Raw genomic sequence first — 85416 nt, forward strand, 5'->3', positions numbered from 1 at the left:
TCCGCCGCCTTGAAGAAGATCACCGGCTCGGCGGGCGGCTCGGCGCCGGTCTCGCGCGCGTGGTCGTGGTAGTTCAGCCCGATGCACACGACCTTGCCGATCCGGGCCACCGGCGGACCGACGCGCAGTCCGGCCCCGTCCAGCGCGGGCAGCTCCCCGGCCTCGGCGGCGGTACGGATCCGGTCGAGCGCCCCGTCGTCGGCGAGCAGCGCTCCGTCGATGTCCGGGACGAGCCCGGACAGGTCCCGCAGGGTGTCCCCGGCGTCCAGCAGCGCCGGCCGCTCCGCCCCCGCCGTACCGACTCGCAGCAGCTTCATGATCACAATCTCCCTCGATCGCGGCAGCCCGACCGATGGGTGCAGCCATCGGAGGACTGGTCGATCCTCCAAGGTGGGCGTCCAGTCCGCAATACCCCGTTCACGGACTGGACCGGCAGCGGATCGCGGGCGCGCGGCCGATCCGGTCGGCGCCCGCGCAGCGGATCATCTCGGCAGGCGGGGTCTGCCGGGCGCGCGGGCGGGCCCGGCGGAGCCTGCCGAAGTGCGCGGGCCGGCTCCTCTTTCGCCCGGCCGGGTCGCTGGGCAGAGTTGGCGGCGGCGGTGCCGGGCCCGCTCGGCGGGGGCGGGCGCCGGCGGTCCGGGAGCCGTTGGGCTGGGGCGGGCACCAACGATGACGGGGCCGTTGGGCTGGGGCGGGCACCAACGATGGTGCGGGGCCGCTAGGCCAGGGCTGCGGCCGATGGTGCCGTGCCCGGCATGTCGCGGTAGAGGACAGCCCGCTCCACCGCGCTCCACGTCGTGCTCGTCACCACGTACAGCGCGGCGGCCAGCGGCACCACGGCCACCGTGAACAGCGTGAAGAACGACATGAACGGCACGATCCTGTTCACCGCGCCGAGACCGGGGACCTGCTGCCCGCCCTGCGCCGGGGCGGGCGCCGCCGCCATCGTCCGGCGCGTCCGCAGGAAGTTGAAGGTCGCGACCACGGCCACGACCGCGAACAGCCCGAGGTAGACGAGCCCCTCACTCCCGAACACTCCGCCGTGCCCGAGCGCGTCCGACCAGCGGCCGCCGAGCGGGGCGTCGAAGAGCCGGTGCCCGAGCAGCGCGTTGGCCTCGCCGCCGATCGTCGTGCTGGAGAACAGGTGGTACAGGAGGAAGAAAGCCGGCATCTGGAAGAGGCTCGGCAGGCAGCCGGAGAGCGGCGACACCTTCTCCTCGGCGTGCAGGGCGAGCAGCGCCTTCTGGAACTTCTCGTGGTTCGAGCCGTGCTTCTCGCGCAGCGCGGCGACCTGCGGCTGGAGCCGGGCGCGCGCCCGCTGCCCGCGCGCCGACGCCCTGGACAGGGGGTGCACCAGGAGACGTACGAGTGCGGTGAACAGGACGATGGCGGCGGCCGCGGCGGACGCGTGGAACAGCGGCTGGAGCAGATCGGCGAACCGTTCGACCAGGCTCGCGAATACGGACATGAGAGCGGACATGGGTGAGCCCTCCGGGGGTCTCGTCGTGCCGGAAGTGAGCAGATCGGCATGACGGCCCGCGCGGGGTTCGCGACGGTGAGGAGAGAGAGGTGCGCGTCCCTACGCGGCGGCCGCCGGGAGGGCACACCCCGGCGCCCGGGGGCGGGTGCGTCCGGACGCGTCGGGATCGCGCTGGGGCAGGAACGCGGTGCGCTGCTCGCGGTCGCGGATCGCCGTCCGTACGCGGGTGCGCGGGACGGCCGGAACGCTGCGGGCGGCGACGACGGCGCAGGCGGCGAGCGCGGAGCCGGCGGCCGCGGTGGCGGCGAAGGCCACGACGGCGGAGAGGCTGCCCGTGTCGAGCAGCGCGACCTCGACGACGAGCAGGAGCAGCGCGGCGGCGGGCCGCACGGTCGCCCAGTTCCGCAGCATCGGCGGCTCCCCCTCTCGTCCACGTGGTCGTCCTGCCGTTATACAGGATCGGGTGAGGGGGCGGCCCGCGGGATGCGGGTGCCCGGGCACAACCCGCGGGAGCGGGTTCCGTAGCGGCCTGCGGGAGTGGGTCCCGTAGCGGCCTGCGGGAGTGGGTCCCGTAGCGGCCTGCGGGAGTGGGTCCCGTAGCGGCCTGCGGGAGCGGGTTCCGTAGCGGCACGCGGGAGTGGGTCCCGTAGCGGCCTGCGGGCTGCGGCTCGCCTTCGCCTCCGTGGCGCCCGTCGCCGGCGTCCGTCAGGGGGCAGGGGTTCGGTGCGGGGGTGTCTCATGATCGAGAGGCTCGTCCGCGAGGCCGACGGCGAGCACCTCGTGGTCGGGGCGCCCGTCGCCCGGGGTGCCGCCACCGGCGTACGCCACGGCGAGGGCGACGACCAGGTTGGCGGCCAGGGCGACGATCCCCGCGTTCACGCCGGACACCGGGTCCCGGCCGCTGAAGACCAGCCAGCACACCAGGGCGCCCCCGGCGGCGAGCCCGCTCAGCGCCGCCGTGAGCGTGAACCGCCGCCAGACCAGCCCGAGCAGCAGCATCGGCACGAGCTGCGCCATCCCCTCGTACGAGATGAGCGACAGGCGCACCAGGGTGTTGGGGGCCGCGTACGTCATGATCAGCGCGATCGTGCCCGCGATCACGACGACGGTCTGGGCGGCGCGCTTCTGGGCCTGCCGGGCCCGCCAGCGGGGGACGAACGACAGCACGCTGCGGCCCCACATGGTGCCGATGACCAGCATGAACACCGCCATCGGGACGATGGAGGACAGGGCCGCCGCGACGCCGACGATCCCGACCGCCCAGGCCGGCAGCGAGTCGACGACCATCCGGAACAGCGCGAGGTTCGAGTCCGCGCCCGTCAGTCCGGGGACCACGAACAGCGCGGCCGTCCCGAGCAGCATCGGCACGAACAGCAGCACGTTGTACGCGGGCAGCCAGATCGCGTTGCGGCGCAGGGCGTCGCCGTCCCGGGCGCCCAGGTAACCGGCCACGGTGGTCGGGAAGATGACGACGGTCAGGGCGTTGAGGAGCGAGGTCGTGATGAACCACGGGGTGCCGAGGCCGCTCTCGCCGCCGCCGTGTCCGGGCAGCGTCAGCCAGTCGCGCTTCTGCTCGACGAGCCGGTCCAGGAAGTCGCCGTACCCGTCGAAGTAGTGCAGCGGCACGTGGACGACGAGGAAGGCGAGGGTCGCGATGACCAGGACGTCCTTGAGCACGGACACCCACGCGCTGCCGCGCAGCCCGCTGACCACGACGAAGCCGGTGGTGACGGCGAACGCCACGAAGTAGCCCCAGTTCAGGCCGATCGCGCCGTACGAGATGGTCGAGACGACGACGCCCATGCCCGTGATCTGGAGCTGGATGTAGGGGAGCAGGCAGACGGTGGCGAGGACCGCGATCAGCGCGCCGGCCCAGGGCCGCCCGTACCGGTGGGCCACGATGTCGGTGATGCCGACCAGGCCGTGGCGCCGGGCGTACGCGTGGAGCATGGGACCGACCAGGTATCCCACCGCGTACCCGCAGGACATGTACGCGACGACGTAGAGGACCGGGGCCCCGTAGTTGTAGCCCCAGCCGGCGGCGCCCAGATAGCTGAAGCTGGTGTACGACTCCCCCGCCATGAGCACCCAGATGAACACGGCCCCGAGGCTCCGCCCGCCCACCGACCACTCGGCGAGCCCGCCCTGCCCTCCGCCGCGGTCGCGCACGGCGAGCAGGCCCAGGGCGACGGTGGCCACCATGAAGACGCCGAAGACGGCGGTGGCGACGGCCGAATCGCTCATGACCGCCCGCTCCCGCGCCGCTCGGCCAGTCGCCGGTCGCCCCGCCAGGTGAGCCACACCGCGCACGGCGTGAGGACGGTCGCCCCGAGCAGCCACACGACGAGGAAGGGCAGCCCGAGGATCACCGGATCGACCCGGTTCACCAGCGGCAGGGCACCGAGGTAGAGCACGAAGGGGGTCAGGAGCCAGAGCCGGTGCAGTCGCGCTCCGACGGGGTGGGCCGGCGCCGGGCCCGCGCTCTCGGGACGTGCGTTCACGGGAGACGACCTTAGCCGCGGTGCCCTGCCCGGCCTTGTTCCTACCGGGGCCGCACGGAGCGCAGCCTGCCCCACACCACCAGGCGGTACTTCGAGGTGTACTCCGGGGTGCAGGTGGTGAGCGTGAGGTAGTACCCGGGCTCGCCGTACCCGTAGGCAGGCCGGACCGAGCTGCGCGGGACGGGGGCCAGGACCCCGCCGTCGCGCGCGGAGGTCCGCGGAAGCGTCCGGTCGACGGCGTACACGTACGTGGCCGTACGGGTCTCCACCTGGACCGTGTCCCCGCGCCGGAGCCGGTCGAGGTGCCGGAAGGGCTCGCCGTGGGTGTTGCGGTGCCCGGCGAGCGCGAAGTTCCCCGGCCGGCCGGGCTGCGCCGTGCCCGGGTAGTGGCCGGCGTAGCCCCTGTTGAGCACGCCGGCCTTGCCGACCCCCTCGGCGACGGGCACGCGCAGGGAGAGCCGCGGGACGGTGAGGACGGCGTAGGCCTGGGACCGGCGGGGCGGTTCACCGGCGGTGCGGCCCGCGGTGCCCGTACGCGCGCCCGGACGGGCGGCGGGTGCCGTACGGTCTCCGTCCCCGGCCCCGGCGCCCTGGGTGCCCGCGTCCGCGTCGGCTCCCGGGACCGGTGTGGCGCCCGCCTCCGGCCGGTCCCACTCCCGCTCCAGCGCCTCGACCCGCCGCTCGGCGCCCTCCCGGGCCTGCCGGTTGGTCCACCACACCTGGTGCACTACCAGCAGCAGGAGCACCACGCCGACGGTGACGAGGACCTCGCCCACCCCCCACAGCACCCGCCGCCCAAGCGCACGCCGCCGCCGCACGCCGTGATGCACGACCCCGGAACCACGCATGCGTACGCCTCCTTCGCCGGGCCCGCACGATAGGGGGCGGGGCGTCAAGTCACCAGCGGGGAAGCGGGGTTGGTGCGGGTGAAGATGGCGCGGGCGGGCGCGCTTGCTCGGAGGGCGGGGCGGGTGTGGCTGCCGTGGCTGGTGATCAGGGAGGTGGGGGGGGCGACTCGCGGAACTCTCACTCAGGGAGGTGGAGGCGACTCGCGGAGCTGGTGATCTGACCTGCGGGCGGGCGGGGACGGGCTCGCTCGGGGCGTCCACGAGGGCGCTGACCGACGGGCATGACATGCGTGAGGAATGGCACGAACCGGGCTGCACTGAACGAACTGCGCGACCTGCGTGACGTGTGCGAACGGGTGACGACCGCCTCCGCCGCTGCCGCGCGGCGGGCCCGGTCCCCCGGCCCCCGGTCCCCTGTCCGTCGGTCCCCGGCCCGTCGGTCCCTCGGTCGAGGCTGTGGCCTGCGGATCTCTCTCATTTGTCGGTCCACGGCAGTACGGTGTCCCCCATGCGCCCCGACACGCCAGCCGAGAACGTCGACCACAACGCCGAAGCGGCCCGCCTGGAGCGAACCGCCGGCCTGTACCCCGAGGACGCCGAACACCTGCTCGTACAGGCCGCGGCCCACCTCGAACTGTCCGGTGACCGACCGAGCGCCACCGCGCTGTACGACCGTCTGCTGTCGTCCTCCGAGCCCTTGGAGAACCCGCAGCTGGTACGCGCCCTGAAGGCGGCGAACCTGTGGGAGTACGGCCACGAGGCGGAGGCGCGGGCGATCATCGACGGAGTCCGCGCGTCGTCCCCGCGGGACCCGGCGGCCTGGGTGATCGTGGCCGAGGCCCTGGAGTCGCACGACGAGCTGGAAGCGGCGCACGAGACGTTCACGGAGGGGGCGCGCCTGCTGCTGGCGGGCGTGTCGGAACCCCCGTACTCCACGCATCCGCTGCTGTTCGGGCGCCACCGGGTGCGGCGGATGCTGGGCGCGGACCACGACGAGTGGGACGCCCTGGCGGACACGCTGCACACGGCGCCGGTGTCCCTGGACGAGCTGCACGACCCGAAGCGTGTGTGGTCCCTCGGTTCGGACAACCCGGCCGAGCTCCAAGCGGAGATCGCCCGCCTCCAGTCGGAGCTCACGACGGCGCGCGAGGCCCTTTCCCGGCCGTTCCCGGTGGCGGTGCTGCACTGGCCGGCCGACGAGCTGACGGAGCTGCTGGCGGCGTACCCGTCGCTGTCCTCGGAGTACCCCTCGCACGGGGAGCACCTCGCGACGATAGAGGCGTCCCTGCGCGAACTGGCGGCCTCGGGCACCCCGAACCTGGGCATCGTGACGGGCACGGTCCCGTCCTACGAGGCCTTCGCGGCATCGGAGGCCTCGTCCCCGACGGACACGACACTCCTCCCCCAGTACGCGACGACCCTGGCGGCAAGGGGCCTGGCGGTGTCGTGGCCACCGGGGCGGGGGGATGTGTGCTGGTGCGGGTCGGGAGGGGCTTATGAGGGGTGCCACGGGGCGGCGTAGGTATCCTGCCCAGCCCTCTTAGCTCCGTTAGTTGGCTGCGGCCCCAGCCTGACTCCACGGCTGGGGTCTGCTCTGTTGCCCTTGCTTAAGGCGATAGCTCGATCAGCGTCCGCCTGTCAGTCACCCCTGCTAGAACTGGGCACAGCCGCATCAGTGATCAGTGGGGGAACAGCGTGACTCAGCCAGGGGATCTGTCGGAGCCAGTCGCGGGTGTCTATGAGGAACTCATCACGCGACGCATGCAAGCACAGATGCACGAACTGGACGCGGCAGGTTGGAAAGCCATCGACGGCGACGTCAGCGAGGAATCCTCCCCTCATGTGATCGCCCGACATCTGAGCCGCGCCATTGGGCGACGGCTCGCCCAGGTGCCACAGGACCAGCGTGTGGCGGTCGCAAACCGGATCATCGAATCGATCACCTCCGATGCCGGCGCTCCGCTGAAACTCGGCACGAGCAACGCCGTCGAGCTGATCGCCGAGGGCCCACGGCAGCTGCTCGCTCTGGCAGAACAGGAAGCACCAGGCGTTTACGCCATACGTCCTCTGACGCCCCTCTCCGAGACTGCGCTGATCACGAACTCGCCAGAGGACCCGAGCCTCGGAGCCGAGCTACGGGCTGAACTCGCTACGGCAGATCGCATTGACCTGCTGTGCGCCTTCGTGAAGTGGTACGGCCTTCGGGTATTGGAAGATTCTCTCCGCGCGGCCAGAGCGCGAGGTGTCCCCATCAGGGTCATAACGACCACGTACATCGGCGCAACCGATCGGCACGCTCTCGACCGCTTGGTGCGTGACTTCGGCGCCGAGGTGAAGGTCAACTACGAAATTCGCTCCACTCGCCTGCACGCCAAAGCTTGGCTCTTCCGCCATAAAAGCGGCTTCGACACGGCCTACGTAGGAAGTTCCAACCTGTCCAAGGCTGCACTGCTCGACGGCCTCGAGTGGAACGTGCGCCTTTCCTCCGTAGCGACTCCCGCTGTACTCAACAAGTTCGAAGCGACATTTGACGCGTACTGGAATGACAGCGCGTTTGAGTCGTACGATCCAGATGACGACGGAGAGCGACTCGACCGCGCCCTGGCACAGGCAGGAGGCACCGGCAGCACCAGTGACTTGAAGATCAGCCTGTCGGGCCTTGAGGTGCACCCGTTCCCACACCAGCGGGACATGCTTGAACGACTTCGCGTGGAACGTGAAATCCACGGCCATAGCCGCAACCTCCTGGTCGCTGCCACTGGAACCGGCAAGACGGTCATGGCCGCATTGGACTACCGGGCCCTCTGTCAGAAGCATGAAGGCAGAACCCCCACCCTGCTGTTCGTAGCCCACCGCAAGGAAATTCTCAACCAGTCCTTGCGTACCTATCGAGAAGTTCTCGATGACGCGTCGTTCGGTGAGCTTCTCCACGGCGGTCAGGATCCGCAGCAGTGGCAGCACGTGTTTGCCAGTGTTCAGTCTTTGAACATCCAGCGCCTTGAGACGCTGACACCCGATCACTTCGACATCATCGTGATCGATGAGTTTCATCACGCCACTTCCGCCACCTATCGTCGCGTCATTAGCCATTTTCAACCGCAGCAACTGCTTGGCCTTACAGCCACGCCCGAACGAATGGACGGGCTCAATGTACAGGACGAGTTTTTCGAAGGACGCATTGCCGCCGAGATGCGGCTTTGGGAGGCCCTGGAAAACGACCTGCTTTGCCCCTTTCATTACTTCGGCATTCCGGATGGCACCGACTTCACAGGTCTTGAATGGAAACAAGGCGCTTACGCGGACCGCGAGTTGGGCAATCTCTTCACGGGAAACGACGCCCGTGCAAGAATCGTGGTCAAGCAAATCCGGGACAAGGTCTCTCAGCCCGGATCGATGCGTGCCCTAGGATTCTGCGTCACCAAAGCTCACGCCCACTTTATGGCCGACTTCTTCCGGAGGGCTGGCTTCCAGGCCGCCGCTCTCGACAGTGACTCCCCTAGCAGCGTGCGGGCACAGACACTTGCCGAACTACGCAGCGGCAAGCTGCAAGTGATTTTCTCGGTTGACCTCTTCAACGAGGGACTGGACATTCCCGACGTAGACACGCTGCTGCTGCTGCGCCCCACGAACAGTGCCACTGTCTTTCTTCAGCAGCTCGGTCGAGGTCTGCGTCGCACAGAAAAGAAGCCGGTCCTCACAGTGTTGGACTTCATCGGGCAGCATCGGGTGGAGTTCCGCTTCGAGGAGCAATTCCGGGCCATGACGAACCTCTCCCGCAACCGGCTCGTCGAGCACATCGAGCGCGACTTCCCTCAGCTTCCTTCCGGATGTCAAATTATCTTGGAGGGCAAGTCCAAGGACCTCGTACTTGGTAACATCCGTACTCAACTGGGCGCGACGGTCAAGACGCTGGCGAAGGAAGTGAGGGACTACGCCACTCCTCACCTTTCTGATTTCCTCCGTGAGAGCCGACGAGAGATCAAGGAAATCTACAAGAGTGGAAACTCGTGGGCGACGATCCTTCGTAAGTCGGGCCTGTTGAATGAAGCTGCTCCGGAGGGGGAAGCGGAGCTACTGAAGCGCGTGCATGCGTTCTTGCATGTTGATGACCCGGATCGCGCACAGGCCTACCTTCGCCTCATCGCGGACGACGCTCCCTCATACGGATCACTCGACCGCACCGAGCAAACGTATGCCCACATGCTCTTCTTCAACCTTTGGGACAACGCCGGTGGCTTCACCAGCTTCGCCGAGGGCCTGGATTCACTGCGGAGTCAGCGGGTCTTTCGCGACGAGCTTGAGCAAGTGCTGTCGTACGTGACGAAGCGTACCGACCACTTTCCCATCCCACTTTCAACACCACACCAGAACATCCCCCTCAGAGTCCACAGCTCCTATAACCGATCAGAGATCTTGGCCGCTCTTGGTGTTGCACGCTTCGGCGGTCAGATGCCTCGGTCCTTCGCTCAGGGGGTCCAGTGGGTCGAGGAGCTCAAGACGGACGCTCTGTTGATCACTCTGGAGAAGAACGAGAAGGACTTCTCTCCCACGATCCGATACAAGGACTACGCACTAAGCCCCACTCTCCTCCACTGGGAGTCACAGAAGGCGATTGCTGATACGTCCCGAACCGGTCTGCGTTATCAGCACCACGTTCAGCAGGGCAGCCACATACTGCTGTTCATGCGCCGCTACAAGACCACCGACATAGGAAAGTCTCAACCGTGGATGCTCTTGGGGCCCGCAACCTATGTGGAGCACACGGGCAACAACCCCATGGCCATCACCTGGCGCCTGCAGCACGATCTGCCGGCCGACGTCTGGACCTACTCGGCCATCACTCCGGGATGACTTACGCGCCGCCAACGTGTTGTGCCGCGCTTCGAGCGAGGCGACAACCACATGGCGGGGAACGACACAACGCCGCTAACCTGCTCCCATGATTCGCGCAGTGGTCTTTGACGTGGGTGAATGCCTCGTGGACGAGACCCGGGAGTACGGGACTTGGGCCGACTGGCTGGGTGTGCCCCGGCACACCTTCCATGCGATGTTCGGAGCAGTGATCGCTCAGGGACGTGACTACCGCGAGACGTTCCAGGAGTTCCGGCCCGGCTTCGACTTGTACGAGGAGCGCGAGAAGCGGGCCGCAGCCGGGCAGCCCGAGACCTTCGGCGAGGACGACCTGTACGAGGACGTCCGCCCTGCTCTCACACAGCTTCGCACCGACGGGCTCTGGCTCGGGATCGCTGGTAACCAGACCGTGCGCGCAGGGCGGATCCTGCGCTCTCTGTTCTCCGAGGACGTAGATCTCATCGGCACCTCCGACGACTGGGGTGCCGCGAAGCCGGACCCCGAGTTCTTCAAGCGGGTGGCGGCAGTTGTGCCGTTTGCGCCTGACGAGATCCTCTACGTCGGAGACCGCTGCGATAACGACATTCGCCCCGCTGCAGAAGCCGGAATGCGCACGGCGCTCGTGCGCCGGGGGCCGTGGGCCACGATTCAGTGGGAACAGGCTTATGCCGTCGAGTCACCCACCTTCCGCGTCCTCGATCTTCTCGAGCTCTCGGGGTTGATCTCCGACTTCAACGACTCAACGCGCTGACCGTCGTCGACCAGCCGTAGAGCCGATCGTCGAGCTCACGAACGCAATGCTCGTGCTGATGCGGCGTGAGAGCGCGCCTGACTTCCCGTACGCGGTCCATGCCGGTCGCATACCAAGTTAGAGCCAGTTGATCGAGGGCACGGGAGGCGTACTCACATGCTGCATCCAGGTTCCCGGACGCGGCTTCCACGGCGGCCAGGTCACCGAACACGACCGTGCGCTGCTTGTCCTCAGCAGCAGGAAGCTCGTCCAGAACCTGGAGAAGCGTCTCGCGCGCCTGGGGTAGATGGCCGGCCATCAACTGTGTATTCCCCTTGAACGCGGCCAGGCGAGTCGGCGAGAACCAATCCATCCAGAGCGGCGACGCGTGCATATTGCCCACGTTCAGTACGTCGTCCGCGTGGCCGATCAAGTGCAGCGCGGTACGCGTGTTCCCGCACCTGGTCTCGCATTCGGCTTCAACCGCATCGAGCCACGCCAGGAACTCCGCCGAGGCGGAGGCACGGCGGGCATAGGTACGGGCTGCCACCATCCGCTCAAGCGCGGCGTCTCGGTCACCCGCCCAGCCCGGAATGAAGGCCATGTGCGCGATGACTGCCGCGCCGAGCAATGGATCGTCGGCCTCTCCTGCGGCTTGAAGGGCCAGGAGAAGTGTGTCACTCGCTCCAGCCGGCTCCCGGAGGTCAAAGAACTCGATCCGCCCAGCCAACAGGTACGACTCCGCAAGCGACGCAGCAACCGCGCGCCGGACGGTGCCCGCCGTCTCCGACAGCAGTGCACATCCCAGGGCGGCGTGCGCGATTACAGCGGGGTGCAGCACCGCGGGAGCTACCGACCAATACAGCCGGCGGTGTGATCGGGTCACGGAGTCGAAGTCCGCACCAACCGTGGCCGGTTGCTTCGGTGCGGCCTCTCTGCCCGGTACGGCGGCGAGGTTGGACAACGTTGGTGCACCGGCCGAAGAAGCGTGCGCACGGGCAGGTTGCGCCTCATCCGAACCCCAGGGAGGGGTGAAGCCGAGCGATTCCATGGGCTGCCCCAGCAAGTGGACCAAAACTCGCTGGCAGTCCGGCTGCGGCCAGGGAGGGCTCTCGGACTCCCAGCGCCTGACCTGACGCACGCCGATGGACAGACCGCGGACGCCGATCTTCCCGGCGGTGCGGGTCAGAGCATCGGCCAGGTCCTGCTGCGAGTTGTATCCGGCAGCCACGCGAGCGGCCTTCAGGCGGACGTTGCCCGTGGGACGAGGCATGGATACCTCCTCAGAGAGACTGGGTCGACTGTCCCACAAAAGGTCCTCTACGCGGCACCCAATCACTCCCAAGTGTCAAATAGGCCCTTCACACGTCCTCTTGGAGACCCCTCCAAGCCCTCGAAGGTGACGCGCTGTCCGTACATGCTGGGCTCACAACGGTCACATTGACGACGGGAAGTACGCCGTGGACACACAACGGACGACGGAGAGAACCATTGCCGAGTGGCTCACCCAAGAGCACCCGACACCGGAGCAGGTGTGGACGGAGTGGGCGACGATGGGGGTCGCCCTGGTACCGCTCGGCAGGCGTCTCGCCGCCGTGAGGATGCATGCGGACATCGTCCATGCTGCCGTCGAATCCGACGACCCGCTCTATGTCGCGGAACGAGTCAGGGACCTGCTCCCGGGCCCCGTCGTTCACGACCGTCGCGTCAGTGGCGTGACGTACTACGCCCTAATCCCGAGAGACCCAGATCTCGCATGGGCTCCCGACGAACTTGCTGCCTGCTTGGGACCGGGCGTCTATCTGGGCGTGCCACGCATCGACCGTCGCGAACCACCGGGCACCTACTGGGTGATGTCGCCACGCCATGCCGGTGACCTGTGCGTGCCGCAATCTGTGGGCGCCCTCATCAGGATGGGGCGGCGGCAACTGGCCAGCAGCACTGATCTGTGAAGCCTCACGAGGCATAGGTGCTACTGAATGCTCCAACGATGCTCGTGTGTCGGGTCTGTTGGGCAGGTGAAGATGTTCAGTTCGCCCCAGCGGCCCACTGTGACCTCCGTGGGGGTGGCGGTTCTGTGGGTGGGGAGGGCCTGTTCTTCCAGGGGTTTCCAGCTGCCGCTTCCGCCGTCCCATTCCGAGCTGTCGATCGTGAGCAGCAGGTCCATCGGGGTCGCGCAGGTGTGGCAGTTCATGGGCATCGGGTCCGTGAGGTGCCAGGACGCGAAGCCGCCGACCCGCCAGCCGGGTGGGATGGAGAGGTCGTACTGGTACCGGGGCGGCTCGGGCGGAGCCACCGCCGCGCGTGCTTTCGCCCACGCCTCGTACTCCTCCTCCGCATCCCACGACCGTTTCTGTTCCTCCTCGGCCGCCCTTTCCTCGGCCTCCTCGGCCTCCTCCTCCAGAGCCTCCTCCCACGCGTCGATCCGGGCACACAGCTCCTCCGGCAGCAGGCCCGCGAAGGGGTAGGTCGTCACCTGTTCCGGGTGCAGTACGCAGGGCTCCGGGACGTACCCCGCGTAGCCGACGACCTCCGGTCGCGGGGGCGTGAGCAGGGGGCCCGTCACCTCTCGTGAGCGGCGCCACCGCAGGTTCAGCGACACGCCGTAGCCGGTCGCACCGTGCCGGTCGAACGGGCACCAGAGGACCTGGAGCAGGTCGCAGCCGTCCGGTCCCGGCCGCAGGTCGGCGAGGTCCCGCCGGTAGAGCTGGGCGAGGCCGATCATCGGCACCGGAGTGGTGTCCGCGAGGTCCGCGACACGGTGCTCACTACTCAACTCCGTCAGCCGCCGGCGTTCCTCCTCCGTCGGCCCCGCATCCCGGTCGCGAGCCCAAGCCTCGGTCAGAATCCGGCGCTCCTCGTGGATGTCCGCCGGGCGCCTGCCCCGGCTGCGCCCGTGCGGTTCCGTGCAGACGGGCCACGGTTCGTCCGCCGGCCACAGCAGCGGGCCGCCCACCGAGCTCATGGACGCGTCGGGGATGCCCGCCCTCGGGTGCAGCCGGGTCGTCGTCCCGCGGTACGCCGCCAGCTCCGGGAAAAGTGCCTCGACATCCAGCGGGCGGGGCGGGGTGGTCCTTCTCGTCATGGGCCGACTGTAGGGACAGCTCACTGAGCGCGGGGCAGGCCCCCGGGTGGGACGGCCCCCCATGCCTGGTGAGGCGGTCGTCGGGCGGTCGGGTGGGCGCGTTAGCCTCGATGGCGATCGACCGAGTCGGCAGCACTGGGAGGCAGCGATGGCGAAGGTTCCGGCCGCGGTGGTGGCCGCCGGGGGGATCGTCGGCGGGTACGGCGTCGCCCGGTGGACCGGGAAGCGGCAGCTGGGCGGGGTCGTGCTGGCCGCCGCCGGTGCCGCCGCCGGACGGCAGTGGCAGCAGCAGGCGGGTGGCACGGCCGCCGGGTTGCTGGGTGCCGCCTACGTCGCCGCCTTCGCCGGGTCCCACCCCCTCGCCAAGAAGGTCGGCGCCTGGCCCGCCGTGTTCGGCGTCGCCGGAGCCGTGGCGCTCGCCTCCTGGGCCCTCGCCGACCGACACGCCTGACACCCGGCCCATGGGGTCGGACGAGGCACTCCTCGCCGATCGGACGGGGCACTCGTCGCCGAGTCGCCATACCGGCGGCGGCCCGAGCGCCGGCCGCCCAGCCGCCGTACGACCCCGTCCGGGCGCTAACCCCGGGGCCGCCGTACGGCCCGAGCCGCCGCACGCCGCCGTACGACCCCGGTCAGCGTCCCCCGCCCTACGGCCCGAGTCGCCGTGTCGGGCCGGCGGTCCGAGTCGGGGTCACGCCGGCGCGGCCGTTTCCGGTGCTCCCCGGAACGCCCGCCGGTAGGCGTGCGGGCTCGTACCCACGACGCGTCTGAAGCGGTCCCGGAACGCCGTCGGAGAGCCGAAGCCCGCCTGGGTCGCGATGCGTTCGACCGGGTAGGTGGTCGTCTCCAGGAGGTACTGGGCGCGGCGGACCCGCGCCCGGTGCAGCCACTGCAGCGGCGTCGTCCCCGTCTGCTCCCGGAAGCGGCGGTTGAGCGTGCGCGTGCTCGTGCCCGCCCGGGCGGCGATGTCCTCCAGGGTCAGGTCCCGGCCCGCGTTCTCCTCCAGCCAGTGCAGCAGCGGCTCCATCGTGCTGCCGGCGGGTGCCGGGGGCCGGGCGTGGACGATGAACTGCGCCTGCCCGCCCTCCCGTTCGAGCGGGACCACGGACATCCGCGCCGCGTGCGCCGCCACCGCCGAGCCGTGGTCCCGGCGGATCATGTGCAGGCACATGTCGATCGCCGCGGCCGCGCCCGCCGAGGTGAGGAACTGGCCGTTGTCGACGTAGAGGACGTTCGGGTCGACCGTGACCGCGGGGTACCTGGCCGCCAGGTCGGCCGCCGCGACCCAGTGCGTAGTGGCGCGCAGTCCGTCCAGGAGCCCGGTGGCCGCGAAGACGAAGGCGCCGACGCAGATCGACGCGATCCGCGTGCCGTTCGCCGCCGCCGCGCGCAGCGCCTCCGCCACCCCCGGAGGCAGCGGAGCGCTCGGGTCCGCCACCCCCGGCAGGACGATCGTGTCGGCCTCCGCCAGCGCGTCCAGGCCGTACGGGGCCCGCACCGCGAACGGGCCCGCGCTCACCTCCTCGGCCACCGCGCAGACCCGGACCCGGTACGCCTCCCGCCCGTCCGGCAGCCGGGCCCACCCGAATGTGTCGATCGGGGCCGAGAGGTCGAACGGGATGACCTGGTCGAGCGCCAGTACAGCCACGGTGTGCATGGCGAGAGCGTAGGTCTGCCCCTGATTACTGCCAACTCTGAATCGAGTTACAGCCGACCCTGCGCCGGATCACTGCCCACCCCACGCCACATGACGGCCCACCCCACGCCACATCACAGCCCACCCCACGCCGGATCACTGCCAACGCTGACTGCTGCCAGCCGTTGACTGCCGCCATGCCCTGACCACAGCGGACCCGCCAGCCCTTGACCGCCGCCGCCAAGCCCTGGCCGCAGCGAACCCCCTCAGCGCGGTCAACCCCCGCCTGCGCCCCAACTCCCCGCGCCCCACGGAGAACCGCCACCCCAGCGGTATCCCGCGATACCGCCAGCCGGACACCGCAGGCCCCGGCCCTGCACCAGTGGCGAGAATCCGTTGTTCCTCGGCACTATCGCCACTTCTCCAAGATCCGGTGCGGCCCCTACCGTCGCCGGGTGACCAAGTTCCTCCTCGCCGTTCACGTCATCGCCGCCATCGTTGCCGTCGGGCCCGTCACCGTCGCCGCGAGCCTCTTTCCGCCCGCCGCGCGCAAGGTGCTGGACGCGCCGACTGACGTGCGGGCCCTCGCGACCACGCGGCTGCTGCACCGGATCTGCCGGGTGTACGCCACCGTCGGCGTCGTCGTGCCCGTGTTCGGGTTCGCCACCGCGAGCAGCATGGGCGTCCTCGGGGACACCTGGCTGATCGTCTCCATCGCGCTGACGGCGGCCGCCGCCGTGGTCCTGGCCGCGCTGGTCCTGCCCCGGCAGAGCGCGGTCCTGGAGGGTACGGGCGACCGGGCGGCGATGGTCCGGCTCGCCATGTTCACGGGTGTCTTCAACCTTCTCTGGGCCACCGTCACCGTTCTGATGATCGTCCGACCGGGGTCCACGACCGGCGCATAGGATCCCGGTCATGCACGCACAGCAGGGACAGCCGGGACAGCCGGCGTCGCAGGCCTACCTGGCCTCGTTGGAACAGCGGCTGACGGCCGACGGATGCAGCACCCGGTGGGAGGACTGGGCCGGAGTGCCCGTGCTCGTCGGGCGCCGGGCGGACTTCCGGATGCGCTGGGCGGCGACGCGGCTGCACCTCTTCACCGTGGCCGCGGCCGTACCGCAGATATCCGTCGAGGCCATCTCCGGCTTCACCGACCAGGTGATGAAGTACGCCAAGGACAACAAGGGCGGCCTGCCCGTCGGCCTGCAGAACGGGATCGGCGCGTTCCCCGTGCTGGTGAGCGAACGGGTTGACCCGGCGGCCGTGCACTGGGCGGAGCAGCAGCAGCGCCTGAAGTTCGCCGTCATGACACGGCCCGTCGTGGTCGACAGCGCCCGCCAGTACGTCGGCACCTACCGCGGCAAGCCCGCCCTCGGCCGCGTCTACGCCTCGCACTTCATCGAGAAGGGCTCCGCGTACTTCTACGGTCAGTGAGCCATCCGATGCGCCTCACGCCGCACGCCTCACGCCTCGCCCGTCGAAGCCACGCGTCACGCGTCACGCGTCACACGCGTGAGCGAACACCGCCTCGTCGTCCTGCGGTTCCGGGTTCTCCCTGAACTGCCGGGCCACCGCCGTCGCCACGAGGACGACGGTGGCGATCAGGAGCGTGTGGAACGCCCACACCAGCGGCCACGCGTGCGCGAGCCCGTCCGGCGGGCTCGGGTGCGTGCGCAGGGAGAGGTGCATGAGCGCCGCCGGAGGTGCCGCGACCAGCAGCAGGGGCCAGGCGAGGGCGTCGCGGTGGCCGAAGTAGGCCGCCAGGAGGATCAGAGCCGCGGCGAGCAGCAGGACGCCGGCGCCCGGCACGGGGGTGATCTCGTCGAAGGCGCCCGGGATTTCGAGGCGGTCGCGCAGATCCCAGGGCAGGCACAGGAGGTACGCCGTCCCGGAGAGGGCGGCGCCGAGCACGCGCGTCAGCCAGCGTTCCGGCCAGGGGCGCGTTCGCAGAGGGCTCAACAGCTTCTCGGTCATGCGTACGAGGTTCCGCCGGAAGGAAGCGGTCCGACAGAGTACGCGTACTCAGGTTCCCTTCCGCAGCGGTACGCGCCCCGCAGCCCGCCCGGCCCCGGGCCCGCAAGGCGCCGGGCGCACGCCTCCCAGCCCGCCCCCCGCAGGACACCGGCCCCACGCACCCCGGCCCGGCGCCCAGAGGACGCCGGGCCGTGGCCGTGAGGGGGCCTGCGGTCAGGTGGCCGGTGCCGAAGTGGTGTCGGACGTCTGCTTGTTCTCGGTCGCCGACAGCGGTGTGGCGATGTCCTCCAGGGAGCGGCGCTCGGCGTTCACCGCGAGGAACACGGCGACCAGTCCCGCCGCGCACATCAGGCCCGCGCCGATCTGGAAGGCGAGCACTGTGTCGCCGACCACGCCGGACTCGGTGAGGTCCGCGAAGACCAGCGGGCCGCTGATGCCGCCGGCCGCGGTGCCGAGGGCGTAGAAGAAGGCGATGGCCATGGCCCGGGTCTCCATCGGGAAGACCTCGGAGACCGTCAGGTAGGCGCTGGAGGCGCCCGCCGACGCGAAGAACAGCACCGCGCACCAGCAGGCGGTCATCGTCACCGCGCTGAGCGAGCCGCGGTCGAAGAGCCAGGCCGTGCCGAAGAGGAGGAGGCCGGAGATCAGGTAGGTCGAGGAGATCATGATGCGCCGGCCGAGGGTGTCGAAGAGCTTGCCGAGCAGCAGCGGGCCGAGGAAGTTGCCGGCCGCGATGACGGCGAAGTAGTAGCCGGTCTTGCCGGTGGGCACGTCGAAGAACTTGGTGAGGATGGCGCCGAAGCCGAAGGTGATGGCGTTGTAGAGGAACGCCTGGCCGATGAAGAGGGCGAGTCCGAGCGTGGCCCGCTTGGGGTAGCGGCCGAAGACGGTCTTGGCGATGAGGCCGAAGCCGATGCTCTTGCGCTGCTCGATGGTGATCTCGCGGTCCGGCGCCGGGAGGGGCTCCCCCTTCTCCTGCTCGATCTCGCGTTCGACGGAGGTGACGAGGGCGTCGGCGTCCTCGCCCTTGCCGTGGATGAACTGCCAGCGCGGGCTCTCCGGCACGTGCCGCCTGACCAGCAGGATCACCAGTCCGAGGACGACGCCGAGGGCGAAGGTCAGGCGCCAGCCGACGTTCGCCGGGAAGATGTCGGTGTTCAGCATGACGATGGAGAGCAGGGCCCCGCCGATCGCGCCGAGCCAGTAACTTCCGTTGATGATCAGGTCGACCCGGCCGCGGTACTTGGAGGGGATCAGCTCGTCGATCGCGGAGTTGATGGCCGCGTACTCGCCTCCGATGCCGAAGCCGGTGAGGAAGCGGAAGGTGAAGAACCACCACGGGGAGAAGGACACGGCGGTCAGCGCGGTCGCGGCGAGATACACGGCGAGCGTGATCATGAACAGCTTCTTGCGGCCGAACCGGTCGGTCAGCCAGCCGAAGAACAGCGCGCCCGCGCAGGCACCCGCCACGTAGAGCGCCGCCGCGATACCGGTGACCTGCGCCGAGGAGATGGCGAGTCCGCTGCCTTCCTCGGAGAGACGGCCCGCGATGTTGCCGACGGTGGTGACCTCGAGGCCGTCCAGGATCCAGACGGTGCCGAGGCCGATCACGATCATCCAGTGCCAGCGTGACCACGGCAGCCGGTCCAGGCGGGCCGGTACCGCGGTCGTGACGGTTCCCGTGGAGCCGGGCACTGAGGCCGGCGTCGCTGATGCTGTCATGGCTCCCTCTCCGTTGAGTGACCCCGGGGGTGACCCAGTTGAGAGTGCCCTGGTCCGCGCTTCTCACGCCCGGCGGGCCGAGCGCCCGCGTACGCCCCCCGGGTAGCCCCGCCCGCCCCGCCGCGTTCGCCGTCCCAGGCCCCCAGCGCGCGTGACGCCACGTAGATGAGCAGCCCGGCCCGCCCCGCGAGTACGCCGACGCCCGCCCCGCCCGCGTACGCCGCCTCAGGCCCCCAGCGCGCGCGACACCACGTAGATGAGCAGTCCGGCCAGGGAGCCGACCACCGTGCCGTTGATGCGGATGAACTGCAGGTCGCGGCCGATGTGGGCCTCGATCTTCCGGGTGGTGTGCTCGGCGTCCCAGCCGGCCACGGTGTCGGTGATCAGGGAGGTGATCTCCTTGCGGTACGTCGTCACCACGTACACCGCGGCCCCCTCGACCCAGCCGTCGACCTTGTCCTGCAGCTTCGGCTCGGTGGCCATGCGGGCGCCCAGCGAGAGCAGCGAGGCCCTCACCCGCAGCCGCAGCTCGCTGCGCTCGTCCTCGGCGGCGGAGACGATCATGGCGCGTACCGCCGTCCAGGCGGAGGCGATGAGGTCCTGGACCTCGCCGCGGCCGAGGACCTCGCCCTTGAGGCGCTCCACGCGCGCCCGGGTGTCGGTGTCGGACTGGAGGTCGGAGGCGAAGTCGGTGAGGAAGCGGTCGAGGGCGCCACGGGCCGGGTGCGAGGGCGCGTCGCGCATCTCGGTGACGAAGCGCAGCAGTTCCTTGTAGACCCGCTCGCCGACCTTCTTGTCGACGAAGCGCGGGGTCCAGCCGGGGGCGCCGCCCTGTACGGCGTCCATCACCGAGTCGCCGTGCAGCACCAGCCAGTCGTGGGCGCGCACGCAGACCAGGTCCACGACCCGGTGGTGGCCGCCGTCGGCGACGACCCGCTCCAGCATCTTGCCGATGCCGGGGGCGATCTCCTGGGCGTCGGCGCGCCGGGTGATGGCCTCGCCGACGACCGCCTGGACGTCGGCGTCGCGCAGCACGGTCAGCGCCCCGCGCAGCGCGGTGGCGAGCTCGGCGGTGACGCGGTCGGCGTGCTCCGGTTCGGCGAGCCAGGCGCCGAGGCGGCTGCCGATGCCGACGGCGCGCAGCCGCTGCCGTACGACCTCCTCGGAGAGGAAGTTCTCGCCGACGAACTCACCCAGGGAGACGCCGAGCTGGTCCTTCTTGCTGGGGATGATCGCCGTGTGCGGGATGGGCAGTCCGAGCGGGTGACGGAAGAGGGCGGTGACCGCGAACCAGTCGGCGAGCGCGCCCACCATGCCGGCCTCCGCGGCGGCGGCCACGTACTCCGTCCAGGCGCCCGCGCCCTGGTGGGACGCCCAGGTGGCGAGGACGTAGACGAGGGCGACGAGGAGCAGCAGACCGGTCGCCGTGATCTTCATCCGGCGCACCCCGCGGCGCTTCTCCTCGTCGGCGGGGCTGAACGTGTTCATGGCCCGGCCGGAGGGGCCGGCGGCCGGACGGTTCCCGGGGGCACCCGGCCGGGCATGCTGACCCTCGGCACCCGCTTCTTCCGCTTTCGTACGTTCCATCCGCTCCACCCGTTCGGTGACCTCGTACACATTGTCCCTTCCTGACCGACTCATGGAACGGAACAGGAGTTCCCGGCGTCTGTCCGGACGGGAGTACCACCGGGGACCTCGGGGGTCTTTCGGAGTTCTTCTTCCCCATGCCGCATCATGGGGTCATCACATCGGAGCCTCGGGCTCCCGTCGTCCGAGGAGACACGCACCGCATGACCAAGCGTCAGGCCGGGGGTGCGGGGGTGTCCCCCGCACGGCACGGCGCCCTGCTCGCCGCGATCATCGCCGTGATCATGACGTTCTCCGCCGCCATATACGTCGGTGTCTCCACCGACGAGGGCGGCGCCGAGACCGATCTGGCGAGCGGCCGCACCCCGCACAACTCCGCCGCCCCGGCGTCCACCGGCACCTGGGTCGGCTCCTGGTCGGCCTCCCCGGCCGGCGCGGAGCCGGGCACCGAGACGAACGGCATGGCGGGCCGCTCCGTGCGCAACGTCGTGCACGCCGGTGTCGGAGGTACGAGTGCCCGCGTCACGCTGTCCAATCTCTACGGGCAGCAGCCGCTCAGCATCACCCACGCCACGCTCGCCGTCGCGGCCGCCCCGGACGACCCCGCCGCCGCGGCCGACACCATGCGCCGGCTCACCTTCGCCGGGAACGCCTCGGTGATCATCCCGGCCGGGCGGCAGGTCATGAGCGACGCCGTGCGCGTCACCGTCCCGCGCGGCAGCGACGTCCTGGTGACCACGTTCTCGCCCACCCCGTCCGGCCCGGTCACCTACCACCCGCAGGCCCGGCAGATCTCGTACACCGCCGAGGGCGACCGCACCGAGGACGTCACCGGCACCGCGTACACCGAGCAGACCCCGTACTGGCGCTACCTGACCGCCCTGGACGTCCTCAGCAACGAGTCGGACGGCACGGTCGTCGTGATCGGCGACTCGCTGACCGACGGCGTCACCTCCACCGTGGGCGCCAACCACCGCTGGACGGACGTCCTTTCGGACCGCCTGCGCGAGGCGGCCGGCTCCGGCGACGTGCCCCGCTACAGCGTCGTCAACCAGGGCATCAGCGGCAACCAGGTCCTGGCCTCCGGCCTCGGCCGCCCCGCCGACAACCCGAGCGGCCTCTCCCGCTTCCCGCGCGACGTCCTCGGCCGCACGAACGTCAGGGCCGTCGTCGTCGACCTCGGCGTCAACGACATCCTGCGCAACCCGAACCAGGCCGACCCCCGTCTGATCGTCGGCGGACTGCGCAAGCTCGTGGCGCAGGCCCACGCACGGGGACTGCGCGTCGTCGGCGCCACCCTGATGCCCTTCCAGGGGCACCGCGGCTACACGGACAGCCGCGAGGCCGTACGCCAGGCCGTGAACGCGGAGATCCGCTCGGGCCGGGTGTACGACGACGTCGTGGACTTCGACAAGGCGCTGCGCGACCCGTACAACCCGCGCCGGCTGCGCGCCGACTACGACTCGGGCGACCACCTGCACCCGAGCGACAGGGGCTACCGCAGGATGGCCGACTCCTTCGACCTGGGCGACCTGAAGGGCGCGGCCCCGGCCGAGCTGTGACGGACCCCGGCGCCGCCGGTCAGTGGCCCCCGTGCCACCGCCGGCCGCGGTCCTCGCGCCGCGCCTCCCGGCGCTCCCGGTTCCGTTCGTGGAGGCTGTCCTGACGGTCCGTCGGCGACTCCCGGCGCAGGCCGTCCCGCTCGTCGGACCCGCCCGACCCGTCCGACCCGTCGACGTCGTCGTCGAGGTCGTCGGCGTCCGGCCGGGCGGAGCCCTGGAGTTCCTTGCGGGCCGCCTTGCGCTCCAGCTTGCGCCGCCGGCGCTCCTCCTTCAGCCGCAGCCGCTCCGCCTTCGTCAGCTTGCGCTCCACACCCACCCCGCCCCAGAAGGCGAACCCGGTGACGATCACGCGCGGCGCTCCGGGGTCGCCCGGCACACCGTCCTCGCGGTGGTCGAAGCCGCCCATGAAGCCGACACCGCGCACGACCACCTCGACGCCCGGCGGCACGAGGATGTTGACGCCGCCCATGACCGCGACGCAGTGGAAGACGACCTCGCGCTCCGCGAAGTCCGCCTCGCGCAGGTCCAGCTCGCCGCCGCCCATGAACGTGAACGCCGTGAAGCGCCGCGGCACGGTCCAGCGACCCTTGCGCTCGAACCCCGACAGCACGGCGACACCCCAGGACGACGACCCCTCACCGCCGACGATCCGCCCGCCCCAGCCGCCGCGCTCCGCGGGCGGACCGGCCGGGAACACCGGCGCGACGACCTCCGCACCCGGCAGATCGCGGGTGATCGGCGCCAGCTCACCGTACGTACGGGCCCGGTACGCCGCCTCCAGCCGCTCCTCGAACTCATCCATGTCCAGCCGGCCCTCGGCCAGCGCGTCCCGCAGCACCTCGGCCACTCGTTCACGATCGGCGTCGGAGGCCCGGAGTTCGGGGAGTTCGTCCGTCATGCCGAGCAGCCTACGAGTTCGCCCTCTCCGCGTACATCCGCGCGATGACCGCCTCGATGTCGGGCTCCCGGACCGACAGATCCACCAGCGGATACTCGGCGGCGATCCGCGCCACGAGCGGAGCCGCCGACTGCGCCGCCGGGAAAGCGAGCCACTGCCGCGGCCCCTCCACCCGCACCACCCGCGCCGACTCCACCCGCAGCGGCGGCAGTTCACGCTCCAGGTCCACCACCAGCGTCCGCTCCGCCTCCGCCACCTCGTGCAGCCCGGCGAGCGCACCGTCGTAGATCAGGCGCCCCTGGTCGATGACCATCACCCGGCGGCACAGCTGCTCGATGTCGGTCAGGTCGTGCGTGGTGAGCAGCACCGTGGTGCCGCGCTCCGTGTTCAAGTCCCGCAGAAAACCACGCACCTTGGCCTTGGAGACCACGTCCAGACCGATCGTCGGCTCGTCCAGGTACAGCACCTCCGGGTCGTGCAGCAGCGCCGCCGCGATGTCCCCGCGCATCCGCTGCCCCAAGGACAGCTGCCGCACCGGCACGTCCAACAGCGGCGCCAGCTCCAGGAGTTCGACACAGCGGTCGAGGTTCTCCCGGTAACGCCCGTCCGGGATGCGGTACATGCGGCGCATCAGCCGGTACGAGTCGATCAGCGGCAGGTCCCACCACAGCGTCGTGCGCTGCCCGAACACCACGCCGATGCGCTGCGCCAGCCGGGTCCGCTCGCGCGAGGGATCGATGCCCGCCACCCGCAGCCGGCCACCGCTCGGCGTCAGGATCCCCGTCAGCATCTTGACGGTCGTCGACTTCCCGGCGCCGTTCGGGCCGATGTAGCCCACCATCTCCCCCCGCGCCACGGTGAACGACAGGGAGTCCACCGCCCGCACCCGCCGGCGCTCGCCGCGCAGGAACCCGGTCCTCCTGCGCACCTCGAACACCTTCTCCACACCGTCGAGTTCGATGAAGCCCTGTCCGGCGGCCACCGGCCCGCCGGCCGCGACGGCCGGCGCCCCCTCCGGGACGGCACTGTGACGGTCCATGTCCGCTAACTCCCCGTACTCCGGTAGGAACGCAGTCCCACACGCCAGACCAGACCCGCCAGCGCGCAGCAGCCCACCGCCACCAGCGGCGGCGTGAAGGCAACCCACACCGGCAGATCCAGCGGATAGGGCCGCCCCAGCACGTACAGCGCGGGCAGCCAGTTGACGAAAGCCAGCGGCAGCACGAAGGTCACCCCGCGCACCAGGTCCTTCGCGAAGACGGTCGGCGGGTACTGCAACAGCGTGTTGCCGCCGTACGTGAACGAGTTCTGCACCTCGGAGGCGTCCTGCGCCACGAACTGGAACGCCGCGCCCGCCACGAACACCGCCGCGAAGATCGCACCCCCGCTGAGCAGCGTCACCGGGACCAGCAGCACCTTCAGCGGACTCCACGCGACGTCGAGAGCCGCGACGGCCCAGCCGAGGACCAGCAGGCCCTGGACGACGCGGCCCAGCCGGCGCAGCGCGAACCGGTCCGCGGCGACCTGCGCCAGCACCGGCACCGGACGCACCAGCAGCGTGTCCAGCGTGCCGTCGCGCACCCGCCGCCCCAGCCGGTCCATCGACCCCATCGCCAGGTCCGCCAGCCCGAACGCCGCCCCCGACAGCCCGTACAGGAACGCCACCTCCGGCAGCGAGTAACCGCCCAGCCGGTCGACCTGCGAGAACATCAGCAGGATCGCCGCGAAGTCCAGCGCGGTCGCCGCGAAGTTCCCGAACGCCGTCATCGCGAACGACGCCCGGTACGCCATCGTCGACCGGATCCACATCGCCGCGATCATCCGGTACGCGCGCAGGGCCTCCCGCACCCGCCCCGGCCCGCCGCCCGCGAACGCGCCGCCGTCAGCCACCCTGCACCACCACCCGCCGGGTCGCCGCGCCCTGCAGCAGCCGCCCCGCCGCCAGCAGCCCCACCGCCCACGCGGCCTGGAACGCGTACGTGGACAGCGGCTCCGCCCGGCCGAGCAGGACGTCCACCGGCGCCTGGATCAGCGACGCCCACGGCAGCGCCCGCACCACCTCGCCCAGCACACCCGGGAACACGTTCAGCGGCAGCAGCATGCCCGAGCAGAAGATCCCCGCCAGGAACGCCAACTGCGCCACCCCCGCCCCGTCGAGCAGCCAGAACGCCGACAGCGCCACCAGGAAACGGAGCGCGAAACTGACCACCACCCCGAGCGCCACCGCGACCAGGAACGCCAGCCACACCAGCGGATCGGCGGGCAGCGCCAGCTCGAAGACGCACGCGCCGAACACCATCGGCACCACCCCCCGGCCCAGCAGATGGAACAGCGCCCGCCCCGCGTCCGCGGCCAGCCACCACGCCTGCAGGTCCACCGGCCGGTACAGGTCGATCGCGATGTCACCGGTGCGGATCCGCTCGATCAGCTCCTCCTCGAACCCACCGCCCATCACCGCGACCACCATCAGCATCGCCTGCCCCAGCCACACGTACGTCAGCGCCTGCGCCTGGTCGTACCCCCCGAGGTGCGGCCTCTCGTGCCACAGCGCCAGATACGTGTACGCCAGGATCAGCCCGAACACGGTGTTGGTGAACACGCCCGCCGCCGTCGCCGTCCGGTACGTCGCGTACCGGCGGAACCCGCTCACCGCGACCGCCGCGTACAGCCGCACCGTCCCCACGAGCACCGCCCCCCTTCGCCGCTCCGGGCCAAAGCGCACGAGCCTAGCCCGCGGACGACGCGGCGTGCCACGCAATTTCCCGCCGCGACACGTTCCGGGATCGGGGAACGGAACGCCCGGTGCGAGAGTCTTCAAGAGGGGACGCAGAAGACGTACGAGGTCGTACGCATCAGTACGACGCGAAACAGGAGTCCGGCACCGAGATGAGCGACGAGCCGCAGCCGCAGGACAGCAGCAAGGGCCGGGCGCCCGACGAGCCCGCGCAGGCGCCGCCGGACCCCTCGGACCCGCAGGACGCGGCAGGCAAGAAGAAGCGGCCCCGGCGCACCGGCTGGCGCCGCCTCGTCCCGACCTGGCGGATGGTCCTCGGCACCTTCGTCGGCCTGATCCTGCTCCTCGTCGGCCTCTTCGCCCTCGGCTACTACCTGGTGAAGATCCCGCCCGCGAACGCGGCCGCCGTCAAGCAGAGCAACGTCTACCTGTACGCCGACGGCAGCCAGCTCGCCCGCGACGGCGAGGTCAACCGCGAGAACGTGACACTCGCCCAGATCGCCAAGGGCACCCAGCACGCGGTGCTGGCCGCCGAGGACCGGGACTTCTACACCGAGTCGGCCGTCGACCCCAAGGCGATGGTCCGCGCCGGCTGGAACACCGTCACCGGCAAGGGCAAGCAGTCCGGCTCGACGATCACCCAGCAGTACGTGAAGAACTACTACCTCGGCCAGGAGCAGACCGTCACCCGGAAGGTGAAGGAGTTCTTCATCTCCATCAAGCTCGACCGCGAGAAGAGCAAGGACGACATCCTCGAGGGCTACCTCAACACCAGCTACTTCGGCCGCAACGCCTACGGCATCCAGGCCGCCGCCCAGGCGTACTACGGCGTCGACGCCCAGGACCTCACCGTCGGGCAGGGCGCCTACCTCGCCGCGCTCCTGAACGCGCCCAGCGAGTACGACGTGATCGCCCACCCCGAGAACAAGTCCGCGGCCGTGGCCCGCTGGAACTACGTCCTCGACGGCATGGTCAAGAAGGACTGGCTCAGCCAGGCCGAACGCGTCGACGTCACGTTCCCCGCGCCCAAGGAGGCCAAGGGCTCGGCCGGCATGTCGGGACAGCGCGGCTACCTCGTCCAGGCCGTCCGCGACTACCTCACCAGCAACAAGATCATCGACGAGGACACCCTCGCCACCGGCGGCTACCGCATCACCACCACCATCCAGAAGAAGAAGCAGAACGCCTTCGTCGAAGCCGTCGACGACCAGGTCATGGACCGCCTCGACAAGAAGAACCGCAAGGTCGACACCTACGTCCGCGCCGGCGGCGTCTCCATCAACCCGGCGAACGGCAAGGTCGTCGCCATGTACGGCGGCATCGACTACACCAAGCAGTACGTCAACAACGCCACCCGCCGCGACTACCAGGTCGGCTCCACCTTCAAGCCGTTCGTCTTCACCTCCGCCGTACAGAACGGCTCCACCACGCAGGACGGCCGCACCATCACCCCCAACACCGTCTACGACGGCACCGACAAACGGCCCGTCCAGGGCTGGAGCGGCGGCACCTACGCCCCCGAGAACGAGGACAACGTCTCCTACGGGCCGATCACCGTGCGCACCGCCACCGACAAGTCTGTCAACGCGGTGTACGCCCAGATGGCGGTCGACGTCGGCCCGGAGAAGGTCAAGGACACCGCCGTCGCCCTCGGCGTCCCCGCGAGCACCCCCGACCTGAGCGCCACCCCGTCCATCGCGCTCGGCCCGGCCACCGCCAGCGTCCTGGACATGGCGCAGGCCTACGCGACCCTCGCCAACCACGGCAGGCACGGCACCTACACCCTCGTCGAGGACATCACCAAGGACGGCGCCGAGGACGTGCGGCTGCCCGGACGCGGCACCCGGCAGGCCGTCGACCGCGAGGCCGCCGACACCACCACGTCGGTCCTGCAGAGCGTCGTCGAGGGCGGCACCGCCACCGCCGCGCAGGCCGCGGGCCGCCCCGCCGCCGGCAAGACCGGCACCGCCGAGAACGACCAGGCCGCCTGGTTCGCCGGCTACACACCCGACCTCGCCACCGTCGTCTCCGTGATGGGCCAGGACCCCGAGACCGGCGAACACAAGCCGCTGTACGGCGCGCTCGGCCAGGCCCGCGTCAACGGCGGCGGCTACCCGACGCAGATCTGGGCCCAGTACACGCGCACCGCCCTCCAGGACAGCCCCGTCAAGGACTTCGACCTGGAGCTGGAGGCGGGCGCGGAGGAACCCCAGCCGCCCTCCACCGGCCCCACCGGCCAGACCCCCGGCACCGGCGGCACGGACACCGGCGGCACCACCGGCGCCTCCCCCACCACCGGCGGCACCGACACCGGCGGCACCCCCGGCACGGGCGGCACGACCGGGAGCACCCCCACCACCGGCGGCACCACCACCGACGGCGGCGCCACGGACGGCGGCAGCACGGACGGCGGCGCGACCGACGGCGGAACCGACGGCGGCGCGGACGGCGGCACGACGGACACCGGCGGCGCGGCGGACGGCGGCGACGCCGCGGGCACCGCGGCCGGACTCTTCAGCGAACCCACCACAAGACGCCCGTGACGCCCCGGCAGCGGTGACGGCGGCCTCAGTGACCCGAGGTCGCCTTCAGCCCCACCACGGCCACCAGCAGCAGACAGACGAAGAAGATCCGGGCGGCGGTCACCGGCTCCCCCAGCACCACCATGCCGAGCACCGCCGCACCCGCGGCCCCGATCCCCACCCACACGCCGTACGCCGTACCGATCGGCAGCGACCTGGCCGCGTACGACAGCAGCAGCATGCTCGCGACGATCCCCGCGCCCGTCAGGACGCTCGGCACCAGCCGGGTGAAACCGTCCGTGTACTTCATCCCGACCGACCAGGCCACTTCGAGCAGACCGGCGACCAGCAGCAGGATCCAGGCCATGACAGGCACCTCCGTCATTGGGGCAACAGGGGGTGCGTCGTCTTTGCGGATCCCGGTACGGCGCGTCTCGTCGGGGTCCCACCAACGTAGCAAAGGGAACGCCGAAGGGGCCGGTGACCACCGTCACCGGCCCCTCACGACACCTGACTACAGATACAGCCCGGTCGAGTCCTCGGACCCCTCGAAGCGGTCCGCGGCCACCGCGTGCAGGTCCCGCTCGCGCATCAGCACGTACGCGGTGCCCCGCACCTCGACCTCGGCACGGTCCTCCGGGTCGTACAGGACCCGGTCGCCCGGCTCCACGGTCCGTACGTTCTGCCCCACCGCCACGACCTCCGCCCAGGCGAGGCGCCGGCCGACGGCCGCGGTCGCGGGAATCAGGATGCCGCCGCCCGAGCGGCGCTCGCCCTCCGCGGCGTCCTGCCGCACGAGCACACGGTCGTGCAGCATCCGGATGGGCAGCTTGTCGTCGTGATGGGTCTTCTCGCTCACGCCCCGAACCTACCTGTCCCGGCCGCTTCCGTACGCCATCGGGTCAGCGCCTGCGACGCCGCGGCGTCAGCGTGAGCAGACCCACCAGCCCCACCGCCAGCAGCGCCACCGGAACGATGCGCTCCAGCCGCGGCGCACCCTCCTCCGTGACGAACTGCCCCCGCACATCACCGACGACGCGGTTCACGCCCACATAGGCGCGGCCCAGCGTGTGGTCGATGTGCGAGACGGCCCTGGCCTTGGCGTCCCCGACGATGGTCTTGGGGTGGACTCGCACACCGATCTCGTCCAGCGTCTCCGCGAGGACTTCCCGGCGGCGTTTGATGTCCGCCTCGATCTGCGCCGGAGTCCTGGTATCCGACGTTCTCGACGTATCCGACACCGCGCTGCCTCCGTGGTCGTTGCGACGTAACTCTGTTCTCCGGACTGCCTTGGGTCGACAGTCTGTCAGCTCACGGGCGATCGCACCCCACGGCACCCCCTGCCGGACGTGCGGAAGCCCATTAGGCTCGTTCCCCGAAACCCGCCCCTGCCACGTGAGGTACCCGATGAGCGAGCGACTCCAGCCCGGCGACACCGCCCCCGCCTTCACCCTGCCGGACGCCGACGGCAACGAGGTCTCCCTCGCCGACCACAAGGGCCGCAAGGTCATCGTCTACTTCTACCCCGCCGCCCTCACCCCCGGCTGCACCAAGCAGGCCTGCGACTTCACCGACAACCTCGACGTGCTCGCGGGCGCCGGCTACGACGTCATCGGCGTCTCCCCGGACAAGCCCGAGAAGCTCGCCAAGTTCCGGGAGAAGGAGTCCCTGAAGGTGACGCTGGTCGGCGACCCCGACAAGTCGGTCCTGGAGGCGTACGGCGCCTTCGGCGAGAAGAAGCTGTACGGCAAGACGGTCGTCGGCGTCATCCGCTCCACCGTGATCGTCGACGAGGAGGGCAAGGTCGAGCGGGCGCTGTACAACGTGAAGGCCACCGGCCACGTGGCGAAGATCATCAAGGACCTCGGCATCTGAGACCCCGGCCGGCGAACGAACCACGGACGGAGGCCCCACGCCCCGGGGCCTCCGCCCACCGCCACCGCCCCGTCGGTGCGTTCCCTTCCTCCGCGTGACGGTCCGACGATCACTTCGTTACTCCGTACGAGCCACGAACAGGTGGCCGTACCGGAGGGGGACCGATGGCCACGAGCCCGTACACCAGAGCCCGCCTGGAAGAAGCGGCGCAGGCGTCCCGGACGCTGTCGGAGGCACTGGAGAGGCTGGGGGTGGATCCGGGGAGTCCGACGCGCGATCACATCCGCAGGCGCATGCGGAGGTTCGGGGTGGACACCTCCCAATTCGAGCGGGAGGGCACGCGGTGGACGAGGGAGATCCTGGAACCGCTGGTCGCCCGGTCGAGCAGCGTCTACGAGGTACTGCGGCACCTCGGACTCGACCCCGTGGGCGGGCATCACACCAACATCGCCCGACGCATCACGGCGTACGGCATCGACACCTCCCACTTCACTTCCGTGGTGAGGACGGAGCGGATGCGGGACAACCGCCGCCGCAGGAGCGCCGAGGAGATCCTCGTCGCCGACTCCTCGCCGCACGCACGGCGCACACCCGGCAGCCGGCTGAAGAGGGCGTTGGGCGAACTGGGCGTCGCCGACCGGTGCGCGCTGTGCGGGACCGGTCCCGAGTGGCAAGGGGAGCCGCTCCCGTTGGAGGTGGACCACCTCGACGGCGACTGGCGGAACAACCGCCCCGAGAACCTGCGGATCCTCTGCCCCAACTGCCACTCCACCACGGACACCTACCGGGGACGGGCCAAGGCCCGCCGCGGGCGGGCGTCGGCCGCGTGAGCGGCACCGGACGCCGGGGGCGTCCCGCGTCGGGCGAGCTGGCCCGTGCCGTGGCCGAGTCGTCCTCGCTCGCCGAGGTGCTGCGGCGACTCGGCCACCCGGACAACGGTGGCCGTCGCCTGATGCTCCGCCGCTGGATCGCCGAGGGCCGGCTCACGACCGCGCACTTCCTGGGGCAGGCGCACCGGCGGGGGAAGCCGGGGACGAACCCCGTCAAGCCGCCGGAGGCCGTGCTCGTGAAGCACGCCGGGGCGGGCCGCACCTCGACGAGCCGCCTCCGCGGTGCGCTCCTCGCGGTCGGCGTGCCCGAGCTGTGCGCACGGTGCGGGTGCGGCCCGCAGTGGCTGGGCAGACCGATGACGCTGGAGATCGACCACGTCAACGGGGACCGGAGCGACGACCGGCGCGAGAATCTCCGGCTGCTCTGCCCCAACTGCCATGCGATCACCCGGACCTGGTGCCGGGGTGGTGGCCGGCGCCCGCCGCCGTGAGCGGTTCATCCCCTGCCCGCCTCCGGCCTCGCGGCCGGTACCATGGCACGTGGTCGGCGGCGGTGGCGCAACGGCGACGCGGCAGACTTAGGATCTGTGGCCTGTGAAAGGGCTTGAGGGTTCGAATCCCTTCCGCCGCACCAGAACGGACGGCCTGCCTCACGAGAAACCGAGAGGCAGGCCGTCCGCGTCTCTCAGCCCAGCAGTTCCCGTACCACCGGGGCCAGGGCGCGGAACGCCTGGCCGCGGTGGCTGATCGCGTTCTTCTCGTCGGGGGTGAGTTCCGCGCAGGTGCGGGTCTCGCCGTGGGGCTGGAGGATCGGGTCGTAGCCGAACCCGTTGGTGCCGGAGGGGGCGTGGCGGAGGGTGCCGGTGAGCCGGCCCTCGACGACGCGTTCGGTGCCGTCGGGGAGGGCGAGGGCCGCCGCGCAGGCGAAGTGGGCGCCGCGGTGGGGGGCGGCGATGTCGCCGAGCTGTGCCAGCAGGAGGTCGAGGTTGGCCGTGTCGTCGCCGTGGCGTCCGGCCCAGCGGGCGGAGAAGATGCCGGGGGCGCCGCCGAGGACGTCGACGCAGAGGCCGGAGTCGTCGGCGACGGCGGGCAGTCCGGTGGCCTGGGCGAGGGCGTGGGCTTTGAGCAGGGCGTTCTCGGCGAAGGTGACGCCGGTTTCCTTGACGTCGGGGATGTCGGGGTAGGCGTCCGCGCCGACGAGGTCGTGGGTCAGTCCTGCGTCGGCGAGGATCGCCCTCAGCTCGGTGATCTTTCCGGCGTTGCGGGTGGCGAGGATCAGGCGGGTCATGCGCACCAGTATCCAGGGGTGGGCGTGGCCGGTGGTCCGGTACCCGTGGGCCGGGTGGCGGGGGTTACGGCGTGCAGACCTTGGTGAGTTCGCCGGCGGCGTCGGTGACGGGGCTGATGTCGGGGGTCTCGTCGCCGTTCTTGATGGCGGTGCGGACGTTGTCGACGGCTTCGCCGAGGTCGTCGACGGCCTTGTTGACGTCGGTGTTGTCGGTCGTGTCGCCGATCTTGTCGAGGTTGCGCTCGATGGATCTGAGGGATTCGTCGGTCTGTGTGGGGTCGTTGGCGGCGTTCTCGACGGCCTGTTGGAGGTCGGTGACGCTGTCGGCTATGGCGTCGGCGGTCTGGACGCAGTCCAGGGCCTTGTTGACGGCGTCGCAGCCGACGGCCGCCGGCAGGGCGACGAGTGCGGTGACGATGGCGATTACCGCGGTGCGGCGGCGGTGGCGCGAGGCCATGGAACGGTCCCTCCCCGTGGGCATGGTGTGGTCGCGGGCGCACGGCTGGACCGTGCGCCCGTATCCCTTAGAACGCGAACGGCTAGCGCGTGGTTGCCTCGAGGGCGGCTCGCTGCGCGGCGGCGAGTTCGTCGCAGCCGGCGACGGCGAGGTCGAGGAGGGCGTTGAGTTCCTTGCGGTCGAAGGGTTCGGCTTCGGCGGTGCCCTGGATTTCGACGAAGCGGCCGTCGCCGGTGCAGACGACGTTCATGTCGGTGTCGGCCTTGACGTCCTCCTCGTAGCGGAGGTCGAGGAGGGGTACGCCGCCGACGATGCCGACGGAGACGGCGGAGACGGTGCCGGTGAGGGGCTGTCGGCCGGCTTTGACGAGCTTCTTGCCCTGGGCCCAGGTGACGGCGTCGGCGAGAGCGACGTAGGCGCCGGTGATGGCGGCGGTGCGGGTGCCGCCGTCGGCCTGGAGGACGTCGCAGTCGAGGACGATGGTGTTCTCGCCGAGGGCCTTGTAGTCGATGACGGCGCGCAGGGAGCGGCCGATGAGGCGGCTGATCTCGTGGGTGCGGCCGCCGATCCTGCCGCGGACGGCTTCGCGGTCGCCGCGGGTGTTGGTGGAGCGGGGGAGCATGGAGTACTCGGCGGTGACCCAGCCCTCGCCGCTGCCCTTGCGCCAGCGCGGGACGCCTTCGGTGACGGAGGCGGTGCAGAAGACCTTGGTGTCGCCGAAGGAGATGAGGACGGAGCCTTCGGCGTGCTTGCTCCAGCCGCGCTCGATGGTGATGGGGCGGAGCTGTTCGGGCGTGCGGCCGTCGATTCGAGACATGGCGACGAGCCTAGCCGTACGTGCGTGAGGGGCCGCTCCGGGTGCGGGGAGCGGCCTCTCGTGGTGGGCCCGGGGGCGCGGTGGGGCGCCGGTGCGGTGCGGGCCCGGTGGGGCCCGGTGTGTGGGGGCCCGGTGGGGTCAGGCGGTCACATCATGTCTTCGATGTCGGCGGCGATGGGGTCGGCGTCGGTGCCGATGACGACCTGGATGGCGGTGCCCATCTTGACGACGCCGTGGGCGCCGGCGGCCTTGAGGGCGGCTTCGTCGACCTTGCTCGGGTCGACGACTTCGGTGCGGAGGCGGGTGATGCAGCCTTCGACCTCTTCGATGTTCTCGATGCCGCCGAGCCCGGCAACGATCTTCTCAGCCTTGGTGGCCATGTCCTTCTCCCTGATCCGAACCGCTTTTGTCGCAGTAACCCACAGTTGGCCCATCTTCGCGAGCGGTCGTGCGGTGTGTGACGAATGATGTCGATCACGACAGCCCGACCGTTCGCAACTGGTCTACACCACTTTTCAACGGCCGCCAAACCCGGTCCTGTTCCCGGAGGACGTCCATGAGCGCCGACAGCGCCGTCTCACCCGCGCGCGCCCGCTGGAACACCGCGTTCCAGGGGCTGCAGAAGATGGGCCGCAGTCTTCAGCTGCCCATCGCCGTGCTGCCGGCCGCGGGCATCCTCAACCGGCTGGGGCAGCCGGACGTGTTCGGTGCGGACGGGCTCGGCTGGGACAACGTCTCGAAGGTGATGGGCGCGGCGGGCGGCGCGCTGCTGGACGGTCAGCTGGGGCTGCCGATGCTGTTCTGCGTGGGTGTGGCCATCGGGATGGCGAAGAAGGCGGACGGGTCCACGGCGCTGGCGGCGGTGGTGGGTTTCCTCGTCTACTACAGCGTGCTGCGGGCGTTCCCGGAGGACTGTCCGTCGGGCAGTACGGCGATCAAGCTGGGGTGCCAGGCGGAGGACAACTCCGTGGTGGAGTTCACCTACCAGAACCCCGGGGTGTTCGGCGGCATCGTCATCGGGTTGCTGTCGGCGTACTTCTGGCAGCGGTTCCACCGGACGAAGCTGGTGGACTGGCTGGGGTTCTTCAACGGGCGCCGGCTGGTGCCGATCATCATGGCGTTCGTGGCGATCGTGTTCGCGTCGTTGTGCGTGTGGGTGTGGCCGCCGATCGGTGACGCGCTGGAGAACTTCAGCGACTGGCTGGTGGGTCTCGGGGCGTGGGGCGCGGGTGTCTTCGGTGTGGCGAACCGGGCGCTGCTGGTGATCGGGCTGCACCAGTTCCTGAACGTGCCCATCTGGTTCCAGTTCGGGAGTTTCACCAAGCCGGACGGGACGGTGGTGCACGGTGACATCAACATGTTCCTGGCGGGCGACCCGAACGCGGGGCAGTTCACGACCGGGTTCTTCCCGATCATGATGTTCGCGCTGCCGGCCGCGTGTCTGGCGATGACGCACTGTGCGAAGCCGCATCGCCGCAAGGAGATCGGCGGTCTGATGCTGTCGGTGGCGCTGACGTCGTTCGTCACGGGCATCACGGAGCCGATCGAGTACTCGTTCCTGTTCATCGCGCCGCTGCTGTACGTGGTGCACGCGGTGCTGACCGGTGTCTCGATGGCGGTGACCTGGGGGCTGGGGGTGCACGACGGGTTCAGTTTCTCGGCCGGTCTGATCGACTACGTCATCAACTGGAACCTGGCGACCAAGCCGTGGGCGATCATTCCGATCGGGCTGTGCTTCGCCGTCGTCTACTACGCGATCTTCCGTTTCGCGATCACCAGGTTCGATCTGAAGACTCCGGGGCGCGAGCCCGAGGAGGAGGTCGAGGACACGACGAAGGCGTAGCGCGTCTGCGGGGGCCTGAGCCCCTCGGTCGTCTGAAGGGCCCCCGGACCTGCCTGGTCCGGGGGCCCTTCGGCATGTATGGAACCGGTTCTTCCGCTATGGCCCAGCCCACAAATCGGGCGGGTTCCTTATCCCGCCTTCACCGTGCTACAACAGGTCTACACCACTGAGTGGTGTAGACCACGCGGTCGCTGCCCACCCCGTTTTCGCCCTTCCCGTCCCCCGGCAGCGCCCAGCACATGGAGGAACTATGAGCACCGCCACCGCATCGGCGGCCCCCGCAAAGAAGCGGGGATCCGGCCTGTTCCAGGGCCTGCAGAAGGTCGGCCGCAGCCTGCAGCTGCCGATCGCCGTGCTGCCGGCGGCAGGCATCCTGCTCCGCCTCGGCCAGCCGGACGTATTCGGCAAGGACGGCCTCGGCTGGGACAAGGTCGCCTCCGTGTTCGCCACCGCCGGCGACGCGGTGTTCAGCAACCTGCCGCTGCTGTTCTGCGTCGGCATCGCGATCGGCTTCGCGAAGAAGGCCGACGGTTCCACCGCGCTGGCCGCGCTGGTCGGTTTCCTGGTCTACAAGAACGTGCTGACCGCGTTCCCGATCACCGACGCGAAGGTCACCAAGGGTGCGGACGTCGCCGCCACCTACAACGACCCCAAGGTCCTCGGCGGCATCGTCATGGGCCTCATAGCCGCCGTCACCTGGCAGCGCTTCCACCGTACGAAGCTGCCCGACTGGCTGGGCTTCTTCAACGGCCGCCGCCTGGTCCCGATCCTGATGGCCTTCATCGGCACCGCGGTCGGCGTCTTCTTCGGCCTGGTCTGGGAGCCCGTCGGTGACGTGATCACCAACTTCGGCGAGTGGATGACCGGCCTCGGTGCCGTCGGCGCCGGCATCTTCGGCGCCATCAACCGCGCCCTGCTCCCGGTCGGCATGCACCAGTTCGTCAACACCGTCGCCTGGCAGGAGATCGGCTCCTACAAGGACGCCACCGGTGCCGTCTGGCACGGCGACCTGCCGCGCTTCTTCCACGGCGACCCCACCGCCGGACAGTTCATGACCGGCTTCTTCCCCATCATGATGTTCGCCCTGCCCGCGGCCGCCCTGGCGATCACGCACACGGCCCGTCCCGAGCGCCGCAAGGCCGTCGGCGGCATGATGATGTCGCTCGCGCTGACCTCGTTCGTCACCGGCATCACCGAGCCGATCGAGTTCGCGTTCATGTTCATCGCGCCACTGCTGTACGTGATCCACGCGGTGCTCACCGCGATCTCACTGGCTGTCACCTGGGCGCTGGGCGTGCACCACGGCTTCAGCTTCTCGGCGGGCGCCATCGACTACTTCCTGAACTGGAACCTGGCCACCAAGCCATGGATGATCATCCCGATCGGGCTGGTCTTCGCCGCGATCTACTACGTGGTCTTCCGCTTCGCAATCGTCAGGTTCAACCTGACCACCCCGGGCCGCGAGCCCGAGGAGGAGGTCGAGGACCTCACCAAGGCGTGAGCCCTCGCACGACCGCATGACGAAGGCCCCCGGAGTCCGCTCCGGGGGCCTTCGTCGTGTGTACGGGGGCTACACCTCGTACGACCTGCGCGGTACCGCCAGTTCCACCGGGCCCTCGTACGCCGCCCGGGCGTCCGTCAGGTTGATCTGGGGGTCCGTCCACGGCGGGATGTGCGTGAGGACCAGCCGGCGCGCGCCCGCACGGGTGGCCGTCTCCCCCGCCTCGCGCCCGTTGAGGTGCAGGTCGGGGATGTTCTCCTTGCCGTGGGTGAACGCCGCCTCGCACAGGAACAGGTCGGTGTCGCGGGCGAGTTGGTCGAGGGTCTCGCTCACCCCGGTGTCCCCGGAGTAGGTCAGCGAGCGGCCGCCGTGCTCGACCCGGATCCCGTACGCCTCCACGGGGTGGCGCACCTTCTCCGTGTGCACGGTGAAGGGGCCGATCTCGAAGGTGCCCGGCTTGACCGTGTGGAAGTCGAAGACCTCGCTCATCGAGGAGGCGGAGGGCGTGTCCGCGTACGCGGTGGTCAGGCGCTGCTCCGTGCCCTCGGGTCCGAAGACGGGGATGGGGTCGCAGCGTCCGCCGTCGTGGCGGTAGTAGCGCGCGACGAAGTAGGCGCACATGTCGATGCAGTGGTCGGCGTGCAGGTGACTGAGGAAGATCGCGTCGAGGTCGTAGAGACCGCAGTGGCGCTGCAGCTCGCCCAGGGCACCGTTGCCCATGTCGAGGAGCAGCCGGAAGCCGTCGGCCTCGACGAGGTAGCTCGAACAGGCCGATTCCGCGGACGGGAACGACCCCGAGCAGCCGACGACGGTGAGCTTCATGAGAGCTGGAACCTCCGCGCTGGCGGGAAATGCAAAGGCAGAAACGAAACGGGAACGGGGGTCGTGCGGTGCGTCGAGCGTAAGGCGCAAAAGGTCCCGTCGCTCCTCCGCCAGGGGCCGTTGTGGGCGAACTCACCTGTGCTGTCACCGGTTCGGATGGACGGGAGGCGGACGGGCGCCCGGGCGGGGCGGCGGCCCGGGGTGCGCGCCGGTACCTTCTACCGTATGGACACGTCCTGGTGGCTCGCTCTGGTGGCAGTCGTACTGCTCGCGCTGGTCGCGACGCTGGTCGACGGCTGGGGGCGCCGGGGGCGCGGGCCGGCGGGGCGTACGCGTCCGCCGGGGCGGCCGTCCGGGCCGCGCCGGAAGGTGCCGGGGCCGCGGCCGGCGGAGATCTGGTGGGCGGACGTGCCCTACGAGGACGGGCCGGGGTCGAAGGACCGGCCCTGTCTGGTGCTGTCCGTGCGAGGCCGGCGTGCGACGGTCGCGAAGATCACCAGCAAGTACCACGACGAGCGGGCCGGGGTGATCCCGCTGCCGCCGGGGTCGGTGGGCGATGCCCACGGCAGGCCCAGTTTCCTGGAGACGGACGAGCTGCGGGACGTGCCGGTCGGGGACTTCCGGCGCCGGGTGGGGGTCGTGGACCCCGCGCTGTGGGACCAGGTGCGCCACCTGGCCGGATGACCGTCCTCGGACGGCGTCGGACGGGCCGTTCGGGCGCCGTGACCGAGGCCGGACGGCGCCGGACGCGCCATCTGACGTGGTGACCGTGCCCCGATCGGCATCAGACGCGCCACCCGGCGTGGTGACCGAACCCGGGTCGCGTCAGACGTGCCTCTTGGGCGCGCTGACCGTGCCCGGGTCGCGTCGGACGCGCGCCTGGGCGCGCTGACCGTTCCCGCACCGCGCGTGCCCCGGGTCTCGGACGTCGCACGTCGCGTGCGCCCCGGGTCGCGGACCCCGCGCGCCGCTGACGCCGGGCGGGCCGGGTGGCCCGCCGGTCCGGCGTCGCGGCGGCGGTGTCGATGCCGGCGTCGGGGCTACGCCCAGAGCTGGCCGTGGAGGGTCTCGATGGCCTCTTCGGTGGTGGCGGCGGTGTAGACGCCGGTCGAGAGGTACTTCCAGCCGCCGTCGGCCACGACGAAGACGATGTCGGCGGACTCCCCCGCCGCCACCGCCTTCCTGCCCACGCCGATCGCGGCGTGCAGGGCCGCGCCGGTGGAGACGCCGGCGAAGATGCCCTCCTGCTGGAGCAGCTCGCGGGTGCGGGTGACGGCGTCGGCGGAGCCGACGGAGAAGCGGGTGGTGAGGACGGAGGCGTCGTACAGCTCGGGGACGAAGCCCTCGTCGAGGTTGCGCAGGCCGTAGACGAGGTCGTCGTAGCGCGGCTCGGCGGCGACGATCTTCACGTCGGGCTTGTGCTCGCGCAGGAACCGGCCGACGCCCATGAGGGTGCCGGTGGTGCCGAGGCCGGCGACGAAGTGCGTGACGGAGGGGAGGTCGGCGAGGATCTCCGGGCCCGTCGTGGCGTAATGCGCGCCGGCGTTGTCGGGGTTGCCGTACTGGTAGAGCATCACCCAGTCGGGGTGCTCGGCGGAGAGCTCCTTGGCGACGCGTACGGCCGTGTTGGAGCCGCCGGCCGCGGGGGACGAGACGATCTCGGCGCCCCACATCGCGAGCAGGTCGCGGCGCTCCTGCGAGGTGTTCTCGGGCATGACGCAGACGATGCGGTAGCCCTTGAGCCTGGCGGCCATGGCGAGCGAGATGCCGGTGTTGCCGGAGGTCGGCTCCAGGATGGTGCAGCCGGGGGTGAGGCGGCCGTCCTTCTCCGCCTGCTCGATCATGTGCAGGGCGGGTCGGTCCTTGACGGAGCCGGTGGGGTTGCGGTCCTCCAGCTTGGCCCAGATGCGGACGTCCTCGGACGGCGACAGCCGCGGCAGGCGCACCAGGGGGGTGTTGCCCACCGCGGCCAGCGGGGAGTCGTAGCGCATACCGATCAGGCCATGCCGCCGGCCACGGCCGGCAGGATCGTGACGTTGTCGCCGTCGGTGAGCTTGGTGTTGATGCCGTCGAGGAAGCGGACGTCCTCGTCGTTGAGGTAGACGTTGACGAAGCGGCGCAGCTCGCCGCCGTCGACGATGCGGGCCTGGATGCCCGTGTGGCGGGTCTCGAGGTCGGCGAAGAGCTCGGCGAGGGTGTCCCCGCCGCCCTCGACGGCCTTCTGGCCGTCGGTGTAGGTGCGGAGGATGGTGGGGATGCGGACCTCGATGGCCATGATTGCGGGCTCCTGTCGGGAGGGAAGTCAGGTCGGTGGGCGCGCGGCGGCGCTGCGTGCGAGCGGGACGCGGGGTGGACGCCGCGGCTCCACGGCCGTGCGGCGGCAGGGGTCAGCGCGTACAGAGGGCGCTGTTGAGCCTGCACAGGTCGACGTGCAGCCGCGCCACGAGCAGCGTGCCCGGCGTCTTCTCGCTCACGTCGTGGGAAACCATGGGCTCATCGTATCGATTCCCGGTCGGGGTCCCGGAGTGTGATCTCAGATGGTGGATGAATTCTGACCGAAATGCGGGATCAGTAGCTCTCCACGACCTTGACCTCCTCCTCGGTGACCTCGCCCTCCACGATCCGGTACGAGCGGAACTGGAACGGGCCGGCCTCGTCGGCGTCCGCGGTGGAGACCAGGACGTAGTGCGCGCCGGGCTCGTTCGCGTAGGAGAGGTCGGTGCGGGAGGGGTAGGCCTCGGTGGCCGTGTGCGAGTGGTAGATGACGACCGGTTCCTCGTCGCGGTCGTCCATTTCGCGGTACAGCTTCAGCAGGTCGCCCGAGTCGAACTCGTAGAAGGTGGGCGAGCGGGCCGCGTTGAGCATCGGGATGAACCGCTCGGGGCGGTCCGTGCCGGCCGGGCCCGCGACGACGCCGCAGGCCTCGTCGGGGTGGTCCTGCCGCGCGTGCGCGACGATCTGGTCGAAGAGCGCCTGGGTGATGGTCAGCATGCTGGTCAGGATAAGCAGAAGGGCCGCCCCGTACCGAAGGGTGGTACGGGGCGGCCCGGATGCCGGACGCGGGGGTCCGGGGCGGCCGGCGGTCAGCGCTTGGCGAACGCGGTGCCCTGCGGGTCGCGGCTCTTGAGCACCAGGTAGGAGACGCCCAGGATGAGGGCCCACAGCGGGGCGCAGTAGAGCGAGATGCGGGCGTCCTTGTCGATGCCCATCATCACGATCACCATGCCGATGAAGGCGAGGGAGAGGCCACTGGCCCAGATGCCGCCGGGGGCCCGGAACTCGGAGACCGGGAGTTCGCCGCGGTCGGACTTCAGGCGGTAGCGGATCTGGCAGACCAGGATGATGATCCAGGCCCACATGCCGGAGATGGTGGCGAAGGAGACGACGTAGTTGAACGCCTCGCCGGGCCACTGGTAGTTGATCCAGACGCCGACCAGCATCATCGCGGCGGAGAACGAGGTGCCGATCAGCGGCAGGCCGTTCTTGGTGAGCCGGGTGAAGAACCGCGGGCCCTGGCCGTTGAGCGCGAGGTCGCGCAGCATGCGGCCGGTGGAGTACATGCCCGAGTTGCAGGAGGACAGGGCGGCGGTCAGGACGACGAAGTTGACGATGGCGGCGCCGACGCCGAGGCCCATCTTCTCGAAGGCGGCGACGAACGGGGAGACGCCCGGCTGGAAGTGCGTCCACGGCACGACCGAGAGGATCATGATCAGGGCGCCGACGTAGAAGACGGCGATGCGCCACGGGACCGTGTTGATGGCCTTCGGCAGGACGGTCTTCGGGTCCTTGGACTCGCCCGCCGTGACGCCGACGAGCTCGACGGCGAGGAAGGCGAACATGACCATCTGGAGGGTCATCAGGGTGCTGCCGATGCCGTGCGGGAAGAAGCCGCCGTCGCTCCACAGGTGGCTGACGGAGGCGGTGTCGCCCGCGTCGGAGAAGCCGATGGTGAGGATGCCGGCGCAGATCAGGATCATGCCGACGATGGCGGTGACCTTGACCATGGAGAACCAGAACTCCAGCTCGCCGAAGAGCTTCACGGAGATCAGGTTCGCGCCGTACAGGATGATCGTGAAGACCAGCGCGGTGACCCATTGGGGCACGCTGTCGTGGGTCCAGTACTTCATGTACTGGGCGGCGGCGGTGACCTCGGTCATGCCGGTGATGACCCAGAACAGCCAGTAGGTCCAGCCGGTCACGAAGCCCGCGAAGGGGCCGATGAACTCGCGTGCGTACTCCGAGAAGGAGCCCGACACGGGGCGGTACATGAGCAGTTCGCCGAGGGCGCGCATGATGAAGAAGATGACCACGCCCGCGATGGCGTAGGCGAGGATCAGGCTGGGTCCCGCCTTGGAGATGCCCTTGCCCGCGCCGAGGAACAGGCCGGTGCCGATGGCGCCGCCGATCGCGATCATCTGGATCTGGCGGGCGCCGAGCCCGCGCTGGTAGCCCTCGCCGTCCTCGGCCGCCGGGCTCTGCACGGCCTCACTGCCGTCGTAATTCTTGTCGACCTGCGATGAGGTCATGTTCGGTGCGCCTTTCTCCATGCCGACCCGAGCCGTCTGCGTGGCCTCGGATCGGGTCCCGATCCCCCCGGATGTGATGGAGCTGTGCCTGGCCGGCGATCCGCCGGCTCGGTGGCGCACCCGGCGGGACATGGGTGTCGTCCCGTCGGGCGGTCGTGAAGATTTATCACGGCCGCAACAGTGATCGGCGGAGGCGTTCGTGGCGCAGACCACAGGGAGAACCGGACAAAAGTCGAGCCGCGCCCCATAGGACGCGGCCTCGGTGACACGATCGTTATCCGGATTTGAGCGTCCGCTGAGCGAACAGGAAGGGGGAGTTTGTCGCGACAGGTCAGGGCATAAGGGTTTCCACCAGGGTCTCCTGGAGTCCGCCGAGCCACAGGTACGCCAGCACCATCGGCTTGCGGGGGTCCTCGTCGGGGAGGCGGTAGAGGAGTTCGGTGTCCTCCTCGTCGACGACGTCGAGCCGGGCGCCGATCGCCAGCCGCAGGTCGTTGAGGGCCCGCAGCCACTGCTCGGACTGCGCCGGGGACAGTTCGAGGACCGCGCCGCCGTCACCGGCCGGGGTGAGCGCGTCCAGGGTGCGGATCACGGTGAGCGCGTTGTCGCGCTTGCCGGCGCGCAGGTCGTTCTCGGTGAAGCGGCGGAACTCGGAGGAGTGGGCGCGCTGCTCCTCGGCCTCTTCGGGCGAGCGGGCCTCGACGCCGGGGCCGCTGTACGCGTCCGGGAAGAGGCGTTGCAGCACGGGGTCGGAAGGCGGCTCGCTGGGGCCCTCGGCGAACAGCTCGGCGAGCGGGTCCTCGGGCGCGTCCTCGGCGGGGCCGGGGCCGATCAGCTCCAGGAGCTGCACGGCGAGGGAGCGGATGATGGAGATCTCGACCTCGTCGAGCGCGACGGCCGCGCCGCCGCCGGGGAGCGGTTCGAAGTGTCCTGGCATCAGGTTGCGTCGCTACTTCCAGTGCTGCGCGCCGCGCTCGGCCGGTTCGGTCCTGCGGTGCCGCGCTGCGGCCGGTGCGGTCGTCTCCGGTGCTGCGGTCGTTTCCGGTGCTGCGGTCATGTGCGGTCCCGCGGTCACTTGCGGTCCTGCTGGAGGGTGGCCCACAGACCGTAGCCGTGCATGGCCTGCACGTCGCGTTCCATCTCCTCGCGCGTGCCGCTGGAGACGACCGCCCGGCCCTTGTGGTGGACGTCGAGCATGAGCTTGTGGGCCTTGTCCTTGGAGTAGCCGAAGTACGTCTGGAAGACGTACGACACGTAGCTCATGAGGTTCACCGGGTCGTTGTGGACGATGGTGACCCAGGGGACGTCGGGCTCGGGTACGGCGAAGACCTCCTCCGCCGACTCGGTCTTCTCGATCTCTAGAGGTGCGGGAGCCGTCACACCGCCCATGCTGCCACTTGAGGGGGTGCCCCGGCCAAACGAGACCCACAAATCGTCAGAGTGACGAGATGGGAGTACGATCCGTCGTCATGAACACAGCGGATCTTGGGCTGCCGGAAGAAGGGCGCGGAGCGCTTCCTCAGGAGGGCGGCGGCGGACACCGGGTGGGCGTTCCCTCGACGGCGCTCTTCACCGACCAGTACGAGCTGACGATGCTGCGGGCCGCGCTGGCCGGGGGGACCGCCGGGAGGCGCTCGGTCTTCGAGGTCTTCACCCGGCGGCTGCCGGACGGGCGCCGGTACGGCGTGGTGGCGGGCACCGGCCGGGTCCTCGACGCCGTCGAGAACTTCCACTTCGACGCGGACGTGCTGGACTTCCTGCGCCGGAACGGGATCGTCGACGAGCCGACCCTGGAGTGGCTCGCCTCGTACCGCTTCGGCGGGGACATCTGGGGCTACCCGGAGGGCGAGGTGTACTTCCCCGGCTCGCCGATCCTGCGGGTGGAGGGCTCGTTCGCGGAGTGCGTGCTCCTGGAGACCGTGATCCTGTCGATCCTCAACCACGACTCGGCGATCGCCGCGGCCGCCTCCCGGATGGCCTCCGCGGCGGGCGACCGGCCGCTGATCGAGATGGGCGCGCGCCGCACCCACGAGCTGGCCGCGGTCGCCGCCGCGCGCGCCGCCTACGTCGGCGGCTTCGCCACCACCTCGGACCTGGCCGCGGGCTTCCGCTACGGCATCCCCACGGTGGGGACGAGCGCGCACGCCTTCACCCTGCTGCACGACCGGGAGCGGGACGCCTTCCAGGCCCAGGTGACCTCGCTCGGCCGGGGCACCACGCTGCTCGTGGACACCTACGACGTGGACGAGGCGGTCCGTACGGCCGTGGAGGTCGCCGGTCCCGAGCTGGGGGCCGTGCGCATCGACTCCGGCGACCTCCTGCTGGTCGCGCACCGGGTGCGCCAGCAGCTGGACGAGCTGGGCGCCGCCAAGACGAAGATCGTCGTCACCTCGGACCTCGACGAGTACGCGATCGCCTCGCTGGCGGCGGCGCCGGTGGACGCGTACGGGGTCGGCACCCAGCTGGTGACGGGTTCCGGCCACCCGACGTCCTCGATGGTCTACAAGCTGGTCGCCCGCGCCGAGTCGGCGGACCCGGACGCCCCGCTGGTGCCGGTGGCGAAGAAGTCGACGGGGGGCAAGACGTCGGTGGGCGGCCGCAAGTGGGCCGCCCGGCGCCTGGACAAGTACGGCGTCGCGGAGGCCGAGGTGATCGGCACCGGTCCGGTGCCGGCCGGGCTCGCCGACCGCCAACTGCTCGTCGAGCTGGTCAGGGGCGGCCGGGTGCTGGCCCGCGAGCCCCTGGACGTCGTCCGCAGCCGGCACGCGGCCGCCCGCGCGAACCTGCCGCTGTCGGCGACGCAGCTCTCGCGCGGCGAGCCGGTCATCCCGACGGAATACGTCTGAGGGACGGCCGCGGGGCGCCGCACGGGCGGCGTCCCGCACGCTCCCGGCCGTCCGTTCACGCATGAACGACCGGTGAGCGGGAATGCAACGGCAGCGTCCCCCGCACGACGCAGCAGCCGAATGCCCCCTCCCGCAGTGCACACGAAGTCTCTACGCTCGGAACGACAGCCCGCGCCCGCACGACCGTCCACGGCACCCGCGCCGCCCTCGGGCCGGGGGCCGGGGCCGTCCCGCGGGTGACGCAGTACGGCCGGGCCCCCACCCCTCGACCGCCCTCCTGCCGACCCGAAGGACACCGACCATGCGCCGCGCCTTGATCGTCGTAGACGTGCAGAACGACTTCTGCGAGGGAGGCAGTCTCGCGGTCGCCGGGGGCTCGGACGTGGCCGCCGCCATCACCGAGCTGATCGGCCAGGCGCCCGCCGGTTACCGCCATGTCGTCGCCACCCGCGACCTGCACATCGCCCCCGGCGGCCACTTCGCCGACAACCCCGACTACGTGCACTCCTGGCCCGCGCACTGCGTGGCCGGCACGGAGGGCGTGGGCTTCCACCCGAACTTCGCCCCGGCCGTCGCCTCGGGCGCCATCGACGCCGTCTTCGACAAGGGCGCCTACGCGGCCGCGTACAGCGGCTTCGAGGGCGCCGACGAGAACGGCGTGCCGCTGGGCGACTGGCTCAAGGCCCGGGAGATCGACGAGGTCGACGTCGTCGGCATCGCGACCGACCACTGCGTGCGGGCGACCGCGCTGGACGCGGTCCGGCAGGGCTTCCGCACTCAGGTGCTGCTCGACCTGACGGCCGGGGTGGCCGAGCAGACGACGCAGCGGGCGCTGGAGGAGCTGCGGGAGGCGGGCGTGGACCTGTCCGGCAAGCCGGTGGTCTGACGCCCGCCCGGGTCCGCCGCGGCGGTCAGGCCGGGGTGGCCGGCCGGCGGACGAGGGTCCGTATCGGGTGCCACAGCTCCTGGGCGAGCTCCGGGCCGCGGAGGTCGGTGCCGGGCGCCGTGCGCCAGACGAGGCCGTCGGGGTGGTGCAGGACCGCGGTGATCTCGTCCGGGGTGGGCGGCGCCGCGTTGCCGCGGAGGTAGACCGCGCGCATGCCCAGGTTGCGCAGGCGGGTCAGCGCCCTGGCGCGGTTCTGGGCCAGCACGAGGAAGCGCACCGCCCCGCAGCCGGGCCCTGCCGGACTGGGCAGATTCAGCGCCACCACCACGCTGCCGTTCGGCAGCTTGCAGAAACCCCCTGCGGCCATGCGGTCACACCCCCGTGAGATTCGGTGTCAATAAGGAAGTCACAGGACGCACCTAAACACGATCGGCCGCAACCCGCCAGAGGGTTGCGGCCGATCATGTTCTGACCTGCGGAGATACCGATCAGTTGGTCGAGGGACCCACCTGGAGCGTGATCGTCGAGCCGTCCTTGGGCTCCTTGACGATCTTGATCTTGGTGTTGGTGTCAGTGACCTTCACGCTGTTGAACGGGTTCGCCGGGTCGAAGTACGAGCCCTTGCGGTCGTCGAAGACGGAGACGCCCTTCTGCGACTTGATCTTCAGCGCGACATCGGCGTTGTGGAGCGTGAACGCGTCGGTCGGGTAGGTGCTGAAGGTGGCGTCGAAGGTCTGGATCTTGTTGCGGAGCAGCGAGCCGTCGGCCCACTTCAGCGCCTTGGCGTGCGCGTCCACCGGCAGGATCAGGCCCTCGCCCGGGTGGGCGCTGGTGTTGTCGTCCGCCTGGGAGGTGTCCCACTTCCAGATCAACAGGCCGTTCTGGTACGGGTAGTGCTCGACCCAGTCCGGACGCGTCGTCGAGAAGCCGAAGTTGTACGGGCCGACCTTGAGGGTCTTGTCGTACGAGACGTACTGGCGGTTCTCGGCGAGGTAGTACTGCGCGTAGTCCTTGGTGAAGGACGCGCCGATCCGGGAGAAGCCGTTGGCCGTCCAGGCGGCGTCGGCCGTCTCGGCGTTGTCCGAGAAGAGCGCGGTGCCGTCGGCGGTCACGGTGATCTCGTCGGCCGCGAAGCCCTTCAGCGCCACACCGCCGTCGGACGAGTAGCGGAAGCGCAGGTCGATCTTCTTGCCCGCGTAGGCGTCGAGCGGGAAGGACAGCTTCTTGTACGCGGCCGAGGAACCGGTCAGCGCCGGCTTGTCGCTGCCGTCGCGCGGGATGGCCGCGCCGTCTGCGGTGCCGTCCAGGACGGTCCAGTTGGCGCCGCCGTCGGTGGACACCTCGGTGTAGAGGAAGTCGTACTCCTCCTCGATGTCCCACCAGCCGTCGAGGGTCAGCGCGGCCTTCGACCTGCCGGTCAGGTCGACCGAACGGGTCAGCGTGTTCTTGAGGTTGTCACCGCTGCCGCTCCACCACTGGGTGGCGCCCTGGGCCGGCGGTACGACCTCGGTGGTGACCTTCTTCTTGGGCAGCGTGACCACGAGGGCCTGCTTGTCCTTGGTGTTGTACTCGGCGACGCCCAGCTTGTGCCTGGACTTCTTGCCCGCCTCGGCCGTGGCGTAGTCGAGCCAGCCGAGCTGAAGCTTGTCCCAGGCGTTCATGTCGCCGGGCAGGTCGCCGATGGCCTCCTTGCCGGTGCCGAGCCAGGAACCGGCCGACATCAGCGTCCAGAAACCGGTGCCGTTCTCGCCGCCGCCGGAGGTGTCGTACTCGTCCGGAAGGCCGAGGTCGTGGCCGTACTCGTGGGCGAAGACGCCGAGTCCGCCGTTCTCCGGCTGGATGGTGTAGTCGCCGACCCAGATGCCGGTGTCACCGATCTGCGCGCCGCCGAGCTTGTTCTCCGCGGGGCCCGTGGCGCCCGCGTCGGAGCCGAACGCGTACCAGCGGTGGGCCCAGATCGCGTCCTTGCCCTGGACGCCGCCGCCGGCGGACTCGTCCTCACCGGCGTGCACGATCTGGAAGTGGTCGATGTAGCCGTCCGGCTCGTTGAAGTCGCCGTCGCCGTCGAAGTCGTAGCGGTCCCACTGGTCGTAGTGGGCGAGGTCCGCCTTGATGTCGGCCTCGGACTTGCCGGCCGCCTTCTGCTGGGCGACCCAGGCGGTGACGCCGTCGCTCACCACATTCCAGACGCTGGAGCAGTTGGTCTGGCCGCAGTAGTTGGAGCCGTAACGGGCCTCGTTGTAGGGGACCTTGACCCAGTCGGTGACCTCGCCGTCGACCGAGTAGCGGCCCGAGGACTGCTTCTCGTAGTACTTCTTCAGCGACTCGGTGTTCTTGCCGGTGCCGAAGTAGAGGTCCTGGAAGTGCTTCTGGTTGTAGTCCTGCTGCCAGGCCGTGCTGTTGTCCTTGGCACGGTCCGGCGCGGCTATCCGGTTGTGCAGCGGCCCGGCGGTGCCGCCGTACCTGCTGTCGACCTGGTCGCCGAACTCGACCAGGATCGTGAAGATCTGGTCGGTCTTCTCGCGGCCCAGCTCGACGTACTTGCTCTTGTTGAGCTTCACCACCTGGGAGCCGTCACGGTCCTTGACCGTGGCGTCGCCGGATATGACCCGGTTCAGGGCCTCCTGGCGCTGCGCTTCCTGGGTCTTGCTGAGCGGGCCGTCGAGGTCGTGTTCGACCTTGCTCTTGGCCGGCTGCGGGTCGTGGCGGTCCACCGACACCGACGACGGTGCGTCGTCGGCCTGGGCCACGGCGAACGTCGAGAACGTGGCGGTCGCCGCCGCGAGGGCGACGCCCACCGCGGACGCTCTGAACGTCCAGGATCTGCTGCTCACTTGATTTCCTCCCCCGCGCCCCGTGCGCGCGGAGAGGATGGGGGTCCTGGTCATGGAGGGTCCCGCGCGCCGTACACGCGATTCAAGTGACGACATTCGACCGGAGTCGACGAAGAAAAGACAGATCTTGACTTGAACAGGCCAAGTGCACTATGCGAAGCGACCGTTCGGTATCCGGACGGCGTCCGGTACCCCAACGGGCGCGCTGAGCCGTTCACTTGGCGGACGCCATGACTCCGTGCGCCCCCTGTGCTCCGGCACCGTGGGTTAGGTCACGCTTACTGGTCGTTCCCGTCGGGCATGCAGCCCAATAGAGTCGACTGGCGGAGCGCCGGAATGCCGGCGGAAAGCCAAGTCGACACCGTTGTCCGGCCCTCAGATCCTTGTCCGCACCCTCCCCGATCGCGAGAGGCTCGGGGGGAGCCACCCACCCGAGGACACGATTGCCATGCCTCGTCCGACTGCCAGGCCTCGCCCGACCGCCGCACAGCTCGCCTACGGCTCCTGCACCGTGATCTTCTCCACGCTCGCCATGCTGCTGCTGTCACAGACGAGTTCGGGCGCGGGTGTCGCGGTGATCGCCCTCTCGGCGCTCGTCCTCGGGCTCCTCGTCGCCATGACGGTCCCGCTGCCGAAACCGGAACCGGCCGCCGCGCCCCGAACGCCGGAGCAAGTGCCCGTTCCGGTACGGCGGGAGACGGCCTCCGTCGGCTCGGCCGAGTCCGTGCGCGGACCGTCGGGCCCCTGAGACACGCATCTGTCGCACACAGGACGGCGGGCCCGTGGACACGGGCCCGCCGTCCTGTGCCGCGCTCGCCGTCCCGCCGACGGGACGGCGGGGCTCAGCGGGTGCTGACCACCACCGTCTTCGCCGCCTTGTCGTGCAGGCCCTGCTTGTAGGGCCGGTCGAAGAAGCTCCAGCCGCCCGCGATCGCCGTCCAGACGCAGGCGCAGCAGAAGGCGAACGGAATCCACAGCACGGCCGCGCGCGTCAGCGAGGTCTGCATGGAGGGCGTCGCGCCGTTGTCCAGGTCGGCCACCCTCAGGTCGAACAGCCGCTTGCCGAGGGTCTGGCCCGTCCTGGCGGTCAGGACGGTGTCGTAGGCGATGTAGAGGATCGCGGCGACGAGCTCCTGCCCGAACGACTTGCCGTACTCGATGTCGTCCGTGTCGACCGTGTACTGGGCGAACCCGAAGCCCCAGGAGAGCAGCCAGACGACGATCCCGACCAGGATCATGTCGATGATCCGCGCCAGCACCCGCTTGCCGCTGCCGGCCAGCGGAGGCATCCCGGCGAGCGGGTCGGCGCCGCCGAACGGGCCGCCGCCCCCACCGCCGTACGGGTCCCCGCCTCCCGGGGCCCGGTACGGGCCGCCGGCACCGCCGCCGTAGGGGTCCCCTCCGCCGCCCGGGCCGCCGTAGGGGCCGCCGCTGCCGTACGGGTCGCCCGAGGGCGGCGGGGTGTCGTACGGGGACCCGCCGCCCTCGGCGGGCGGCGGCTGCTTCTTGAACGGGTCGTCGTCCGGGAACTGACCGGAGCCGGGGGGCGGCGGTTCGCTGCTCATGGCCCGAGTCGACCGCGAAGCCCCCGGCTCCGCATCCGGCGCGGGTCCGTCCGGGCTACGGGCTCCGGTCAGGCGGCGACGAACGTGTGGGCCGCCTTGTCGTGCCAGCACTGGCGCCACGGCCGGTCGAACAGGCACCACAGGACGCCCACCGCCCCGATGGCGAGGACGCCGGGGATGCTGTAGACGAGCCAGCGGCGCAGCGCCGGGGCGAAGGCCGGGGGGTCACCGCCCTCGATGTCGCGCACCTGGAGGCCGCAGAGCTTCTTGCCCAGCGTGCGGCCCCAGCGGACGGTGGGCAGCACCTCGTAGAGGACGCCGAAGACCAGCAGCACGGCGAGGACGATGCCGAGGCAGGTGGTGGTCGTGCCGTCCAGCAGCCACACCGTGACGGTCTCCCCGGACTGCTTCGCCGCGTCGATCTTGTCGTTGACATGGTCGAGCGCCCTGGTGCCCAGCGGGACGGCGGCCACGGAGGTGACGCCGGCCAGCACGACGGTGTCCACGAGCCGGGCGGCAAGCCGTCTGCCGAGTCCGGCCGGGCGGGCGGCCGCCTGGGCGCGCGCCGCCGCCTGGAACACGTCGTCGACGGGCGGCTTCCACGGGACGACGGGCTGTCCCTCGTCGCCCGCTCCCGCCAGCCGGTGCACCTGCTGCGCCCAGGACGGCTGGCCGCCGCCCGCCCCGGGGCTCATCGGCGAGGCGGCCGGGCCGCCGGACTGCGCGGGGACCGACGGGGCCGGTGTCTGTCCCGCCTGGGGGGCGGCGGCCGGTGCGGACGCCTGGGGCGGGGTGACCGCGCCGGGGCCGCCGCCGCGCGCCCCGCCCTGCTGCTCGGTGCGCGGGGCGGGCGCGCGGAAGGCCGTGGCCGCCTCGGGCGCGAGGGGGCCGCGGGGGCCCTGGGTTGCCGCGCTGTCGGTCCGGGCGGTGCCGGACGCCGCCGGCTGCCCCGGGGACGCGGGCCCGGGCACACGCGGCCCGCCGGTCGCCGATCCCGCGGGTCCGAAGGCACCGGCGGGCGCTGCGGCGTCTCCCGCGCCGGAGTTCACCGGTCCCGGTGCCGGGGCGCCGAAGGCCCCGGCGCGGGCGGCGGCGGTGCCGGGAGCCGCCGTACCGGGGCTGCCGGAGCCGGGGGCTCCGAACGTGCCTGCCGCGGAGGGGGTTTCGGGTGTGCCCGCGCCACCGGGTCCCGTGGCGGTGCCGCCGGCCGGGCGGCGGAAGACGACGGTGCCGCCCGAGGCGGGCGGGCGCGGGGAGTCCTCGCCGGCGTCCGCCGGGGGGATCGTCGCGGTGCCGTCCGCGTGGGCGGACCTGCCGTCGGGCTGGGCGACGGGCTCGCCGGGGTCCGCCGTGTGCGGGACGCGCGGATCGCCCGGGCCCGCGCCCCAGGAGACCCGGCGGTCCTGGTCGCCGCCGAAGCCGGACTGCCGTGCCCGGTCGGCGCCCCAGGCCGACGCGGGTTCGGGCCGGCTGCCGTGCTGGGCCTCGGCCGGGGTCACCCGGCGCGGCTCGGCCGGGGGCTGCGGGTCCTCGTCGAAGAAGTGCGGGCCCGTCTCCTCGGCCGGGGGCACCGCTGCCCGCGCCGACGGGACCGAGCGCTGCGGGGCGGGCGCCGGAGCGGGTACGGGGGCGGGTACGGGGGCGGGGCGCGCGCCGGCCGGGGGCGCGAGGGGCACCCCGTCCGTCGGTGCCGGACGGCTGGTGCCCGGCACCCAAGAGGCACCGTTCCAGTACCGGACATATCCGGGAATGGAGGGGTCCGGGTAATACCCTTCGCGGGGCCTGTCGTCGCCGGGGGCCGGGGTTGGGGCGCTCATGTCCGTCGTCCCGTATCTGCTCGGGGGCTTTTTTGGGGGCACCACATCTATCAGACGCGCGCCCCCGCCACCGGCGCTCCGGCGCTACCCACCCCATTAGGGCAACGTTCGGTCCCCTCCTGTGCTCCTGGCACCGAAGCTGTCCGGGACAGTGCGCGAAGGAGTCGGAAAATCTTCCCCGAACCCGCGTAATGATCCGGGCGCCCCGCGCTCTCCACTCGTACGGGCCCGCCCCGTGGCCCCGATCCGGAAAGGAAGCGCATCGACATGTACACCGTGGTGGAACGCGAGCTCGAGCTGAAGCTCGTCCTGTCGCCGGAACGCAGCATCCCGGTCCCGGCCCGGCTGACCTACCGCACCGACGACCCGTACGCCGTCCACGTCACCTTCCACGTGGGCTCGGACCATCCGGTGAGCTGGACCTTCGCCCGGGAGCTGCTCGTGGAGGGGGTGTTCCGGCCGTGCGGGCACGGTGACGTGCGGGTGTGGCCGACGAAGGTCGCGGGCCGGGGCGTGGTCCTGATGGCGCTGAGCTCGCCGGACGGGGACGCGCTGCTCGAGGCGCCCGCCGCGCAGGTGTCGGCCTGGCTGGAGCGCACCCTGCGGGCGGTCCCCCCGGGTTCTGAGGCCGGGCGGCTCGGCCTCGACGACGGCCTCGCCGAGCTGCTCGCGCCCACCCCGGCCGACGACCTGTGGCTGCGCGACCCGTGGCCCTCCGACGAGTCGGCGGACGGTGAGTGAGCGGCCGGACGGGACGCCTGTGCCGTTCAGAGGACCTTGCCCGGGTTGAGGATGCCGAGGGGGTCGAAGGCGGCCTTGATGCCGCGCTGCATCTCCACGCCCACGGGGCCGATCTCGCGCGCCAGCCATTCCTTCTTGAGGACGCCCACACCGTGCTCGCCGGTGATGGTGCCGCCGAGTTCGAGGCCGAGGGCCATGATCTCGTCGAACGACTCGCGGGCCCGGCGTGACTCGTCGGGGTCGGCCGCGTCGAAGCAGACGGTGGGGTGGGTGTTGCCGTCGCCCGCGTGGGCGCAGACGCCGATGGTGAGGCCGTACTTCTCGGCGACGCGCTCCACCCCGTCCAGCATCTCGCCGAGCCGGGAGCGCGGTACGCAGACGTCGTCGATCATCGTCGTGCCCTTGACGGCCTCCAGCGCCGTCAGGGACAACCGGCGTGCCTGGAGGAGCAGTTCGGACTCGGCCGCGTCCTCGGCGGGCACGACCTGGGTGGCGCCCGCCGCCTCGCACAGGGCGCCGACGGCCGCGAGGTCGGCGGCGGGGTCCGGGGTGTCGAAGGCGGCCAGGAGGAGGGCCTCGGTGGTCTCCGGGAGGCCCATGTGGGCCAGCGCGTTGACGGCCCGCACCGTCGTGCGGTCCATCAGTTCGAGCAGGGACGGGACGTGGCCGCCCTCCATGATCCGGCAGACGGCGTCGCAGGCGGCGGCGCCGGAGGGGAACTCGGCGGCGAGCACGAGCTGCCGGGGCGGCTGCGGCTTGAGGGCCAGGACCGCCCGTACGACGATGCCGAGCGAGCCCTCGGAGCCGACGAAGAGGCGGGTGAGGTCGTACCCGGCGACCCCCTTGGCCGTGCGGCGGCCGGTGCTCAGCAGGCGGCCGTCGGCGAGGACCACGTCGAGCCCGAGGACGTACTCGGCCGTCACCCCGTACTTCACGCAGCACAGGCCGCCGGAGGCCGTGCCGATGTTGCCGCCGATGGTGCACGTCTCCCAGCTCGACGGGTCCGGCGGGTAGCAGAGTCCGTGCGCGTTGACGGCGCGGGAGAGGGCCGCGTTGACGACGCCCGGCTCGACGACGGCGATCCGGTCCACGGGGCTGATCTCCAGGATGCGGTCCATCCTGACGAGGGACAGCACGATGCACCCGTCCGTGGCGTTGGCGCCGCCGGAGAGGCCGGTGCGGGCGCCCTGGGGGACGACGGGGACGCGCAGCTCGGTGGCGGTGCGCATGACGTGCTGGACCTGCTCGACGGTGCGCGGGAGGACGACGACGGCGGGGGTGCCGGCCGCGCAGAAGCTGGCCATGTCGTGGGCGTAGGAGGCGGTGACGTCCGGATCGGCGAGGACCGCCTCGGCCGGCAGCCCCGCGAGCAGACGGTCCACGAGGTTGCCCGTCGCTTCGTCGCGCGGGGCTTCGATACGGCTCATGATCACAGCGTCGCACCCGGGGCCATCGGTGTGAACCCCGGATACGGCACCCTTCGCGTGCCGGGGCGCGGTCTTCGTGTTGACGCACAGTGAGCGGCATGGTGATCGCACAGCTCCCGCCGGCTCCCTCCGGGCCGCGCCGCTCCCCCGTCGTGCGGCGCCTGCTGGCCGGCGCCGTCGCGGCGGGTGCCGTCCTCGGCGGGGTGCTGGTGCTGCTGCCCGCGGAGCGGGAGAAGCCGCCGCCGCCCGCGCCGGGTCCCATGGCGAGGACGGTGAAGGCGGTCGGGGCGGGGGTCCCGGTGGCGCTGCCCGACCTCGCGGCGCTGATCGGCGAGCGCGAGGCGCGCGTACGGAACCGGCCCCGCGACGGCCGCTCGTGGGCGCTGCTGGGAGCCGCGTACGTCGAGCAGGGCCGGCGCACGGCCGCTCCCGCGCTGTACCCGAAGGCCGAGAAGGCGCTGCGCACGGCGCTGGGGGCCGGGGCGGCGGGGAACGGCACGGCGCTGGAGGGGCTGGCCGCGCTGGCGAACGCCCGCGGCGACTTCCGGGCGGCGAGGAAGTGGGGCGAGGCGGCCGTCGCGCGGGCGCCGAAGCGGTGGACGGCGTATCCGCAGCTGCTGGAGGCGTACGAGGGCGTCGGCGACCACAAGGCCGTCCGCCGCACGCTCGACCGGCTGCTGGAACTGCGCTCGGGTCCCGCGGTCATGGCGCGGGCCGCCCAGGTGTACCGGGACCGCGGCTGGCGGGAGGACGCCGCCGCCGCTCTCGCGGACGCGGCGGCGGGCGCGGCGACACCGGCCGAGCGGGCGGCGTACCTGTCCCGGGCGGGCGACCTGGCGTGGGAGCGGGGCGAGCCGGAGGAGGCGCTGCTGCGGTACGGGGCGGCGCTGCGGACCGACCCCGACGAGTACACGGCGCTCGCCGGGCAGGGGCGGGCGCTGGCCTCGCTGCACCGCACGTCGGAGGCGTTGCAGGCGTACCGGACGGTGCTGGCCAGGCGGCCGTCGCCGCGGTACGCGCTGGAACTGGGCGAGCTGTACGAGTCGCTGGGGCTGGGCGGGGCGGCCCGGGTGCAGTACGACCTGCTGCGGGCGCGGGCGCGGGAGGAGGCCGCCGGGGGTGTCGACGTCGAGCCGGTGCTGGGCCTGTTCGAGGCGGATCACGGGGACGCGCGGTCAGCGGTGCGCCGGCTGCGCGGGGAGTGGGAACGGCATCCCGGTGTCGCGGTCGCGGACGCGCTGGGGTGGGCGCTGCACCGGGCGGGCCGGGACGAGGAGGCGCTGTCGTTCGCGACGCGGGCGATGGACGCGGAGCACGGCGGCGGGGTGCGCAGCGCGCTGTACGCCTGTCACCGGGGGGAGATCGAGCGCTCCCTGAAGCGGTACGGCCCGGCCCGCCGGCATCTCCAGGAGGCGCTGCGCGTCAATCCGTCGTTCTCCCCGCTCCTCGTCCCGGCGGCGGAGAAGGCGCTGAAGGCGCTCGGCGAGCCGCCCGCGGTGGGGCTGCCCGGGGACGGGCCGGAGGAGTCCGAGGAGTCCGAGGACCCCGGGAACGGCGAGGAACCCGGTCCGGGTCCGTCGGCGGCGCGACAGACGGCCCGGGGCGGGGTGTCACCCGCCCCGGGCCGCTGAGGCTCGCGCCTGGCGCCGGACCGGCCGCTACAGGTTGCCGCGCTTCTCCTGCTCCCGCTCGATCGCCTCGAACAGGGCCTTGAAGTTGCCCTTGCCGAAGCCCATCGAGCCGTGCCGCTCGATGAGTTCGAAGAAGACGGTCGGGCGGTCCTGGACCGGCTTGGTGAAGATCTGCAGCAGGTAGCCGTCCTCGTCGCGGTCGACGAGGATCTTCAGCTCGCGCAGCGTCTCCACCGGCACGCGCGTCTCGCCGGCCCACTCGCCGAGCGTGTCGTAGTAGGAGTCGGGCGTGTCGAGGAACTGGACGCCGCCGGCCTTCATCGTGCGGACGGTCTCCACGATGTCGTTCGTGTTGAGCGCGATGTGCTGGACGCCCGCGCCGCCGTAGAACTCCAGGTACTCGTCGATCTGGGACTTCTTCTTGGCGACGGCGGGCTCGTTGATCGGGAACTTGACCTTGAGGGTGCCGTCGGCGACGACCTTGGACATCAGCGCCGAGTACTCGGTCGCGATGTCGTCGCCGACGAACTCCTTCATGTTCGTGAAGCCCATGACCTTGTTGTAGAACTCCACCCACTCGTTCATCCGGCCGAGCTCGACGTTGCCGACGCAGTGGTCGATGGCCTGGAAGGTGCGGCGGGCGGGCGGCGCGACGATCGGGTCGGCGGCCACGTAGCCGGGCAGGTAGGGGCCGTCGTAGCCGGTGCGCTCGACCAGGGTGTGGCGGGTCTTGCCGTACGTGGCGATCGCCGCGAGGACGACCGTGCCGTGCTCGTCCTTCAGCTCGTACGGCTCGGTGACGGGGCGGGCGCCGTGCTCGACGGCGTACGCGAAGGCTGCGCGCGCGTCGGGGACCTCGATGGCGAGGTCGACCACGCCGTCGCCGTGCGCGGCCACGTGCTCGTCGAGGAAGCGGCCCCAGTCGGAGGCGGGCTTGACGACGGAGGTGAGGACGAAGCGCGCCGAGCCGTTGGTGAGGACGTACGACGCCGTCTCGCGGCTGCCCGTCTCCGGTCCGGAGTAGGCGACCAGCTGCATGCCGAAGGCGCTGGAGTAGTAGTGCGCCGCCTGCTTGGCGTTGCCCACGGCGAAGACGACCGCGTCCATCCCCTTCACCGGGAAGGGGTCTGCCTCACGCGCGGTGCTGGGGGTGTGGTGGGTTGTCTGAGTCATGGCGGCAGCGTCGCCCTGTTCCGCAAGGTGCGCAATAGTTTGCGTTTCGACTGGGCATTCTGCCCAATGCGGAGCCCATAGGATCGGGCGTTCTGTACAGGATGACCATCACGGAGGCCGGCGTGGCGATCGATCATCTGGACGGCCGGCTCATCGTGCTGCTGGCCCGCGAGCCGCGTATCGGCGTGCTGGAGATGTCCCGGCGCCTCGGCGTCGCGCGCGGCACCGTGCAGGCCCGCCTCGACCGGCTTCAGTCCAATGGAGTCATCCGGGGATTCGGCCCGCAGGTGGACCCGGCGGCCCTCGGCTATCCGGTCACCGCATTCGCCACGCTGCAGATCCGGCAGGGGCAAGGAGCGGACGTACGGGCCCACTTGGCGACGGTCCCCGAGGTGCTGGAGCTGCACACCACGACCGGCAGCGGGGACATGCTCTGCCGGCTGGTGGCCCGCTCGAACGCCGATCTCCAGCGGGTGATCGACCGGGTTGTCGGTTTTGATGGCATCGTCCGGGCCTCCACGGCGATCGTCATGGAGAACCCCGTTCCGCTGCGGATCATCCCGCTGGTGGAGCAGGCGTCGGGAGACTCCTGACGCGGGGGCCGAGCCCGGCGGTACGCCCGTCCCGAGGTGAGGCCCGTGAACTTCTGGGAATACCTGAGCAGCCGCCATCAGCAGCTGCTCACCGACGCGTACCAACACGCCAGCGCGGTCTTCCAGTGCATGGTCGTCGCGACGCTGATCGGCGTCGCCGTCGGCGTCGTCACGTACCGCAGCGACTGGGCGGGCGGCCTCGCGACGACGACCACGTCCACCATCCTGACGATCCCCTCGCTCGCCATGATCGGTCTGCTGATCCCGATCGTGGGTCTGGGCGTCCCGCCGACGGTGATCGCGCTGACCCTCTACGGGCTGCTGCCGATCGTGCGCAACGCGATCGTGGGCCTGCGCGGCGTCGACCCGTCGCTGGTGGACGCGGCGAAGGGCATCGGGATGTCCCGGGCCGCCCGGCTGCTGCGGGTGGAGCTGCCGCTGGCCTGGCCGCCGATCCTCACCGGCATCCGGGTCTCCACCCAGATGCTGATGGGCATCGCGGCCATCGCGGCGTACGCCTCCGGACCGGGCCTCGGCAACGAGATCTTCCGCGGCATCGCCTCCCTGGGCAGCAAGAACGCGCTCAACCAGGTGCTCGCGGGCACGCTCGGCATCATCGTCCTGGCGCTCCTCTTCGACGCCGCGTACGTCCTTCTCGGACGGCTGACCATCCCGAGGGGGATCCGTGCCTGAGATCACCGGCCTCGACACCGGGCGCGCCCCGGCAGCGGCACCGGACTCGCCGACGACCGGCGCCACGATCGAGCTGGAGAACCTCACCAAGCACTACCCGGGCAGCCGGGACCCCGCGGTCGACAGCGTCAACATGGAGATCAAGGCGGGTGAACTGGTCGTCTTCGTGGGCCCCTCGGGGTGCGGGAAGTCCACCACGCTCAAGATGATCAACCGGCTGATCGAACCGACCGGCGGCCGCATCCGCATCGGCGGCGAGGACGTCACCCACATGGACCCGGTGAAGCTGCGCCGCAAGGTCGGCTACGCGATCCAGGCGTCCGGCCTCTTCCCGCACATGACCGTCGCCCAGAACATCGGCCTGGTGCCGAGGATGACCGGCTGGTCCAAGCCGCGGATCAGGGCGCGGGTGGAGGAGATGCTCGACCTGGTCGGCCTCGACCCGGGCGAGTTCCACGGCCGCTATCCCCGTCAGCTGTCCGGGGGCCAGCAGCAGCGTGTGGGGGTGGCGCGGGCGCTGGCGGCGGATCCCCCGGTGCTGCTGATGGACGAGCCGTTCGGCGCGGTGGACCCGATCACCCGCGACCACCTCCAGGACGAGCTGATCAGGCTCCAGCACGAACTGCACAAGACGATCGTCTTCGTCACCCACGACTTCGACGAGGCGATCAAACTGGGCGACCGGATCGCGGTGCTGCGCGAGCGCTCGCACATCGCGCAGTTCGACACCCCGGAGGCCATCCTGACCAACCCGGCGGACGACTTCGTCTCCGGGTTCGTGGGCGCCGGCGCCGCGCTGAAGCGGCTCAACCTCACCCGTGTACGGGACGTCGAGATCACCGACTATCCGACGGTCACCGTCGACGATCCGCTCCAGGACATCTTCAACAGGCTCCGGTCCAGCGGCACGAACGAGATCCTGCTGCTGGACAAGCGCGGCCGGCCGTACAAGTGGCTGCGGCGCGGCGACCTCATGCGGGCGCGGGGCTCGCTGGCGCGGGCGGGCACGCTGGTGCACGACACGGTGACCCGGGACGCCACGCTGCGGGACGCCCTGGAGGCCGTCCTCACCGACAACGCGGGCCGGGTCGCGGTCACCGGGCGGCGCGGGGAGTACACCGGCGTCGTCGACATGGAGACGCTGATGAACTCCGTGCACGAACTCCTGGAGGCGGACCGGCTGGACGCGATGGAGCACCAGCACGAGCTGGAGGAGGCCCGCGCCCAGCAGACCCGCCACGACCAGGAGGGCGCCGAGGGCGGGGAGTCGAGGGCGTGAACGGGCCGAGGACACCCGCGGGCCGCCGCCCCGAGGGCGAGCACGAGGTGAAAGGGCTCGCCTTCCGCGACGACACCGGGGACGAGGAGCCGGGCGGCGCCGGGTACGAGACCGCCACCGCGGCCGCTCCCCCGTCACCCGCCCTCACCCGGCGCCGGATCAGCTGGCGGAAGCTGGTCTTCCTGCCCGCCGTCCTGGCGGTCCTGCTGCTCGCCACCTGGCTCTGGTTCCGGCAGGCCGCGCTCGACCCGATCTCCGAGAACGCGCTGACCCGCGACCTGGTCCTGAAGGCGCTGCGCCAGCACATCCAGCTGACGGCGATCTCCACGTTCTTCGTGCTGATCATCGCCATCCCGCTGGGCATCCTGCTGACCCGCAAGGCGTTCCGGAAGCTGACGCCGGTCGCCATGACCGTCGCCAACATGGGCCAGGCGACCCCGGCGATCGGCCTGCTGGCGCTGCTCGTCATCTGGCTCGGCACCGGTCAGAGGTCGGCCCTGATCGGCATCACGATCTACGCGATCCTGCCGGTCCTGTCCAACACGATCGCGGGCCTCAAGGCCAACGACCCGACGCTCCTGGAGGCCGCCCGCGGCATCGGGATGTCCTCCATGGGAGTCCTCACCCGCGTCGAACTGCCGCTGGCCGTCCCGCTGATCCTCGCCGGCGTGCGCACCGCCCTGGTGCTGAACGTCGGCACGGCGACCCTCGCCACCTTCGGCGGAGGCGGCGGGCTGGGCGTCCTCATCACCACCGGCATCACCACGCAGCGGATGCCCGTCCTGGTGCTCGGTTCGATCCTGACGGTCGCGCTCGCGCTCTTCGTGGACTGGCTGGCCTCGCTGGCCGAACTGCTGCTGCGGCCACGCGGACTGGAGGCGGGATCGTGAGGCGCGGGTGGCCGCTGTCGGCCGCACTCCTGGTACTGGCCTCCGCCTGCGGACTGACCAGCGGCTCCCCCATGGTCGACGACGTCCGGCCCGGCTCGATCGGCCGGGGCGAACCGCTCCGGGGCGTCCATCTCACCGTCACCTCCAAGGAGTTCACGGAGCAGCTGATCCTCGGCGCGATCATGGGCATCGCCTTCGAGGCGGCCGGCGCGGAGGTCCTGGACCGCACCGGCATCCAGGGGTCCATCGGCTCCCGGGAGGCCGTCAAGAAGGGCGACGCGGACGCCGCGTACGAGTACACGGGGACCGCCTGGATCACGTACCTCGGCAACAGCGACCCGATCGCCGACCCCCGGAAGCAGTGGGAGGCGGTCCGCTCCGCCGACGCGAAGAACGGCGTCACCTGGCTGCAGCCCTCCGCGCTCGACAACACGTACGCGCTGGCCATGAACCAGAAGAACTTCGCCAAGTACCGGACGACCACGCTGTCCCAGGTCGCGGCGCTCAGCAAGAAGGACACGAAGGCGGTCACGCTGTGCGTGGAGAGCGAGTTCGCCAACCGCGCCGACGGGCTGCCGGGCATGGAGAAGGCGTACGGCATGAGCGTGCCCCCGGCGAACGTCACGCAGATGGACACCGGCATCATCTACACCCAGGTGGCCAAGGGGAGTTGCTCCTACGGCGAGGTGTTCACGACCGACGGGCGCATCAAGTCGATGAACCTCGTGGTGATGAAGGACGACAAGGGCTTCTTTCCGCACTACAACGCGGCACCCATGATCAACACGAAGACCCTGGACAAGCATCCGGAGATCGCCGGCATCCTCGACCCCATCACCAGGAAGCTGAACAACGACATGGCCCGCACCCTGAACGCCAAGGTGGACGTGGACGGTGAGGACCCGCACCAGGTCGCCCTGGACTGGCTGAAGCAGGAGGGGTTCGTGAAGGAGGACTGACCGCTCCCGGAGGGGCGGCGGTCACCGGGTCAGCAGCTGGGGACCCCGCCCTTGCCCTTCTCCAGCGCCACGAGGGAGTCCACCGCGCCCTTCAGCGTGGTGACCGGGATCAGCCGCAGCCCCTTCGGCAGCTCGGTCTTCGCCTCCGCGCACTCGGCCTTCGGTACGAGGAAGACGCTCGCGCCGTCCCGCCGGGCTGCCTGCGTCTTGAGGGCCACGCCGCCGACCGCGCCCACCTTGCCGTCCGCGTCGATCGTCCCCGTGCCCGCGACCGTGCGGCCGCCGGTCAGGTCACCGCCGCTGCCGTCGCCGTCGAGCTTGTCGACGATGCCGAGCGAGAAGAGCAGGCCCGCGCTCGGTCCCCCGACGTCGGCCAGCTTCAGGGTGACCTTCACGTCCTTCTCGCCGAGATAGCCGAGCGCGGCCTCGGTCGCCGTGTCCTGCGACTGCCGCATCTGCTCGGCGTTGTGGCGCTCGATCTCCTTGGTGCTGTCGCCGCTCGGATAGACCGAGTCCCGCGGCATCACCGCCCGGTCGGTGCTGAACCAGCTGTCGAGGACGTCCCCGAGACCGACGTGCGCGTCCGGGCCCGTCGCCTCGATCGTCGTCATCCGCAGTTCGCCGCTCGTCCTGCGCGTCGGGGCCCCGCTGATCGTGATGACGGGCTCGCCCTTGTTCTCGGCCAGGACGTTCGCCGTCAGGCCGGGCTGCGCCAGGGAGAACGGCAGCGGCGCGAACACCGCGGTGGCGAGCAGGGCCACGACGGGTACGGCGCAGACGGCGAGCGCCTTGGGGCGCGTGAGGCGAGAGAGCACGGGGCCAATCTAACGTGAAGGCACGTTTCGGCCCGGGGCCGGTCGGAGGAGACGGTCGGAGCAAGGGGCGGTTGCGCCGCTGTGTCGAGGCGGTCCGGGGCGGGCGGCCCGCCCGGCAGGGGAGGCGGGCCGGTCAGCGCGGGGCGTCGCCCGAGCGCGTGTGCGAGGCGGTCCGGTACGGGGCTGCCAGCCCGGCAAGCGGGGCGTCGCTCGCGCCGACGTGGCGAGGCCCGCCAGGGCGAGACGGCCCGCCCGGCAAGCGGGGCGTCGCTCGCGCCGGTGCGACGAGGCCCGCCAAGGCGAGGCGGCCCGCCCGGCACGGGAGGCGGGCCGGGTCAGCGCAAGGCGTCGGCGACTTCCCGGGCCGCGTCGACCACGCGGGGCCCGACCCGCTCCGGTACGGAGTCCGCGAGCATGACGACGCCGACACTGCCCTCGACCCCGGTCACGCCGATCAGGGGCGCGGCGGCTCCGCTCGCCCCCGCCTCCAGCTCCCCGTGGGTCAGCGTGTAGCCGGGCTCGGCGAGCGCCTGCCGGGCGGCGAGGATGGCGCGGCCCGCGGCCCCCCGGTCCAGCGGATGCCGGAAACCGGCGCGGTAGGCGACGTGGTAGTCCGTCCACGTCGGTTCCACGACGGCGACGGCGAGGGCCTCGGCCCCGTCGACGAGGGTGAGGTGAGCGGTCGCCCCTATGTCCTCCGCGAGCGCCCGCAGCGCGGGGAGCGCGGCCTCGCGCACCAGGGGGTGCACCTGGCGGCCGAGGCGCAGCACACCCAGGCCGACCCGGGCGCGGCCGCCCAGGTCGCGGCGGACGAGAGCGTGCTGCTCCAGGGTGGCGAGCAACCGGTACACGACGGTGCGGTTCACGCCGAGCTTGTTCGAGAGCTCGGTGACGGTCAGCCCGTGGTCCGTGTCGGCGAGCAGCTTGAGGACACGCAGTCCCCGGTCGAGCGTCTGGGAGGTCTCCGCGGTCACGACGCCCACTCCTTCGTGGTGAGGGTCGGCGGCCTCCTGCGCGGCGGTGCGTCGCCGGTCCCGTCGGCGACGCGCTACAGAGGCCGCCGGTCGGCAAGCGACCCGGGGTGTCCCGGGCGGAGGCGCTTCACGGCTGCGCTCCGCGGCGGCGCTGCCACGGGGCGTGTGCGTAGCGGGACAGTAGCGAGCCGGTCCGCTCAGCGGAAGGCTCCGTCCAGAATCCGGGCACCGATGATCGTAAGGTGACGCTCTTTGTCCCGTTACGCACGGGCGCACGCTCGGACCGGTCCGCCCGGCCGGCACCTCTGGCGCACGGGCGGGTGGGAGCGGGGCTCAGCCCGCTCGGCCTCCTGGGCAGCGCACATGCGGTGCCCGGCACCGCGCGCCGACGGCCGCGTCGCGACAGCCACCGGACGTCAACGACGTGGACAGGGGGACGGCAGACGGCAGACGGTGAGGACGTAGGACAGGGACGGGGCGACCGGCGACCGGCGACCGGCGACCGGCGACCGGCGACCGGCGACCGGCGACCGGCGACCGGCGACCGGCGACCGGCGACCGGCGACCGGCGACGGTGGAACGTCGGACGGGGGCGGGGGGCACGGGCTGAAGGGCGCCGACGCCCGCGGCGGTGTCAGCGCATGCGGGTGGCCCACTCCTGGACCTTGGCGATGCGCTGGCGGAGCTGGCCGGCGGTGGCCTCGGCGCTCGGCGGGCCGCCGCACACGCGCCGCAGCTCGGTGTGGATCACCCCGTGGGGCTTGCCACTCTGGTGGACGTACGCGCCGACCATCGTGTTGAGCTGCTTGCGGAGCTCCATCATCTCCTTGTGGGAGACGACCGGCCGCCGCTCCGCCGGGAGTTCCAGGAGGTCGGCCTCCTCGTCCGGCTTCTTGCGGCTGTGCGCGATCTGGCGGGCCTGCCGCTTCTGGAGCAGCATCTGCACCTGGTCGGGTTCGAGCAGGCCCGGGATGCCGAGGTAGTCCTGCTCCTCCTCGCTGCCGGGGTGCGCCTGCATGCCGAACTCGGCGCCGTCGTAGAGGACCCGGTCGAAGACGGCGTCGGACTCCAGCGCCTCGAAGGGCAGCATGTCCTGCTCGCCGGTGTCCTCGTCCTCCTCCCGGTTCGCCTCCTCCATCTCCTTCTCGGACTCGGCGTACGGGTCCTCCTCGCCCTCCTTCTTGGGCTTGTCGAGGACGTGGTCGCGCTCGACCTCCATCTCGTTGGCGAAGCCGAGGAGGTCGGGGATGGTGGGCAGGAACACGGAGGCGGTCTCGCCGCGCCGCCGCGACCGTACGAAACGGCCCACGGCCTGCGCGAAGAACAGCGGCGTCGAGATCGTCGTGGCGTACACCCCGACCGCGAGGCGGGGGACGTCGACGCCCTCGGACACCATGCGGACCGCGACCATCCAGCGGTCGTCGCTCTGGCTGAACTCGTCGATGCGGTTCGAGGCGCCGGTGTCGTCGGACAGTACGAGGGTCGCCTTGTTGCCGGTGATCTCGCGGATGAGCTTGGCGTAGGAGCGTGCCGAGTCCTGGTCGGAGGCGATGACGAGGCCGCCGGCGTCCGGGATGCCCTTGCGGACCTCGGTCAGCCGCTGGTCGGCGGCGCGCAGCACGCTCGGCATCCACTCGCCGCGCGGGTCCAGGGCGGTACGCCAGGCCTGGCTGACGGCGTCCTTGGTCATCGGCTCGCCGAGGCGGGCCGCGATCTCGTCCCCGGCCTTGGTGCGCCAGCGCATGTTGCCGCTGTAGGAGAGGAAGATGACCGGCCGCACGACACCGTCGCCGAGGGCGCTGCCGTACCCGTAGGTGTAGTCGGCCGAGGACCGCCGGATCCCGTCGTTCCCCTCCTCGTAGGCGACGAACGGGATGGGGTTGGTGTCCGACCGGAAGGGCGTACCGGTGAGCGCGAGGCGGCGGGTGGCCGGCTCGAACGCCTCCAGGCAGGCCTCACCCCACGACTTGCTGTCTCCGGCGTGGTGGATCTCGTCGAGGATCACGAGGGTCTTGCGCTGCTCGACGCGGTTGCGGTGCAGCATGGGGCGCACGCCGACACCGGCGTAGGTGACGGCGACGCCCTGGTAGTCCTTGCCGAGCGGGCCCGCGCTGTACTCGGGGTCCAGCTTGATCCCTATCCGCGCCGCCGCCTCCGCCCACTGCTTCTTCAGGTGCTCGGTCGGCGCGACCACGGTCACCTGCTGCACGACGTGGTGGTGCAGCAGCCAGGACGCGAGCGTCAGCGCGAAGGTCGTCTTGCCGGCCCCCGGCGTGGCGACGGCCAGGAAGTCGCGCGGCTGCTCCTGGATGTACCTCTCCATCGCCCCCTGCTGCCAGGCCCGCAGCTTGTTCGCGGTGCCCCAGGGGGCGCGGCCGGGAAACGCGGGTGAGAGGTGGTGGGAGGTGGAGGTCGAGGCGGCGGTGGTAGTCACGGTCTCCGTGGGTGGGTCGATCCGGGGGCCGTCCGCGACGCGCGCCGGGTGGGGCTGGGTGACGGCGGGCGGACGACTCGGCTACGTATGACAACCGGGCCACCCTACCGGCGCCCCGGGCGGGGCGACGCGCGGACGACGCGGGGTCACCGGCGGATGGGACTCACGTCACAGCCGGTGCCGAGGGCGCCCCGGTTCACGTCCGCGGGCGTCACCGGTTCACTTCCGCGGGCCCCGCTCCTCGCTCAGCCCCGTGGTCACCGGTTCACGTCCGCGCTCCGCTCCTCCGTCAACCCCGTGGTCACCGGTTCCCGTCTGCGGGCGTCACCGGTTCACGTCCGTCGGCCCCGCGCTCCTTCAGCCGCGTGGTCACCCAGGCGCCCGCGAGGGCCACCCCGGCCATCGGCAGGAACACGGCGGCGAACGCGGCCGGGTGGGAGCCGGTGACCTCGCCGGCGGTGTGGGTGACCGTGCCGCCTCCGAGGGCGGCGAAGGCGGCGCCGCCCGCCGCGAGCAGGATCACATTGGAGAGCCCGTCGGAGATCTGGAGGGCGGCGGAGTTGGCGCCGGCCTCCTCGGGGGCGGAGAGCTGGAGCAGCAGCACGCTGCTGGAGGAGATCACCAGGCCCATGCCGAAGCAGCCGAACCCCCAGGCCACGGCGACGGTCCACACCGGGACCGCCGGGATCAGCACGCTCGGGGCGGCGGCGATCGCGGCCGCCACGAGCACCATCCCGGAGAACATCAGCCGTTCCCGGTACGGCTCCACGCGGGGCCGGGACTGCACGAAGGAGCCCAGCGCCCAGGTCGCCCCGCCGGCGGCGAGCGAGAACCCGGCGAGGGTCGGGGACAACCCCCGCTGGGTGACCAGCATCAGCGGCACGAAGGACTCGGCGGCGATGAAGGAGCCGGCCGCGACGCCGCGGAGCAGCACGACGGACGGGAGTCCGCGGGCCGCCCGGTAGGTGCCGGGCGGCAGGAGACCGAGGACGGCGGGGACGAGCAGCGCGGTCCCGGCCACCGCGGGGACGAGCGCGAACCACCGTGTGTGCGCGCCCGTCGCGGCCTGGGCGGCGTACTGGAGGAGCCCGGCGCCCAGGGAGATGCCGAGGGCGAGCCGGATGCGGCGCCGGTCGAAGGGGGCGGGCGTGCCGCCCCCGGCGGGACCGGACGCGCGGCGCCGTATCTGGGGCAGGGCGAGCGCGAGCGGGAAGACGACGAGGACCGGGATGCCGACGAAGACCCAGCGCCAGCCGAGGTGTTCGGTCACCGCTCCCGAGGCCAGCGGGCCGACGACGGAGGGGATCACCCAGCTCGCCGCGAACGCCGCCATGATGGCCGGCCGCAGGCGCTCCGGGTAGGCGCGGCCGACGACCACGTAGAGCGCGACGATCACCAGGCCGCCGCCGAGTCCCTGCACCGCCCGGCCCAGCACGAACAGCCACATGGCTCCCGCCGTCCCGGCCAGCAGCAGACCGGCCGCGAAGGCGCCGATGCCGGTGGCCAGCGAGGCCATCGGCCCGGCCCGGTCCGACCACTGCCCGGCGAGCACCATGCCGAACAGGCTCGTCGTGAAGTACGCCGAGAACGCGAAGGCGTACAGCGGGAGGCCGTGCAGCTCCCGGGCGGCGACCGGCATGGCCGTGCCGACGGCCGTCGCCTCGAAGGCGATCAGCAGCACGACGGAGACGATGCCGATGCTGAGGGCCCGGTGCTCCCGGCTCAGCACGCCACCGTCGACTCCGGCTCCACCGGCTCCACCGGGTCCGGCTCCGGCCTTCCGCTCGTCCTCCGAGAGCACGATCGGGCTGTGGGCGACACCGATGTCGCCGGGTTCCAGGGCGGTCATGGACCTCAGGGTAAGGGGCACGACCCCGGTTAACCCCTGTCGGAGGTCGCTGCACTCCTGGTCCGTTGGTCGTAGGCCCTGCACAGACGCGAGCGGGGGGCGGGAGAAGGGATGGGGGAACCCTGAGAGTGCCCAGGGTGCCCGGAGGGCCCAGGGTGCCCGGAGGGCCCAAGGGACCCGGAGGGCCCAAGGGACCCGGGGAAACGTCCAGCCCTCGGGTCCCGGCTCGGGTATCGCTCAGGACCCGCTGGGGGCACGGTCAGGGCGCAGCTCCAGGCACCGCTCGGGGTCCGGCTCGGATACCGCTGGAGCGCCGCTCGGGGTCCGGCTCGGATACCGCTGGAGCGCCGCTCAGGCACTGCACCTCCACAGGCCCACGGCGCCATTCATGAACGCGGTATGGCAGTCGCGTTGCACGACCCGCGTCCCCCTTGAGCCCCTGCCCCGGCCAGCCTTACGGTCGTCACACGAAGTCGGGAGCAAGCACCTCGCTCCCAGCCCGGCCGTGTGCCCGAGTGGTTCAGGGACTCGCCTGCAAAGCGAGTTACGTGGGTTCGATTCCCGCCACGGCCTCCAGCGCCTGACCAGGCGACAGAAAGGGCGGCACCCTCCGGGGATGCCGCCCTTTCGGCTGTCCGTCTCAGTTTCCGTCTCAGATGGCGAGGACTGGCAAGCCGACCCCGGCGGCGGATCCAGCCGCCGTCAACGCGGGCGTCGCCCCGGTCCTCACGCCGGCGTAGGACCCGGCGCGGCCCCCCGTCGGGGCGAGTGACCTCACACGGTGAAGCAGCCAGAGTGTGAACGCCAGCGTGGAGACGTCGGCGTTGATCCGGCGGAGCGTCAGGTCGGCCTCGTTCCGGGCGAGGACCTCCCCCGTGGCACCGTCGAGCACCAGGCCGGCGCCCCCGGTCAGCTGCCCGAGGCGGATCAACCGGTCGGCGCCGTCCGCCATCCGGTCGGCAGGGGAACCGCTCGGACGCCGGTCCGGGCGGTACTGGTCGGCGAGGTCCCCCACGCCACCGTCCCGGTGGCCCTCGTAGGAAAAGTCCCCGGAACCACCGACCCCGTGGCCCTCGCTGAAGGAGTAGCCGGAACCATCGTCCCCGTGGCCCCCGCTGTGATCATCCTCGGGACCGAGGCCCCGGTAGCCCTCGCAGCCCCAGCCGGAGAAGTCCCCCGGCGCCCCGTCCCCCCAGTACTCGGCCAACGTCCGCAGCGGCGCCTCCGTGTCCAGCTCGAACACGCCGCCGTTCTCGGGCAGGCCCGTCTCGCGCAGGAAGCGGCGGGTCGGCTCGTGGGTCAGGGTGGACGGGAAGTCGACCTCCTCGAAGCGCATGATGCCGCCGGCGCCGAACTCCTCGTCCAGCAGCCTGCGCGGCAGGTCCAGGACGAGGCCGCCCCCGGAGCTCCCGATCCGGGCCAGCGGACGCACCACCGCGGGCGCCGTCCAGTGCGGCGGCACCGCACCGGCGCCCACGCTCCGCTCGAACACCGCGGTCAGCTGCGCCGACGCCCGCTCCACCGCTTCGGGTCCGAAGCGGCCCGCCAGGGACGCGGACCGCCCGCGCACCGACGCCAGTTCCTCCGTCGCCGCCGTGAACCGCAGGACCGCCTCCAGCGAGCCCGCCGATGCCGCCGACACCTCCGCCGGCCCTTCCAGAACCGTCGGCTCCAGAACCGTCCCATCGAGGACCGTCGGCTCCAGGACGGCCGGGTCCGGGACCGTCGGCTCCAGGACGGCCGGGTCCAGGACGGTCCGGTCCAGCACTATCGGCTCTCTGTCGTCGGCGTCGGCGTCGGTGGGGTGCATGGCCAGGTCGTTGCGCAGTTCGGCCGCGAGCCTTTCGAGGGGGTCGGTCAGGTCCGTCGCGCCGCGGGGGCGCGTCCCGCCCGGCGTGCCGAAGCCCGGCAGCGTCCCTGCGGACGGCAGGCCGGGGACGGTCAGCGGGAGCCATGACGGTACGCGTGCGGCGTACAGGTCGAGCTCCTCGTCGGCCGGTCCGATCGCACCGCCGACAACGGTGTCAGTCGTGATCATGGCTCCCCCGCGCGTGTGAACGCATTCGTGCTCCCCCGTGAGGAACATCCCGCCGCCCGGCGGCAGTTCCCCCACTGCCGAGAACCCTACGCGGCACCACTGACAACGCCGGGAACTCCAGGGGCATCGCGCACGACGCACCACGTAAGACGCACGGAACGCGGAAAAGGCTGCGCCGGGCTCAGGTGAAGTACACGCCGCCCGCGACGACCGCCACGGCCGCCGCCACGAACACCAGGACCCACAGCAGCAGCCGGCCCACCGCGGGAGCGGGCTCGTAGCGCGGTGGCTCCGGGGCGGTCACGCGCCGGTCACCACCGCGGCCTGCGGGCGGATCGGCAGCCGGTTGACGGGGCGGCCTGTCGCCGCGCGGACGGCCGACGCGATCGCCGCCGGGGACGTCACGACCGGCACCGCGCTGACCGCCTTGGCGCCGAACGGGGCGACGACGTCCCGCTCCTCGACCAGCTTGACGATGCGGATGTCGGGCGCGTCCAGCGAGGTCGGCAGCGCGTAGCCGGTGAGGTCGGGATGGCGGACCAGCCCGCGCGCGGTGCGCAGGTTCTCGGTGAGGGCCGCGCCGACCCCCTGCGTGACCCCGGCCTCGATACGGGCCGTGACCTGGGCCGGGTTGAGGATGCGGCCGACGTCCTGGGCGAGGGCCAGTTCGACGACGCGGACCGAGCCGAGTTCGATGTCGACGTCCACCACCGCGCGGATCGCGCAGAACGCGAGGCCGACGAACGCGTCGCCCTGGCCCGCGCCGTCCAGCGGCTCCGTCGGGTGGGGCCGGCACTGGGCGGTGGCCCACAGCTCCTTGCCGTCCAGCGCCTCCGTGACGGTCGTCGAGAGCACGCCGTCGTACGACGTGATCTTGCCGTCGGTGATCTGGAGCAGCTCCGTGGACATCCCGAACTTGTGCGCGAGCGGCTGGAGCAGCTGCGTACGGACCATCTTGGCGGCGCGCTCCACCGCCCCGCCCGACACCCAGGTGTGGCGGCCCCGGCAGCTCGGGCCCGCCGGCGGCTGGTCGGTGTCGACGGGCGCCACGTAGACCTCGTCGATACCCAGGGTCTCCTGGACGATCTGGCGGGCGAGCGTGGTGAAGCCCTGCCCGGTCTCCACGGCGGCGCACAGCACCGTGGCGACCCCGTCGTGGACCTTGACGGTGGCCGTCGAGACCTCGTCCGCGCCCTCGGCGCCGAGCATGTGGACCATGCCGACGCCGTAGCCGACGCCCCGGCGCACCGCGCCCGGTTCGCCCGCGCCCTCGGGGCCGCCGGGCAGCAGCCACTCGTCCTCGGGGGTGTCCTTGGGGAGCGCCGGCAGCGGGAAGTCCCGTACGGCCTGGAGCAGTTCGGCGACCGGGGCGGGGCAGGTCACCGTCTGTCCCGTGGGCAGGACGTCGCCGGTGGCCATCACGTTGCGCAGGCGCAGCTCGGCGGGGTCCATGCCGAGCTTCTTCGCCAGTTTGTCCATCTGCGCCTCGTAGGCGGCGCAGACCTGCATGGCGCCCTCGCCGCGCACGTGGCCGGAGGGCGGGTTGTTGGTGCGTACGGCCCAGCCCTCGATGAAGGCGTTCGGGACGACGTAGGGGCCGCAGGCGAAGGAGACGGCGGCGGCGAGCGCCTCGGAGGACGTGTCGGCGTACGCGCCCGCGTCCAGGAGGATCTGCGCCTCGACCTTCACCAGCCTGCCGTCGGCGTCCGCGTGGTGGCGGTAGCGCAGCAGGGTGGGGTGGCGGTGGGCGTGCCCGAGGAAGGACTCCTCGCGCGTAGCGGTGAGTTTGACCGGGCAGCCGGTCTTCAGCGCGAGCAGGCCGAGCGGGAGCTGGATGCCCTGGTCCTCGCGGTCCGCGGTGGCCCCCGGGACGCCGGTGACGACGACCTTGACGCGGTCGGGTTCGAGTCCGTAGCAGGCGGCGGCCGCGTCGCGGTCGGTGTGCGGGTCGGTGGACGCCACGTACAGCTCGACGCCGCCGTCCGGGCGGGGCACGGCGAGGCCGGCCTCCGCGCCGACGGGCGCCGGGTCCTGGCGGCCGATGCGGTACAGGCCCTCGACGACGAGTTCGCCGGCCGCGTCGGGGTCGCCGTGGCGCAGCGGGATGTGGCGGATGAGGTTGCCGTCGGGGTGCAGGGGTTCGGCCTCGAAGGCCTGTTCCGGGTCGGTGACCGGGTCGAGCACCTCGTACTCGACGATGACGGCCGCGGCGGCCATCCGCGCGGTGTCGGGGTGGTCGGCGGCGACGGCCGCGATGGGCTCCCCGTGGTGGCGTACGACCTCGGAGGCGAACACCGGCCGGTCGGCCTTGCCGCGTCCGTGCAGCGCGGTGCCGGGGACGTCCTCGTGGGTGACGACGGCGTGGACGCCGGGCATCTCGCGCGCGTGGGTGGTGTCGATGGACAGGATGCGCGCGTGGGGGTGCGGCGATCTGAGCACGGCGGCCCAGAGCAGGCCCTCGGCCCACAGGTCCGCGGCGTACGGGAAGGTGCCCTCGGTCTTGGCGCGGGCCTCCGCCGAGGGCAGTGACGCGCCGAGGCCGTGCGGCAGCGGTTCGGGGGCGGGCGGTGCCGCGGTGGTCTCCGTGGCGGCTTCGTTGCTCACGCCTGGCCTCCGTCCTGGCCGTACGGCTGGTCGTGCGGGGTGGCCGGTTCGAACGCCGACCTGTTGACGCCGCCGTCGCCCGGGCCCGCCTGGTGCGGGATACGGGCCTCGTCGCCGTCCTGGTCGCCGTTCACGGAGTGCGCCTCGCGTTCGGCGACGACCTCGCGCACGGCGTCCAGGACGCCTCGGTAGCCGGAGCAGCGGCACAGGTTGCCGCAGAGGGCCTGGCGGGCCTCCAGCTCGGTCGGCGCGGGGTTGCCCTCCAGCAGGTCGTGCACGGTCATGGCCATGCCCGGCACGCAGAATCCGCACTGGACGGCGCCGCACCTGGCGAGCGCGCGCTGCACGTCCGAGGGCTGCCCGTCGGCGGCGAGGCCCTCGACGGTGCGCACCTCGCTGCCGGCGGCGGTGACCGCGGGCACCAGGCAGGACGCGACGAGCCGGCCGTCCACCTGGACGTTGCAGGCGCCGCACTCACCCTGCGAGCAGCCGTCCTTGGCGCCCGCGAGGCCGAGGCGCTCGCGCAGGACGTAGAGCAGCGACTCGCCGATCCAGGCGTCGGTGACGGGGCGGTCGGCGCCGTTCACCCGCAGGACGTACGACGACATGGGGTGCTCGTCGTGCGCGGGGGCGGCGGCTTCGGCGGTCTCGGTGCCTTCGGCGGCGGACCGTTCCGCCGCGGCCGCGTCGGGTTCGGCGGCGTCCGGTGCTCCGGACGTCACCGGGGCCGGCGGGGACGTCTCGTACGCGCTGTCGGCGGACTCCGGTTCGGGTCCGGCGGACTCGGGGCCGGGGTCCGGCGCGAACTCAGCCGTCTCCCGGGCGTGGCCGCCGGCCTCGAACTCCGGCCGGGCCGCCTCGAACCCGCGTCCCTGCGTCTCCGGACCGCGTCCCCGCGTCTCCTGGCCGTGGGCGCCCGTCTCGTGGTCCGGCGGGGCCGTCGTGTGCGCGTGCGCGGCCGTCGGGTGCCCGTCCGCGGTCGTTTCGGCTACAGGCGCGGCCGTGTCGTGGCCGTGCGGGGGCGTCGACGGGTCGTCCTCGGCCGTCCCGTGCCGGTGCGCGTCCGTCCCGAATCCGTGCCGGACGTCCTCGTGGCCGTCGCGCCCGTAGCTCTCCCGGGCGTCCTCGTGGCCGTCGCGTCCGTAGCCCTCCCGCGCGGCCGTCTCTGCGGCCTCGGCGGCCTCACGGACGCGCTCGGACGCCTCCTGGGCGGCCTGCGCGGGCGCGCCGGGGTAGGAACCGCCCGGCGCCTCCTCCGGGGCCTCAGCGGCCGTTCCGGCGCCCGCGTGCGGAGCGGTGTGTTCGCGCGGTTCGGCGAACCACGGCTCGCCCACGGTCTCCGTCGCCCAGGGTGCCGCGGCGCCCCCGGGGAGCGTGGCGGGCGGCGTGCCGCCCCACTGCTCGACCAGCGACGAGGTGGTGAACTCGCCCGATTCGTCCGGAAGGTCGCCGCCGGCCACGGGGATCGACCACTGCCCGGTGACGTCGTGCCCGGCGGGCTCGTGCCCGTAGGACGCGCCGTCGGAGGGCTGCTGCCCCTCGGCGGCGTGCGAGCCCTCGGCGTCCGCGAAGGTCCACTGCCCGGTCGCTTCCGGCCGGTACGAGAAGCCGTCGTGGGCGGCCTCCCGGGGCACCGCCTCCGGGTCGGGCCACTGGACGTTCTCGGCGGGCACGGCCCAGCTCCCGGTGGCCGCCGGGTCGGTACCGGCGGTGGTGGCGGGGGTGACCGTTATCTGCGGGGGCACGTAGCCGTGCCCGGGGGCGGCGAGCGGGCTGTCCCGGTCCGCCAGGAGGGCGTCCATGCCTCCCTCGGGGAGCTTGACGAAGGCGGTGGCGCCGTCGTCGTAGTCCCCCTGCGGCAGCCGCTCCCAGGCACCGTGGGTGCCGCCCCGGGAGGCGTCCTCTCCGTGCTGGTCGTCGGTCACGACAGCGCCCTCCCCAGTGCTCGTCGGGCCAGCGCGGCGACGGTGCGCCGCAGGTGCAGTACGGCGGGCGGAAGCTGCGGCACGGAGCCGTCCTCCGCCGGGACGGGGTCCGGGATGCAGGCCGCGGCGACGTAGTCCCCGAAGGCTCCCAGCGCCTCGGGCACCAGGGCGCGGTTGTTGTCCCAGTCGATCAGCGAGGCGACCCACTGCTCGGCGTCCAGGGGGCGCAGCGGCATCGGCGCTATGGCTCCGACGGCGCACCGCACTCCGCGCCGGGCGGGGTCGAGGACGAGGGCGACGGAGGCGATCGCGCGGCCGGGTCCGGTGCGTCCGGTCGCCTTGACGAAGACCTGGGGGGCGTGCAGCAGGGGCACGCGCACGTAGCCGATGAGTTCGCCGCCGCGGAGCATGTCGACGCCCGCGAGGAGGTGCGACACCGGGATCTCGCGGCGGGCGCCGGCCTGGCCCGCGATGATCAACGTGGCTTCCAGGGCGGCCAGTACGGGCAGCGCGTCCCCGGTGGGCGAGGCGGAGGCGATGTTGCCGCCCAGGGTGCCGGCGTTGCGGATCTGCGGCGGTCCGGCGGCGCGGGCGGCGGCGGCGAGGGCGGGGATGAGGGCGGCGAAGTCGGGGCGGCCCATCCGCGCGTGGGTGAGGCCCGCGCCCAGCAGGGCGTGGCCGTCCTGGTACTGCCAGCCGCGGATCTCGCTGATGCGTCCGAGGCCGACGAGGGCGGCGGGCCTGAGCTGCCCGGAGTTGACGGCCGCCATGAGGTCGGTGCCGCCCGCGACGGGTACGGCGGCCGGCATGGCGGTGAGGGCTGCCACGGCCTCGTCCAGCGAGCCGGGCAGCGTGACGGCTGCCTGCGCCGCCTGCGGTGCTTGCGTGGTCAAACCGGCTGCCCCTTCCCGCTGCCCCACCTGGTCCCACCTGTGTTGCCGTACGGTACGTGCTGACAGGGCGGACGTGGCAACTCTGGCACATCTTCCCCGGCCCCCGACGCGGGGGTCCGCTAGGAGGCATTCGCCCCTCTCACCTGCGAGATGGTCCGTTTTCGCACGGCATCCCCGGTCCGGGCGAATTGGCACTCTTCGGTGACACCCGGGGCTTTCCTCCGCTCGGCCGCGCACCCGGGGTGAGCACTCCCCGGGGCGGGCCTCGCGGCGGCCGCTCAGGCGCTGGGGGGCGCCCCCTCGACCGGGCGTCCGAGCACCCCGGGCCGCCGCTGCCACGGCCGGGGCCCCGTGGGCGGCCGGTAGGCGACGCCGAGGGCGTCGAGCCGCGCGTAGTGGGCGCCCATCCGCCGCTCGAATCCGGCGAAGTCCCGTTCGGCGGGGGCCGGCAGAGCGCTCCAGGCGACCTCGGCGAACGCCGCGAGCCGCGGGAACACCTGGTAGTCCACGCGCGCCTGGTCCTCCATCACCTCGGTCCACACGTTGGCCTGGGTGCCGAGCACGTGCCGCGCCTCCTCGGGGGTCAGCTCCGGCGGCACCGGCTCGAAGCGGTAGACGTCCTCCAGGGTGCGGACGTAGCCGATGGGCACCGGCTCGTCCTCGCCGCCGTGCTGACGGTGGTCCAGGTACACCTGCTGCTCGGGGCACATGACGACGTCGTGGCCCGCGCGGGCGGCGGTGATGCCGCCCCGGTAGCCGCGCCACGAGGAGACGGCGGCGCCCGCGGCGAGCCCGCCCTCCAGGATCTCGTCCCAGCCGATCAGCCGACGGCCGCGCGCGGAGAGCCAGTTGTCGAAGTGGCCGATGAACCACGCCTGGAGCGCGTCCTCGTCCGCGAGTCCGAGTTCCGCCATCCGCGCCTGTGCGGCCGGTGAGCGCTTCCACTGGTCTTTCAGGCACTCGTCTCCGCCGACGTGGACGAACGTCGAGGGAAAGAGTTCGAGGAGTTCCTCGAAGACGCCTTCGTAGAAGCGGAGGGTGTTGTCGGTGGGGGCGAGTACGTTCTCGGAGATGCCCCAGTTGTCCCAGACGGAGAGGGAGGCCGTGTCGACGACGTCGGAGTTGCCCAGTTCCGGATACGCGGCGATGGCGGCCTGCGAGTGCCCGGGGATCTCGATCTCCGGGACGACGGAGATGTGCCGCTCGGCCGCGTAGGCGACGATCTCGCGGATGTCGTCCTGGGTGTAGTGACCGCCGTGCGGTTTCTCCTCCCACAGGGGTGAGGCGCGGTGGCCGAATTTCGTGCGGGACCGCCAGGCGCCGACCTCCGTGAGTTTCGGGTACTTCTTGATCTGAACACGCCATCCCTGGTCGTCCGTCAGATGGAAGTGGAAGACATTGAGTTTGTGCGCGGCCAGCAGGTCCAGATAACGCAGGACCCCTTCCTTGGGCGTGAAGTGGCGGGCCACGTCGAGCATCAGGCCGCGCCAGGGGAACCGCGGGCCGTCCTCGACGGAGACGTGCGGGACGGTGTGGCGGCCGCCCAGGCGGACGGGGGCGCGCCGGTAGGCGTCGGGGCCGAGCAGCTGACGCAGCGTCTGGGCGCCCCAGAAGACGCCGGCCGCGCCGCCGCCCGTGATCTCGATCCCCCGCTCCGCGCTCGTGACCAGCCGGTACGCCTCCGGTTCCAGGCCCGCGTCGAGGCGCAGCCGTACGGTGTTCGCGTCGCTCTCCGCCCCCGGCGGCAGGGGCAGGCCGAGCGCCGAGCCGAGGACGGAGCGCAGCCACCGCTCCGTGCCGCCCGTGCCGGGCGCGGCCCACAGGGCGGTCGCCTCGTCGAGCACCACGTCGCCCGCTGCCGGGCCCGTCACGGCGCGCGGCGCCGGAATCAGTTCCATCACGTCAGTCCTTTACCGCTCCGCCGAGGCCCGAGACGAGCCTCCGCTGCACGAGTACGAAGAAGATGAGTACGGGAATCGTCATGAGCGTGGAGGCCGCCATCACGCCGCCCCAGTCCGGCTCGTCGGGTTTGTAGAAGACGAGCAGGGCCATCGGCAGCGTGGACTGGGAGGTGTCGCTGATGAGGAACGACTTGGCGAACAGGAAGTCGTTCCAGGCGGAGATGAACGAGAAGACGCTCGTGGCCACCAGGCCCGGGAAGACGAGCGGGAACAGAATCTGCCAGAGGAATCGCGTCCGGCTCGCTCCGTCGATGAACGCCGCCTCCTCGATCGCCTCGGGAACCGCCTTGACGAAACCTCTCAGCATCCAGATCGCGAAGGGCAGCGAGAAGGCGATGTGGGGCAGGATCAGCGAGCCCAGGGTGTTGAGTTGGCCGAGGTCCCGCATGAGGAAGAACAGCGGGATCGCCAGCGCCTCCACCGGCACCATCTGCGCGATGAGGAACATGATGAGCAGGGTGGTGCGGAAACGGAAGCGGAATCGGGTCACCGCGGTCGCGGCGAGAAACGCGACGAGCGCCGAGACGACGACCACCGAGCAGGCGACCACGAGGCTGTTGACGAAGTACCGGCCGAATTCCTGCTGCCCGAGGACGCGCCGGAAGGAGTCGAGCGACGGCGAGCCGGTCCAGGGCCGGGGTTCGTCCGACTCGATCTCCCCCGCCGGCTTGAAGGCGCTCAGCACCATCCAGTAGAGCGGGAAGGCGACGGCCACCGCGATCAGCAGGGCGGACGCCTCGGCCGCCAGCCGCCAGGGGCGCCGGGGGCGCAGGGCTCCCCGCACGGTGTCCAGCGCGCTCACAGTTCCTCCCCCTGCCGGCGCAGCAGCCGCAGGTAGACCAGCGTGACCGCCATCAGCAACAGCAGCATCACGACGCCGATCGCGGAGCCGAGGCTGTACTGGGACGAGGCGAACGCCTTCTGGTAGGCGTACACGTTCAGCACGAGGTTCTGCCCGGCGATGCCGCCGCCGTTGGTCATGACGTAGATCTGCGTGAAGACCTTGAAGTCCCAGATGACGGACTGGATGGTGACGACGACCAGGATCGGCCGGAGCATCGGCGCGAGCACCGAGCGCCACACCCGCCACTGCGAGGCGCCGTCGAGGGAGGCCGCCTCCAGCACCTCGGCGGGTACGGCGCGGATGCCCGCGTACACCGTCACCATCACGAACGGGAAGGAGCACCAGACGACTTCGAGCAGGACGAGCGCGAAGGCGCTGTAGCGCCCGTACGTCCAGGAGTGGTCGCCGAGCCCGAGGACGCGGTTGACCGGGCCGAAGTCGGGGTCGAAGAGGAACAGCCACACCGTGGAGCCGGTGACGGCCGGGGTCGCCCAGGCGCCGAGCGCCGCGAGCATCAGCGCGAGCCGGGGCAGTGCCCGGACCCGGGTCAGCAGGACGGCCAGCGCGCAGCCGGTGGCGAGCGTCGAGACGACGCACGCCGCCGCGAAGACCACGGTGGCGAAAAGCACCCGCCAGAACTCGTCGTCGGCGAAGAGCGCCGTGTAGTTGCCGAAGCCCTGGAAGGTGGTCGGTTCACCGCCGCTGACCTGGGCCTGGGTGTACTCCAGGAACGAGATCAGGCCGAGCTGGTAGAGGGGATAGAGGAGCAGGCCGCCGAGGACGACGAGGGCGGGGGCGAGGTAGAGCCAGGGGGTCCAACCGCCGCGCCCGCGCCGGGACTTCACCGTCCGCGCCGTCGCGGCGAGGGCCGGACGGGGCCTTCGGCCGGGCGGTCCGGCAGGTCCGGGCGGTCCGGCGGTCCCCGGCCGTCCGGCGACCCGGAGGGTTTCGTGCGCCGTCATCGGTTCAGCCGACGGAGCTGAAGGCGTCGTCCATCTTCTTCGCCGCGTCCTTCGAGGCCCGCGGCACGTCCTTCTTGCCGCTGACGACCTCCTGGAACATGGTCGGCAGGACGAGCGAGGCGTCGATCTGGGCCCAGGCGGGCGAGGCGGGGACGAACTTGGCGCCCGCGGCAAGGGTCTTGACGAAGGGCTCGACGAACGGCTCCTTCTTCGCGACGTCGGCGCGCACGTCGGTGTACGTCGGCAGGAAGCCCATGGCGTCGAAGAGTTCGCCCTGCGTCTTCTTGGACGCGAGCCGCTTCAGCAGGTCCACGGCGAGGGAGCGGTGCGAAGTGTTCTTCAGGACGCCGAGGTTGTTGCCGCCGGCGAAGGCCGGGGCTATCTCCCCCTTCTTCAGTCCGGGCAGGGGTACGACGGCGTACTTGCCCTTGACCTTTCCTGCCTCCACGGCCGCGTGGCTGAAGTCGCCGCCGATGGCCATGCCGGCCTTGCCCGCGGCGAAGGCGGTGACGGTGTCGTTGCCGCCCATGCCCGCGCACTTGGCGGCCGGGCAGTTGGTGTCGCCGAAGAGCGACGTGTAGGCCTTGATGCCCTTCCGCGCGGCGGCGCTGTCGATGGCGGAGGCGTACGAACCGCCCTTGCCATGGGCGAGTTCACCGCCGTGCGCCCAGATGAAGGGCATCGCGCCGTAGGTGTAGGCGCCGCCGACCGCGAGGCCGTAGAGGTCGGGCTTCGCCGCCCGGATGCGGCGCGCGGTGTCGATCAGCTCGGTCTGCGTCGTGGGCACGTCGAGGCCGAGGTCCCGGAAGACGTCGGTGCGGTAGTACAGGGCGCGGACGCCGACGAAGAGGGGGGCGCCGTAGACCTTCCCGTCGACCGTCACGGACTGGCGGGCGGTCGGATCGGAGTCCTTGGCCTCCTTCCAGTCGGTGAACTCCCGTGTGATGTCGGCGAGTCCGCCGTCCTTGACGTAGCCGGCGGTGTCGGTGTTGCCGTACTCGATGACGTCGGGGGCGCTCTTCGGGTCGTTGAAGGCGGCCTTGATGCGCTGGGCGCGCGTCTCGACGGGGATGTACTCGACCTTCACCTCCGCGCCCGGGTGCGCCTTCTCGAAGCCGTTCACGGCGGCGGCGACGACCTTCTCCTTCGGCGCGTTGGCGACCTCCTGGAAGAGCCACACGCGCAGGGTGCCCTTCTTCTCGTCCTTGCCGGAGGAGGAGTCGTCGGAGGTCTGGGGGGCGCAGGCGGTGGCGGTCAGCGTGGCCGCCACCAGGGCGGCCAGCGACGCGGTCAGGCGGACAGAGAGCTTCATCGAGCATCCTCCGGGGGGAGTGCGTTGCAACATACGCAATGGCGGTTTCGCACTGCACAACACACCGGAGGCTATGGAGTAGAGGAAGGCGCCCACAAGAGGTCTCAACCACTCTGTGACCACGGGACGCACTCCGTGCAACGGACGGAGCGCGCCGGCCCACCCGGAAGACGCCGGGACGGGGGCCGTCGCGCGGCTTCGGGCACGACAAGGCCGCGGCACCCCGGACCGGGGTGCCGCGGCCGTGCCGGATCACGCGGCTGACGCGTCGGACGAGGGCGGGACCGCCCGCGCCCTACTTCTTGTCGCCGCCCTTGCCGCCGTCCTTGTCGCCACCGGCGCCCATGGACTCGTAGATCTCCTTGCACATGGGGCACACGGGGTACTTCTTCGGGTCGCGGCCCGGGACCCACACCTTGCCGCAGAGGGCCACGACGGGCGTGCCGTCGAGGGCGCTCGCCATGATCTTGTCCTTCTGGACGTAGTGGGCGAAGCGCTCGTGGTCGCCGTCTCCGTGCGACGTCTGCGGCGTCGGCTCAACGAGGGTCCCCGTCCCAGTACCTCGCTGGGGCTGGGTCTCAGGCTCAAGAGTGCTCATGTCCGCAAGGGTACTGAAGGTCACAGCCATCAGTTGAGCGAAGGGTCGTCCGGATAGGTGGCCACCATCGCCAGGTCGCTGCGCTGGCGGCGCAGGACCTCGCGCCACAGCCGCTCGGGAGAGGGCGACGAGACGTCCCCCGGCTCGGACTCGACCACGTACCAGGCGCCCTCGGAGAGCTCGTCCTCCAGCTGTCCCGGGCCCCAGCCCGCGTACCCGGCGAAGATCCGCAGCGAGCCGAGGGCCGCCGCCAGCAGCTCGGGCGGCGCCTCCAGGTCGACGAGCCCGATCGCGCCGTGCACCCGGCGCCAGCCCAGCGGCGACTGCTCCCCCGACGCGTCGCCGGGGATCACCGCGACGCCCAGCGCCGAGTCGAGCGAGACCGGTCCGCCCTGGAACACCACGCCCGGTTCGCCCGCCAGGTCCGCCCAGGCCTCCAGGATGTCGCCGACGTCCACCGGCGTGGGCCGGTTGAGGACGACGCCCAGGGAGCCCTCCTCGTCGTGGTCGAGGAGCAGCACCACCGCGCGGTCGAAGTTCGGGTCCGCCAGGGCGGGCGTGGCCACGAGCAGCCGCCCTGTGAGCGAGGACACCTCGGTCATGCCAGACATGATCTCGCATCTTCCCGTCACGTGGGGAGCCAATGCGGGTACGCGAGTGAACGCAGCTCAGGGCGTAGAGGAGCGGGACCGGCGCACGGCCGGGCCGGTGACCCGGTGTGCCCGATTAGGAACGGTTCGTGTTGTGGCGAAGCTGGGACGCAACCGGGAGGTCCCTGGGCTTACTGAAGGGGGGTGGGCGGCCATTACGCTTGCCTCTTCAACCCCTGCCCACCTCACCGGAACGCGAGATTCATGACCGTCAACGGCTCTGATGACGTACTGCTTGTCCACGGCGGCACCCCGCTCGAGGGCGAAATCCGTGTCCGCGGTGCGAAGAACCTCGTACCGAAGGCCATGGTCGCGGCCCTGCTGGGCAGCGCTCCGAGCCGACTGCGCAACGTCCCGGACATCCGCGACGTGCGGGTCGTGCGCGGGCTGCTGCAACTGCACGGCGTGACGGTCCGTCCGGGCGAGGAACCGGGCGAGCTGGTGCTCGACCCGTCGCACGTGGAGAGCGCGAACGTCGCCGACATCGACGCCCACGCGGGCTCCTCGCGCATTCCGATCCTGTTCTGCGGTCCGCTGCTGCACCGCCTCGGGCACGCGTTCATCCCCGGCCTGGGCGGCTGCGACATCGGCGGCCGGCCGATCGACTTCCACTTCGAGGTGCTGCGGCAGTTCGGCGCGAAGATCGAGAAGCGGGCGGACGGCCAGTACCTGGAGGCCCCGCAGCGGCTGCGCGGCACCAAGATCAAGCTGCCGTACCCGTCCGTGGGCGCGACCGAGCAGGTGCTGCTGACCGCGGTGCTCGCCGAGGGCGTCACCGAGCTGGCGAACGCGGCCGTGGAGCCCGAGATCGAGGACCTCATCTGCGTGCTGCAGAAGATGGGCGCGATCATCGCCATGGACACCGACCGGACCATCCGGATCACCGGTGTCGACTCGCTGGGCGGCTACACGCACGCGGCCCTCCCGGACCGCCTGGAGGCCGCCTCCTGGGCGTCCGCGGCCCTGGCCACCGAGGGCAACATCCACGTCAAGGGCGCCCAGCAGCGCTCGATGATGACGTTCCTGAACACCTACCGGAAGGTGGGCGGTGCCTTCGAGATCGACGACGAGGGCATCCGCTTCTGGCACCCGGGCGGCCAGCTGAAGTCGATCGCCCTGGAGACCGACGTCCACCCGGGCTTCCAGACCGACTGGCAGCAGCCGCTGGTCGTCGCCCTCACGCAGGCCACGGGCCTGTCGATCATCCACGAGACGGTGTACGAGTCCCGGCTCGGCTTCACCTCCGCGCTGAACCAGATGGGCGCGCACATCCAGCTGTACCGCGAGTGCCTGGGCGGCTCGAACTGCCGCTTCGGCCAGCGCAACTTCCTGCACTCCGCCGTCGTTTCGGGCCCCACGCGGCTCCAGGGCGCCGATCTGGTGATCCCTGACCTGCGCGGCGGGTTCTCGTACCTGATCGCCGCTCTCGCGGCCCAGGGCACCTCCCGGGTGCACGGCATCGACCTCATCAACCGCGGTTACGAGAACTTCATGGAGAAGCTCGTGGAACTCGGCGCGAAGGTCGAGCTGCCCGGCAAGGCGCTCGGCTAGCGGGACCGGCCCGGGCCGGCGGCGGAACCGCCGGCCCCGGGCCACGGCAGACACCACGATGGGGCGGCGCCCGGAAGTCCGGGCGCCGCCCCATTGGCGTACTGCTCGTTGCCGCGCCGTCCCGTGGCGCAGGCGGGAACTACTTACCCTTGGCGGCTTCCTTGAGCTTGCTGCCCGCGGAGACCTTCACGCTGTACCCGGCGGGGATCTGGATCGGGTCGCCGGTCTGCGGGTTGCGCGCGGTGCGAGCGGCACGGTGGGTGCGCTCGAAGGTCAGGAAGCCGGGGATGGTGACCTTCTCGTCGCCCTTGGCGACGATCTCGCCGACGGTCTCGGCGAACGCGGCCAGAACGGCGTCGGCGTCCTTGCGGGTCACCTCGGCACGGTCGGCCAGCGCGGCCACCAGCTCACTGCGGTTCATGTTGTTACTCCCGTGTTCTTCTTGCCGTTGAGGCGTGCCACGCGGCAGAGCCGCATGTTGGATGCGGCGTAGCCGATGCTGCCAGGGTCCTCGGTCGGTCCCCGGACCCGGGTCCGTAGCCAGACCCTCGCGCCCGAAGACGCATCCTGCCCCCACCTGCGGCGGGAAAGCCAATCCGGCACCCCTGGGAGTCACACGAACACCCTTGGGAGTCACACGAAGAGCGCCACTGCCTCGGAGTGGTGACGCTCCGTCTGCTCCCGGCAGCGGACCGCAGGGCCTGGGGACCTGAGCCTGGCCGCCACCCTAAAGGCGGCCAGAGGCCGTGCGTTCCGCGACGCGCCGGGCCTCAAGGCGTGGTGGTACCCGTCACAGCCGGTCTCACACCGATGTGTTGGCGGACGTGCTGTCCGTCACGGTCACCCCGGCCGCCTTCGCGGCGTTGCGCACGGCACCGGCGACGGCGCCCGCGACCTTGTCGTTGAAGACGCTCGGAATGATGTAGTTCGGGTTGAGCTCGTCCTCGGTCACCACGTCCGCGAGGGCGGTGGCGGCGGCCAGCATCATCTCCGTGTTGACGGTGCGCGACTGGGCGTCGAGCAGGCCGCGGAAGACGCCCGGGAACACCAGGACGTTGTTGATCTGGTTGGGGAAGTCGGAGCGCCCGGTGGCCACAACTGCGGCCGTCAGGCGGGCGATTGCGGGGTCGACCTCGGGGTCGGGGTTCGCGAGCGCGAACACGATGGCGCCGTCCGCCATGGCGGCCACGTCGTCACCGTCGATCACGTTCGGGGCGGAGACGCCGATGAAGACGTCGGCGCCGCGCACGGCCTCCCTGAGGGTGCCGGTGAGGCCCTCGGGGTTGGTGTTGTCGGCGATCCAGCGCAGCGGCGAGTCGGCGGCGGCGTCGACGAGGTCCGTCCGGTCCGCGTGCACGACTCCGTGGATGTCGGCCACGACGGCGTTCTTGACGCCCGCGGCGATGAGCAGCTTGAGGATGGCGGTACCGGCGGCGCCGGCGCCGGACATGACCACGCGGATGTCGCCGATCGCCTTGCCGGCCACCCGCAGGGCGTTCGTCAGAGCGGCGAGGACGACGATCGCCGTGCCGTGCTGGTCGTCGTGGAAGACGGGGATGTCGAGGGCCTCGCGCAGCCGGGCCTCGATCTCGAAGCAGCGGGGCGCCGAGATGTCCTCCAGGTTGATGCCCGCGAAGCCGGGGGCGATGGCCTTGACGATCTCGACGATCGCGTCGGTGTCCTGGGTGTCGAGGCACAGCGGCCAGGCGTCGATGCCGGCGAAGCGCTTGAACAGGGCGGCCTTGCCCTCCATGACCGGCAGGGCGGCCTTGGGGCCGATGTTGCCGAGGCCCAGCACGGCCGAGCCGTCCGTCACGACCGCAACGGAGTTGCGCTTGATGGTGAGGCGGCGGGCGTCCTCGGGGTTCTCGGCGATCGCCATGCACACGCGGGCCACGCCCGGCGTGTAGATCATCGAGAGGTCGTCGCGGTTGCGGATGGGGTGCTTCGACTGCATCTCGATCTTGCCGCCGAGGTGCATGAGGAACGTACGGTCGGAGACCTTGCCCAGGGTGACGCCCTCGATGGCGCGCAGCTGCTCGACGATCTCGTCGGCGTGGGACGTGGAGGTGGCCGCGATGGTGACGTCGATGCGGAGCTTCTCGTGGCCGGACGCCGTGACGTCGAGGCCGGTGACCGAGCCTCCGTGGGACTCGACGGCTCCGGTGAGCTGGGAGACCGCCGTTCCGCTGGCGGGCACCTCCAGCCGGACCGTCATCGAGTAGGAGACGCTGGGCGCCGTTGCCATGGCCGACTTCCTCTGCTTTCACCGTGTTCGCTGCGTACGCCGCGGGAACGGGGCCGTTCCTGCGGCGTCGTCCGATCGTCGCACCTACCGCGGAGTACGTGGTAGCCGCCCCGGGTTGCGAACGTTTTGTTCGCAACGACCGGACGTTTTCGGAAAACCACTTCCACCATACGAGAATTAGTGGGCGGGAGGGAAGAGCCGGCCGGCGCGCCCGGCGGCCGGGGACAGCGAGAAGGGGCCCCCCAACCGGGGGCGGGGGGGCGCGGGGAGGGGCCAATAAACCCACCCCCCCCCCGGACCCGCCGCGCCCAGGGGGGAGGGGGAGCCCGACGGGG

80 protein-coding genes, 2 tRNA genes and 1 riboswitch (1 of these 83 running past the window's edge) are annotated in these 85416 nt (G+C 71.4%); of the genes, 28 read left to right on the plus strand and 54 right to left on the minus strand.

The window, feature by feature from the left end:
• The 6 genes from ACWGIS_RS15220 to ACWGIS_RS15245 all read right to left on the minus strand — a co-directional run.
• Positions 1-317: the 5' end (the start) of a fumarylacetoacetate hydrolase family protein gene (locus ACWGIS_RS15220; RefSeq protein ID WP_453362872.1), read on the minus strand. The gene continues 541 nt to the left of window position 1, outside the view; 317 of the gene's 858 nt are visible here — the first part of the coding sequence; its start codon is at positions 315-317; its stop codon lies off the left edge, out of view.
• Between the two features lie 401 nt (positions 318-718).
• Complete coding sequence (locus tag ACWGIS_RS15225; protein WP_453362873.1) at positions 719-1480, minus strand: YidC/Oxa1 family membrane protein insertase; 762 nt, start codon at positions 1478-1480, stop codon at positions 719-721.
• Between the two features lie 99 nt (positions 1481-1579).
• Positions 1580-1891: a DUF6412 domain-containing protein gene (locus tag ACWGIS_RS15230; protein WP_453362874.1), complete on the minus strand. Its 312-nt coding sequence runs from the start codon at positions 1889-1891 to the stop codon at positions 1580-1582.
• Positions 1892-2185: 294 nt separating this feature from the next.
• Positions 2186-3724 carry a sodium:solute symporter family protein gene (locus ACWGIS_RS15235; protein ID WP_453362875.1) on the minus strand — a complete coding sequence of 513 codons (1539 nt, stop codon included), beginning with the start codon at positions 3722-3724 and terminating at the stop codon, positions 2186-2188.
• A complete protein-coding gene (locus tag ACWGIS_RS15240; RefSeq protein WP_453362960.1) occupies positions 3721-3924 on the minus strand; it encodes a DUF3311 domain-containing protein in 204 nt (67 codons plus the stop codon). The genes ACWGIS_RS15235 and ACWGIS_RS15240 overlap by 4 nt, the downstream gene beginning before the upstream one ends.
• Positions 3925-4022: 98 nt before the next feature.
• Positions 4023-4829 (minus strand): class E sortase, encoded by an 807-nt coding sequence (locus tag ACWGIS_RS15245; RefSeq protein ID WP_453362876.1) that lies wholly within the window; start codon positions 4827-4829, stop codon positions 4023-4025.
• A gap of 508 nt (positions 4830-5337) precedes the next feature.
• On the opposite strand from ACWGIS_RS15245, the gene ACWGIS_RS15250 reads away from it, so the two are divergent.
• From ACWGIS_RS15250 to ACWGIS_RS15260, 3 genes are all read left to right on the plus strand, one after another.
• Positions 5338-6351, plus strand: coding sequence for a hypothetical protein (locus ACWGIS_RS15250; protein WP_453362877.1), 1014 nt, complete (start codon positions 5338-5340; stop codon positions 6349-6351).
• A 239-nt stretch (positions 6352-6590) separates the two neighbouring features.
• The gene (locus tag ACWGIS_RS15255; RefSeq protein ID WP_453362878.1) at positions 6591-9680 is read left to right on the plus strand and encodes a DUF3427 domain-containing protein; all 3090 of its coding nucleotides are present in this window, start codon (positions 6591-6593) and stop codon (positions 9678-9680) included.
• Between the two features lie 88 nt (positions 9681-9768).
• Positions 9769-10431 carry an HAD family hydrolase gene (locus tag ACWGIS_RS15260; RefSeq protein WP_453362879.1) on the plus strand — a complete coding sequence of 221 codons (663 nt, stop codon included), beginning with the start codon at positions 9769-9771 and terminating at the stop codon, positions 10429-10431.
• Here ACWGIS_RS15260 and ACWGIS_RS15265 read toward each other — a convergent pair.
• Entirely contained in the window at positions 10412-11683 is a 1272-nt protein-coding gene (locus tag ACWGIS_RS15265; protein WP_453362880.1) for a transcriptional regulator, read from the minus strand. The two genes, ACWGIS_RS15260 and ACWGIS_RS15265, sit on opposite strands and share 20 nt — an antisense overlap.
• A 187-nt stretch (positions 11684-11870) precedes the next feature.
• Between ACWGIS_RS15265 and ACWGIS_RS15270 the strand changes: the two genes are divergently transcribed.
• A complete protein-coding gene (locus tag ACWGIS_RS15270) occupies positions 11871-12362 on the plus strand; it encodes a hypothetical protein (protein WP_453362881.1) in 492 nt (163 codons plus the stop codon).
• Between the two features lie 20 nt (positions 12363-12382).
• Here the strand turns inward: ACWGIS_RS15270 and ACWGIS_RS15275 are convergent, their stop codons facing one another.
• Complete coding sequence (locus ACWGIS_RS15275; protein ID WP_453362882.1) at positions 12383-13495, minus strand: hypothetical protein; 1113 nt, start codon at positions 13493-13495, stop codon at positions 12383-12385.
• Positions 13496-13643: 148 nt separating this feature from the next.
• On the opposite strand from ACWGIS_RS15275, the gene ACWGIS_RS15280 reads away from it, so the two are divergent.
• Positions 13644-13946 carry a hypothetical protein gene (locus ACWGIS_RS15280; protein ID WP_453362883.1) on the plus strand — a complete coding sequence of 101 codons (303 nt, stop codon included), beginning with the start codon at positions 13644-13646 and terminating at the stop codon, positions 13944-13946.
• A gap of 240 nt (positions 13947-14186) precedes the next feature.
• On the opposite strand, the gene ACWGIS_RS15285 is transcribed toward ACWGIS_RS15280, so the two are convergent.
• On the minus strand, positions 14187-15152 hold the full coding sequence (locus ACWGIS_RS15285; RefSeq protein ID WP_453362884.1) for a GlxA family transcriptional regulator: 966 nt from the start codon (positions 15150-15152) through the stop codon (positions 14187-14189).
• Between the two features lie 434 nt (positions 15153-15586).
• Between ACWGIS_RS15285 and ACWGIS_RS15290 the strand changes: the two genes are divergently transcribed.
• Together ACWGIS_RS15290 and ACWGIS_RS15295 are read left to right on the plus strand one after the other, a co-directional pair.
• Entirely contained in the window at positions 15587-16036 is a 450-nt protein-coding gene (locus tag ACWGIS_RS15290; protein WP_453362885.1) for a hypothetical protein, read from the plus strand.
• Positions 16037-16046: 10 nt separating this feature from the next.
• Positions 16047-16565: a levansucrase gene (locus ACWGIS_RS15295; protein ID WP_453362886.1), complete on the plus strand. Its 519-nt coding sequence runs from the start codon at positions 16047-16049 to the stop codon at positions 16563-16565.
• 63 nt (positions 16566-16628) lie between these two features.
• Here the strand turns inward: ACWGIS_RS15295 and ACWGIS_RS15300 are convergent, their stop codons facing one another.
• From ACWGIS_RS15300 to ACWGIS_RS15310, 3 genes are all read right to left on the minus strand, one after another.
• Complete coding sequence (locus tag ACWGIS_RS15300) at positions 16629-17105, minus strand: hypothetical protein (protein ID WP_453362887.1); 477 nt, start codon at positions 17103-17105, stop codon at positions 16629-16631.
• Between the two features lie 213 nt (positions 17106-17318).
• Complete coding sequence (locus tag ACWGIS_RS15305) at positions 17319-18827, minus strand: MFS transporter (protein ID WP_453362888.1); 1509 nt, start codon at positions 18825-18827, stop codon at positions 17319-17321.
• Between the two features lie 225 nt (positions 18828-19052).
• Positions 19053-20414, minus strand: coding sequence for a DUF445 domain-containing protein (locus ACWGIS_RS15310; RefSeq protein WP_453362889.1), 1362 nt, complete (start codon positions 20412-20414; stop codon positions 19053-19055).
• 203 nt (positions 20415-20617) lie between these two features.
• Here ACWGIS_RS15310 and ACWGIS_RS15315 point away from each other — a divergent pair, with 203 nt between their 5' ends.
• Complete coding sequence (locus ACWGIS_RS15315; protein WP_453362890.1) at positions 20618-21976, plus strand: SGNH/GDSL hydrolase family protein; 1359 nt, start codon at positions 20618-20620, stop codon at positions 21974-21976.
• Positions 21977-21995: 19 nt separating this feature from the next.
• Here ACWGIS_RS15315 and ACWGIS_RS15320 read toward each other — a convergent pair whose 3' ends face one another.
• The 4 genes from ACWGIS_RS15320 to ACWGIS_RS15335 are packed head-to-tail and all read right to left on the minus strand — an operon-like array spanning position 21996 to position 25557.
• Entirely contained in the window at positions 21996-22874 is an 879-nt protein-coding gene (locus tag ACWGIS_RS15320) for a DUF1707 SHOCT-like domain-containing protein (protein WP_453362891.1), read from the minus strand.
• 10 nt (positions 22875-22884) lie between these two features.
• A complete protein-coding gene (locus ACWGIS_RS15325; protein ID WP_453362892.1) occupies positions 22885-23913 on the minus strand; it encodes an ABC transporter ATP-binding protein in 1029 nt (342 codons plus the stop codon).
• Between the two features lie 5 nt (positions 23914-23918).
• Positions 23919-24764: an ABC transporter permease gene (locus tag ACWGIS_RS15330; protein WP_453362893.1), complete on the minus strand. Its 846-nt coding sequence runs from the start codon at positions 24762-24764 to the stop codon at positions 23919-23921.
• Positions 24757-25557 carry an ABC transporter permease gene (locus tag ACWGIS_RS15335; RefSeq protein WP_453362894.1) on the minus strand — a complete coding sequence of 267 codons (801 nt, stop codon included), beginning with the start codon at positions 25555-25557 and terminating at the stop codon, positions 24757-24759. The genes ACWGIS_RS15330 and ACWGIS_RS15335 overlap by 8 nt, the downstream gene beginning before the upstream one ends.
• 203 nt (positions 25558-25760) lie before the next feature.
• Between ACWGIS_RS15335 and ACWGIS_RS15340 the strand changes: the two genes are divergently transcribed.
• Positions 25761-28151: a transglycosylase domain-containing protein gene (locus ACWGIS_RS15340; RefSeq protein WP_453362895.1), complete on the plus strand. Its 2391-nt coding sequence runs from the start codon at positions 25761-25763 to the stop codon at positions 28149-28151.
• 25 nt (positions 28152-28176) lie between these two features.
• On the opposite strand, the gene sugE is transcribed toward ACWGIS_RS15340, so the two are convergent.
• The 3 genes from sugE to ACWGIS_RS15355 form a co-directional block, all read right to left on the minus strand.
• The gene (gene sugE / locus ACWGIS_RS15345) at positions 28177-28497 is read right to left on the minus strand and encodes a quaternary ammonium compound efflux SMR transporter SugE (protein ID WP_355780314.1); all 321 of its coding nucleotides are present in this window, start codon (positions 28495-28497) and stop codon (positions 28177-28179) included.
• 31 nt (positions 28498-28528) lie between these two features.
• Positions 28529-28599, minus strand: a riboswitch (guanidine-III (ykkC-III) riboswitch).
• 45 nt (positions 28600-28644) lie between these two features.
• On the minus strand, positions 28645-28989 hold the full coding sequence (locus ACWGIS_RS15350; protein ID WP_355780317.1) for a GroES family chaperonin: 345 nt from the start codon (positions 28987-28989) through the stop codon (positions 28645-28647).
• A 43-nt stretch (positions 28990-29032) separates the two neighbouring features.
• The gene (locus tag ACWGIS_RS15355) at positions 29033-29371 is read right to left on the minus strand and encodes a DUF3618 domain-containing protein (protein ID WP_453362896.1); all 339 of its coding nucleotides are present in this window, start codon (positions 29369-29371) and stop codon (positions 29033-29035) included.
• 166 nt (positions 29372-29537) lie between these two features.
• Between ACWGIS_RS15355 and bcp the strand changes: the two genes are divergently transcribed.
• The 4 genes from bcp to ACWGIS_RS15375 all read left to right on the plus strand — a co-directional run bounded on the left by bcp (position 29538) and on the right by ACWGIS_RS15375 (position 31469).
• Positions 29538-30005: a thioredoxin-dependent thiol peroxidase gene (gene bcp / locus ACWGIS_RS15360; protein ID WP_453362897.1), complete on the plus strand. Its 468-nt coding sequence runs from the start codon at positions 29538-29540 to the stop codon at positions 30003-30005.
• Between the two features lie 164 nt (positions 30006-30169).
• The gene (locus tag ACWGIS_RS15365) at positions 30170-30835 is read left to right on the plus strand and encodes an HNH endonuclease signature motif containing protein (RefSeq protein WP_453362898.1); all 666 of its coding nucleotides are present in this window, start codon (positions 30170-30172) and stop codon (positions 30833-30835) included.
• On the plus strand, positions 30832-31326 hold the full coding sequence (locus ACWGIS_RS15370; RefSeq protein ID WP_453362899.1) for an HNH endonuclease signature motif containing protein: 495 nt from the start codon (positions 30832-30834) through the stop codon (positions 31324-31326). The genes ACWGIS_RS15365 and ACWGIS_RS15370 overlap by 4 nt, the downstream gene beginning before the upstream one ends.
• Before the next feature lie 56 nt (positions 31327-31382).
• Positions 31383-31469 (plus strand) — tRNA-Leu (locus ACWGIS_RS15375).
• A 51-nt stretch (positions 31470-31520) separates the two neighbouring features.
• Here ACWGIS_RS15375 and rdgB read toward each other — a convergent pair.
• The 4 genes from rdgB to ACWGIS_RS15395 form a co-directional block, all read right to left on the minus strand.
• Positions 31521-32123 carry an RdgB/HAM1 family non-canonical purine NTP pyrophosphatase gene (rdgB, locus tag ACWGIS_RS15380; protein ID WP_453362900.1) on the minus strand — a complete coding sequence of 201 codons (603 nt, stop codon included), beginning with the start codon at positions 32121-32123 and terminating at the stop codon, positions 31521-31523.
• A 64-nt stretch (positions 32124-32187) separates the two neighbouring features.
• A complete protein-coding gene (locus ACWGIS_RS15385) occupies positions 32188-32580 on the minus strand; it encodes a hypothetical protein (protein WP_453362901.1) in 393 nt (130 codons plus the stop codon).
• Between the two features lie 82 nt (positions 32581-32662).
• Complete coding sequence (rph, locus tag ACWGIS_RS15390; protein WP_453362902.1) at positions 32663-33397, minus strand: ribonuclease PH; 735 nt, start codon at positions 33395-33397, stop codon at positions 32663-32665.
• Positions 33398-33543: 146 nt separating this feature from the next.
• Positions 33544-33831, minus strand: a complete 288-nt coding sequence (locus tag ACWGIS_RS15395; protein WP_453362903.1) for a glucose PTS transporter subunit EIIB — start codon at positions 33829-33831, stop codon at positions 33544-33546.
• Positions 33832-33953: 122 nt separating this feature from the next.
• Between ACWGIS_RS15395 and ACWGIS_RS15400 the strand changes: the two genes are divergently transcribed.
• Both ACWGIS_RS15400 and ACWGIS_RS15405 read left to right on the plus strand, forming a co-directional pair.
• Positions 33954-35240 (plus strand): PTS transporter subunit EIIC, encoded by a 1287-nt coding sequence (locus ACWGIS_RS15400; protein WP_453362904.1) that lies wholly within the window; start codon positions 33954-33956, stop codon positions 35238-35240.
• A gap of 250 nt (positions 35241-35490) precedes the next feature.
• Positions 35491-36741 (plus strand): PTS transporter subunit EIIC, encoded by a 1251-nt coding sequence (locus tag ACWGIS_RS15405; RefSeq protein WP_121402713.1) that lies wholly within the window; start codon positions 35491-35493, stop codon positions 36739-36741.
• A gap of 69 nt (positions 36742-36810) precedes the next feature.
• On the opposite strand, the gene ACWGIS_RS15410 is transcribed toward ACWGIS_RS15405, so the two are convergent.
• The gene (locus tag ACWGIS_RS15410; protein ID WP_453362905.1) at positions 36811-37563 is read right to left on the minus strand and encodes an MBL fold metallo-hydrolase; all 753 of its coding nucleotides are present in this window, start codon (positions 37561-37563) and stop codon (positions 36811-36813) included.
• A gap of 225 nt (positions 37564-37788) precedes the next feature.
• Here ACWGIS_RS15410 and ACWGIS_RS15415 point away from each other — a divergent pair, with 225 nt between their 5' ends.
• A complete protein-coding gene (locus tag ACWGIS_RS15415; protein WP_453362906.1) occupies positions 37789-38247 on the plus strand; it encodes a type II toxin-antitoxin system PemK/MazF family toxin in 459 nt (152 codons plus the stop codon).
• 356 nt (positions 38248-38603) lie between these two features.
• On the opposite strand, the gene ACWGIS_RS15420 is transcribed toward ACWGIS_RS15415, so the two are convergent.
• The 7 genes from ACWGIS_RS15420 to clpS all read right to left on the minus strand — a co-directional run bounded on the left by ACWGIS_RS15420 (position 38604) and on the right by clpS (position 43478).
• Positions 38604-39554: a PLP-dependent cysteine synthase family protein gene (locus ACWGIS_RS15420; RefSeq protein WP_453362907.1), complete on the minus strand. Its 951-nt coding sequence runs from the start codon at positions 39552-39554 to the stop codon at positions 38604-38606.
• Between the two features lie 5 nt (positions 39555-39559).
• A complete protein-coding gene (locus ACWGIS_RS15425; protein WP_355780359.1) occupies positions 39560-39838 on the minus strand; it encodes a MoaD/ThiS family protein in 279 nt (92 codons plus the stop codon).
• Between the two features lie 112 nt (positions 39839-39950).
• Positions 39951-40052, minus strand: coding sequence for a putative leader peptide (locus tag ACWGIS_RS15430; RefSeq protein WP_453362908.1), 102 nt, complete (start codon positions 40050-40052; stop codon positions 39951-39953).
• 79 nt (positions 40053-40131) lie between these two features.
• Complete coding sequence (locus ACWGIS_RS15435) at positions 40132-40554, minus strand: Mov34/MPN/PAD-1 family protein (protein ID WP_453362909.1); 423 nt, start codon at positions 40552-40554, stop codon at positions 40132-40134.
• Positions 40555-40646: 92 nt separating this feature from the next.
• Positions 40647-42089 carry an amino acid permease gene (locus ACWGIS_RS15440; RefSeq protein WP_453362910.1) on the minus strand — a complete coding sequence of 481 codons (1443 nt, stop codon included), beginning with the start codon at positions 42087-42089 and terminating at the stop codon, positions 40647-40649.
• Between the two features lie 331 nt (positions 42090-42420).
• On the minus strand, positions 42421-43026 hold the full coding sequence (locus tag ACWGIS_RS15445; RefSeq protein WP_453362911.1) for a DUF2017 domain-containing protein: 606 nt from the start codon (positions 43024-43026) through the stop codon (positions 42421-42423).
• 134 nt (positions 43027-43160) lie between these two features.
• Entirely contained in the window at positions 43161-43478 is a 318-nt protein-coding gene (gene clpS / locus ACWGIS_RS15450) for an ATP-dependent Clp protease adapter ClpS (protein ID WP_453362912.1), read from the minus strand.
• An 80-nt stretch (positions 43479-43558) separates the two neighbouring features.
• Here clpS and ACWGIS_RS15455 point away from each other — a divergent pair, with 80 nt between their 5' ends.
• Both ACWGIS_RS15455 and ACWGIS_RS15460 read left to right on the plus strand, forming a co-directional pair.
• Entirely contained in the window at positions 43559-44935 is a 1377-nt protein-coding gene (locus tag ACWGIS_RS15455) for a nicotinate phosphoribosyltransferase (protein WP_453362913.1), read from the plus strand.
• Positions 44936-45236: 301 nt separating this feature from the next.
• Positions 45237-45821 carry a nicotinamidase gene (locus ACWGIS_RS15460; RefSeq protein ID WP_121402697.1) on the plus strand — a complete coding sequence of 195 codons (585 nt, stop codon included), beginning with the start codon at positions 45237-45239 and terminating at the stop codon, positions 45819-45821.
• Between the two features lie 25 nt (positions 45822-45846).
• On the opposite strand, the gene ACWGIS_RS15465 is transcribed toward ACWGIS_RS15460, so the two are convergent.
• Together ACWGIS_RS15465 and ACWGIS_RS15470 are read right to left on the minus strand one after the other, a co-directional pair.
• The gene (locus ACWGIS_RS15465) at positions 45847-46188 is read right to left on the minus strand and encodes a hypothetical protein (protein ID WP_453362914.1); all 342 of its coding nucleotides are present in this window, start codon (positions 46186-46188) and stop codon (positions 45847-45849) included.
• Positions 46189-46309: 121 nt separating this feature from the next.
• The gene (locus tag ACWGIS_RS15470) at positions 46310-48655 is read right to left on the minus strand and encodes an immune inhibitor A domain-containing protein (protein WP_453362915.1); all 2346 of its coding nucleotides are present in this window, start codon (positions 48653-48655) and stop codon (positions 46310-46312) included.
• A 448-nt stretch (positions 48656-49103) separates the two neighbouring features.
• On the opposite strand from ACWGIS_RS15470, the gene ACWGIS_RS15475 reads away from it, so the two are divergent.
• On the plus strand, positions 49104-49403 hold the full coding sequence (locus ACWGIS_RS15475) for a hypothetical protein (RefSeq protein ID WP_453362916.1): 300 nt from the start codon (positions 49104-49106) through the stop codon (positions 49401-49403).
• 94 nt (positions 49404-49497) lie between these two features.
• Here ACWGIS_RS15475 and ACWGIS_RS15480 read toward each other — a convergent pair whose 3' ends face one another.
• Together ACWGIS_RS15480 and ACWGIS_RS15485 are read right to left on the minus strand one after the other, a co-directional pair.
• The gene (locus tag ACWGIS_RS15480; protein WP_453362917.1) at positions 49498-50220 is read right to left on the minus strand and encodes an RDD family protein; all 723 of its coding nucleotides are present in this window, start codon (positions 50218-50220) and stop codon (positions 49498-49500) included.
• A 68-nt stretch (positions 50221-50288) separates the two neighbouring features.
• The gene (locus ACWGIS_RS15485; protein WP_453362918.1) at positions 50289-52037 is read right to left on the minus strand and encodes an RDD family protein; all 1749 of its coding nucleotides are present in this window, start codon (positions 52035-52037) and stop codon (positions 50289-50291) included.
• A gap of 267 nt (positions 52038-52304) precedes the next feature.
• Here ACWGIS_RS15485 and ACWGIS_RS15490 point away from each other — a divergent pair, with 267 nt between their 5' ends.
• Positions 52305-52778: an SsgA family sporulation/cell division regulator gene (locus ACWGIS_RS15490; protein ID WP_453362919.1), complete on the plus strand. Its 474-nt coding sequence runs from the start codon at positions 52305-52307 to the stop codon at positions 52776-52778.
• Between the two features lie 26 nt (positions 52779-52804).
• Here the strand turns inward: ACWGIS_RS15490 and ACWGIS_RS15495 are convergent, their stop codons facing one another.
• Positions 52805-54211: an FAD-binding oxidoreductase gene (locus ACWGIS_RS15495; protein ID WP_453362920.1), complete on the minus strand. Its 1407-nt coding sequence runs from the start codon at positions 54209-54211 to the stop codon at positions 52805-52807.
• A gap of 92 nt (positions 54212-54303) precedes the next feature.
• On the opposite strand from ACWGIS_RS15495, the gene ACWGIS_RS15500 reads away from it, so the two are divergent.
• Positions 54304-55836 carry a tetratricopeptide repeat protein gene (locus ACWGIS_RS15500; RefSeq protein ID WP_453362921.1) on the plus strand — a complete coding sequence of 511 codons (1533 nt, stop codon included), beginning with the start codon at positions 54304-54306 and terminating at the stop codon, positions 55834-55836.
• Positions 55837-55863: 27 nt separating this feature from the next.
• Here the strand turns inward: ACWGIS_RS15500 and hppD are convergent, their stop codons facing one another.
• Positions 55864-57009 carry a 4-hydroxyphenylpyruvate dioxygenase gene (gene hppD, locus ACWGIS_RS15505; RefSeq protein WP_453362922.1) on the minus strand — a complete coding sequence of 382 codons (1146 nt, stop codon included), beginning with the start codon at positions 57007-57009 and terminating at the stop codon, positions 55864-55866.
• A gap of 122 nt (positions 57010-57131) precedes the next feature.
• On the opposite strand from hppD, the gene ACWGIS_RS15510 reads away from it, so the two are divergent.
• The 5 genes from ACWGIS_RS15510 to ACWGIS_RS15530 all read left to right on the plus strand — a co-directional run bounded on the left by ACWGIS_RS15510 (position 57132) and on the right by ACWGIS_RS15530 (position 61423).
• Positions 57132-57602: an Lrp/AsnC family transcriptional regulator gene (locus ACWGIS_RS15510; protein WP_355791329.1), complete on the plus strand. Its 471-nt coding sequence runs from the start codon at positions 57132-57134 to the stop codon at positions 57600-57602.
• Positions 57603-57647: 45 nt separating this feature from the next.
• Positions 57648-58295: an ABC transporter permease gene (locus ACWGIS_RS15515; RefSeq protein WP_453362923.1), complete on the plus strand. Its 648-nt coding sequence runs from the start codon at positions 57648-57650 to the stop codon at positions 58293-58295.
• A 1-nt stretch (position 58296) separates the two neighbouring features.
• Positions 58297-59574, plus strand: a complete 1278-nt coding sequence (locus tag ACWGIS_RS15520) for a betaine/proline/choline family ABC transporter ATP-binding protein (RefSeq protein ID WP_453362961.1) — start codon at positions 58297-58299, stop codon at positions 59572-59574.
• Positions 59571-60464: an ABC transporter permease gene (locus tag ACWGIS_RS15525; protein WP_453362924.1), complete on the plus strand. Its 894-nt coding sequence runs from the start codon at positions 59571-59573 to the stop codon at positions 60462-60464. The genes ACWGIS_RS15520 and ACWGIS_RS15525 overlap by 4 nt, the downstream gene beginning before the upstream one ends.
• 71 nt (positions 60465-60535) lie before the next feature.
• Entirely contained in the window at positions 60536-61423 is an 888-nt protein-coding gene (locus tag ACWGIS_RS15530; RefSeq protein ID WP_453362962.1) for a glycine betaine ABC transporter substrate-binding protein, read from the plus strand.
• A gap of 29 nt (positions 61424-61452) precedes the next feature.
• On the opposite strand, the gene ACWGIS_RS15535 is transcribed toward ACWGIS_RS15530, so the two are convergent.
• The 4 genes from ACWGIS_RS15535 to ACWGIS_RS15550 form a co-directional block, all read right to left on the minus strand.
• The gene (locus ACWGIS_RS15535) at positions 61453-62238 is read right to left on the minus strand and encodes a S16 family serine protease (protein ID WP_453362925.1); all 786 of its coding nucleotides are present in this window, start codon (positions 62236-62238) and stop codon (positions 61453-61455) included.
• Between the two features lie 335 nt (positions 62239-62573).
• Positions 62574-63212, minus strand: coding sequence for an IclR family transcriptional regulator (locus ACWGIS_RS15540; RefSeq protein ID WP_355792139.1), 639 nt, complete (start codon positions 63210-63212; stop codon positions 62574-62576).
• Positions 63213-63846: 634 nt separating this feature from the next.
• Complete coding sequence (locus ACWGIS_RS15545; protein WP_453362926.1) at positions 63847-65646, minus strand: DEAD/DEAH box helicase; 1800 nt, start codon at positions 65644-65646, stop codon at positions 63847-63849.
• A gap of 301 nt (positions 65647-65947) precedes the next feature.
• The gene (locus ACWGIS_RS15550) at positions 65948-67495 is read right to left on the minus strand and encodes an MFS transporter (protein ID WP_453362927.1); all 1548 of its coding nucleotides are present in this window, start codon (positions 67493-67495) and stop codon (positions 65948-65950) included.
• A 501-nt stretch (positions 67496-67996) separates the two neighbouring features.
• On the opposite strand from ACWGIS_RS15550, the gene ACWGIS_RS15555 reads away from it, so the two are divergent.
• Positions 67997-68071: transfer RNA gene (locus ACWGIS_RS15555), tRNA-Cys, on the plus strand.
• A 76-nt stretch (positions 68072-68147) separates the two neighbouring features.
• Here the strand turns inward: ACWGIS_RS15555 and ACWGIS_RS15560 are convergent.
• The 11 genes from ACWGIS_RS15560 to ACWGIS_RS15610 form a co-directional block, all read right to left on the minus strand.
• The gene (locus ACWGIS_RS15560) at positions 68148-69533 is read right to left on the minus strand and encodes an SUKH-4 family immunity protein (RefSeq protein ID WP_453362928.1); all 1386 of its coding nucleotides are present in this window, start codon (positions 69531-69533) and stop codon (positions 68148-68150) included.
• Between the two features lie 181 nt (positions 69534-69714).
• Positions 69715-69837, minus strand: a complete 123-nt coding sequence (locus ACWGIS_RS15565) for a hypothetical protein (protein WP_453362929.1) — start codon at positions 69835-69837, stop codon at positions 69715-69717.
• A complete protein-coding gene (locus ACWGIS_RS15570) occupies positions 69834-72137 on the minus strand; it encodes a xanthine dehydrogenase family protein molybdopterin-binding subunit (protein WP_453362930.1) in 2304 nt (767 codons plus the stop codon). Before ACWGIS_RS15570 ends, ACWGIS_RS15565 begins: the two co-directional genes overlap by 4 nt.
• Entirely contained in the window at positions 72134-74062 is a 1929-nt protein-coding gene (locus ACWGIS_RS15575) for a 2Fe-2S iron-sulfur cluster-binding protein (protein ID WP_453362931.1), read from the minus strand. Before ACWGIS_RS15575 ends, ACWGIS_RS15570 begins: the two co-directional genes overlap by 4 nt.
• Positions 74059-74955 carry an FAD binding domain-containing protein gene (locus tag ACWGIS_RS15580; protein ID WP_453362932.1) on the minus strand — a complete coding sequence of 299 codons (897 nt, stop codon included), beginning with the start codon at positions 74953-74955 and terminating at the stop codon, positions 74059-74061. The genes ACWGIS_RS15575 and ACWGIS_RS15580 overlap by 4 nt, the downstream gene beginning before the upstream one ends.
• A 278-nt stretch (positions 74956-75233) precedes the next feature.
• Positions 75234-76853 (minus strand): beta-N-acetylhexosaminidase, encoded by a 1620-nt coding sequence (locus ACWGIS_RS15585; RefSeq protein WP_453362933.1) that lies wholly within the window; start codon positions 76851-76853, stop codon positions 75234-75236.
• A 4-nt stretch (positions 76854-76857) separates the two neighbouring features.
• Positions 76858-77718 (minus strand): carbohydrate ABC transporter permease, encoded by an 861-nt coding sequence (locus ACWGIS_RS15590; RefSeq protein WP_453362934.1) that lies wholly within the window; start codon positions 77716-77718, stop codon positions 76858-76860.
• Positions 77715-78722: a carbohydrate ABC transporter permease gene (locus ACWGIS_RS15595; RefSeq protein WP_453362935.1), complete on the minus strand. Its 1008-nt coding sequence runs from the start codon at positions 78720-78722 to the stop codon at positions 77715-77717. Before ACWGIS_RS15595 ends, ACWGIS_RS15590 begins: the two co-directional genes overlap by 4 nt.
• A gap of 4 nt (positions 78723-78726) precedes the next feature.
• Positions 78727-80034 carry an extracellular solute-binding protein gene (locus ACWGIS_RS15600; RefSeq protein ID WP_453362936.1) on the minus strand — a complete coding sequence of 436 codons (1308 nt, stop codon included), beginning with the start codon at positions 80032-80034 and terminating at the stop codon, positions 78727-78729.
• A gap of 295 nt (positions 80035-80329) precedes the next feature.
• Positions 80330-80632 (minus strand): DUF3039 domain-containing protein, encoded by a 303-nt coding sequence (locus tag ACWGIS_RS15605; protein ID WP_356172847.1) that lies wholly within the window; start codon positions 80630-80632, stop codon positions 80330-80332.
• A 29-nt stretch (positions 80633-80661) separates the two neighbouring features.
• Positions 80662-81234, minus strand: a complete 573-nt coding sequence (locus tag ACWGIS_RS15610) for a YqgE/AlgH family protein (RefSeq protein ID WP_389389661.1) — start codon at positions 81232-81234, stop codon at positions 80662-80664.
• Positions 81235-81486: 252 nt separating this feature from the next.
• On the opposite strand from ACWGIS_RS15610, the gene murA reads away from it, so the two are divergent.
• Positions 81487-82833: a UDP-N-acetylglucosamine 1-carboxyvinyltransferase gene (gene murA, locus ACWGIS_RS15615; RefSeq protein WP_453362937.1), complete on the plus strand. Its 1347-nt coding sequence runs from the start codon at positions 81487-81489 to the stop codon at positions 82831-82833.
• 139 nt (positions 82834-82972) lie between these two features.
• Here the strand turns inward: murA and ACWGIS_RS15620 are convergent, their stop codons facing one another.
• Together ACWGIS_RS15620 and ACWGIS_RS15625 are read right to left on the minus strand one after the other, a co-directional pair.
• Positions 82973-83254 carry an HU family DNA-binding protein gene (locus ACWGIS_RS15620; RefSeq protein ID WP_007382399.1) on the minus strand — a complete coding sequence of 94 codons (282 nt, stop codon included), beginning with the start codon at positions 83252-83254 and terminating at the stop codon, positions 82973-82975.
• Between the two features lie 381 nt (positions 83255-83635).
• A complete protein-coding gene (locus tag ACWGIS_RS15625) occupies positions 83636-85081 on the minus strand; it encodes a malic enzyme-like NAD(P)-binding protein (protein WP_453362938.1) in 1446 nt (481 codons plus the stop codon).
• Positions 85082-85416 lie beyond the last annotated feature (335 nt).

Source organism: Streptomyces sp. NPDC054842 (assembly GCF_053611025.1).

Bases quoted from the DNA above. Each gene is read 5' to 3' on its own strand.
- ACWGIS_RS15225 (WP_453362873.1), bottom strand. From the start codon at position 1,480: ATGTCCGCTCTCATGTCCGTATTCGCGAGCCTGGTCGAACGGTTCGCC.
- ACWGIS_RS15230 (WP_453362874.1), bottom strand. From the start codon at position 1,891: ATGCTGCGGAACTGGGCGACCGTGCGGCCCGCCGCCGCGCTGCTCCTG.
- ACWGIS_RS15235 (WP_453362875.1), bottom strand. From the start codon at position 3,724: ATGAGCGATTCGGCCGTCGCCACCGCCGTCTTCGGCGTCTTCATGGTG.
- ACWGIS_RS15245 (WP_453362876.1), bottom strand. From the start codon at position 4,829: ATGCGTGGTTCCGGGGTCGTGCATCACGGCGTGCGGCGGCGGCGTGCG.
- ACWGIS_RS15250 (WP_453362877.1), top strand. From the start codon at position 5,338: ATGCGCCCCGACACGCCAGCCGAGAACGTCGACCACAACGCCGAAGCG.
- ACWGIS_RS15255 (WP_453362878.1), top strand. From the start codon at position 6,591: ATGCAAGCACAGATGCACGAACTGGACGCGGCAGGTTGGAAAGCCATC.
- ACWGIS_RS15260 (WP_453362879.1), top strand. From the start codon at position 9,769: ATGATTCGCGCAGTGGTCTTTGACGTGGGTGAATGCCTCGTGGACGAG.
- ACWGIS_RS15265 (WP_453362880.1), bottom strand. From the start codon at position 11,683: ATGCCTCGTCCCACGGGCAACGTCCGCCTGAAGGCCGCTCGCGTGGCT.
- ACWGIS_RS15275 (WP_453362882.1), bottom strand. From the start codon at position 13,495: ATGACGAGAAGGACCACCCCGCCCCGCCCGCTGGATGTCGAGGCACTT.
- ACWGIS_RS15280 (WP_453362883.1), top strand. From the start codon at position 13,644: ATGGCGAAGGTTCCGGCCGCGGTGGTGGCCGCCGGGGGGATCGTCGGC.
- ACWGIS_RS15285 (WP_453362884.1), bottom strand. From the start codon at position 15,152: ATGCACACCGTGGCTGTACTGGCGCTCGACCAGGTCATCCCGTTCGAC.
- ACWGIS_RS15295 (WP_453362886.1), top strand. From the start codon at position 16,047: ATGCACGCACAGCAGGGACAGCCGGGACAGCCGGCGTCGCAGGCCTAC.
- ACWGIS_RS15300 (WP_453362887.1), bottom strand. From the start codon at position 17,105: ATGACCGAGAAGCTGTTGAGCCCTCTGCGAACGCGCCCCTGGCCGGAA.
- ACWGIS_RS15305 (WP_453362888.1), bottom strand. From the start codon at position 18,827: ATGACAGCATCAGCGACGCCGGCCTCAGTGCCCGGCTCCACGGGAACC.
- ACWGIS_RS15310 (WP_453362889.1), bottom strand. From the start codon at position 20,414: ATGGAACGTACGAAAGCGGAAGAAGCGGGTGCCGAGGGTCAGCATGCC.
- ACWGIS_RS15315 (WP_453362890.1), top strand. From the start codon at position 20,618: ATGACCAAGCGTCAGGCCGGGGGTGCGGGGGTGTCCCCCGCACGGCAC.
- ACWGIS_RS15320 (WP_453362891.1), bottom strand. From the start codon at position 22,874: ATGACGGACGAACTCCCCGAACTCCGGGCCTCCGACGCCGATCGTGAA.
- ACWGIS_RS15325 (WP_453362892.1), bottom strand. From the start codon at position 23,913: ATGGACCGTCACAGTGCCGTCCCGGAGGGGGCGCCGGCCGTCGCGGCC.
- ACWGIS_RS15340 (WP_453362895.1), top strand. From the start codon at position 25,761: ATGAGCGACGAGCCGCAGCCGCAGGACAGCAGCAAGGGCCGGGCGCCC.
- sugE (WP_355780314.1), bottom strand. From the start codon at position 28,497: ATGGCCTGGATCCTGCTGCTGGTCGCCGGTCTGCTCGAAGTGGCCTGG.
- bcp (WP_453362897.1), top strand. From the start codon at position 29,538: ATGAGCGAGCGACTCCAGCCCGGCGACACCGCCCCCGCCTTCACCCTG.
- ACWGIS_RS15365 (WP_453362898.1), top strand. From the start codon at position 30,170: ATGGCCACGAGCCCGTACACCAGAGCCCGCCTGGAAGAAGCGGCGCAG.
- rdgB (WP_453362900.1), bottom strand. From the start codon at position 32,123: ATGACCCGCCTGATCCTCGCCACCCGCAACGCCGGAAAGATCACCGAG.
- ACWGIS_RS15385 (WP_453362901.1), bottom strand. From the start codon at position 32,580: ATGGCCTCGCGCCACCGCCGCCGCACCGCGGTAATCGCCATCGTCACC.
- rph (WP_453362902.1), bottom strand. From the start codon at position 33,397: ATGTCTCGAATCGACGGCCGCACGCCCGAACAGCTCCGCCCCATCACC.
- ACWGIS_RS15395 (WP_453362903.1), bottom strand. From the start codon at position 33,831: ATGGGCCAACTGTGGGTTACTGCGACAAAAGCGGTTCGGATCAGGGAG.
- ACWGIS_RS15400 (WP_453362904.1), top strand. From the start codon at position 33,954: ATGAGCGCCGACAGCGCCGTCTCACCCGCGCGCGCCCGCTGGAACACC.
- ACWGIS_RS15405 (WP_121402713.1), top strand. From the start codon at position 35,491: ATGAGCACCGCCACCGCATCGGCGGCCCCCGCAAAGAAGCGGGGATCC.
- ACWGIS_RS15410 (WP_453362905.1), bottom strand. From the start codon at position 37,563: ATGAAGCTCACCGTCGTCGGCTGCTCGGGGTCGTTCCCGTCCGCGGAA.
- ACWGIS_RS15415 (WP_453362906.1), top strand. From the start codon at position 37,789: ATGGACACGTCCTGGTGGCTCGCTCTGGTGGCAGTCGTACTGCTCGCG.
- ACWGIS_RS15420 (WP_453362907.1), bottom strand. From the start codon at position 39,554: ATGCGCTACGACTCCCCGCTGGCCGCGGTGGGCAACACCCCCCTGGTG.
- ACWGIS_RS15425 (WP_355780359.1), bottom strand. From the start codon at position 39,838: ATGGCCATCGAGGTCCGCATCCCCACCATCCTCCGCACCTACACCGAC.
- ACWGIS_RS15430 (WP_453362908.1), bottom strand. From the start codon at position 40,052: ATGGTTTCCCACGACGTGAGCGAGAAGACGCCGGGCACGCTGCTCGTG.
- ACWGIS_RS15435 (WP_453362909.1), bottom strand. From the start codon at position 40,554: ATGCTGACCATCACCCAGGCGCTCTTCGACCAGATCGTCGCGCACGCG.
- ACWGIS_RS15440 (WP_453362910.1), bottom strand. From the start codon at position 42,089: ATGACCTCATCGCAGGTCGACAAGAATTACGACGGCAGTGAGGCCGTG.
- ACWGIS_RS15445 (WP_453362911.1), bottom strand. From the start codon at position 43,026: ATGCCAGGACACTTCGAACCGCTCCCCGGCGGCGGCGCGGCCGTCGCG.
- clpS (WP_453362912.1), bottom strand. From the start codon at position 43,478: ATGGGCGGTGTGACGGCTCCCGCACCTCTAGAGATCGAGAAGACCGAG.
- ACWGIS_RS15455 (WP_453362913.1), top strand. From the start codon at position 43,559: ATGAACACAGCGGATCTTGGGCTGCCGGAAGAAGGGCGCGGAGCGCTT.
- ACWGIS_RS15460 (WP_121402697.1), top strand. From the start codon at position 45,237: ATGCGCCGCGCCTTGATCGTCGTAGACGTGCAGAACGACTTCTGCGAG.
- ACWGIS_RS15465 (WP_453362914.1), bottom strand. From the start codon at position 46,188: ATGGCCGCAGGGGGTTTCTGCAAGCTGCCGAACGGCAGCGTGGTGGTG.
- ACWGIS_RS15475 (WP_453362916.1), top strand. From the start codon at position 49,104: ATGCCTCGTCCGACTGCCAGGCCTCGCCCGACCGCCGCACAGCTCGCC.
- ACWGIS_RS15480 (WP_453362917.1), bottom strand. From the start codon at position 50,220: ATGAGCAGCGAACCGCCGCCCCCCGGCTCCGGTCAGTTCCCGGACGAC.
- ACWGIS_RS15485 (WP_453362918.1), bottom strand. From the start codon at position 52,037: ATGAGCGCCCCAACCCCGGCCCCCGGCGACGACAGGCCCCGCGAAGGG.
- ACWGIS_RS15490 (WP_453362919.1), top strand. From the start codon at position 52,305: ATGTACACCGTGGTGGAACGCGAGCTCGAGCTGAAGCTCGTCCTGTCG.
- ACWGIS_RS15500 (WP_453362921.1), top strand. From the start codon at position 54,304: ATGGTGATCGCACAGCTCCCGCCGGCTCCCTCCGGGCCGCGCCGCTCC.
- hppD (WP_453362922.1), bottom strand. From the start codon at position 57,009: ATGACTCAGACAACCCACCACACCCCCAGCACCGCGCGTGAGGCAGAC.
- ACWGIS_RS15530 (WP_453362962.1), top strand. From the start codon at position 60,536: ATGGTCGACGACGTCCGGCCCGGCTCGATCGGCCGGGGCGAACCGCTC.
- ACWGIS_RS15550 (WP_453362927.1), bottom strand. From the start codon at position 67,495: ATGACCGCCCTGGAACCCGGCGACATCGGTGTCGCCCACAGCCCGATC.
- ACWGIS_RS15560 (WP_453362928.1), bottom strand. From the start codon at position 69,533: ATGATCACGACTGACACCGTTGTCGGCGGTGCGATCGGACCGGCCGAC.
- ACWGIS_RS15585 (WP_453362933.1), bottom strand. From the start codon at position 76,853: ATGGAACTGATTCCGGCGCCGCGCGCCGTGACGGGCCCGGCAGCGGGC.
- ACWGIS_RS15595 (WP_453362935.1), bottom strand. From the start codon at position 78,722: ATGACGGCGCACGAAACCCTCCGGGTCGCCGGACGGCCGGGGACCGCC.
- ACWGIS_RS15600 (WP_453362936.1), bottom strand. From the start codon at position 80,034: ATGAAGCTCTCTGTCCGCCTGACCGCGTCGCTGGCCGCCCTGGTGGCG.
- ACWGIS_RS15605 (WP_356172847.1), bottom strand. From the start codon at position 80,632: ATGAGCACTCTTGAGCCTGAGACCCAGCCCCAGCGAGGTACTGGGACG.
- ACWGIS_RS15610 (WP_389389661.1), bottom strand. From the start codon at position 81,234: ATGACCGAGGTGTCCTCGCTCACAGGGCGGCTGCTCGTGGCCACGCCC.
- murA (WP_453362937.1), top strand. From the start codon at position 81,487: ATGACCGTCAACGGCTCTGATGACGTACTGCTTGTCCACGGCGGCACC.
- ACWGIS_RS15620 (WP_007382399.1), bottom strand. From the start codon at position 83,254: ATGAACCGCAGTGAGCTGGTGGCCGCGCTGGCCGACCGTGCCGAGGTG.
- ACWGIS_RS15625 (WP_453362938.1), bottom strand. From the start codon at position 85,081: ATGGCAACGGCGCCCAGCGTCTCCTACTCGATGACGGTCCGGCTGGAG.